The organism is Pseudomonas lalucatii, assembly GCF_018398425.1.
GTDB lineage: Bacteria > Pseudomonadota > Gammaproteobacteria > Pseudomonadales > Pseudomonadaceae > Aquipseudomonas > Aquipseudomonas lalucatii.
In genome coordinates this window covers 114,590-225,520 of record NZ_JADPMV010000002.1, presented here as the reverse complement: position 1 = coordinate 225,520, position 110,931 = coordinate 114,590, and the positions used below count along the sequence as shown (strand labels likewise).

The window sequence follows — 110,931 nt, the reverse complement described above, 5'->3', positions numbered from 1 at the left end:
CGGCGCGGCGCCCTGGCTGGGCGGCTACTACGACCCGGAAACCAACCTGCTGCTGTTCGGCACCGGCAACCCGGCGCCGTGGAACTCGCACCTGCGTCCCGGCGACAACCTCTACTCGTCCTCGCGCCTGGCGCTGAACCCGGACGACGGCAGCATCGAGTGGCACTTCCAGACCACCCCGCATGACGGCTGGGACTTCGACGGGGTCAACGAGCTGGTCTCGTTCAACTACCAGGAGGGCGGCAAGACCATCCAGGCCGCGGCCACCGCCGACCGCAACGGCTTCTTCTACGTGCTCGACCGCACCAACGGCAAGTTCATCCGCGGCTTCCCCTTCGTCGACACCATCACCTGGGCCAAGGGTCTGGACCAGAACGGCCGGCCGATCTACGTCGACGACAACCGCCCGGGTTCGCCGGCCGCGGCGGAGAAGGGCAAGAGCGTGTTCGCCGCGCCGGCCTTCCTCGGTGCGAAGAACTGGATGCCCATGGCCTACAGCCAGGACACCGGGCTGTTCTACGTGCCGAGCAACGAGTGGGGCATGGACATCTGGAACGAGGACATCGCCTACAAGAAGGGCGCGGCCTACCTCGGCGCCGGCTTCACCATCAAGCCGCTGAACGAGGACTACATCGGCGTGCTGCGCGCCATCGACCCGAAGACCGGCAAGGAAGTCTGGCGGCAGAAGAACTACGCGCCGCTGTGGGGCGGGGTGATGACCACCAGGGGCAACCTGGTGTTCACCGGCAACCCCGAGGGTTTCCTGCAGGCCTTCAACGCCAAGACCGGCGAGAAGGTCTGGGAATTCCAGACCGGCTCCGGCGTGCTCGGTTCGCCGGTGACCTGGGAGATGGACGGCGAGCAGTACGTCTCGGTGCTGTCCGGCTGGGGCGGCGCGGTGCCGCTGTGGGGCGGCGAGGTGGCCAAGCGGGTCAAGCACTTCAACCAGGGCGGCATGCTCTGGACCTTCAAGCTGCCCAAGGAACTGGTGGCGGGGCGCTGATCGGCAACCCTGCACCGCAAGCGAGGCACAAGGCCGGCTGTTTAGCCGGCCTTGTGCTTTCTGCCGTCCCGACGGGGGCAGCGTGTAGGGTTCGTCGAATTGCCGGCGGCGCACCGTCCAGCGACTACGCTGGATCGGGCTGGCGCTGCGCCGCGGCAGGGCCCCGGGCGGCGCCACTACTACCAAATGAGGAGGCGACCTGTGCCATGGATGCATACCGGCCGGCGCGGGGGCTTCCTAAGATCGAACCATGACCTGGCCCACGTCCACGGGCAGGCTCCGACAACAAGAGGACCGCATCATGATCTATGCCAAACCCGGTACCCCAGGCTCAGTCGTCTCCCTCAAGCCGCGCTACGGCAACTACATCGGCGGCGAGTTCGTCGCTCCGCTCAAGGGCCAGTACTTCACCAACACCAGCCCGGTCGACGCCTCGGTGATCGGCGAATTCCCACGCTCCGACGCCGCCGACATCGAGCTGGCCCTGGACGCCGCCCACGGCGCCGCCGAGGCCTGGGGCAAGACCTCGGTGGCCAACCGCGCACTGATCCTGCTGAAGATCGCCGACCGCATCGAGGCCAACCTCGAGCTGCTCGCCGTGGCCGAGACCTGGGACAACGGCAAGGCCGTGCGCGAGACGCTGAACGCCGACGTGCCGCTGGCCGCCGACCACTTCCGCTACTACGCCGGCTGCATCCGCGCCCAGGAAGGCAGTGCCGCCGAGATCGACGAGCACACCGCCGCCTACCACTTCCACGAGCCCCTGGGCGTGGTCGGCCAGGTCATCCCGTGGAACTTCCCGCTGCTGATGGCCGCCTGGAAGCTGGCCCCGGCCCTGGCCGCCGGCAACGCCATCGTGCTCAAGCCGGCCGAGCAGACGCCGCTGTCGATCAGCGTGCTGATGGAGCTGATCGGCGACCTGCTGCCGGCGGGCGTGCTCAACGTGGTGCAGGGTTTCGGCAAGGAGGCCGGCGAGGCCCTGGCCACCAGCAAGCGCATCGCCAAGATCGCCTTCACCGGTTCCACCCCGGTGGGCTCGCACATCCTCAAGTGCGCGGCGGAGAACATCATCCCGAGCACCGTGGAGCTGGGCGGCAAGAGCCCGAACATCTTCTTCGAGGACATCATGCAGGCCGAGCCGGCCTTCATCGAGAAGGCCGCCGAGGGCCTGGTGCTGGCCTTCTTCAACCAGGGCGAGGTGTGCACCTGCCCGTCCCGCGCCCTGGTGCAGGAGTCGATCTACCCGGCGTTCATGGCCGAGGTGATGAAGAAGATCAAGCAGATCAAGCGCGGCAACCCGCTGGACACCGAGACCATGGTCGGCGCCCAGGCCTCCGAGCAGCAGTACGACAAGATCCTCGGCTACCTGGAGATCGCCCAGCGCGAAGGCGCCGAGCTGCTCACCGGCGGCGCCGCCGAGGCGCTGGAGGGCGACCTGGCCGGCGGTTACTACATCCAGCCGACCCTGCTCAAGGGCAACAACCAGATGCGCGTGTTCCAGGAGGAGATCTTCGGCCCGGTGGTCGGGGTGACCACCTTCAAGGACGAGGCCGAGGCCCTGGCCATCGCCAACGACACCGAGTTCGGCCTCGGCGCCGGCCTGTGGACCCGCGACATCAACCGCGCCTACCGCATGGGCCGCGGCATCAAGGCCGGGCGGGTGTGGACCAACTGCTACCACCTGTACCCGGCGCACGCCGCCTTCGGCGGCTACAAGAAGTCCGGCGTCGGCCGCGAGACCCACAAGATGATGCTCGACCACTACCAGCAGACCAAGAACCTGTTGATCAGCTACGACATCAACCCGCTGGGCTTCTTCTGATACAGCCTGCAACCCGGCGCGTTCTCTCCGGCGTGCCGGCCTCCTTGTGCGACGGCCCCACGGGGCCGGGTGCGCCGCCGCCTGCGACAGCCTGGGATGTACGGTGGCAAACCCCTCTCGCAACGCGGCTTCGGCCGCGTTTTTTATTGCCGCGCCCGGATTCGCAGGATGCCCTCGAGCGCGGCGCGCCCCATCGACCGACCCATGCCGGTGCCCGCCGGGTGCGGCAGATAGCGCCGATGGCGCACGGCGCATTCGCTTGTGCGCAGGCCGATCCCTTGCTGCCCGCGCCTGAGCCAGCCGACGCACTGTGCTACCAAAGCCAGCCTGCTCTCCTCCCAAAGTACCATTCAGCCGGGGGCCGCTCCGGTGCATAACTAACAGGGCCGGAATGTCCCGGCTGGATAACAAGAGAGGACCGCGCCATGTGGACTAAGCCCGCCTTCACCGATCTGCGCATTGGCTTCGAAGTGACGATGTACTTCGCCAACCGTTGAGTCGCCCGGCCCCGGCGCTGTCGGGGCATCCCACCCGGAATTTCCCATGCATATCCAGATTCTCGGCTCCGCCGCCGGCGGCGGCTTCCCGCAGTGGAACTGCAACTGCCGCAACTGCCGCGGTGTGCGCGACGGCAGCCTGCGGGCGCAGCCACGCAGCCAGTCCTCGATCGCCCTGAGCGACAACGGCGTGGACTGGATACTGTGCAACGCCTCGCCGGATATCCGCGCCCAGCTCGAGTCCTTTCCGGCCCTGCAGCCGGCGCGCCGGCTGCGCGACACTGCGATCGGCGCGATCGTCCTGCTCGACAGCCAGATCGACCACTGCACCGGCCTGCTGACCCTGCGCGAGGGTTGCCCGCACCAGGTCTGGTGCACCGAGATGGTCCATCAGGACCTCAGCAGCGGCTTCCCGCTGTTCGGCATGCTCGCGCACTGGAACGGCGGCCTGCGGCACCACCTGATCGGGCTGGACGGCGCGCCGTTCGGCATCCCGGCCTGCCCGGACCTGGCCATCAGCGCCATTCCCCTGCGCAGCAGCGCGCCGCCCTACTCGCCGCACCGCGGCAACCCGCACCCGGGCGACAACATCGGCCTGTTCGTCGAGGACCGCCGCAGCGGCGGCACGCTGTTCTACGCACCGGGCCTCGGCCAGGTGGATGAAGCGCTGCTGGGCTGGATGCGCCGCGCCGACTGCCTGCTGGTCGACGGCACCCTGTGGCGCGACGACGAGATGCGCCAGTGCGAGGTCGGCGACAAGCTCGGCAGCGAGATGGGCCACCTGTGCCAGAGCGGCCCCGGCGGCATGATCGAGGTGCTCGACGGCCTGCCGGCCCGGCAGAAGATCCTCATTCACATCAACAACACCAATCCGATCCTCGACCCCGATTCGCCGGAGCGCGCCGAGCTGCGCGCCCATGGCATCGAGGTGGCGTGGGACGGCATGAGCATCCAGCTGTAAGGAGCCAGGCCGATGAGCCAGTCCGCCATGAGCCCTGCCGAATTCGAGCAGGCGCTGCGCGCCAAGGGCGCCTACTACCACATCCATCATCCGTTCCACCGGGCGATGTACGAGGGCCGCGCCAGCCGCGAACAGATCCAGGGCTGGGTGGCCAACCGCTTCTACTACCAGCTGTGCATCCCGCTCAAGGACGCGGCGATCCTCGCCAACTGCGCGGAACGCGACACCCGCCGCGAGTGGGTGCAGCGCATTGTCGACCACGACGGCGCGACCGGCGAGGAGGGCGGCATCGAGGCCTGGCTGCGCCTGGCCGAGGCGGTGGGCCTGGCGCGCGAGCAGGTGCTGTCCCAGGAGCTGGTGCTGCCCGGGGTGCGCTTCGCCGTCGACGCCTACCTCAACTTCGCCCGCAGGGCCTGCTGGCAGGAGGCGGCCAGCAGCTCGCTGACCGAGCTGTTCGCCCCGCAGATCCACCAGTCGCGCCTGGACGCCTGGCCGCAGCACTACCCCTGGATCGACGCCGGCGGCTACGCCTACTTCCGCACCCGCCTGGGCCAGGCGCGTCGCGACGTCGAGCACGGCCTGCGCATCACCCTGGCGCACTACCGCACGGCCGAGTCCCAGCAGCGCATGCTGGAGATCCTGCAGTTCAAGCTGGACGTGCTGTGGAGCATGCTCGATGCCATGAGCATGGCCTACGAGCTGCAGCGCCCGCCCTACCACACGGTGACCGCCGAACGGGTCTGGCACCGGGGAGTCGCCCCATGAATCCCTTGTCCATCGAGCAGGTGCCGCGCCTGCGCCGCGGCTTCCGCCTGCAGTTCGAACCCGCCCAGGGCTGCCACGTGCTGCTCTACCCGGAGGGCATGATCAAGCTCAACGACAGCGCCGGGGAGATCCTCCGGCAGGTCGATGGCAGCCACAGCGTGGCCGAGATCATCGCCGCCCTGGGCGAGCGTTTCCCCGACGTGCCGGGCATCGACGAAGACATCCTGGCCTTTATGGAGGTAGCCCATGCCCAGTTCTGGATCGAGTTGCACTGACCGCCAGCCGGGCCCGCCGCTGTGGCTGCTGGCGGAGCTGACCTACCGCTGCCCGCTGCAGTGCCCCTACTGCTCCAACCCCCTGGACTTCAGCCAGCAGGGCCAGGAGCTGTCCACCGCCGAGTGGATCGAGGTGTTCCGCCAGGCCCGCGCGCTGGGCGCCGCGCAGCTGGGCTTCTCCGGCGGCGAGCCGCTGGTGCGCCAGGACCTGGCCGAGCTGATCGCCGCGGCCCGCGACCTGGGCTACTACACCAACCTGATCACTTCCGGCATCGGCCTCACCGAGCAGCGCATCGCCAGTTTCAGCGAGGCCGGCCTGGACCATATCCAGATCAGCTTCCAGGCCGCCGACGAGGAGGTCAACAACCTGCTGGCCGGCTCCAGAAAGGCCTTCGCCCAGAAGCTGGCCATGGCCCGGGCGGTCAAGGCCGCCGGCTATCCGATGGTGCTGAACTTCGTCACCCATCGGCACAACATCGACAGCATCGAGCGGATCATCGAGCTGTGCCTGGAGCTGGAGGCGGACTTCGTCGAGCTGGCCACCTGCCAGTTCTACGGCTGGGCCGAGCTCAACCGTGCCGGCCTGCTGCCGACCCGCGCCCAGCTCGAGCGTGCCGAGCGCATCACCCATTCGTGGCGGGCCAAGCTGGCGGCCGAGAACCACCCGTGCAAGCTGATCTTCGTCACCCCGGACTACTACGAGGAGCGGCCCAAGGCCTGCATGAACGGCTGGGGCAACCTGTTTCTCGACATCACCCCGGACGGCACGGCGCTGCCGTGTCACAGCGCGCGGCAGTTGCCGGTGCAGTTCCCCAGCGTGCGCGAGCACAGCATCGAACACATCTGGCGCGACTCCTTCGGCTTCAACCGCTTTCGCGGCGACGCCTGGATGCCCGAGCCCTGCCGCAGCTGCGACGAGAAGGCCAAGGACTTCGGCGGCTGCCGCTGCCAGGCCTTCATGCTCACCGGCGATGCCAGCAACGCCGACCCGGTGTGCGGCAAGTCGGCGCATCACGGCCTCATCCTCGCCGCGCGGGAGGAGGCCGAGCAGGCGCCGGGGGCGCTGGCGGACCTGCAGTCGCGCAACGAGCAGGCGTCCCGGCTAATCTGCAAGGCATGAGCAGCACACGCGTCGCACCCTTCGGCTTCTGGGACAGCGCCTGGTCCAGCGCGCAGGCCGCGGCCGCCGGTCGCGACTTCGCCGAGCTGCGCGCCGGCCTGGGAGGCCTGGTGTGGCTGCAGTACGAACCCGCCGACGGCCGCTCGACCCTCTGGTACTGGACGCCGCAGCAGCTGCGCTGCCTGACCCCGGCCGAGTTGTCGGTGCGCAGCCGGGTCTACGAGTACGGCGGCGGCGCCTTCTGCCTCACCGACGGCGGCCTGGCCTTCGTCGGCGAGGCCGACCAGCAGCTCTATCACCAGCCCCTGGATGGCGCGCCCGAGCGCCTGACCGCGCGGCCCGACTGCCGCTACGGCGACCTGCGCTTCGATGCCCGGGCCGCCGCCCTGGTGGCGGTGGAGGAATCGCACGAAGCGGGGCGGGTGGTGCACCGGCTGGTCGCCCTCGCCCTGGCCGACGGGGCGCGCCGGGTGCTGGTCGAGGGCTGCGACTTCTATGCCGCGCCGATCCTCAGCGCCGATGGCCGGCGCCTGGCCTGGATCGAGTGGGACCGGCCCCGGCAGCCCTGGCTGGCGACCCGCCTGTGCGTGGCCGAGCGCGCTGCCGAGGGGCACTGGCTGGCGGCTCGGCTGGTGGCCGGGCAGGGCGACGACGAGTCCCTGCAGCAGCCGGCGTTCGACGACCGGGGCCGGTTGCTGGTGCTCGGCGACCGCCACGGCTTCTGGCAACCCTGGCGGGAAACGGCCGAGGGGCGGCTGGCGCCGCTGCCCTGCGCCGCCGCCGACCACGCCGCCGCGCCCTGGCAGCTGGGCAACTGCAACTACCTGGCGCTGGCCGGCGAGGGCCTGCTGTTGAGCTGGTTCGAGGGCGGCTGCGCCCGCCTGGCCGAGCGCGCCGCCGACGGCCTGGGCGAGCGCCGGCTGGCGCCGCATTACAGCCGCTTCCGCCAGCTGGCGGCCGACGCCGCGCACTTCTACCTGATCGCCGCCGCGCCGACGCGGGGCAGCGCGGTGCTGGCGATCGAGCGGGCCAGCGGCCGCTGCCGGGTGCTGGCCGGCGGCGCGGCGCCGCTGCCGGAGACCGAGGTCGCGCGGCCGCAGCCGCTGGCCTTCGCCAGTGGCGGCGAGGCCTGCCACGCCTTCTTCTACCCGCCGCACAACGGCGTCTGCCGCGGACCGGACGGGGAGAGGCCGCCGCTGCTGGTGTTCCTCCACGGCGGGCCGACCTCGGCCTGCTACCCGGTGTTCGACCCGCGCATCCAGTTCTGGACCCAGCGCGGCTTCGCCGTGGCCGATCTCAATTACCGGGGCAGCAGCGGCTATGGCCGCGCCTATCGCATGCGCCTGCAGGAGCAGTGGGGCGACCTCGAGGTGGCCGATGCCGGTGCGTTGGTCGAGCATCTGGCCGGCCGCGGGCTGATCGACCCGGGCCGCGCCTTTATCCGCGGCGCCAGCGCCGGCGGCTACACCGCGCTGTGCGCCCTGGCCTTCGGCCGGGCGTTCAGCGGCGGCGCCAGCCTCTACGGGGTCAGCGACCCCCTGGCCCTGCGCCGGGTGACGCACAAGTTCGAGGCCGACTACCTGGACTGGCTGATCGGCGATCCGACACGGGACGCCGCGCGCTATGCCGCGCGCACGCCCCTGCTACACGCGCAGCGCATCACGGCGCCGGTGATCTTCTTCCAGGGCGGCCGGGACGCGGTGGTGCTGCCGGCGCAGACCGAGGCCATGGTCCAGGCGTTGCGCGCCCGCGGTCTGGCGGTGGAGAGTCACCTGTATCCCGAGGAGGGCCACGGCTTTCGCCAGGCACGCAACCAGGCCCACGCCCTGGAGCAGGAGTGGCGCTTCTACCAGCGCCTGCTCGACCCGCGCCGCTGAGTCGCCCGCCCCCGCTCGACGCTGGTCGCATTGCATTGGCAGGCCAATCCAGTAGGCTGGGCGTTAGTCAAAACAACAACAAGCAGGCCGTAGTGTGAGCCCCGATATCAGTCTTCACCGCAAGTTCGTCTCGCCGGAAATCATCTTCGGCGCCGGTTGCCGCCATAGCGTGGGCAACTACGCCAGCAACTACGGCGCGCGCAAGGTGTTGCTGGTGTCGGACCCCGGGGTGCTGGCCGCCGGCTGGGTCGCCGACGTGCAGGCCAGCCTGCAGCGCCAGGGCATCGAGCATTGCCTCTACACCCAGGTGTCGCCCAACCCGCGCGCCGAGGAGGTGATGCTCGGCGCCGAGCTATACCGCAGCGAGTCCTGCAACGTGATAGTCGCGGTAGGCGGCGGCAGCCCGATGGACTGCGCCAAGGGCATCGGCATCGCCGTGGCCCATGGCCGCGATATCCTCGAGTTCGAGGGCGTGGACACCCTGCGCGTGCCCAGCCCACCGCTGATCCTGATCCCCACCACCGCCGGCACCTCGGCCGACGTGTCGCAGTTCGTGATCATCTCCAACCAGCAGGAACGGATGAAGTTTTCCATCGTCAGCAAGGGCGCGGTGCCCGACGTGTCGCTGATCGACCCGGAAACCACCCTGAGCATGGACCCCTTCCTCTCCGCCTGCACCGGCATCGACGCGCTGGTGCACGCCATCGAGGCCTTCGTCTCCACCGGCTCGGGGCCGCTGACCGACTCCCACGCCCTGGAGGCCATGCGGCTGATCAACGGCCATCTGGTGGCGATGATCGCCAACCCCGGCGACATCGCCCTGCGCGAGAAGATCATGCTCGGCAGCATGCAGGCCGGCCTGGCCTTTTCCAACGCCATCCTCGGCGCGGTGCATGCCATGAGCCACAGCCTCGGCGGCTTCCTCGACCTGCCCCACGGGTTGTGCAACGCGGTGCTGGTCGAGCACGTCGTGGCCTTCAACTACAACGCCGCGCCCGAGCGCTTCCGGATGGTCGCCGAGACCCTCGGCATCGACTGTCGCGGCCTGACCCACCCGCAGGTGCGCCAGCGCCTGATCGAGCACCTGATCCGCTTCAAGCGCGCGGTCGGCTTCCACGAGACCCTCGGCCTGCACGGCGTCAGCACGGCCGACATCCCCTTCCTGTCGCAGCATGCCATGGAAGATCCGTGCATCCTCACCAACCCGCGCGAGTCGAGCCAGCGGGATGTCGAGGTCGTCTATGCCGAGGCCCTCTGACCAGCAGCGCCAGGCGCTGACCGAGCTGCTCGGCCTGGGCAGCCACTCGGTGCGCAAGAGCCACTACCCGGAACTGCTGGCGCGCCTGGAAGAGCTGGAGACCGAGCGCAACCGCTACAAGTGGCTGTTCGAGCATGCGGTGCACGGCATCTTCCAGGCCAGCCTGCAGGAGGGCCTGCGCGCGGCCAACCCGGCCCTGGCGCGGATGCTCGGCTACGAGGACCCGCAGCAGGTGCTGTGGTCGCTGACCGACCTGGCCGAGTACCTGTTCGTCGGCGGCGCCGAGGAGCTGCAGCACATCCGCGACACGCTGCAGCGCCAGGGCGGCCTGTTCGGCTACGAGACCCAGCTGCGCCGGCGCGACGGCCGGGTCATCGACGTGCTGATGAACCTGCTGCTCAAGCCGGACGAGGAGGGGCTGTTCGAGGGTTTCGTCGCCGACATCAGCGAGCGCAAGCAGGCCCAGCAGCGCCTGCAGCAGCTCAACGACGAGCTGGAGCAGCGGGTCAGCGCGCGCACCGCCGAGCTGCAGGAGGCCAACCGCAACCTGCTGCAGCAGATCGTCGAGCGCAAGCGCATCGAGCAGGCCCTGCGCGAGGCGCGCGACGCCGCCGAGGCGGCCAACCAGAGCAAGGACAAGTACCTGGCGGCGGCCAGCCACGACCTGCTGCAACCCTTGAATGCGGCGCGCCTGCTGATCTCCACCCTGCGCGAGCGCAGCCTGCCGGCCGCCGAGCACAGCCTGGTCGAGCGCAGCCACCAGGCCCTGGAGGGCGCCGAGGACCTGCTCACCGACCTGCTGGAAATCTCCAAGCTGGACCAGGCGGCGATCAAGCCGGATATCGACGTCTACCGCCTCGAGGAGCTGCTGGCGCCGCTGGCCTCGGAGTTCCAGCCGGTGGCCGCGGAGGCGGGCCTGGCGCTCAGGGTGCGGATCCCCGAGTGTGCCATCAGCAGCGACTTCCGCCTGCTGACGCGCATCCTGCGCAACTTCCTCAGCAATGCCTGCCGCTACACCGAGCGCGGCGGCGTGCTCCTGGGGGCGCGCAAGCGCGGCGAGTGCCTCGAGCTGCAGGTGTGGGACAGCGGCCGCGGCATCGCCGAAGACCAGCTCGAGAGCATCTTCCTCGAGTTCAACCAGCTGCAGGTCGGCCGCGCCGCCGAGCGCAAGGGGGTCGGCCTGGGCCTGGCGATAGTCGACCGCATCGCCCATATGCTCGGCTATCGGGTGCGGGTGCGTTCGCAGTTGGGGCGCGGCTCGCTGTTCGCCATCCAGGTGCCGCGCGCCCGGCGCCCGGCCCCGCGCGTCCCGTCGCCGGCGGCGCCGCCCACGTCGGTCGGCGACCCGCTGCCGGGACGGCGCCTGCTGGTGCTGGACAACGAGCTGAGCATCCTCGACAGCATGTCGGCCCTGCTCCAGCAGTGGGGCTGCGAGGTGGTCACCGCGTTCGACCAGGAGGAGGCCCTGCGCGCGCTCGACGGCCGGGCCCCGGAGCTGATCCTGGCGGACTTCCACCTCGACCACGGGCTGACCGGCTGCCAGGTGGTGCGCCAGCTGCGCGAGCGTTTCGCCTCGCCGATTCCCGCGGTGATCATCACCGCCGATCGCAGCGACCAGTGTCGCCGTGACCTGCAGGGCCTGGGCATGCCGCTGCTGAACAAGCCGGTCAAGCCTGGCAAGCTGCGGGCGGTGCTCAGCCAGCTGCTGGGGGCGCCGGGCCCGAACCGCTGAGCCGTCCGGGCCTATGCCCCTGGAGTCAGGGCTGCGGCGCGGCGACCGCTACGGCCGCTTCGTCCCGGGCCAGGCAGGCCGCGGCGGTGAACAGCACGTCGGTGGAGGAGTTCAGCGCGGTTTCCGCCGAGTCCTGGATGATGCCGATGATGAAGCCCACCGCGACCACCTGCATGGCCACCTCGTTGGGGATGCCGAACAGGCTGCAGGCCAGCGGAATCAGCAGCAGCGAGCCGCCGGCCACGCCGGACGCGCCGCAGGCGCTGATCGCGGCCAGCAGGCTGAGCAGCAGGGCGCTGGGCAGGTCCACGGCGATGCCCAGGGTATGCACCGCGGCCAGGGTCAGCACGCTGATGGTGATCGCCGCGCCGGCCATGTTGATGGTGGCGCCCAGGGGGATGGACACCGAGTAGGTCTCCTGGTGCAGGCCCAGGCGCTGGCACAGCTGCAGGTTGACCGGGATGTTGGCCGCCGAGCTGCGGGTGAAGAAGGCGGTCAGGCCGCTCTCGCGCAGGCAGGTCAGCACCAGCGGGTAGGGATTGCGGCGGATCTTGCCGAAGACGATCAGCGGGTTGACCACCAGGGCGACGAACAGCATGCAGCCGACCAGCACCAGCAGCAGGTGCAGGTAGTCGAGCAGCGCGCCCATGCCCGACTCGGCCAGGGTCGCGGCGACCAGGCCGAAGATGCCCAGCGGCGCCAGGCGGATCACCAGCTTGACGATCGAAGTCACCCCGGCGGACAGGTCGGCGAGCAACTGCTTGCTGGCGGGGGCGGCGTGGCGCAGGGCCAGGCCCAGGCCGATGGCCCAGGCCAGGATGCCGATGAAGTTGCCCCGCAGCAGGGCGTTGATCGGGTTGTCGACCACGTTCAGCAGCAGGGTCCTGAGCACCTCGCCGATGCCGCCCGGGGGCGCCAGTTCGGCGCCGTTGCTGACCAGGGCCAGGCTCGAGGGGAAGGCGAAGCTGGCGAGCACCGCGATCAGCGCGGCGCTGAAGGTGCCCAGCAGGTAGAGCACGAGAATCGGGCGCATGTGGGTCTGCTGGTCGCGCTGGTGGTTGGCGATCGAGGCGGTCACCAGGACGAACACCAGTACCGGCGCCACGGCCTTCAAGGCCGAGACGAAGACGCCGCCGAGGAAGCCGACGGACAGCGCGGCCTGCGGCAGGAACTGGGCGAGCAGCACGCCGGCGATCAGGCCGATGAGGATCTGCACCACCAGGCTGGTGCGATCGAGCAGACGGATGAGCGGGTGTCGATATGCGGTCATGGGTACATCTCTGAGGGCTGCGGCTCGCCGGCCGCTCCGTGCAGCAATACAGCCGTCCCCGGAGGCTGGCTCCGGCGGGTGCGTCTTGCGGGGGGAAGGGGCGGCGGCGAGCGAATTGTCGGAGGTGCGGCGAGGCCTGGGCGCTCGGGCAGGAAAACCAGCGCGCGACTCTAGCACAGCCGGCCGGGGCAGGGGCGCCACCTATCGCGGCCCGGCCGCTGCCGGGCGTGTCAAGTTGCCGCCAGTCAGGCTAGGCTAGCGGTTGCTGCGAACCTGAGAGAACCGAGATGAATGACGAGCCCCTAACCGAGTCCGACGAGGCGCCGTTGAGCGCGGTCGAAGTGCGCATCCTCGGGTGCCTGATCGAGAAGCAGGCGACCACCCCCGAGGCCTATCCGCTGACCTTGAACGCCCTGGTGCTGGCCTGCAATCAGAAGACCAGCCGCGAGCCGCTGATGAACCTCAACCCCGGACAGGTCGGCCAGGGCCTGCGCAGCCTGGAGGGACGGGCGCTGGCGCGCCTGGTGATGGGCAGCCGTGCCGACCGCTGGGAACACCGTGTGGACAAGACGCTGGAACTGGTCGCCGCCCAGGTGGTGCTGATCGGCCTGCTGCTGCTGCGCGGGCCGCAGACCCTCAACGAACTGCTCACGCGCAGCAGTCGCATGCATGAGTTCGAGGATGGCGAGCAGTTGCGCCACCATCTGGACCGGCTGATCACCCGCGGCCTGGTCATCCAGCTGGCGCGTCAGGCCGGCCAGCGTGAAGACCGCTACATGCACCTGATGGGTGAGCCGGAGGATATGCAGGCATTGCTGGAGGCGCGCGCTGCCGAGGTCGAGCGCCCTGCGGCGGGATCGGCCTACGAGGCGCGGCTGGAGGCGCTGGAGGCGCGCCTCGCCGAACTGGAGGAGCGCCTGGCGCGCCTGGAGTAGGGGCTTCGGCACAATTGTCAGCGGGGTGAACACGACAGGCGCCGAGGTGGCGCCTTTCGCTCGTCGGCACGACCGAATCGTTAGCCGATGCGGCGGGCGGCACTGCGCGCGCTGCCAACGGCAGCCAGGGTGGCTCTGGCGGCTTCCTGGGGACGCTGCTCGGGGTGCTTGAAATGTCGAACGGCTGATGCGTATTTTGTACGAGCAGCGGTCCCGCTGCGGCTATCGCGCAAATTAAGGACGAACCCATGAGTACCCCTGATCGCAGTGCGCTGAGCGAGCTGCTTCGCGGCGTTGCCGAAGTCGAATGCGTGACCCCCGACCTGAATGGCGTGCCCCGGGGCAAGGTGATGACCGCCGCGGGCTTTCTCGAGGGTCGGCGCCTGCAGCTGGCGCGCGGCGTGCTGCTGCAGTGCATCATGGGCGGCTACCCGCCCGCGCGCTTCTACGGCGGCGACGACGGCGACCTGGTGTTGAATGCCGAGCCGACGCGGATTCACCTGCTGCCGTGGAGCGCCCGGCCGCGGGCCCTGGCGATCTGCGACGCGGATGAACTGGACGGCCGTGGTTCGGGCTTGTCCACGCGCACCTTGCTCAAGCGGGTACTGGCGCGTTACGCCGAGCAGGGCCTGCAGCCGGTGGTGGCGACCGAGCTGGAGTTCTTCGTCTTCGCCGCGAACCCGGACCCCCAGCAGCCGTTCCAGCCGCCGCTGGGGCTGGACGGCCGGCGCGAGAGCGGCGGCTCGGCATTCGGCGTGGGTTCCAACAATGGCCTGCGGGGGTTCTTCGACGAGGTCTACCAGTGCATGGCGGCATTGGGGCTGCCGCGCGACACCTTCATGCATGAGATGGGCCTGAGTCAGTTCGAGATCAACCTGCTGCATGGCGATCCCTTGCTGCTCGCCGACCAGACCTTCCTGTTCAAGCACCTGCTCAAGGAGGTGGCGCTCAAGCACGGGCTGATCGTGGTGTGCATGGCCAAACCCCTGGCGCATACGCCCGGCAGCTCCATGCACATCCACCAGAGCGTGGTGGAGCAGGGGAGCGGGCGCAATATCTTCAACGATGCGCAGGGGCGGGCGACCCCGGCCTTCTATCAGTTCATCGGCGGCCAGCAGGCGGCGCTGGCCGATTTCACCCTGCTGTTCGCCCCCCATGTGAACTCCTACCAGCGGCTCTGCCACCCCTTTGCCTCGCCGAACAACGCCTGTTGGTCGAGCGACAACCGTGCCGCCGGGCTGCGCATTCCGGCCAGTGCGCCGACGGCGCGGCGGGTGGAGAACCGGCTGCCGGGGGCCGACGCCAATCCCTACCTGGCCCTGGCGGCCAGCCTGGCGGCGGGGCTGTACGGTATCGAGCAGCAGCTGCAGGCGAGCGCGCCGCTGCAGGGCGAGTTCGAGGTGCCGGACGAGCTGGCCCTGCCCTGTACCCTCCATGCGGCGCTCGCGCGGCTCAAGCGCAGCCGGCTGGCGGTCGAACTGTTCGGCCAGGAGTTCATCGAAGGCTACATCGCCAGCAAGAGCATGGAGCTCGACAGCTTCCTCGACGAGATCACCCCCTGGGAGCGGCGGGTGCTCGCGGCCCCGGCGTGATGACCGGCGCCGCGCTGCTGCCCTGCGATGCCCGGGCGGCGGGAGCGGCGGAGGCCTGATTGGCGCCCTGCCGTGCGGCCAGATTGACTACGCTGTAAGGCAATTCGCTGTCGGTTGTAACTCCGCTGTGCTTTATTGCGTCTTGTACCGCCAGCACCAATTTGCAGCCCCACCACCCATCCCGTCGGATTGCTTGCGTCGAGCATTCTGACCCTCAGTCAAGGAAGTACTCAAAGCCCCATGCGCCTGATCTGGAAGTCGTTTCGTTCGCTGTATTTCGCCACCCTGTTGATGCTGCTGGGATCGGGTCTGCTCAGTACCTACCTGGGCCTGCGCCTGGCGGAGACCGCCGACGGGCTGTGGGTGGGTGCCCTGATGGCGGCCAACTACCTGGGGCTGGTGCTGGGCGGCAAGAAGGGCCACCGGCTGATCGCCCGGGTCGGCCACATACGTGCCTACGTGGCCTGCGCCGGGGTGATCACCGCGGCGGTACTGGGCCATGGCCTGACCGATTGGCTGCCGATCTGGCTGTTGCTGCGTTTCGTGGTGGGCCTGGGCATGATGTGCCAGTACATGGTGATCGAGAGCTGGCTCAACGAGCAGGCCGATACCAGCCAGCGTGGCCTGGTGTTTGCCGGCTATATGGCGGCGTCCTACTTCGGCCTGATCCTCGGCCAGCTGGTGCTGGTGGTGCATCCGACCCTGGGGCTCGAGCTGTTGATGCTGGTGGCGCTGTGCTTCGCCCTGTGCCTGGTGCCGGTGGCCCTGACCCGCAAGCTGCACCCCGCCCCGCTGCACCCGGCGCCGCTGGAAATGCGCTTCTTCATCAAGCGCGTGCCCCTGTCGCTGACCACCATCGCCGTGGCTGGCCTGGTGATCGGTGCGTTCTACGGCCTGGCGCCGCTCTATGCGACGCGCCTGGGCATGCCCACCGAGCAGGTGGGTCTGTTCATGGGCTTCTGCATTCTCGCCGGCCTGCTGGTGCAGTGGCCGCTCGGTTGGCTGTCGGATCGCCGCGACCGGGTCGTGCTGATTCGCGGCTGCGCAGTGCTGATGGCGCTGGCCGCGCTGCCCCTGGCGTTGATGGCCGAGGCGCCGCTGTTGCTGCTGTTCGGCGTCGGCTTCGTCGTCAGCCTGCTGCAGTTCAGCCTCTATCCGCTGGCGGTGGCGTTGGCCAACGACCATGTCGAGGGCGAGCGCCGGGTGTCGCTGACGGCGATGCTGCTGGTCACCTATGGCGTGGGCGCCAGCATCGGGCCGCTGCTGGCCGGGGTGCTGATGCGCTTCTGGGGCGCCAACATGCTCTACGCCTTCTTCTGCGCCTGTGCCCTGATCCTGGTGGTGCGGGTGAGCCCGAAGAAGGTCACCCACCTGCACCAGGTCGACGATGCACCGCTGCACCATATCCCGATGCCCGACAGTACGGCCAGCTCGCCTCTGGTGGCGGCCCTCGACCCGCGCGTCGACGAGCAGGTGGTGCATGAGCAGATGCACGATGCAGTGGTCGAGCCGCCAATGGAAGCGGGTGGCGATGCGGCCCCGGGGCAGGCACCGCGGCCGTGACGCCGCCGCTCAGCATCATAGTGCCGGTGCGCGACGAGGCGCAGGTGCTGCCGCAGCTGCTGGCGGACCTGGCGCCCCTGCGTGCCTCTGGGGCCGAGTTGATTCTGGTCGATGGCGGCAGCCGCGACGCAACCTGCGCGCTGGCGCAGGGGCATGTCGACCGGCTGATAAGGTCCGCCGCCGGACGGGCCCGGCAGATGAATGCCGGCGCCGCCGCGGCCCGCGGCGACTACCTGTGGTTCGTGCATGCCGATACCCGGATCGACGCCGCGGCCGTGCGGAGCCTGCTGGACGCGCTGGCCCGGCGCCCGGTGTGGGGACGCTTCGACGTGCGTCTGTCGGGGCGCGGCCTGGCGCTGCGCCTGATCGGTACGATGATCAGTCTGCGGTCGCGGCTCACCGGGGTGGCCAGCGGCGATCAGGCCATCTTCGTCGCGCGTGAGGTGTTCGAGCGGTTGGCGGGCTACGCCGATATCCCGTTGATGGAGGATATCGAACTCTGTCGTCGGCTGAAGCGCCTGGCCAGGCCGCGCTGCCTGCGCCCCGCGCTGTCGACCTCCAGCAGGCGCTGGGAGCGCCACGGCATTTGGCGTACTGTATTGCTCATGTGGCGTCTGCGACTGGCCTACTATTGTGGCGCCAGTCCAGACCAGTTGGCGCGTATGTACCATAGAGGGCCACGGCCATGAGTCTGTCGATTTCCTTGCACCTGCTGGCCCGCCTGCCGGTACCGGGGCGGGTGAAAACGCGATTGATCCCGGCGTTGGGCGAAGAGGGGGCCTGCGATCTGCAGCGCATCCTGCTGGCGCGGGCGCTGCAGTTGCCGTCCGATGGCTTCAGCGAACGCTTCCTCTGGCTGGACGACAGCCCCGACGCAGAGTTGCAGGCGCTGGCCGATCGGCTGGGCTGGACGCTGGTCGAGCAGCCGGCCGGGGATCTGGGCGAGCGCATGCGGCGCATCGCCGCGCTGGGCCTGGCCGAGAGCGATGCCGTGGTGTTGATCGGCAACGACTGTCCGGCGCTGGATGGCGAGTACCTGAGCGGAGCCTGTATCGCCCTGCATGCGCAGCCGGTGGTGCTGGGGCCGGCCGAGGATGGCGGCTATGTCCTGCTCGGTCTGCGCCGGATCGATCCGCTGCTCTTCGAGGCCATGCCCTGGGGGACCGACCGGGTGCTGAGCCTGACCCGCGAGCGCCTGCAGCGGCTGGAGTGGGACCACCAACTGCTGCCCGTGCTGTGGGACGTGGATCGCCCCGAGGATCTGCCGCGCCTGGCGGCGCTGGGCATCCAGGTCTAGGCGCCGCGGCCTAGAACAGGCCGTCGCCTTCGGTTCGCCGTGCTTCGCGCTGCAACTGGTAGACGAAGCGCTCGACCTGGCGTTGCTCCAGGCCGCTCAGGCGATGGAAGCGCAGGCCCACGAAGGTCGCGTCGAGTTTTTCCTCGTATTGCATATGGCGCAGTTCCACCGAGGTGGTCATGGCGCCGAAGGGCAGCTCGGCGGTGAAGCGCTCGTAGACCTGGCCGGTCTGCAGGCGCTGGGTGACGTCAACGGGGATGCGCAACTTGCAGCCGGTCGCGGAAATATCCAGCATCTGCCCGCTCAGGGGACTCTTCAGCCGGGTGCCGGCCAGCTCGACCTTGATCTGCTCCGTCAGCTTGAGCTGCGCCCTGAAGGCATTGCGCCGCTGATGGTAGTGCACCTGGTCCGGCATCGGGCTCAGGTAGCAGCGTGCGCCCTGGTGTTCGGTGATCTGAACCGCTTGCGGGCACTCCCAGGCCACCCGAACCCCCTCATGGAAGGCCTCGATGCGAAAGGTCTCGCCGTTGAGCAGGTAGCGCTCGCCGTCACTGGGGATCATTTCATCGAGGGTCAGTCTGGATCTGTCGCGATCCACTTCGATCAGGTAGCTCTGAAAGCGTTGGTTACGCTCGTGAAAGGTGATGATCAGGGGGTCGTGGGCCTGCTGCAGTTGGCGGAGGGTGGCAACGATCTCCATGGGCGCTTTGAGCACTTTGGGCGGTTGCGGGCCATCGTCCTCGGTAAAGGGATTGGACACGGTCCAGAACTCTCCTGGCAATTACTCGGGCACTCGCACACTGCCATCTGGGCAGTATGTCCTGGCGCCTTGTTATAGGGGGTCAGGCCTGGCTGAGCGGGCGCTGCTGGCCGATTCTAGCGGCACTGCCGCGGCTGTCATAGACGTTTGGCGTTTCGCCGCCGCGCAGGATGCCGAGCATGCTGCTGGTCGAGGCCTGGCTGGCACGGATCAGGCGGCCGTTGCGCAGATTGGCGGCCTGGCAGCGTTCGAGCAGGGCGCTCAGTGCGTCGCCGCGCGCCAGCAGTTCGCTGCCCTGGGGGGCGCGTTCGGCCAGCGCCTGCAGGCCGGCGCGATCGGCGCTCAGTTGCAGGTCGAGCAGCAGCTGGCTGCGGCTCTTGCCGTGCTGATCGAGGGACTCGAGCAGGGGCTGTTTGTCCGTGAGGATGCTCTGCAGGCGGGGCAGATCGCGTTCGCCAAGGGCTTGAAACTCGTCATCGAGCAATGCGAGCAGGCGCTCGGCCGTGGCGATGTCGTCGTTGAACAGTTTCAGCAGGGTTGTTTCGTGCATGGCGGGCTCTTGGGGAGGGAGGCGTCCAATATCCCCAGCGCAGCCCTGGGACTAGCGCTGGGATTCGAAGTTGAGCAGTTTGCCGGCGACGCGCTGGCTGTCGACCTGGTAGCTGCCGTCGGCAATCGCCTGCTTGATCTTGGCGACACGCTCCTGGTCGACGCTCGGCAGGTCGCGCAGCTTGTCGCCGATTTTCTGCAACTGCTGCGCTTCGTGGCTGAGTTGCACGGATTCGCCGCTCTGGCTGGTGTCGGCTGCTGCCGCTGCATCGCTCGGCGGTTTGCTGCCGATGGCGTCGTTGCGGCCAGCAGACTGGGCATTGCCTGTACGCCCTGCATTGGCGGGGGTGCTGGCATTATTCGGCCGGTTGAAATCGATGACCATGGTGCGAAACCTCGAGCAGTGTTTGGACGCTTGCCTAGCTTGTCGGCCAACAGTCGGAAAGCTTTAGGGCTGCAGAGCAATTAAATGTGCGTCAGGCACCAGTCTAAAACACGGTGCGCCAGTCGTCAGCTAAACCTCAAACAAGAATCATGCCTACATGGCCACTTCCACCTGGCCGGGGCCCACTACCCGGGCTCTGATCACGCGTTGCGAACGCTGGTTGCGCACGCGGATCTGCCTGCCGACAGCTCCGTCGGAGAGGGCTTCTCCGGGCATGCGCACGTTCACCGTGCCGCTGCGGGCGACGATGACAACCTGGTCGCCGCGATGAATGACCTCGGCCGCTTCGACATGTATCGGCATCACCACCTGGTCCGGTAGCAGGGGGCGCGTCAATTTCTTGCCGACCGCCTGCCCGGCGGCCGTCAGGTAACCCTGGCTGAGCGAGCCGAGGTCGCGTTCGGCCAGGGTCACGTCCCTTTCCGTTAGCACGCTGTTGCGCTTGAGGGGGCGGTTGGCGATCACCACGTCGCGGAAGAGGCGTACCTGGCCGGGAACGAATACCGTCCATGGCGCGCTGCCCGGGCAGCGCACGCGCACGGTCACCCGGCCGATGGGATCGGCCGGGTTCTCCAGGGAGGCCGTCAGGTCCTGGTCGCAGGCGGGAAGGCGCAGGCGCGGGTCCAGCCGGTTGATCTGGATCTCATGGCGGCCGCGGATGTCGCTGCGCTGCAGGTACTCGGCAACCCTGTGCTCAAGAAAGCGCTGGGTGGTGCCGATAAGTTGCTCAGGCAGGGTCGCCGCGGCAGCCTGGGGGCTATAGCCGAGTACGAGCATTGCAGGTAAAACTGCCAGCAACTGGCAGCCTTTTATCAGCGCGTGCCGAAAAATCGTCGTTTCTGCGTTCATGCTGAGTCAAAAGCAAGGCCCGTGCCGCCTGCTACGCTGAGCACAATGTGCGCTACGCAAACTGAAGGGGTTGGGGCATGGCCGGAGTATTGGATTCGGTAAATCAGCGAACTCAGCTGGTGGGACAGAATCGTTTGGAGCTGCTGTTGTTTCGTCTCAACGGCAGCCAGCTGTATGGGATCAACGTGTTCAAGGTGAAGGAGGTGCTGCAGTGCCCCAAGCTCACCATCATGCCGAAGTCCAGTCCGGTGGTCCGGGGGGTCGCCAGCATTCGTGGCGGCACCATCCCCATTCTCGACCTGTCCATGGCGACCGGTAAGGCGCCATTGAGGAGCCTGGAGAACAGCTTCGTCATCATCACCGAATACAACACCAAGGTTCAGGGCTTCCTGGTGCACTCGGTGGAGCGCATCGTCAACATGAACTGGGAGGGAATCCATCCGCCACCCAAGGGGGCGGGCCGCGATCATTACCTTACCGCGGTGACTCACCTGGATCAGCAGCTGGTGGAAATCATCGATGTGGAGAAGATCCTCGCCGAGGTGGCGCCGACCTCCGAGGTCATTTCCGAGGGCATCCTGAATCATCAGGTCCAGGCCAAGGCGATGAGCAAGCGGGTGCTGACCTGCGACGATTCCTCGGTGGCGCGCAAGCAGGTGACCCGCTGCCTGCAGACCGTCGGTGTCGAGGTGGTCGCCCTGAACGATGGCCGCCAGGCCCTGGAATATCTCAAGGCGATGGTGGAGGAGGGCAAGAACCCGGCTGAAGAGTTTCTGATGCTGATCTCCGACATCGAGATGCCGGAGATGGACGGCTATACCCTGACGGCGGAGATTCGTGCGGATCCGCGCATGCAGAAGCTGCATATCATCCTGCATACTTCGCTTTCTGGTGTGTTCAACCAGGCCATGGTGCGCAAGGTGGGGGCCGATGATTTTCTGGCCAAGTTCCGTCCGGACGATCTGGCGTCGCGGGTGGCTGAACGCATCAATTCGATAGATCAGGGCTGAGGGTGCGTCTTTCGGCACAACACTATGATTGGCGAGGCCTCGCGAGTGTCTTCAGGTAATTTGGATTTCGAGCAGTTCCGGGTATTCCTGGAAAAAGCCTGCGGCATCCTGCTGGGCAGCAACAAGCAGTATCTGGTTTCCAGTCGGCTGAACAAACTGATGGAGCAGCATGCCATCAAGAGCCTGGGGGAGTTGGTGCAGCGCATGCAAAGCCAGCCGCGCAGCGGTTTGCGCGAGCAGGTGGTGGATGCCATGACCACCAATGAAACCCTGTGGTTTCGCGACACCTATCCGTTCGAAGTGTTGAAGAACCGGGTGCTGCCGGAAATGCTCAAGGCCAGCCCCGGGCAGCGTCTGCGGATCTGGTCGGCGGCCTGTTCCTCCGGCCAGGAGCCCTATTCCCTGTCGATGAGCATCGATGAGTTCGAGAGGACCAACATAGGTCAGCTCAAGGCCGGGGTGCAGATCGTCGCAACCGACCTGTCGCCCTCGATGCTGGCCAACTGCAAGTCCGGTGAGTACGACAGCCTGGCGATGGGGCGGGGCCTGTCCCAGGAGCGTCTGCAGCGCTACTTCGACCCGAAAGGGCCGGGGCGTTGGGTGATCAAGCCGGCCGTCAGGAGCCGCGTCGAGTTTCGCCCGCTGAACCTGCTGGACAGCTACGCCAGTCTCGGCAAGTTCGACATCGTGTTCTGCCGCAACGTGCTGATCTACTTCTCCGCCGAGGTGAAGAAGGACATCCTCACGCGTATCCACGCCATGCTGAAGCCTGGCGGCTACCTGTTTCTCGGTGCCTCGGAGGCGCTCAACGGCCTGCCGGAGCGTTACCAGATGGTGCAGTGCAGCCCGGGAATCATCTACAAGGCGAAGTGAACGCGCCGTTGCGCGCGACTCGAGCGAGAACGGGAGGCCAGCGGCCTCCCGTTTTTCGTTGCGGCGGCGGCAAGCGCCGGGGCGAATTGCCGCCTTGCTTGCCAGGAGGCGGAAAGGCTTTGCCGCTCAGGCCTTAGGTGAAGCCGGACAACTTAATAAGTCATTGAAATAAAACGAATTTATTTGTTGGCACGCACCTTGCTGTATGTCTTGCACGGACAACAGGTAAGCCATACGGCAAGGGTTCCTGACCATGAGCATCAGCTTCGACAGCGCACTCGGCATCCATGAAAAAACCCTCGGCTTTCGCGCCCAGCGTGCCGAGGTGTTGGCCAACAACATGGCCAACGCCGATACGCCCAACTACAAGGCTCGCGACCTGGATTTCGCCGCGGTACTGGCCGAGCAGAGCGCCAAGACTCAGCGTGGCGCTGTGGGGCTGAGCCGTACCGACAGCCGGCATATCGCCGCCGAGGGCCTGAGCATGGGCGATGCCAGCCTGGTCTACCGTACCCCGTTGCATGCCTCCATCGACCAGAACACCGTCGATCCTCAGATCGAGCAGTCCAACTACGCGGAAAACGCGGTGAACTTCCAGGCCAGCTTCACCTTCCTCAACAGCAAGTTCAAAGGGCTGGTCAGCGCCCTGCGCGGCGATTAAAGGAGTCCGAGCCATGTCACTCGCCAGTGTCTTCAATATCGCCGGAACCGGCATGAGCGCCCAGAGCACTCGGTTGAACACCATCTCCAGCAACATCGCCAACGCCGAGACGGTGTCGTCGAGCATCGAGCAGACCTACCGTGCGCGCCATCCGGTGTTCGCCACCATGTTCCAGCAGTCGCTGGATGGCGACCGCGGCTCGCTGTTCGCCGAGCAGGAGCAGGCCGGTGCCGGTGTGCAGGTGCTGGGCATAGTCGAGGATCAGAGCAGCCTGGTGCCGCGCTACGAGCCGACCCATCCGGCCGCCGATGAGAACGGCTATGTCTACTACCCCAACGTCAACGTGGTCGAGGAAATGGCCGACATGATCTCGGCCAGTCGGGCCTTCCAGACCAACGTGGAAATGATGAACACCGCCAAGCAGATGATGCAGCGTGTACTGACCCTGGGTCAGTGAGCCGCCAGCGAGGAGTGAAGCATGAGCAGCGTCAGTGGTGTCAGTTCCGCACTGGATCAGTACCAGATCCAGAACAACAGCTCGACCAACAAGGAGCTGGGCAAGAATGAGTTCCTCAACCTGCTGGTTGCCCAGCTGAACAACCAGAACCCGCTGGAGCCCCAGGGCAACGGCGAGTTCATCGCCCAGTTGGCCCAGTTCAGTACGGTGGAAGGGGTGGAGAAGCTCAATACCAGCATGAGTTCGCTGTTGTCCGGCTACCAGTCGTCCCAGGCCTTGCAGGCTTCCTCTCTGGTCGGGCGCAAGGTGATAGTGCCGACCGACAAGGCGGTGGTCGACACCAGCGAGAGCTTCAAGGCCAGCCTGGTGCTGCCGACCACTAGCAGCAACGTCTACGTCAACGTGTACGACAGTGCGGGCACCGCGGTGAACCGGATCAACCTGGGGCCGCAATCTGCCGGCAATGTCAGCTTCATCTGGGACGGCAAGGACGCCGGCGGCAATCTGTTGCCGCCCGGTGCCTACAAGTTCGAGGCGCAGGCCACTTACGAGGGTGAAACCAAGGGGCTCCACACCCTGCTGCCGGCCAACGTCGACAGCGTCACCCTGGGTGGCAGCGAGTTGACGTTGAACCTGGCGGGGCTCGGTAGTGTGCCGCTCTCCCAGGTGCAGGTCATCGGTCAGTAATCAGCGAATCTAGTCGCCGGTACGACCGGCAAAGGAGACTTCCATGTCGTTCAATATCGGTCTGAGTGGCCTGCGCGCTGCGACCAGTGACCTCAATATCACCGGCAACAACATCGCCAACGCCGGTACCATTGGCTTCAAGCAGTCGCGGGCCGAGTTCGCCGACCTCTATGCCGCTTCCGTGCAAGGCACCGGGAGCAACCAGCAGGGGGCGGGTGTGCAGCTGAGCAACGTGGCCCAGTTGTTCAACCAGGGCAATATCAACTACACGCAGAACGCCCTGGACCTGGCCATCAACGGCAATGGCTTCTTCCAGACCAGCAACAACGGCGAGATCAGCTACACCAGGGCCGGCTATTTCGGTACCGATCGCGAAGGCTTCATGGTGAACAACTTCGGCCACCGCCTGCAGGGCTATGCAACCGATGCCAACGGCAATCTGCAGAACGGCGTGATCACCGATCTGCGCATCGAGTCGGCCAGCCAGTCCCCGCAGGCGACGACGGCGCTGGTCCAGGGGTTCAACCTGAACTCGACCAACACTGTGCCCGTCACTACGCCATTCAACCCGGCCGATCCGACCACCTACAACTCGGCCACCTCCACCAACATCTATGACACCCAGGGCAACGCCCATGTCATGACGCAGTACTTCGTCAAGAGCGGGCCCAATGCCTGGCAGATGAACGTGCTGATCGATGGTCGCAACCCGGCCGACCCGACTTCCACGGTGCCCTATTCGATGGGCATGGGTTTCACCGCCAGCGGGCAACTGGATGTCGCCAGTCTGACATCGGGGAACTATGACGGCGCCGGCGGCCCAGACTTCACCGTCGATCCGGCGACCGGGCGCTTCACCCTGGATGGCTGGACGCCGGCGATAGCGGACAGTTCGGTGCCGCCGGTCTGGTCGGCCAATGGCGCCACCGCCAACGCGGCGGGCATCCAGGTGGACATCCGCAACGCCACCCAGTTCGCCAGCGCCTTCGCGGTCAACAGCGTCAGCCAGGACGGCTACACCACCGGGCAGTTGGCGGGGCTGGAAATCGATGACACCGGGGTGATCTTCGCCCGCTACACCAACGGTCAATCCAGGGTTCAGGGGCAGGTCATTCTAGCCAGCTTCGCGAATACTCAGGGCCTGACCCCGGTCGGCAAGACGGGCTGGGCGCAGTCCTTCCAGTCCGGCGAGCCGGTGATCGGCACGCCGCGCAGCGGCACCCTGGGCGCCTTGCAGGCCGGCGCGCTGGAAGACTCCAACGTCGATGTATCCGAGCAACTGGTCAACATGATCGTCGCCCAGCGTAACTATCAGGCCAACGCCAAGACCATCGAAACCGAGAGCACCATCACCCAGACCATCATCAACCTGCGTTGATCGCGCTGCGCTCGGTCACGGCCGGGCGCTTGCCGCAGGCGGCAAGTTCCCGCCGAACGCCGTCTCAAAGGCTCCCGCTGGGAGCCTTTTTCTTTTTTGAAATTGCTTATATTTCATTGGCTTATCGGGTTTTGTCGTTGGCTGGCACGGTGCTTGCTGGGTTACTCGCAAAGAGCAGCGGGCGCTAGCCCATCTCGGAGACTAACCATGGACAAGATGCTGTACGTCGCCATGACCGGCGCCCACAACAACAGCCTGGCCCAGCGTGCCCACGCCAACAATCTGGCGAACATCTCCACCAGCGGCTTTCGCCGCGATTTCGAGCAGGCGCGCGCGATGCCGGTGTTCGGCGACGGCTATCCGGCACGGGTCTATGCCATGAGCGAGCGCCCCGGTACCGATTTCACCCCCGGCTCCTTGCAGGAAACCGGCCGCGACCTGGATGTGGCGATCGGCGGCGAGGGCTGGCTGGCCGTGCAGGCGGCGGACGGCAGCGAGGCCTACGTGCGCACCGCCAGCCTGAACATCGATGCCCTGGGCATGCTGCGCACCGGCAACGGCTTGCCGGTGCTGGGCAATGCCGGGCCGATCGCCGTGCCGCCGGAGCAGAAGGTCGAGATCGGCCAGGACGGCACCATCAGCATCCGTGCCCTCGGCGAGGCGCCCAACGTGCTGGCCGAAGTCGACCGCCTGAAGCTGGTCAACCCCGACCTCAAGCAGATGGAGAAGGGCAGCGACGGCCTGATGCGCCTCAATGGGCCGCAGCCCCTGGCCGATGCCACGGTGCGGGTGACCTCCGGCTTCCTCGAGTCGAGCAACGTCAATGCCGTGGAGGAGATGACCGCGATCCTCTCCCTGTCCCGTCAATTCGAACTGCAGGTGAAGATGATGCGCACCGCCGAGGACAACGCCTCGGCCATGGCGCGGGTCTTGCAGATCAGCTAATTACCAGCACGCGGCGCCGTGAAAACGACGCCCGAGGAGAATAGATATGCTTCCGGCTCTGTGGGTCAGCAAAACCGGTCTGTCCGCCCAGGACATGAACCTGACCACCATTTCCAACAACCTGGCCAACGTCTCGACCACCGGCTTCAAGCGCGACCGTGCCGAGTTCGAGGACCTGCTGTACCAGGTGCGGCGGCAGCCCGGTGGCCAGTCCAGCCAGGACAGCCAGCTGCCGTCTGGCCTGCAGCTGGGTACCGGGGTGCGCGTGGTGGGCACGCAGAAGATCTTCACCACCGGCAGCCTGCAGACCACCGAGCAGCCGCTGGACATGGCGGTCAACGGTCGCGGCTTCTTCCAGGTGCTGATGCCCGACGGCACCGTGTCCTATACCCGCGATGGCAGCTTTCACCTGAACGCCGACGGCCAGCTGGTCACCTCCAGCGGCTTCGCCCTGGAGCCGGCCATCGTCCTGCCGGGCGAGGTGCGTACCTTCACCGTGGGCGAGGACGGCACCGTGTCGGTGACCACTGCCGGCAACCCGCAGCCGCAGATCGTCGGCAACCTGCAGCTTGCCGACTTCATCAATCCCGCGGGCCTGGAAGCGATCGGCAACAACCAGTTCCTCGAGACCGCCTCCAGTGGCGCGCCACAGGTCGGCACGCCGGGCCTCAACGGCCTGGGCACGACCCTGCAGAACACCCTGGAGAACTCCAACGTCAGCGTGGTCGAGGAGTTGGTGAATATGATCACCACCCAGCGCGCCTACGAGATGAACTCCAAGGTCATCTCCACCGCCGACCAGATGCTGTCCTTCGTTACTCAGAATCTCTAAGGCCCGGGCGGGCTGCGGCTCGCTCCAGGTCGTGTTTGCAACGCCGTGAGGTAGTGGTTATGAACCGGCTGATGATAGTGCTTTCCCTGCTCGTGACGGTGGCCCTGAGCGGCTGCGTGTCGCCGCCGCCGAAGCCGGACGATCCCTATTACGCGCCGGTGCTGCCGCGCACCCCGTTGCCGGCGGCGCAGAACAACGGCTCGATCTACCAGGCCGGCTTCGAGAACAACCTGTATGGCGATCGCAAGGCCTTCCGCGTCGGCGACATCATCACCATCACCCTCAACGAGCGCACCCAGGCCAGCAAGAACGCCGGCTCGCAGATATCCAAGGACAGCAGCGCCAATATCGGCCTGACGTCGTTGTTCGGCGGCGGTGTGTCGCTGCGCAACCCAGGCTCGGGCAATGTCCTCAACCCGCTGACCGGCGACAACCTGAGCCTGGGCGCCGAGTACAACGCCAACCGCGACACCAAGGGCGACAGCAAGGCGGCCCAGGGCAACAGCCTGTCCGGCTCCATCACCGTGACCGTGGCCGAGGTGCTGCCCAACGGCATCCTGGCGGTGCGCGGGGAGAAGTGGATGACCCTCAACACCGGCAACGAGCTGGTGCGCATCGCCGGCCTGGTGCGCGCCGACGACATCAGTACGGACAACACCGTGGCCTCCACGCGCATCGCCGACGCGCGCATCACCTACTCGGGCACCGGCGCCTTCGCCGATGCCAGTCAGCCGGGCTGGCTGGACCGCTTCTTCCTCAGCCCGCTGTTCCCGTTCTAAGCAGGTAGCCGATCATGACGCGACTGATATCCGCCCTCTGCCTGCTGCTGCTCGCCGCCGGCGCCCAGGCCGAACGGCTCAAGGACCTGGCCAGCATCCAGGGCGTGCGCAGCAACCAGCTGATCGGCTACGGCCTGGTGGTCGGCCTCAACGGCAGCGGCGACCAGACCACCCAGACGCCCTTCACCGTGCAGACCTTCAACAACATGCTGGCGCAGTTCGGCATCAAGGTGCCGGCCGGTGGCAACGTGCAGCTGAAGAACGTCGCCGCGGTGTCGGTGCACGCCGACCTGCCGGCCTTCGCCAAGCCGGGCCAGACCATCGACATCACCATCTCCTCGATCGGCAACGCCAAGAGCCTGCGCGGCGGCAGCCTGTTGATGACGCCGCTCAAGGGCATCGACGGCAACGTCTACGCCATCGCCCAGGGCAATCTGGTGGTCGGCGGCTTCGATGCCGGCGGTGCCGACGGCTCGCGGATTACCGTCAACGTGCCGTCGGCCGGGCGCATCCCCGGCGGCGCCACGGTCGAGCGGCCGGTGCCCAGCGGTTTCGACCAGGGCAACAGCCTGACCCTGAACCTCAATCGCCCGGACTTCACCACGGCGAAGAACATCGTCGACCAGATCAACGACCTGCTCGGCCCGGGTGTGGCCCAGGCCATCGACGGCGGCTCGGTGCGGGTCAGCGCGCCGCTGGACCCCGGCCAGCGGGTCGACTACCTGTCGATCCTCGAGAACCTCGAGGTCAACCCCGGCCAGGCGGTGGCCAAGGTCATCATCAACTCGCGCACCGGCACCATCGTCATCGGCCAGAACGTGCGCGTGCAGCCGGCGGCGGTGACCCACGGCAGCCTCACCGTGACCATCACCGAAGACCCGATCGTCAGCCAGCCCGAGGCCCTGTCCGGCGGCCAGACCGCGGTGGTGCCGCGCTCGCGGGTCAATGCCGACCAGGAGGCCAAGCCGATGTTCAAGTTCGGCCCCGGCACCACCCTGGACGAGATCGTCCGCGCGGTGAACCAGGTCGGCGCCGCCCCGTCCGACCTCATGGCCATCCTCGAGGCGCTCAAGCAAGCCGGCGCCCTGCAGGCCGACCTGATCGTGATCTAAGGAGGCGAGCATGGATTCCCGAATCTCAGCCGGCCTGCTCGGCAACGGCAAGAGCCCGCTGGACAGCGGCGCCTTCACCGACCTGAACCGTCTCAACCAGTTCAAGCTCGGCGGCGACAGCGAGCAGAACATCCGCAAGGTCGCCCAGGAGTTCGAATCGCTGTTTCTCAACGAGATGCTCAAGGCCATGCGCTCGGCCAACGAGGTGTTCGGCGAGGGCAATTTCCTCAACAGCAACGAGGGCAAGACCTACCAGGACATGCACGACCAGCAGCTGTCGGTGACCCTGTCGAAGAACCAGAACGGCATCGGTCTGGCCGACGTGCTGGTGCGGCAGATGTCGAAGCTGAAGGGGCCCAGCGAGCGCCCCAACCCCTTCGCCCAGGTCGACGCGCCGGTGCCGAGCGCGCCGAGCAAGCCGCTGGCCAAGGTCGACAGCTCCCGCGATGACGCCGCCCTGATCAATCAGCGGCGCCTGGCGCTGCCGGGCAGGCTGAGCGACCGCCTGCTGGCCGGCATAGCGCCTGCGACCGGCGCCGCAGATGGCCAACCGCTGGCCGGAGGCGACTGGATCCCCGCCCAGGCCTTCGCCGCCCCCAAGGACAAGGCCCTGAGCCTGGGCGACAGCGATGCCATCAGTGGCCGACAGTTGGCGCGGGGCAAATCGGTGTTCAGCTCGCCCCAGGAGTTCGTCGCGGCCATGCTGCCGATGGCCGAGAAGGCGGCCGAGCAGATCGGCGTCGAGGCCCGTTACCTGGTGGCCCAGGCGGCCCTGGAGACCGGCTGGGGCAAGTCGATCATCCGCCAGCAGGACGGCAGCAGCAGTCACAACCTGTTCGGCATCAAGAGCCACAACAGCTGGGACGGCGCCTCGGCACGGGTGCTGACCACCGAGTTCAAGGGCGGCAAGGCGGTCAAGGAGGCGGCCTCGTTCCGCGCCTATGACTCCTTCGCGCAGAGCTTCGAGGACTACGTGAGCTTCCTGCAGAACAACGGTCGCTACGAGAAGGCCCTGAATGCCACCGACAATCCCGAGCGCTTCGTCCGCGAGCTGCAGCAGGCCGGCTACGCCACCGACCCGCACTACGCCCGCAAGGTGGCACAGATCGCACGCAAGATGCAGACCTACCAGGCCGTGGCGGCGGCCGACAGCGGCATCACCAGGACCTGAGGCTGAAGCATGGCGGACCTACTGAATATCGGCCTGTCGGGCCTGTCGGCGAACAAGACGGCGCTGTCGGTCACCGGCCACAACATCACCAACGTCAACACCCCGGGCTTCTCCCGTCAGGACACGGTGCAGGCGACGCGCAGCCCGCAGTTCAGCGGTGCCGGCTATATCGGCTCGGGCACCAGCCTGGTCGATATCCGCCGCAGCTACAGCGAGTTCCTCAGCACCCAGCTGCGCAGCAGCACCGCCCTCAGCAGCGACGTGCAGGCCTACAAGAGCCAGATCGAGCAGCTCGATTCGCTGCTGGCCGGCTCCACCACCGGCATCACCCCCTCGTTGCAGAAGTTCTTCTCGTCCCTGCAGACCGCCGCCGAGGATCCGGCGAACATTCCCGCGCGGCAGCTGGTGCTGTCCGAGGCGGAAGGCCTGGCGCGGCGGTTCAATACGGTGTCCGAGCGGATCAGCGAGCAGAACAGCTTCATCAACAAGCAGATGACCGCGGTGACCGACCAGATCAACCGGCTGAGCACCTCCATCGCCAGTCTCAACAATGCCATCGCCGTCGCCGCCTCCAACGGCCAGCAGCCCAACGACCTGCTCGATGCCCGTGAAGAGGCCATCCGCCAGCTGTCCACCTATGTCGGCGTGACGGTGGTGCCCCAGGACGACAGCTCGCTGAACCTGTTCGTCGGCTCCGGTCAGCCGCTGGTGGTGGGTGCCACCGCCAGTCGCATGGAGGCAGTGCCGGGGCAGGGCGACCCGACCCGTTTCGAGGTGGACTTCGTCAGCGGAGGCTCGCGCCAGGGGATCACTTCGCTGATTACCGGTGGCGAGTTGGGCGGGCTGATCCGCTACCGCGCCGAGGCCCTGGATAGCACGCTCAATGCCCTGGGGCGCCTGGCCCTGGCGGTGAGCGACCAGGTCAACACCCAGCTCGGCCAGGGGCTGGACCTGAAGGGGCAGGTGGGCACTGCGCTGTTCGGCGACTTCAACGACCCTGCGGAGGCGGCGCTGCGGGTGCGCGCCTTTTCGACCAACACCAGCAACGTCCAGCCGGCGCTGAACATCACCAACAGCAGCGTGCTGACCACCAGTGATTACCGCCTCGAATTTGACGGTGCCAACTACAGCGCCCGTCGTTTGAGCGATGGCGCGGCGCTGACCCTGGCGCCCAATCCGCCCGGCGCCTATCCGGCGACCCTGAGCTTCACCGATGCCAGCGGTCGGAGCCAGGGCTTCGAGGTGACGCTCGGGTCGGCGCCTGCGGCCGGCGACCGCTTCCTCCTGCAGCCGACCCGACGTGGCGCCGGCAGCATCGGCGCGACGCTGGATCAGCCTGACCAGCTGGCCTTCGCCGCACCGGTGCGGGCCGAGGCGGCGCTGCAGAACCGCGGCAACGGCGTGATCGCTCAACCCGACCTGATTGCCGCTGGCGTCAGCCCGATCAACGCGGCGGCCATCGCCGCCGCCCTGCCGCAGGGCTTGACCTACAACGGCGCCGGCGCCTTCGAGAGCCCGCCGGGTACGCCGGTCGCGGGCCTGACCCGGGTGCCGGCCGGGGCCTTCGTGCCGGGACAGACCAATACCTACGAGTTGGACCTGGGCGGCGGCAACCGGGTCAGTTTCACCCTCAGCGGCCGTCCCGAAAATGGCGACACCTTTACCCTGGCCTTCAACAGCAATGGCGTTTCGGACAACCGCAACGGCCTGAAGCTGGTCGACCTGCAGGGCAAGGCGACCGTGGGCGTCGACCCGAGCTTTCCCGCCAGCAGCGGGGTGAACTTCTCCGATGGCTATGGCGATCTGGTCGAGCGGGTCGGCACCCTGACCGCCCAGGCCCGTCAGGACGGCGATGCCACGGGGGCGATACTCAAGCAGGCCACGGACAACCGCGATGCGCTGTCCGGGGTCAACCTCGACGAAGAAGCGGCCAACCTGATCAAGTTCGAGCAGTACTACAATGCCTCGGCGCAGATCATTCAAGTTGCCCGTTCCTTGTTCGATACCCTGATCAGTTCGTTTAGATAAGTAGGCGGCACAGTCGGACATCTAGGCGGTAATCGCCGATGTCCAGCGGGGCGGCCGGCAGCAATGGCTGCTGTCCCCCGACTGCCACATGAGGCCCGAGCCATGCGTATTTCCACCATTCAGGCGTTCAACAACGGCGTGCAGGGGCTGCAGCGTAACTACGCCAATGTCACCCGCACCCAGGAGCAGATCAGCACCGGCAACCGCATCCTCACTCCGGCGGACGACCCGGTAGCCTCGGTGCGCCTGCTGCAACTGGAACAGCAGCAGAACGTGCTGAACCAGTACAAGGACAACCTCACCGCGGCGAAGAACAGCCTGACCCAGGAGGAAGTGACCCTCAACTCGGTCAATACCGTGCTCCAGCGGGTGCGCGAACTGGCGGTGCAGGCCGGCAACGGCGCGCTCAGCCAGGCCGACCGCCAGTCCATTGCCGCGGAACTGGGCGAGCGCGAGGATGAGCTGCTCAGCCTGATGAACACCCGCAACGCCCGCGGCGAGTATCTGTTCGCCGGCTTCCAGGGCAAGACCCAGCCCTTCGTGCGCCAGGCCGACGGCAGCTACAGCTACGCTGGCGACGAGGGCCAGCGCAAGCTGCAGGTGGCCAGCTCGCTGGATCTGGCGATCAGCGACAGCGGCAAGAAGATCTTCGAGAACGTGGTCAATGCCGGGCGCCTGGATGCAGCCTTCACCGCCACGCCGCCGGGCTCCGGCCTCGCAGTCTCCGCGCCTTTGGTGCAGGACGAGGTGGCCTTCTCCGGCACCCCGCCATTCCCGGCGGCCGGCGTGGAAATCGTCTTCGGCAATCCCGATGCCGGCAGTTACCAGGTGTTCGAGATCGGCGCGGCGGCACCTGCGCCGGTGCTCGGCAGCGGCAAGCTGGATAGCGATCCGAGCAAGAGTGACAAGCTGGTGTTTCGCGGGGTCGCCATACAGTTCGATGGTGTGGCGGTGGGCGGCGAGACCATCCAGGTGACGGCCGATCCGACCCGGCAGAAGCAGGGCATCCTGAGCACCATCGCCACTCTGCGTACGGCCCTGGAAAGCAGCACCGACACCCCGGCAGGCAACCTGCAGCTGCGCGATGCCGTGGCGCTGTCGCTGACCAACCTGGACCACGGCATGACCACCGTCGATGGTGTGCGCGGCGAGATCGGTGCGCGCCTCAATATCGTCGAGTCGACCCAGACCGACAACGAAGGCGTCAGCCTGGTCAACCAGGGCGTGCAGGCCGACCTGCGCGAGCTGGACTACGCCGAAGCCCTGTCGCGCCTGTCCTTCCAGTCGATCATCCTCGAGGCCGCGCAGCAGAGCTACGTCAAGATCAGCAGCCTCAACCTGTTCAATCAGCTGCGCTAGGCCCGCGTCCGTCTCTAGGGTGGGCCCCGTAGCGGCCAAATCCACTCTGCAGGCGGGGCGAATAAGCCGCCGATATCCTGCCATCGTCGCGACAAAAGGCGGCTTATTCGGCTAAGTCCTTGTCAAGACTGTAGAAAAAATACTCTGCGAAATCCTCGCAAAAAAGCCTAAAGCTCCCGGCACTAGCGCCGATACAAATTACGAATGCGAACTTTAAGGGTGCCTGGGCACTGCCCACCCAAGGTCGCACGCTCAGGCAAACACGCTAGTCCTCGGAGGACACCACCATGGCTCTTACCGTCAATACCAACGTCGCGTCGCTCAACACCCAGCGCAATCTGAATGCCTCTTCCAACGCGCTGAGCACCTCGCTGCAGCGTCTGTCCACCGGCAGCCGCATCAACAGCGCCAAGGACGATGCCGCCGGCCTGCAGATCTCCAACCGTCTGACCAGCCAGGTCAACGGCCTGGGCGTGGCAGTGCGTAACGCCAACGACGGTATCTCCCTGGCGCAGACGGCCGAAGGTGCCCTGCAGCAGTCCACCAACATCCTGCAGCGTATGCGCGACCTGTCCCTGCAGTCGGCCAACGGCAGCAACTCGACCACTGAGCGTCAGGCTCTGAACCAGGAAGTGGGTCAGCTCAAAGAAGAACTGAACCGTATTGCCGAAACCACCACCTTCGGTGGCCAGAAGCTGCTGAGCGGCGAGTTCGGCACCAAGCAGTTCCAGGTCGGCGCCAACGCCAACGAAACCATCGCCGTGCAGATCAACTCGTCCAGCGCCCGCGACATCGGTGCCAACCGGGTGAACCTGGGCGGTACCGGTGTTGGTGTGGTGGCTCCTTCGGCTGCTGCGGGAACTCCGCCTGCCGCTGGCATCGGTGGCGCGGCTGCCACGCTGACCATCACCGGCCCATCCGGTACTGCGACTACCGCTAACATCGGCGCCGGCTCTGCCGCTGCGGCAGCCTCTGCCATTAACCTGACATCGGGTACCACGGGCGTCAGTGCCGATGCCCGTACCGGTGTGGAACTGTCCAACCTGGGTTCGGCCGGTAACGTGTCCTTTACCCTGACCGGGGACACTACGGGCGGTGCGGTTGCGATCAACGCCGTAGTCGCAGATCCGACCAACCTGAGCGACCTCGCTGCCGCAGTCAACGCCCAGAGCTCCAAGACGGGTGTTACCGCGACACTGACCGCCAATAACTCCAAGATCGAGTTCATCAGCGAAAACGGCGATGACATCGTCTTCACCAGCTTCGACAACTCTGGTGCTACGAAGACTGCCACGCTGACGGCCCTGACGTACGATGGCACTGCCTCGGCCTCGACTCAAACCATCACGGGCGGCGCTGCGGCAACCGACAGTGCCCGGGTTTCCGGTAATATCCGTCTGGATAGCAGCGGGGCCTTCCAGGTGACCAGTGCAGGCGCTAACGCCGCCACTGTTGCCGCTGCCGGCACCAATATCTCTACCCTGGCCAAGGTGGCCGATGTGGATATCAGTACTGCATCCGGTGCGCAGAACGCCATCTCGGTGATCGACGCCGCCATCGCCGGTATCGACAAGAACCGTGCCGCTCTCGGTGCCACGCAGAACCGCTTCGAGAACACCATCGCCAACCTGCAGAACATCTCGGAGAACGTCTCGGCTGCCCGCGGTCGGATTCAGGACACCGACTTCGCCGTGGAAACCGCTAACCTGAGCAAGAACCAGATCCTGCAGCAGGCCGGCACGGCGATCCTGGCCCAGGCCAACCAGTTGCCGCAGGCGGTACTGAGTCTGCTCCGTTAATCCGGCGTAGCGTTTAGGCTAGAACCACGGGGGGTAGTGCCAGGCGCTACTCCCCGTCTTGCCATGTGAGGTGAGGTCATGGATATCAATGGACTAAAGGGTATTGCCCCGGTATTTGCCGCCGAGCGCGCCGTGCGTGCGGAGCCGTCGACGGCGGCGGGCGACGGCGCAGCCGATCTACAGCCGGCGCCTTCGTCGCTCGGGCAAGGCGGGACCACTGTGCAGCCGACTGCCGAGGCGCAGCGCCGGCCGATGGAGGAGGCGGTGTCCAGTATCAAGCAGTTCGCCCAGAGCATTCAGCGCAACCTGGACTTCGATCTGGATGACTCGACGGGGCGCGTGGTGGTCAAGGTCACCGACGGTGTGTCCGGCGAGGTGATCCGGCAGATTCCTTCCGAGGAGGCCCTGCGTCTGGCGGAGAGTCTGGACGAGGTACGCAGCCTGCTGTTCAAGGCCGAGGCTTGAGCGGCACGTTTCTTGATTGAGTCAGCAGCAGAAGGCGAAAGCGTCAACCCCATGACGAGGTGGAGCAGATGGTAGGCATAACGGGTATCGGATCGGGCATCGACATCAACAGCATCGTCAGTGCCATGGTCAGTGCGGAAAAAGCCCCCAAGGAGGCGCAGCTGGCGCGTCTGGAAAAAGCCTCCACCACCAAGTTCTCCGCCTTGGGCCAGCTCAAGGGCGCGCTGAGCGAGTTCCAGACGGCGATGAAGGACCTCAACAGCCTGACGCTGTTCGAGAAACGCAGCGCCACCTCGTCCAATACCGGTGCGCTGACCGCATCGGCGAGCAAGACGGCGTTGGCGGGCAGCTACCAGATGACCGTCGAGCGGCTGGCCAGCAGCAGCAAGGTCGCCACGGCGGCACTGGCCAGCGACTTCGCCGCATCCGCCGACGGCAAACTGACGGTCAAGCTGGGCGCGGCCGATGCCGGGGTCGAGGTCGATATCGCCGCCGGCGATACCCTGGTGCAGATCCGCGACAAGCTCAATACCGCGCTCAAGGACAAAGGCATCACCGCCAACGTCATCAACAACCCGGCCGACGGCAAGTCGCGCCTGGTGCTCAATGCCAAGGAAACCGGCACCGGCAAGGATATCTCCATCGAGACCGCCGATGCCGGCCTGACCAGCCTGGCACTCGACGGCAGCATTCAGTCGGCCGGCGATGGTGCGGGCTACCTGCAGCAGGCCGCCGATGCCGAGTTCACCATCGATGGCCTGGCACTCAAGAGCCCGAGCAACACAGTTAGCGGCGCCATTCCCGAGGTGACGCTCACCCTGGCCGGCAAGACCGAGGCGGACAAGCCGCTGACGCTGACCGTCGACCAGGACAAAACAGGCGTCACCGCCAACATCAAGAAGTTCGTCGAGGCGTACAACAAGCTCATCAGTACCGCCAACCAGCTGACCAGCGTCACCCCGGTGGGCGAGGGTAAGGCGCCGGTGACTGGAGGTCTGGTCGGCGATGCGACCGTGCGTACCTTGCTGGGCGCCGTGCGCAACGAGCTGGTCAACCCGGCCGAGCAGGAGGGTGTCAGGGTGCTGGCCGACCTGGGCATCACCACCCAGAAAGACGGCACCCTGAAGATCGACGACACCAAGTTGGGCAAGGCCCTGAGCGACAACTTCGATGCGGTCGGCACTTTCTTCACCGGCGACACCGGCTTGATGAGCAGGGTGGACAAGCGCATCGACGGCTATATCCAGACCGGTGGTGTGCTGGAGCAGCGCATGAAGGGCCTGCAAACGACCATCACGGGCATCGACAAGCAGAAAGAGGACCTGACGCGGCGCGTGGCCCAGATGCAGGCCCGCCTGTTCGCTCAGTTCAATGCAATGGATGCGCTGGTGGGGCGTTTGAACGACACCAGTGCCCGATTGACCCAAGCGCTTGGCAGCCTGCCGGGCGTGGTTAAACAGGACGGCTAATTCGTGAGCGACCCGATCAACACCTACAAGCAGGTCAAGACCAGCCAGGCGATCACGCCTTATCAGACCGTGCGCCTGTTGCTGGAGGGCGCCCTGGAGCGCGTATCGCTGGCTTTGCATGCCCAGCAGCAAGGTGCTCCGGGTGTGCGCGGAGAAGCCGTTGGCAGTACCCTGTCGATCATCGGTGTGCTCCAGGCCAGCCTGGATAAAGAGCTGGGCGGCGAACTGGCGGAAAATCTCGATGCGCTCTATGACTACATGACCCGCCGTCTCGCCGGCGTGGCGCTGGATCAGACGCCGCGCAGCCTTCTCGAGGTCGAGCAGCTGATCGTGCAGATTCGCGACGCCTGGGTGGCGATAGGTCCGGAAGTGGAGCCGGAGCCGGCCTGAGGGCGGACTCCAGTCGGGCTGAGAGAGACCTGCACGGGTGCCGGAGTCGGTGCGTGCAGGTCTTTCTTGTTATGGGCGGCTGTTTGCTCCATTCGTGTGGATAGTTGTGTTCCAGGCCTCAAGCTCGAGGCGGCGTTGCCGATAACCGGGGTAATGCGAGAGAACACCGGGAGCACAACGGCATGAACGCTATGGTTGCGATGCGGCAGTATCAGAACGTCAACACTCAGGCCCAGGCTGTGGATGCCAGCCCCCATCGCTTGATCCAGATGCTGATGGAGGGTGGCCTGACGCGCATCGCCCAGGCGCGTGGTGCCATGGAGCGCGAGCAGACGGCGCTGAAGGGGGAGCTGATCGGCAAGGCGATCGGTATCATCGGCGGCCTGCGCGAGGGCCTGGATCTGCAGCAGGGGGGTGAGCTGGCCGCCAATCTGGATAACCTGTACCAATACATGGTTAGCCGTCTGCTGCAGGCCAATGCGAAGAACGATCCCGCGCCTCTCGAGGAGGTTGCCGGGCTGTTGCGTGAGGTGAAGACCGCTTGGGATGCCATCGGTCTGTGATGCAGTTTGACGTTTCGAGGAGCGCGATCATGAGTTCAACTGTCCAGCGCCTGGAAGACACCGGTTGCGCCCTGCGTACGGCCCTGGCTACTCGCGACTGGGCGGCGATTGGCGAGCTGGACCTGCAGTGCCGCCAAGCCGTGGACGAGGCGATGGTCGAGGCCGAGCAAGATGAAGGCGCGCTGCGCGCGCGCATGCAGGAGTTGCTCGAGCTCTATCGCGAGCTGGTCGGCGTCTGCCAGGCCGAGCAACAGCGCTTGGCCGGCGAGCTGATCCAGCTGAACCAGTCCCAGCAGGGGGCGAAGGTCTACCAGCTGTTCGGCTGAGCAGGGTTTGCTACAGGTCGTCTTTCGCCTGTCCCTGGCCTCCCGGACAGGCCGTTTTGCCTGAGCTGGGCCGGGCAGACGCCGTTCTGTTTTAACAGTCGCTTAGACCCTGAGTCCGGCAAAGCAAAAAAATCACGCCATAAAATTGACTGTGTCGGTGAAATTGACTTTACTAGCGGCCAATTGCCGGCGCCTCTTCTGTGTGGCGGTCCGCGCCTCGTTCACTCCCCGGAAAAGACCTAAAAAGCATGTGGCGTGAAACCAAGATTCTGTTGATCGACGATAACTCCGAGCGGCGTCGCGACCTGACGGTCATCCTGAGCTTTCTGGGGGAGGAGCACATCGCCTGCGGCAGTGCGGGCTGGCGCGATGCGGTGGCGCATCTCGAGTCCAGTCGCGGCGTGCTCAGCGTGCTGGTCGGCGGTGTGCAGGGCAAAGGCGGGATGCTGGAGCTGCTCAAGGAGCTGGCGGCCTGGGACGAGTTCCTGCCCGTGCTGCTGATCGATGAGCAGGTCGGTGCGGAGTGGCCGGAGGCCTTGCGCCGCCGCGTCCTGGCGACCCTGGAGATGCCGCCGAGCTACAACAAGCTGCTCGACTCCCTGCATCGCGCCCAGGTCTACCGCGAGATGTACGACCAGGCCCGCGAGCGCGGCCGCCAGCGCGAGACCAACCTGTTCCGCAGCCTGGTCGGCACCAGTCGCACCATCCAGCATGTGCGGCAGATGATGCAGCAGGTGGCCGACACCGAGGCCAGCGTATTGATCCTCGGCGAGTCCGGCACGGGCAAGGAGGTGGTGGCGCGCAACCTGCACTACCACTCCAAGCGGCGGGAGGCACCCTTCGTGCCGGTCAACTGCGGGGCGATCCCGGCCGAGCTGCTGGAAAGCGAGCTGTTCGGCCACGAGAAGGGGGCTTTCACCGGTGCCATCACCAGCCGCGCCGGGCGCTTCGAGCTGGCCAATGGCGGCACGCTGTTCCTCGACGAGATCGGCGACATGCCGCTGCCGATGCAGGTCAAGCTGCTGCGCGTGCTGCAGGAGCGCACCTTCGAGCGCGTCGGCAGCAACAAGACCCAGAGCGCCGACGTGCGCATCATCGCCGCGACCCACAAGAACCTGGAAACCATGATCGAGGCGGGCAGCTTCCGCGAGGACCTGTACTACCGCTTGAACGTGTTCCCCATCGAGATGCCGCCGCTGCGCGAGCGCATCGAGGACATCCCGCTGCTGTTGAACGAGCTGATCTCGCGCATGGAGCACGAGAAGCGCGGCTCCATTCGCTTCAACTCGGCGGCGATCATGTCGTTGTGTCGGCATGACTGGGCGGGCAATGTGCGCGAGCTGGCGAACCTGGTCGAGCGCATGGCGATCATGCACCCCTACGGAGTGATCGGCGTGGGCGAGCTGCCGAAGAAGTTCCGCCACGTCGACGACGAGGACGAGCAGCTGGCCGTCAGCCTGCGCGACGAGTTGGAGGAGCGCGCGGCCATAGTCGCGGGCCTGCCGGGCGTCGACAAGCCGGCGATGTTGCCGCCCGAGGGGCTGGACCTCAAGGACTACCTGGGCAGCCTCGAGCAGGGCCTGATCCAGCAGGCGCTGGACGATGCCGGTGGGGTGGTGGCCCGCGCCGCCGAACGACTGCGCATTCGTCGCACCACCCTGGTGGAGAAGATGCGCAAGTACGGCATGGGCCGCCGCGAAGAAGAGGGGCAGCTCGAGGACTGAGGCCCTGCGCCACTCGCCAGCCGCCCGGCGGCGCCGGGCCAGATGGAGCCGAAGGATTGACGCAGCCTTCGGCTCTATTTTTTAAGATGCTGAAAATAAAAGGAAATTTTTTAGGCACGGGTATTGCTATCTCTTCTGTCACTGACTGTCTTATGACGGCGCGTGGCACGAGAGAGAACGATGAATCCCAATGCCCAGCTTTCCCCTGATGCCGAATCGGCCCCGGTTGCGCCCGTAGAGCAAGCCGGTCGCGCCAGCCTGGAACAGGCCTTCGCCCTGTTCAACCAGATGTCTAACCAGCTCAGCGAGTCCTACAGCATGCTGGAGGCCCGGGTGACCGAGCTCAAGGGGCAGCTGGCGCTGGTCAGCGCCCAGCGCATGCAGGAACTGGCGGAAAAGGAGCGGCTCGCCCACCGCCTGCAGAGCCTGCTGGACCTGTTGCCCGGCGGGGTGATCGTCATCGATGGCCAGGGCGTGGTGCGCGAAGCCAATCCGGTGGCGCGCAGCCTGCTTGGCCAGCCCCTGGTCGGCATGCTCTGGCGCCAGGTGATCGCCCGCAACTTCGCCCCGCGGGAGGACGATGGCCATGAAATCTCGTTGAAGGATGGTCGGCGCCTGTCGATCGCCACCCGCTCGCTGCACGCCGAGCCCGGGCAGTTGGTGCTGCTCACCGACCTGACGGAAACCCGTCGCCTGCAGGATCAGCTGTCGCGCCACGAACGCCTGTCGGCGCTGGGGCGGATGGTGGCGTCCCTGGCCCACCAGATTCGCACGCCGTTGTCCGCCGCCTTGCTCTACGCCAGTCACCTGGCCGAGCAGGAGTTGCCGGCCGAGCAGCAGCAGCGCTTCGCCGGTCGCCTCAAGGAGCGTCTGCACGAACTCGAGCACCAGGTGCGCGACATGCTGATCTTCGCCCGTGGCGAGTTGCCGCTGCCGGATCGTCTCGCGCCCGGGGCGCTGTTCGATGCCCTGCGCGCGGCAGGCGAGCCCCATGTGCCGGGCATGCGCGTGCGCTGGCAGTGCGATGCTCGCGCCGGCGAGCTGCTGTGCAATCGCGATACCCTGGTCGGCACCGTCCTCAATCTGCTGCAGAACGCTATCCAGGCGGCCGGCCGCGAGGCGCGGCTGAAGGTCCATCTGTACCGCCGCGGCGACACGCTGCGCCTGTGCGTCAGCGACGACGGGCCGGGGATAGAGCCGGCCACCCTGGCGCGCCTGGGCGAGCCCTTCTTCACCACCAAGACCACCGGCACCGGGCTGGGCCTGGCGGTGGTCAAGGCGGTGGCGCGCGCCCATCAGGGCGAGCTGCGCCTGCAGTCGCGCCCCGGTCGGGGCACCTGCGCGCTATTGATTCTGCCGCTGCTCAGCGCGGCGCAACCCTTGATTCAGGAGTGATTACCATGGCTGCCAAAGTTCTGCTGGTCGAAGACGACCGTGCCCTGCGCGAAGCCCTGGCCGACACCCTGGCGCTGGCCGGTCACGACTATTGCGCGGTGGACTGTGCGGAGGCGGCGTTGCTGGCCCTGGAGCAGGAGGCCTTCGGCCTGGTGATCAGCGACGTGAACATGCCGGGCATGGATGGCCACCAGCTGCTCGCCCTGATTCGCCAGCGCCAGCCGCAGCTGCCGGTGCTGTTGATGACCGCCTATGGCGCGGTCGAGCGTGCCGTGGCGGCGATGCGCCAGGGCGCGGCGGATTACCTGGTCAAGCCCTTCGAGCCCAAGGCCCTGCTGGCGCTGGTCGAACGGCATGCCCTCGGTCGCCTCGGTGCGAGCGAGCAGGATGGCCCGGTGGCCCTGGAGCCTGCCAGCCTGCAGTTGCTGGAGCTGGCTGCGCGGGTGGCGCAGAGCGATTCCACGGTGCTGATCAGCGGCGAGTCCGGCACCGGCAAGGAGGTGCTGGCGCGCTATATCCACCAGCAGTCGCCGCGCTCGGCGCAGCCCTTCATCGCCATCAACTGCGCGGCGATTCCCGACAACATGCTCGAGGCCACCCTGTTCGGCCATGAGAGGGGCGCCTTCACCGGCGCCGTCGCCAGTGCACCGGGCAAGTTCGAGCTGGCCGACAAGGGCACCATTCTCCTCGACGAGATCTCCGAGATGCCGCTGGCGCTGCAGGCCAAGCTGCTGCGGGTGCTGCAGGAGCGCGAGGTGGAGCGGGTCGGGGCGCGCAAGCCGATCAGCCTGGACATTCGCGTGCTGGCCACCAGCAACCGCGATCTGGCCGGCGAGGTGGCGGCGGGGCGCTTCCGCGAGGACCTCTACTATCGGCTGTCGGTCTTCCCCCTGGCCTGGCGGCCGCTGCGCGAGCGCCCGGCTGACATCGTGCCGCTGGCCGAGCGGCTGCTGGCCAAGCACGTCAAGAAAATGAATCACTCGCCGATTCGCCTGTCGCCCCAGGCCCAGGCCTGCCTGATGAAGCATGCCTGGCCGGGCAACGTGCGCGAGCTGGACAATGCCATCCAGCGTGCGCTGATCCTCCAGCAGGGCGGCCTGATTCAGCCGCAGGATCTCTGCCTGACCGCGCCGATCGGCTTCGCCCCAGCGGCCCAGCCGCAGTTGGCGGCGGTGCCGGCGGCTGCTCCGAGCGGTGCGGCGCCGGTGGCCGAGGTGCCGGCAGTGGAGGCCGGAGACCTGGGCGAGGACCTGCGTCGCCGCGAGTTCCAGGTGATCATCGACACCCTGCGCTCCGAGCGCGGGCGGCGCAAGGAAGCCGCCGAGCGTCTGGGCATCAGCCCGCGCACCCTGCGCTACAAGCTGGCGCAGATGCGCGATGCCGGGCTGGATGTGGAGGCCTACCTCTACGCCAGCTAGCTAGCCTCGTACTGTGGGTTGGCGGCGCGGTACGCGGGGCGATGAGTTGCTGGCGGTGGTGGCGCGGCGCGCAGCCGGCCAGGCGCGACTGTGTTGCCCCGATGCCGGGTGATGCCGCGGCCCTTGCGGCGCGATCCCGGCCGATTGCCGCGTGGGACTGCCGCCCTGGCCTCTGCCCTCCCGCACCTTCGTTGTGAGTCGCTCGGACGCAGGCCCCGCAGCATTGGCACCCTTGTTGCACATACCTCCGCATAGCGCCGCGCAGCGTCAAAATTCCGCGGCCAGTGGAGGAAGGTTATGAGCCAGGGTGTCGAATTCAATCGCCTGATGTTGGAAATGCGTTCCATGCAAGCCGAGGCCATGGCGCGGCAGAAGCCGGTTGCCAGCGCCCCCGAGCCGGGCGCACCGAGTTTCTCGGAGATGCTCGGCCAGGCGGTGAACAAGGTCAACGAAACCCAGCAGGCCTCCAACCAGCTGGCCACCGCCTTCGAGATGGGCCAGAGCGGTGTCGACCTGACCGATGTGATGATCGCCTCGCAGAAGGCCAGCGTGTCCTTCCAGGCCATGACCCAGGTGCGCAACAAACTGGTCCAGGCGTACCAAGACATCATGCAGATGCCGGTTTAAGGATAGGTTGCGATCATGGCCGATGCCCTTGCCCCAAGCGTACCCGCTACCACCGCTGGCGATGACCCGAAGAAGCCGCTGTTCGGCCTGACCTTCCTGGAGAATCTGTCGGACATGAGCATGCTGCGGCAGATCGGCCTGTTGGTCGGCCTGGCGGCCAGCGTGGCGATCGGCTTCGCCGTGGTGCTCTGGTCGCAGCAACCCGACTACCGTCCGCTGTACGGCAGCCTCAACGGCATGGACGCTTCCCAGGTGGTGGACACCCTGGCCGCCGCCGACATCGCCTATACCGTCGAGCCCAACTCCGGCGCCTTGCTGGTCAAGGCCGAGGACCTGGCGCGGGCACGCATGCGCCTGGCCGCGGCCGGCGTGGCACCCAGCGACAAGAGCGTCGGCTTCGAGATTCTCGACCAGGAGCAGGGCCTGGGCACCAGCCAGTTCATGGAGGCCACCCGCTACCGCCGCGGCCTGGAGGGCGAGCTGGCGCGCACCGTATCCAGTCTCAACAACGTCAAGGGCGCCCGCGTGCACCTGGCGATCCCGAAAAGCTCGGTGTTCGTGCGCGACGAACGCAAACCCAGCGCCTCGGTGTTGGTCGAGCTGTATCCGGGCCGTGCCCTGGAGCCGAGCCAGGTGATGGCCATCGTCAATCTGGTGGCCACCAGCGTGCCGGAACTGGACAAGGGCCAGGTCACCGTGGTCGACCAGAAGGGCAACCTGCTCTCCGACCAGCGCGAGCTGTCCGAGCTGACCATGGCCGGCAAGCAGTTCGACTACAGCCGGCGCCTGGAGAGCCTGTTCACCCAGCGCGTGCACAACATCCTGCAGCCGGTGCTGGGCAGCGGCCGCTACAAGGCCGAGGTCTCGGCGGACGTCGACTTCAGTGCGGTGGAGTCCACCTCGGAGATGTTCAACCCGGATCAGCCGGCCCTGCGCAGCGAGCAGCAGGTCAACGAGCAGCGCAGCAGCGCCCTGGGCCCGCAAGGGGTGCCCGGCGCCCTGAGCAATCAGCCCCCCGGGGCCGCCAATGCCCCGGAAAAGGCCACCGCAGCCGCCGCGCCGGGGGCGATCGCCCCCGGTCAACCGCTGCTGGACGCCAATGGCCAGCAGGTCATGGACCCGGTGACCGGCCAGCCGATGCTGGCACCATTTCCGGCGGACAAGCGTGAGCAGGCCACGCGCAACTTCGAGCTGGACCGCTCGATCAGCTATACCAAGCAGCAGCAGGGCCGCCTGCGGCGCCTGTCGGTGGCGGTGGTGGTGGACGACCAGCTCAAGCTCGACCCGGCCACCGGCGAGGCCAGCCGGGTGCCCTGGAGCAGCGAGGACCTGGCGCGCTTCACCCGCCTGGTGCAGGACTCGGTCGGCTTCGACGCCAGCCGCGGCGACAGCGTCAGCGTGATCAACACGCCGTTCACCGCCGAGCAGGGCGAGGAGATCGTCGAGGCGGCCTTCTACACCCAGCCGTGGTTCTGGGACATCGTCAAGCAGGTGCTCGGCGTGCTGTTCATCCTGGTCCTGGTGTTCGGCGTGCTGCGCCCCGTGCTCAACAACATCACCAGTGCCGGCAAGTCCGGCGCTGGGAGCGGCTCGGGGCGCAACGGCAACGGCGATGTGGAGCTCGGCGAGATGGGCGGCCTGGATGGCGAGCTGTCCGCCGATCGGGTCAGTCTCGGCGGCCCGCAAAGCATCCTCCTGCCCAGCCCGACCGAGGGGTATGATGCGCAGCTGAACGCGATCAAGAGCCTGGTTGCCGAAGACCCCGGCCGTGTCGCCCAGGTCGTGAAGGAATGGATCAACGCCGATGAGTGAAAATCGTACCGCCGCCAAGCTGAACAAGGTCGACAAGGCCGCGATCCTCCTGCTCTCGCTGGGCGAGACCGACGCCGCCCAGGTGCTGCGGCACCTCGGGCCCAAGGAAGTGCAGAAGGTCGGCGTGGCCATGGCCGGCATGCGCAATGTGCACCGCGACCAGGTCGAGCAGGTGATGGGCGAGTTCGTCGACATAGTCGGCGACCAGACCAGCCTGGGCGTGGGCGCCGACGGCTATATCCGCAAGATGCTGACCCAGGCCCTCGGCGAGGACAAGGCCGGCAACCTGATCGACCGCATCCTCCTGGGCGGCAGCACCAGCGGCCTGGACAGCCTGAAGTGGATGGAGCCGCGGGCGGTGGCCGACGTGATCCGCTACGAGCACCCGCAGATCCAGGCCATCGTGGTGGCCTACCTCGACCCGGACCAGGCCGGCGAGGTGCTCAGCCACTTCGATCACAAGGTGCGCCTGGACATCGTCCTGCGCGTGTCCTCGCTCAATACCGTGCAGCCGGCGGCGCTCAAGGAACTCAACCTGATCCTCGAGAAGCAGTTCTCCGGCAGCGCCAATACCACCCGCGCCAGCCTGGGCGGGATCAAGCGCGCGGCCGACATCATGAACTTCCTCGACAGCTCGGTCGAAGGTCAGCTGATGGACTCGATCCGCGAGGTCGACGAAGACCTGTCGTCGCAGATCGAGGACCTGATGTTCGTCTTCGACAACCTCGCCGACGTCGACGACCGCGGCATCCAGGCGCTGCTGCGGGAGGTGTCCTCCGACGTGCTGGTGCTGGCGCTCAAGGGCGCCGACGAGGCGATCAAGGAAAAGGTCTTCAAGAACATGTCCAAGCGCGCCGCGGAACTGTTGCGCGACGACCTGGAGGCCAAGGGGCCGGTGCGGGTCAGCGACGTCGAGGCGGCGCAGAAGGAGATCCTCACCATCGCCCGGCGCATGGCCGAGGCCGGCGAGATAGTGCTGGGCGGCAAGGGCGGCGAGGAGATGGTCTAAACCATGGCGTCCAAGGAAGCGGCCAGCGAGCTGATTCGCGCCAAGGACCTCGGCGTCTTCGACCGCTGGGCGTTGCCCAGCTTCGATGGCGGCGAGGAGGCGAGCGCGCAGCTCGTCGAGGAGCAGGCCGACGCCGATGAGGCGGCCGCGGCCAGCCAGGGCGAGGTCGAGGACGTCGCCCTGGAAGACGTCAAGCCCTTGACGCTCGATGAGCTGGAGGCGATCCGCCAGGAAGCCTACAACGAGGGTTTCGCCACCGGGGAGAAGGACGGTTTCCATGCCGGCCAGCTGAAGGCCAAGCAGGAGGCCGATGCCGCCCTGGCCGCCCGCCTGGCCAGCCTCGAACAGTTGATGCAGCAGTTGTTCGAGCCGATCGCCGAACAGGACCAGCAACTGGAAGTGGCGCTGGTCAATCTGCTCAGCCACATGGCCCGCCAGGTGATCCAGCGCGAGCTGACCTGCGACTCCAGCCAGATTCGCCAGGTCCTGCGCGAGGCCTTGAAGCTGTTGCCGATGGGCGCGGGCAATGTGCGCATCCACCTCAATCCGCAGGATTTCGAGGCGATCAAGGCCCTGCGCGAGCGTCACGAGGAGGACTGGCGGATCCTCGAGGACGACGCCATGCTGCCCGGCGGCTGCCGGGTCGAGTGCGAGCACAGCCGCATCGATGCGAGCATCGAGACGCGTCTGGAACAGGCGCTCAAGCAGCTGTTCGAGCAGCAGCGCGAGCAGGTCACCAACCCGCTGGCGGCCGACCTGCAGATCGACCTGGACGCCGTGCCGGAGCCGACCGATGCGCCTTGAGCGCACCAGCTTCGCCAAGCGCCTGGCCGGCTACCGCGAGGCGGTGCAGCTGCCGGTCCAGCCGGTCGTCGAAGGACGCCTGCTGCGCATGGTCGGCCTGACCCTGGAGGCCGAGGGCCTGCGGGCGGCGCTGGGCAGCCGTTGCCTGGTGATCAACGATGACAGCTACCACCCGGTGCAGGTCGAGGCCGAGGTGATGGGCTTTTCCAACGGCAAGATCTACCTGATGCCGGTCGGTGGCCTGGCCGGCATCGCGCCGGGCGCCCGGGTGGTGCCGCTGCCGGACACCGGACGCCTGCCGATGGGCCGCTCGATGCTCGGGCGGGTGCTCGACGGCACCGGTCGTGCCCTGGACGGCAAGGGCGGAATGAAGGCCGAGGACTGGGTGCCCATGGACGGGCCGACCATCAACCCGCTCAAGCGCCATCCCATCGGCCAGCCGCTGGATGTCGGTATCCGCAGCATCAATGGCCTGCTCACCGTCGGCCGCGGCCAGCGCCTGGGCCTGTTCGCCGGCACCGGCGTGGGCAAGAGCGTGCTGCTCGGCATGATGACGCGCTTCACCGAGGCCGAGATCATAGTGGTCGGGCTGATCGGCGAGCGTGGCCGCGAGGTCAAGGAATTCATCGACGAGATCCTCGGCGAAGAGGGGATCAAGCGTTCGGTGGTGGTCGCCTCGCCGGCCGACGATGCCCCCCTGATGCGCCTGCGGGCGGCGCAGTACTGCACGCGCATCGCCGAGTACTTTCGCGACAAGGGCAAGAACGTCCTGTTGCTGATGGACTCGCTGACCCGCTACGCCCAGGCTCAGCGCGAGATCGCCCTGGCCATCGGCGAGCCCCCGGCGACCAAGGGCTATCCGCCGTCGGTGTTCGCCAAGCTGCCCAAGCTGGTCGAGCGCGCCGGCAATGCCGAGGCCGGCGGCGGTTCGATCACCGCCTTCTACACGGTGCTGTCCGAGGGTGACGACCAGCAGGACCCGATCGCCGACGCCGCGCGCGGCGTGCTCGACGGCCATATCGTGCTGTCGCGCCGTCTGGCCGAGGAGGGGCATTACCCGGCCATCGACATCGAGGCCTCGATCAGCCGGGTGATGCCCCAGGTGGTGGCACCCGAGCACCTGCGCCAGGCGCAGCGTTTCAAGCAGCTGTGGTCGCGCTACCAGCAGAGCCGCGACCTGATCAGCGTCGGCGCCTATGTGCCGGGGGGCGACGCCGACACCGACCTGGCCATCGCCCGTCAGCCGGCGATGGTCGGCTACCTGCGCCAGAGCCTGGGTGAGAGCGAGAATCTCGAGCGCAGCAGCGCCCAGCTGGCGGCGACCTTCAACCCCGCCGCGCCCGGAGGCTAAGTGGCGAACGGTCGTGCCGCGCGCCTGGCGCCGGTGATCGCCATGGCCGAACGCGCCGAGCGCGAGGCGGCCGTGCTGCTGGGGCGCGCCCAGGGCCAGCTGCGTCAGGCGGAGGTCAAGCTGGGCGAACTGGAGCGCTACCGGGGCGACTACCAGCAGCAATGGATCAGTGAAGGTCAGCGAGGGGTTTCCGGGCAGTGGCTGATGAACTATCAGCGCTTTCTGGCGCAACTGGAGAGCGCCATCGGCCAGCAGAGCCAGAGTGTGGCCTGGCACCGCGCCAATCTGGACAAGCTGCGCGATACCTGGCAGCAGCGCTACGCCCGCCTCGAAGGCCTGCGTAAACTGGTGCAGCGCTACCGCGAGGAGGCCCGCCAGATCGAAGACAGGCGCGAGCAGAAGCTGCTCGATGAGCTGGCGCAGCGCCTGTCCGGACGCCCGTCGGGCTGATTGGCAGTTGCCGCTGGCGGTTCTGGGTGCTACATCTTGATCATGCGGAGTGTGTGGAGAGGTTGGCGCTACGCGGATATTCGACGGGACGCGTTATCGACTGTATCGCTGGATAAAGGAGTATTTCATGGCTATCACCTCGCTGCCCTCGCCTGATGGGCAAGAGTTGACCATTGTGATTCAAGGACGTTTCGATTTCGGTGCGCACCAAGAGTTTCGGGATGCCTACGAGCGCACCAACCTCAATCCGGAGCGCTACGTCATCGACCTCAAGGGCACGACCTACCTCGACAGCTCGGCGCTGGGCATGCTGCTGTTGCTGCGCGACCATGCCGGCGGCGAGCATGCCAAGATCCGCTTGCTCAACTGCAATCCGGATGTGCGCAAGATCCTCGCCATTTCCAACTTCGGCCAGCTGTTCCAGATCGCCTGACGCGCGAATCAGTGGCCATGGCTGAATATCTGACCATCCTGATCGCCGAGGACAGCGCGGCCGATCGCCTGTTGCTGTCGGCCATCGTCAGCCGCCAGGGCCACCGTGCCTTGACCGCGAGCAACGGCCTGGAGGCGGTCGAGTTGTTCCAGCGCGAGCATCCGCAGCTGGTGTTGATGGATGCGCTGATGCCGGTGATGGACGGCTTCGAGGCGGCGCGGCGGATCAAGCAGCTGGCCGGCGAGGCGCTGGTGCCGATCATCTTCCTGACGTCCCTGACCGAGGGCGAAGCCCTGGTGCGCTGCCTGGACGCCGGCGGCGACGACTTCCTCGCCAAGCCCTACAACCGGGTGATCCTCGAAGCCAAGATCAAGGCGATGGATCGCCTGCGCCGCCTGCAGGATACGGTGTTACAGCAGCGCGACCTGATCGCCAAGCACAACGACTACCTGCTCAACGAGCAGCGCGTGGCCAAGGCGGTGTTCGACAAGGTGGCCCATTCCGGCTGCCTCGATGCACCGAATATCCGCTATCTGCAGTCGCCCTTCGCACTGTTCAACGGCGACCTGCTGCTGGCGGCCTACAAGCCCTCCGGTGGCATGCATGTGTTGCTCGGCGACTTCACCGGCCACGGCCTGCCGGCGGCGATCGGCGCCATGCCGGTGGCCGAGGTGTTCTATGGCATGACCGCCAAGGGCTACTCCCTGGCCGAAATCCTGCGAGAGATGAACGCCAAGCTCAAACGCATCCTGCCGGTGGGCATGTTCTGCTGCGCCACCATGCTCAGCCTGAGCGCGCAGCGCCGCGAGGTCGAGGTGTGGAGTGGCGGCTTGCCGGACGGCTATCTGCAGCGTGGCGTCGGTGGCGAGCGCATTCCGCTGATGTCCCGGCACTTGCCGCTGGGGATACTCGACACGCCAGCGTTCGACGATGCCTTCGAGGTCTATCCCCTGGAGCTGGGCGACCGGATCTTCCTGCTCTCCGATGGCGTGCTGGAGGCGCGCGGCGCCGATGGCCAGCTGTTCGGCGAGGAGCGCCTGCGCGGCGTGTTCGAAGAGAGCCCTGAGCCGCAGCATATCTTCGCGAATATTCAGCAGGCGCTGGCGCGCTTTCGCGGTGAGCAGGAGGACGACGTCAGTCTGGTCGAGGTCAGCCTGGTCGAGGCCAGCGCCCAGAGCCGTCCGCCCCTGGCGTTCTCCGGCAGCGGGCAGAACAACCCGCTGGACTGGTCGGCGAGCTTCGAGTTCCGCGGCGAAACCCTGCGGCGCTTCAATCCGTTGCCCTTCCTCCTGCAGTTGCTGCTGGAGGTCCAGGGCCTGCGTCCCCAGGGCGGGGCGCTCTACAGCGTGCTCGCCGAGCTCTACTCGAACGCCCTGGAGCATGGCGTGCTGGGCTTGGACTCGGCCTTGAAGCGCGATGCCGAGGGCTTCGCCGAATATTATCGGCAGCGCAGCGCGCGCCTGGCCGATCTCGCCGGCGGTTACGTGCGCTTTCACCTGAACCTGTTTCCCGAGGCGGCCGGCGGGCGGCTGGTCGTGAGGGTCGAGGACAGCGGTCCCGGCTTCGACGGGCAGGCCGTCCTGGACCGGCAGATGGCCCTGGACAGCCTCTGCGGGCGCGGCCTGGCCCTGGTCCGCCAGTTGAGCGAGCGCTGCACCTGGCCGGACGACGGCCGCGGCGTGTGCGTGGAGTTCGCCTGGCGGCTTGAGGCATAATCGCGTTCGTTTTGTTCAGGGAGTGACCGGGATGTCCGATACCCATCTCGACAGCGCGGTACAGGGGGTGCTGCAGGATGTCATGGCGGCGGAGTATCCGGTGCTGCTGGATACGTTCCTGACCGATTCCGAAGAACGCCTGCGCCTGCTGCACGCGGCCGAGCGGGCGGCCGATGCGCAAGCCCTGCGTTTGGCTGCGCACAGTTTCAAGGGCAGTTGCAGCAACATGGGCGCGCCGCTGCTCGCCGAGCTGTGCTGGCGGCTGGAGGAGGCGGCACGGCGCGAGCAGTTGCAGGATGCGGCCGAGCTGATCGAACAGATCGAGCGTGAGTTCGCCATCGTTCGCATCCTGTTCCGGGCCGAGCGCCAGCGTTTCCGCTTCTAGCGTCACCGGGCGACGTGGCGAGCCCGGCCCATAGAGTTGGCCCAGCCTTTGCAGTTACCCCGTCACGACCCATCCAGACGGAGAGTGCCCGTGTCCGTTGCCTCCGATGTACTTCTCAAGCCGGCCGCCGAAGCGAGACCGAAAGCCTCCGCGGCGAAAGCCCCGGTGAAGCCGGCCGAATCCAGCAAGAATGAGCCCTCCAGCTTCTCCCAGGTATATGCCAAGGAGCGCCAGGCCAATGCCCCCGGGCGCAGCGATGCCACCGGTAAGCCCGCTCGCGCGAGCGAGTCCGAAGCGGGTGAGACGCAGGATGCGCAAGCCGCCGGCAACGCCGAACAGCCGCCACTTGCCGAAAGCGGCAAACCTTTGCCGAGCGATCCAGCGCCGCAGGATGCCGCCCTCGATCCGTTGCTGCTGATGGGCCTGAGCGGGCCACAGTCGACGTCGGTGGAAACTGCCGCTCCGGACCTGGAGGGCGGCGAGTCGATTGCGCTACCCACCGCCGTTCTGCGTGGCTCGGGACCGGCGAGCCTGACCGAGGCGAGTCTCGACCCCGAGCTGGAGGCGTTGAACCAGGTGCCGGCGGTGCAGATGGCCCTGGACCTGGGTGCCAAAGCCCAGGCTGCAGCGGCTGGGCAGGGTGTTGCGGGCGCCACCGCACTGACGTCGCTTAACAGCGGGCAGGGCTTCGCCAGTGCGATGGCCGCCATGGGCGCCCAGCGCTCGCTGGAGGAGGGCACGACGCTGGCCGAGACGCCCCTGCTCGAATTGAGCGCCGAGGCCCTGGAAAGCCTCAAGGAAGGCTCCGCCGACAACCGTCCGGAAAACTTCGTCGGCAAGCTCAGCGCGCTGAGCCAGGCCATCGGCCAGCAGGCCGCGCAGGCGCCGCGGGCCGCCCTGGTGCCGGGCCAGCCGGTGGCGCTGCAGCAGGGGGGGTGGAGCGAGGCGGTGGTCGATCGGGTCATGTGGTTGTCCAGCCAGAACCTCAAGTCCGCCGAGATTCAGCTCGATCCCGCCGAACTGGGCCGCCTGGAGGTGCGCATCAACATGAGTCAGGAGCAGACCCAGGTCACCTTCGCCAGCCCCAATGCCGGCGTGCGCGAGGCCCTGGAAGGGCAGATGCACCGCCTGCGTGAATTGTTCTCCCAGCAGGGCATGAACCTGCTCGACGTCAATGTCTCCGATCAGTCGTTGAGCCGCGGCTGGCAGGGGCAGGAGGGCGACGGCAGGGGCGCTGGCGGCGGTCGTGAGGCGGCCCCCGGCGGTGCCGACGAGGAGTTCGCCGCCAGCGTGGTCGAGCAGCCTGTCAGGGCTTCGGACGGCGTTCGTGGCCTGGTCGACTATTACGCTTAATCGATGGCGTCCTGCATGGCGCTGGTGTCCTGACGGCTCGATAAGGGCCGGCTCGGCCCTGTAGTCTGTCGCCGCGCTGATCTACACTGCCCCCCGCCCGACGCCCGCAAGGGGGCCGGGCGATAGTGTTTGGACGTGACAACGCCGCAGGGGGCTGATATATCCGCTGCCCGGCTTCACTCCGCGAGTGGCCTGCCGGGCTGCGGTCGTCTGCGCCAGCCGCGGCCGACGCGACAGGACGGCCTGTCGACGAGCTGGCATAACACTTGCTCCCAACCTCTCAACAGCGGCTAGAACACCGCTCAGTGACGGATTATTGGCATGGCTAAGAAAGACGCGCCGCAAGACTCGGCCGGGGCCGAGGCGAAGCCGGCGGGCAAGCTGAAACTCATCATCCTGATCGCCGTGGCGCTGCTGCTGGCGGTGGGCCTGTCGGTGGGCGGGACCTGGTTCCTGCTCAGCAAGGATGCCGCCGGCACCGAGGTCGACGCGCAGGCGCCGGCCGAGGCCGGCGTGCCGGACAAACTGCCGGCGATCTATGAAGAGCTGGCGCCGGCTTTCGTGGTCAATTTCGACTACAAGGGGCGGCCACGCTACATGCAGGTCAGCGTCGCCCTGATGGCGCGCGACAGCGCGGCGCTGGAGGCGCTCAAGGTGCACATGCCGGTGTTGCGCAACCGTCTGGTGATGCTGTTCTCCAGTCAGGATTTCGAAGCCCTGACCACCCCGGTGGGCATGGAGATGCTGCGTCAGCAGGCTACCAGCAGCGTGCAGGAGCTGGCGCAGAAGGAGACGGGCAAGCTGGCCGTCGAGCAAGTGTTGTTCACCAACCTCGTGTTGCAGTAGCCGGGAGTCGGACATGGCCGTGCAAGACCTGCTCTCCCAGGACGAGATCGATGCGCTGCTGCATGGCGTCGACGACGGCCTGGTCGAGACCGAGGACGCCGCCGAGCCGGGCAGCGTCAAGCAGTATGACCTGACCAGCCAGGACCGCATCGTCCGCGGGCGCATGCCGACCCTGGAGATGATCAACGAGCGTTTCGCCCGCTACACCCGCATCAGCATGTTCAACCTGCTGCGCCGTTCGGCGGACGTGGCGGTCGGCGGCGTACAGGTGATGAAGTTCGGCGAGTACGTGCATTCGCTGTACGTGCCGACCAGTCTCAACCTGGTGAAGATGAAGCCGCTGCGCGGCACCGGGCTGTTCATCCTCGACGCCAAGCTGGTGTTCAAGCTGGTGGACAACTTCTTCGGCGGCGACGGCCGTCACGCCAAGATCGAGGGCCGCGAGTTCACCCCCACCGAATTGCGGGTGGTGCGCATGGTGCTGGATCAGGCCTTCGTCGACCTGAAGGAGGCCTGGCACGCGGTGATGGACATCAACTTCGAGTACGTCAACTCGGAGGTGAACCCGGCGCTGGCCAATATCGTCAGCCCCAGCGAAGTCATAGTGGTGTCGACCTTCCATATCGAGCTGGATGGCGGCGGCGGCGACCTGCACGTGACCATGCCCTATTCGATGATCGAGCCGATCCGCGAGATGCTCGACGCCGGCTTCCAGTCCGATGTCGACGACCAGGACGAGCGCTGGATCAAGTCCCTGCGCGAGGACATCCTCGACGTCAGCGTGCCCCTGGGCGCCACCGTGGCGCGGCGCCAGTTGAAGCTGCGCGACATCCTGCACATGCAGCCGGGCGACGTGATTCCGGTGGACATTCCCGACAACGTGATCATGCGTGCCAATGGGGTGCCGGCCTTCAAGGTCAAGCTCGGCGCGCACAAGGGCAACCTGGCCTTGCAGGTGCTGGAGCCGATCGAACGGCAGCGCTAGACCCCGTCAAACCTGTTACATGCCAGCCGAGGACAGACTATGGCAGACGAAAACGAAACGACCTCCCCGGAGGAGCAGGCGCTGGCCGATGAGTGGGCGGCCGCGCTGTCCGAGTCCGGCGACGCCGCCGGCCAGGACGATATCGATGCGATGCTCGCCGCCGGCGGCGCCAGCAGCGCGCCGGCGGCGCCGCGCGCGCCCATGGAGGAATTCGGCAGCGGCCCCAAGGGTAATCAGCCGGTCAATCTGGATGGGCCGAACCTGGATGTGATCCTGGACATTCCGGTGTCGATCTCCATGGAGGTCGGCAACACCGACATCACCATTCGCAACCTGCTGCAGCTCAACCAGGGCTCGGTGATCGAGCTGGACCGCCTGGCCGGCGAACCGCTGGACGTGCTGGTCAACGGCACCCTGATCGCCCATGGCGAAGTGGTGGTGGTCAACGAGAAGTTCGGCATCCGCCTGACGGACGTGATCAGCCCGAGCGAACGCATCAAGAAGCTGCGCTAGGCATGTGCAGGGTTATTGGCGTTTTTGGCGCACTGCCGCTGACGGCCCTGGCCGCCGAGCCGGCGGCGCAGGCCGCGAGCCCCTTGGCCGACGGCGGCATGGCCGGGCAACTGGTGCAGCTGCTGCTCGGCCTGTTGCTGGTGATCGGCCTGATCTTCCTGCTCGCCTGGCTGATGCGCCGGCTCCAGCAGGTCGGCCCGCGCGGCGGCCAGGTGATCAGGGTCCTCGCCAGCCAGGCCCTCGGCCCGCGCGATCGCCTGGTGCTGGTGCAGGTCGGCCAGGAGCAGATCCTCCTCGGCCTGACCCCCGGGCGCATCACCCCGCTGCATGTCATGGCCGAGCCGGTGCATCTGCCGGACGGCCAGCCGGCCTCGACGGAGTTCGCCCAGCGCCTGATGGAGCTGCTGGGCAAGGACCAGAAGGACAAGTCTCGATGAGCGCCATGCGCCCGCTCCTGGCCCTGCTGCTGGCGCTGGCCGCGCCCCTGGCCCTGGGCGCCGAGAATCCGCTGTCGATCCCGGCGATCACCCTGAGCACCGACCCCCAGGGCCAGCAGGAGTACTCGGTCAGCCTGCAGATCCTGCTGATCATGACGGCGCTGAGCTTCATCCCGGCCTTCGTCATGCTGATGACCAGCTTCACCCGCATCATCATCGTGTTCTCCATCCTGCGCCAGGCCCTGGGCCTGCAGCAGACCCCGTCGAACCAGATCCTGGTCGGCCTGGCGCTGTTCCTCACGCTGTTCATCATGGCCCCGGTGTTCGAGCGGATTAACCAGGACGCCCTGCAGCCCTACCTCAACGAGCAGCTGCCGGCGCAGGAGGCGCTGGCCAAGGCCGAAGTGCCGATCAGGGACTTCATGCTGGCGCAGACCCGCGAGAGCGATCTGGAGCTGTTCATCCGCCTGTCCAAGCGCACCGACATCGCCAGTGCGGAGCAGACGCCGCTGACCATCCTGATCCCGGCGTTCGTCACCTCGGAGCTGAAGACCGCGTTCCAGATCGGCTTCATGATCTTCATCCCTTTCCTGGTGATCGACCTGGTGGTGTCCAGCATCCTCATGGCCATGGGCATGATGATGCTCTCGCCGCTGATCATCTCGCTGCCGTTCAAGATCATGCTGTTCGTCCTGATCGATGGCTGGGCGCTGATCATGGGCACCCTCGCGGCCAGCTTCGGAGCGACCTGAGCATGACCCCCGAGATCGCCGTCGACCTGTTTCGTGAGGCGCTGTGGCTGACCGCCATGATAGTGGCGGTCATCGTCGTGCCCAGCCTGCTGGTGGGCCTGATGGTGGCGATGTTCCAGGCCGCCACGCAGATCAACGAACAGACCCTGAGCTTCCTGCCGCGCCTGCTGGTGATCCTGCTCACCCTGATCTTCGCCGGGCCCTGGCTGGCCCGCGAGCTGATGGAGTACACGCAGATGCTGATCATGAACATTCCCATGCTGATCGGCTGAGATGGTCGAGCTGAGCGCCGCACAGATCGGCGGCTGGGTCAGTACCTTCCTGCTGCCGCTGTTCCGCATCGCCGCGCTGCTGATGAGCATGCCGATCATCGGCACCCAGCTGGTGCCGATGCGGGTGCGCCTGTACCTGGCCCTGGCCATCTGCCTGCTGCTGGCGCCGACCCTGCCGGCCATGCCGGCGGTCGATGCGCTGAGCCTGCGCAGCCTGCTGTTGATCGCCCAGGAGGTGCTGATCGGGGTGATGCTCGGCTTCAGCCTGCAGCTGTTCTTCCACGCCTTCCTGGTCGCCGGGCAGATCGTCTCGATGCAGATGGGCCTGGGCTTCGCCTCCATGGTCGACCCGACCAACGGGGTGTCGGTGCCGGTGGTCGGCCAGTTCTTCCTGATGCTGGTGACCCTGCTGTTCCTCGCCATGAACGGCCATCTGGTGGTGTTCGAGGTGCTGGCCGAGAGCTTCGTCACCCTGCCGGTGGGCGAGGGGCTGTTGACCGACCATTACTGGAGCCTGGCGACCAAGCTCGGCTGGGTGCTCGGCGCGGCGCTGATGCTGGTGTTGCCGGCGATCACCGCGCTGCTGGTGGTCAACCTGGCGTTCGGCGTGATGACCCGTGCGGCGCCGCAGCTGAACATCTTCTCCATCGGTTTTCCGTTGACCCTGGTGCTCGGCCTGGCGATCGTCTGGATCGGCATGGCCGACATCCTCGCCCAGTACCAGGTGTTCGTCGGCGAGGCCCTGCAGTTGCTGCGCGAACTGGCGCGGGCGAGGTAGACCATGGCCGAGTCCGAGAGCGGCGCCGAAAAAAGCGAGGAACCCACGGAGAAACGCCTGCGCGAGTCCCGTGAGAAAGGCCAGATCGCCCGTTCCCGCGAGCTCAACACCCTGGCGGTGATGCTGGCCGGGGCGGGTGGCCTGCTGGCCAGCGGCGGCGGCCTGGCGAACGCCCTGCTGGAGGTGATGCGCGGTAACTTCTCGCTGCCGCGCGAGGTGCTGTTCGACGAGCGCAACATGGTCATCTGGCTGCTGGCCTCCGCCGAACTGGCCATGGAGGCGCTGCTGCCGCTGTTCCTGGCCCTGCTGATCGCCTCGATCGTCGGTCCCATCGCCCTCGGCGGCTGGCTGTTCTCGGCCAAGGCGATGGCGCCCAAGCTGAGCCGGATGAACCCCCTGGCCGGGCTCAAGCGCATGTTTTCGGCCAAGGCGCTGGTCGAACTGCTCAAGGCCCTGGCGAAATTCATGGTGATCCTGCTGGTGGCCCTGGCGGTGCTCTCCGCCGATCGCGACGACCTGCTGGCGATGGCCCACGAGCCGCTGGAGACGGCGATCCTGCATGCGGCCCAGGTGGTGGGCTGGAGCGCCTTGTGGATGGCCTGCGGGATCATCCTGATCGCCGCGGTGGATGTGCCCTTCCAGCTCTGGGACAACAAGCAGAAGCTGATGATGACCAAGCAGGAGGTGCGCGACGAGTACAAGGACAGCGAGGGCAAGCCCGAGGTCAAGTCGCGCATCCGCCAGCTGCAGCGCGAGATGGCCGAGCGGCGCATGATGCAGGCGGTGCCCCAGGCCGACGTGGTGATCACCAACCCGACCCACTTCGCCGTGGCCCTGAAGTACGACCCGGCCAAGGGCAGCGCCCCGGTGCTGCTGGCCAAGGGCGGCGACTTCACCGCCCTGAAGATCCGCGAGATCGCCCAGGAGCATCGGGTCATGCTGCTGGAGTCGCCGGCGCTGGCGCGGGCGGTGTTCTATTCCACCGAGCTGGACCAGGAAATACCCGCGGGGCTGTACCTGGCGGTGGCCCAGGTGCTGGCCTACGTCTACCAGCTGCGTCAGTACCAGGCCGGCAAGGGCAAGCGCCCGGGACCGCTGCCGGACCTGCCGATCCCGCCGGACCTGCGCCGCGACGAGTAGCCGCCTGCCGTGGCGCCGCCGCGGCGCGCGAGGTGACCCTTCTGCAAAGTTGGACGGCTTCTTGCAAACCCCCTGTCCAGAGGCGCGCTCGGCGTCAAAAGATTGAATCGGCTGGGGTAGGGAAGTGGCTGTGGATCGCTCGCAAATGATCGGCAATGTGCGGAGCAACCTGTCGGGATTGCGCCAGGGCAACCTGGGCATCCCGCTGTTGCTGCTGGTCATGCTCGGCATGGTCATGCTGCCGATTCCGGCGTTTCTCCTGGATGTGCTGTTCACCTTCAGCATCGCCCTGTCGATCGTGGTGCTGCTGGTCGGCATCTACGCCCTGCGACCCCTGGACTTCGCGGTATTCCCGACCATCCTGCTGGCGGCGACCCTGCTGCGCCTGGGGCTCAACGTCGCCTCCACCCGGGTGGTGCTGCTCCACGGCCACGAGGGCCATGCCGCCGCCGGCCAGGTGATCCAGGCCTTCGGCGAGGTGGTGATCGGCGGCAACTACGTGGTCGGTATCGTGGTGTTCGCCATCCTCATGATCATCAACTTCGTGGTGGTCACCAAGGGCGCCGGGCGCATCTCCGAGGTCAGCGCGCGCTTCACCCTGGACGCCATGCCGGGCAAGCAGATGGCCATCGACGCCGACCTCAACGCCGGCCTGATCGACCAGACGGACGCCAAGAAGCGTCGCGCCGAGGTGTCCCAGGAGGCGGACTTCTACGGCTCGATGGACGGTGCCAGCAAGTTCGTCCGTGGCGATGCCATCGCCGGCCTGCTGATTCTGTTCATCAACCTGATCGGCGGCATCGCCATCGGCATGTTCCAGCATGGCCTGAGTTTCTCCGATGCCGGCAAGGTCTACACCCTGCTGACCATCGGCGACGGCCTGGTGGCGCAGATTCCCTCGCTGCTGCTGTCCACCGCCGCGGCGGTGATGGTGACCCGGGTCTCCAGTTCCGAGGACATGGGCGCCCAGGTCAACCGGCAGATGTTCGCCTCGCCGCGGGCCCTGGCGGTGGCGGCGGCGATCATGATCGCCATGGGCCTGGTGCCCGGCATGCCGCACTTCTCCTTCATCAGCCTCGGCCTGGTGGCCGCCGGCGCCGCCTACTGGATCGCCAACAAGCAGCGCCAGGGCAAGGAGGCGGAAATCAAGGAGGTGCAGCGCCAGCAGGAGCTGCTGCCGGCGCAGAAGGCCCAGGAGGTCAAGGAGCTGGGCTGGGACGATGTCACCCCGGTGGACATGGTCGGCCTGGAGGTCGGCTACCGGCTGATCCCGCTGGTCGACCGCAACCAGGGCGGGCAGCTGCTCGCGCGGATCAAGGGGGTGCGCAAGAAGCTGTCCCAGGAGATGGGCTTCCTGATGCCCTCGGTGCATATCCGCGACAACCTCGACCTGCTGCCCAACGCCTACCGCCTGACGCTCATGGGGGTCAGCGTGGCCGAGGCCGAGGTCTACCCCGATCGCGAACTGGCGATCAACCCGGGCCAGGTGTTCGGCACCCTCAACGGGATGGCCGCCAAGGATCCGGCGTTCGGCCTGGAGGCGGTGTGGATCGACGCCAGCCAGCGTGACCAGGCGCAGTCCCTCGGCTACACGGTGGTGGATGCCAGCACCGTGGTCGCCACCCATCTCAACCAGGTGCTGCACAAGCACGCCCACGAGCTGCTCGGTCACGAGGAGGTCCAGCAGCTGCTGCAGCTGCTGGCCAAGAGCTCGCCGAAGCTGGCCGAGGAGCTGGTGCCGGGGCTGGTGTCGCTGTCGACCCTGCTCAAGGTGCTGCAGGCGCTGCTGCAGGAGCAGGTGCCGGTGCGCGACATCCGCACCATCGCCGAGGCCCTCGCCAACGTCGCGGGCAAGAGTCAAGATCCCGCCGCCATGCTGGCGGCGGTGCGCGTGGCGCTGGCCCGCGCCATCGTGCAAAGCATCGTGGGACTAGAGCCGGAGCTGCCTGTGATCACCCTCGAACCAAGGTTGGAACAGATATTGCTCAGTAGTCTGCAGAAGGCCGGGCAGGGCTCCGAGGATGGCATCCTCCTGGAGCCGGGCATGGCCGAGAAGCTGCAGCGCTCCCTGGTGGAGGCGGCGCAGCGCCAGGAAATGCTCGGCAAGCCGGTGATTCTGCTGGTGGCCGGGCCGATCCGGGCGATGCTCGCGCGGTTTGCGCGGCTGGCGGTGGCGAGCATGCATGTGCTGGCCTACCAGGAAATTCCGGACAACAAGCAGGTCACCATCGTCGCGACGGTGGGGCAGAACTAACCGAGGTTACAGGCCATGCAGGTCAAACGCTTTTTCGCCGCCGATATGCGTCAAGCCATGAAGCTGGTCCGCGATGAGCTGGGCGCGGATGCCTCGATCATCGGCAATCGCCGGGTGGCGGGCGGGGTCGAGCTGACCGCCGCGCTGGACTACCAGGTGCCTGCCGCGCCGGCCCGTCAGCCGAATCCGGCACTGGAAGCCGAACTGCGCAAGACCCAGTCGCGCATCGCCTCGGCTCAGGCCGAACTGACCACCCGGGCGCAAGCCGACGAGGGCAAGGATCGCCAACTGTTTGGCGCGCAGCCGAACATGCCCGCCGACAGCCTGGCCGCGGTCCTGGCCAAGCCCCAGGCGCCGCGCCAGGCGAGCAGCGATAACCAGGCCCTCGATGCCATGCGCTCCGAGTTGCACGGCCTGCGCGAACTGATCGAGGTCCAGCTCGGCTCTATCGCCTGGGGCCAGATGCAGAGCCGCCGGCCGCAGCAGGCCAACCTCTGGCGTCGCCTGCAGCGCATGGGCCTGCCTGCCGAGCTGGCGCGGGTGCTGCTCGAGCGCGTGGCCAATGTCGCCGAGCCGCGCCAGGCCTGGCGCATGCTGCTGGCGCACCTGGCCCATGCGATCCAGACGCCGAAGCAGGAGCCGCTGGAGGAGGGTGGGGTGATCGCCCTGGTCGGCCCCGCCGGCATGGGCAAGACCACCACCCTGGCCAAGCTGGCGGCGCGCTACGTGCTCAAGTACGGCGCCCAGGGCATCGCCCTGGTCAGCCTGGACAGCTATCGCATCGGCGCCCAGGAGCAGGTCAAGACCCTCGGCCGTATCCTCGGCGTGCCGGTGACCCTGGTCGATCCCGGGCAGTCCTTGACCCAGGCCCTGGCGCCCCTGGCGAAGAAACGCGTGGTGCTGATCGACACGGCCGGCCTGCCGGCCAACGACCCGGCCCTGCGCATGCAACTGGAAGCCCTGGCCAGCCGCGGCATCAAGTCCAGAAACTACCTGGTCATGGCCGCTACCAGCCAGAGCCAGGTGCTCAAGGCCGCCTACCATAGCTACAGGCGTTGCGGCCTGAGCGGCTGCATTCTGACCAAGCTGGACGAGGCCGCCAGCCTGGGCGAGGTCATGGGGCTGGCTATCGGCCAGCGCCTGCCGGTAGCCTATGTGGCCGATGGCCCGCGCATTCCGGATGACCTGCAGGTGCCGCGCAGCCATCAGCTGGTGAGCCGGGCCGTGGGCCTGCAGGCCGCGGAAGACCCCAGCGAGGAAACGATGGCCGAGCTGTTCGCCGGCCTCTATCAGCAGCCGGCGCGTCGCGCCGGTTGATGAGGCGGCGGTGATGACTCAGTGGCATGGGGTGCCGGTTGGCCTCGTGTCGGACAGGCGGGGTACGCTTAGCCAAGTGGCTCCAGTCGACGTTAGACAAGGTGTGTAGATAACATGGGTATGCATCCCGTACAGGTGATCGCGGTGACCGGCGGCAAGGGTGGCGTCGGCAAGACCAATGTGTCGGTGAATCTGGCCCTGGCCCTGGCCGATGTCGGCCGGCGGGTCATGTTGATGGACGCCGACCTGGGGCTGGCCAACATCGACGTCCTGCTCGGCCTGACCGCCAAGCGCACCCTGGCCGATGTGGTCAGCGGCGAGTGCGACCTGCGCGATGTGATCCTGCAGGGGCCCGGCGGCATCCGCATCGTCCCGGCCGCCTCGGGCACGCAGAGCATGGTGCAGCTCTCGCCCATGCAGCATGCCGGCCTGATCCAGGCCTTCAGCGACATCAGCGAGAACCTCGACGTGCTGATCATTGACACGGCCGCCGGCATCGGCGACTCGGTGGTCAGTTTCGTGCGCGCCGCCCAGGAGGTGCTGGTGGTGGTCTGCGACGAGCCGACCTCGATCACCGATGCCTATGCGCTGATCAAGCTGCTCAACCGCGACTACGGCATGAGCCGTTTCCGCGTGCTGGCCAATATGGCCCACAGTCCGCAGGAAGGACGCAATCTCTTTGCCAAACTGACCAAGGTCACCGATCGCTTCCTCGACGTCGCGCTGCAGTATGTCGGCGCGGTGCCCTACGACGAGTCGGTGCGCAAGGCCGTGCAGAAGCAGCGTGCGGTCTATGAAGCATTTCCGCGCTCCAAGTGCGCGCTGGCGTTCAAGGCGATCGCGCAGAAGGTCGATGCCTGGCCGTTGCCGGCCAACCCGCGCGGTCACCTGGAGTTCTTCGTCGAGCGCCTGGTGCAGCAACCGACCGCGGACTCGGCGGTATGACAGCAGCCTCTGGACTTCGTATGTATAGCAAGGCGCAAGGGCAGGATTCCCAGTATCAGCTGATCGAGCGCTATGCCCCCCTGGTCAAGCGCATCGCCTACCACCTGCTGGCGCGCCTGCCGGCCAGCGTGCAGGTGGACGACCTGATCCAGGCCGGCATGATCGGCTTGCTCGAAGCCTCGAAGAAATACGACTCCAGCAAGGGTGCCAGCTTCGAGACCTTTGCCGGCATCCGCATTCGCGGCGCCATGCTCGACGAGGTGCGCAAGGGCGACTGGGCGCCGCGCTCGGTACACCGCAACAGCCGCATGGTCAGCGATGCGATCCGGGCAATTGAGGCCAGAACCGGTCGTGACGCTAAAGATCACGAGGTCGCGGCCGAACTCCAATTGAGTCTCGAAGATTACTACGGCATTCTTGGCGACACTTTGGGCAGCCGCCTGTTCAGCTTCGACGACCTGCTGCAGGACGGCGAGCACGGCGGGCTGAGCGAAGACGCCAATGCCACTCAGCAGGAACCTTCTCGTGATCTTGAGGATGAGCGCTTCCAGGCGGCGCTGGCCGATGCCATCGCCAACCTGCCGGAGCGTGAGCGGCTGGTGTTGGCGCTGTATTACGACGAAGAGCTGAATCTCAAGGAGATCGGCGAGGTGCTGGGGGTCAGCGAGTCGCGGGTCAGCCAGATTCACAGCCAGTGCGCCGCCCGACTGCGTGCGCGCCTGAGCGAGTGGCGTGCGCGCTGACGCGCTGGGTAGTTGAGAGGCGGGTTGCTGGGAAGCGCGGCGCAATGCAGTGGTTTTACGGCGGCCAGTCAGGCCGGTTTCACGATTAAGGGCGTAGCCAGGGGCTGGCTGCGTTTGGGACTGTACGGAGGTCGACTTGGACAAGAACATGAAAATCCTCATCGTTGATGACTTTTCAACGATGCGACGGATCATCAAGAACCTCCTGCGTGATCTGGGGTTCACCAATACCGCGGAGGCGGACGACGGCACCACCGCGCTGCCGATGCTGCACAGCGGCAGCTTCGACTTTCTGGTGACCGACTGGAACATGCCGGGCATGACCGGCATCGACCTGCTGCGCGCGGTGCGTGCGGACGAGCGCCTCAAGCACCTGCCGGTGCTGATGGTGACCGCCGAGGCCAAGCGTGACCAGATCATCGAGGCCGCCCAGGCCGGGGTGAACGGTTACGTGGTCAAGCCGTTCACGGCCCAGGTGCTGAAAGAAAAGATCGAGAAGATTTTCGAGCGGGTCAACGGCTGATGTCTGCCGCGAGGGTGCTATGGAACACGAAGATTCCCCGCAGGACGACCTCGAGTCGACCCTGAAGTTAAACGCGCGCCAGTTGGTCGACAGCCTGGATCAGGGCAACTTTGGCGAAGCGGTGCAGCTGATCAACGAACTCAACAAGACCCGCGACCGTGGCCTGTACCACGAAGTCGGCAAGCTGACGCGCGAGTTGCACAACGCCATCGTCAACTTCCAGCTCGACCCGCGGGTGCCGCATGCCCAGGAAGTCTCGCAGATCACCGATGCCACCGAACGCCTGAACTATGTGGTGACGATGACCGAGAAGGCGGCAAACCGGACCATGGACCTGGTCGAGCAGAGCGCGCCGCTGGTCAACGACCTGGGTAGCGAGGCGCAGAGCCTGAGTGCCGACTGGGGACGCTTCATGCGCCGGGAGATGGGCGCCGACGGCTTCCGCGAGCTGGCCAAGCGCATCGAGCTGTTCCTCGCCCGCAGCGAGCGCGATGGCGCCAAGCTGTCCGCGAACCTCAACGACATCCTGCTCGCCCAGGACTATCAGGACCTGACCGGCCAGGTGATCAAGCGTGTCACCCAGCTGGTCACCGAGGTGGAGAACAACCTGCTCAAGCTGGTGCTGATGGCCAGTCAGGTCGACCAGTTCGCCGGTATCCAGCACGACCACCAGGCGCTACGTGCCGAGCAGGTCAAACAAAAAGAGCCTTCCCATGGTGAAGGTCCGCAGATTAATGCCGATAAGCGTGAAGACGTCGCCTCCAGCCAGGATGATGTCGACGATCTGCTATCCAGCCTAGGTTTTTAGGAGCACGTTTATGAGCTTCGGCGCCGATGAAGAGATTCTCCAGGACTTCCTGGTAGAGGCCGGCGAGATTCTCGAGCAACTGTCCGAGCAGTTGGTCGAGCTAGAGAGCCGCCCGGACGATATGAGCCTGCTCAACGCGATTTTCCGTGGTTTTCACACGGTCAAGGGCGGAGCGGGCTTCCTCCAGCTGAACGAACTGGTGGAGTGCTGCCATATCGCGGAGAACGTCTTCGATATCCTGCGCAAGGGCGAGCGCCGGGTCGACGCCGAGTTGATGGATGTGGTGCTGGAAGCGCTGGATGCGGTCAATGGCATGTTCAGCCAGGTGCGCGAACGGGTCGAGCTGACCCCCGCCAGCCAGGAACTGCTGGCGGCCCTGTCGCGGCTGGCCGAACCGGCCGGCGCCGAGGCGCCGCCAACGCCGGACGCCGCCGCGCAGGCACCGCTCGAGAAGGCGGCGCAGGCCGCGGCAGGGCCTGGCGACATCACCGACAGCGAGTTCGAGCAGCTGCTCGACGCCCTGCACGAGGCGCCGGCCGACGCCCAGGCCGGAGCCGCCGAGGCGGCTGCCGGCGCGGACGAGATCACCGACGACGAGTTCGAGGCGCTGCTCGACCAGCTGCATGGCAAGGGCCAGTTCGTGGCCGCCAGCGCCAGCGAGCCGGTGCCGCTGGCTGCGGCGGTAGGTGCCGCCGCCGTCGCATCTGCCGCAACGCCCGACGAGATCAGCGACGACGAGTTCGAGGCGCTGCTCGACCAGTTGCATGGCAAGGGCCAGTTCGTGCCGCCCGCCCCCCCTGCGGCGCTGGCCGGTTCTGCTCCGGCCGTGGACGAGGCGAAACCCGGTGGCGCAGGCGCGGACGAGATCAGCGACGACGAGTTCGAGGCCCTGCTCGATCAGCTGCACGGCAAGGGCAAGTTCTCCGAGCCGAGCGCGCCGGCCAAGGCCCCCGTCCCGGCGGCCGTGCCGGCCAAGTCCGTGGAACCGGCCAAGCCTGTCGCCCAGCCGGCGGCCAAAGCCGAGCCGGCGAAGGCGCCAACACCCGCTCCGGTCGCGCCGGCACAGGCCGACAAGGCCGCACCGGCCAGCGAGGCGGAGACCACGGTGCGGGTCGACACCGCGCGCTTGGACGAGATCATGAACATGGTCGGCGAGCTGGTGCTGGTGCGTAACCGCCTGGTACGCCTGGGTTCCAACAGCGGCGACGAGGCGATGGCCAAGGCGGTGTCGAATCTCGACGTGGTCACCGCCGACCTGCAGACGGCGGTGATGAAGACCCGCATGCAGCCGATCAAGAAGGTCTTCGGGCGCTTCCCGCGGCTGGTCCGCGACCTGGCGCGCAGCCTGAAGAAGGAGATCAACCTGGAGTTGGTCGGCGAAGAGACCGACCTGGACAAGAACCTGGTCGAGGCCCTGGCCGACCCGCTGGTGCACCTGGTGCGCAACGCCGTCGACCACGGCATCGAGACGCCAGAGGAGCGCGAGGCCGCGGGCAAGGCCCGGGGCGGCAAGGTGGTGCTGTCGGCCGAGCAGGAGGGCGACCACATCCTGCTGTCGATCTCCGACGACGGCAAGGGCATGGACGCCGATGTGCTGCGCGCCAAGGCCGTGGAGAAGGGCCTGCTGGACAAGGACGCGGCCGAGCGGCTGAACGAGTTCGAGTGCTACAACCTGATCTTCGCCCCGGGGTTCTCGACCAAGACCGAGATCTCCGATGTGTCCGGCCGCGGCGTCGGCATGGATGTGGTGAAGACCAAGATTTCCCAGCTCAACGGCACGGTCAATGTGTTCTCGGTGAAGGGCCAGGGCTCGAAGATCGTCATCAAGGTGCCGCTGACCCTGGCGATCATGCCGACCCTGATGGTGATGCTGGGCAAGCAGGCGTTCGCCTTCCCGCTGGTCAACGTCAACGAGATCTTCCACCTCGACCTGTCGCGCACCAACGTGGTCGACGGCCAGGAGGTGGTGGTGGTGCGCGACAAGGCGCTGCCGCTGTTCTACCTCAAGCGCTGGCTGGTGCGTGACGCCGCCCACGAGGAACAGGGCGAGGGACACGTGGTGATTCTCACGGTGGGCAGCCAGCGCATCGGCTTCGTCGTCGATCAGCTGGTCGGCCAGGAAGAGGTGGTGATCAAGCCCCTGGGCAAGATGCTCCAGGGCACGCCGGGCATGTCCGGCGCGACCATCACCGGCGATGGTCGCATCGCCCTGATTCTCGACGTGCCGAGCATGCTCAAGCGCTACGCGCGGCGCATCTGATCGAATGGCGGCGCGGCCTGCGCGTACGCCGCTTAGGAGTCTGTATGGTTGTCAAGGTACTGGTGGTGGACGATTCCGGCTTTTTCCGCCGGCGCGTCTCGGAAATTCTCTCCACCGATCCGAATATCAAGGTGATCGGCACCGCCACTAATGGCCGTGAAGCCATCGAGCAGGCCCTGGCCCTGAGGCCGGACGTGATCACCATGGATTACGAGATGCCGATGATGGATGGCATCACCGCGGTGCGCACCATCATGCAGCGCTGTCCGACCCCGGTGCTGATGTTCTCCTCGCTGACCCACGAAGGCGCCCGCGTCACCCTCGATGCCCTGGATGCCGGGGCGGTGGATTTCCTGCCGAAGAACTTCGAGGACATCTCGCGCAACCCGGAGAAGGTCAAGCAGCTGCTGTGCGAGAAGGTGCACAGCATCGCCCGCAGCAACAGGCGCAGCGTCGGCGTGCGCCCCCCTGCGCCGGCCGCGCCCGCCGCGCCAAGCCGTTCGGCCGCGCTCAGCAGTTTGGCGCGCCCCGGGCCTGCGCCGGCGGCGGCACCGGTGGCCAGCCCCGGCCACGTGTCGACCGGCAGCGCCGCGCCCAAGCGCAAGGCCTACAAGCTGGTGGCCATCGGCACCTCGACCGGCGGCCCGGTGGCCCTGCAGCGTGTGCTGACCCAGCTGCCGGCCAACTTTCCCGCGCCACTTGTACTGATCCAGCACATGCCCGCGGCCTTCACCAAGGCCTTTGCCGAGCGCCTGGACAAGCTCTGCCGGATTCGCGTCAAGGAGGCCGAGGACGGCGACCTGCTGCGCCCCGGGGTGGCGCTGCTGGCGCCCGGCGGCAAGCAGATGATGATCGATGGGCGCGGCGCCATCCGCATCCTGCCCGGCGATGATCGGCTCAATTACAAGCCCAGCGTCGACATCACCTTCGGTTCGGCGGCCAAGTCCTATCACGACAAGGTGCTGGCGGTGGTGCTGACCGGCATGGGGGCCGACGGGCGCGAGGGCGCACGCCTGCTCAGGCAGGGCGGCAGCCAGGTCTGGGCGCAGGACGAGGCGAGCTGCGTGATCTACGGCATGCCGATGGCCGTGGTCAAGGCCAACCTGGCCGATGCCGTGTACGGTCTGGACGATATCGCCCGGCACCTGAGCGAGGCCTGCCTGTAGATGGCCATTTCAGGGAATCCGTTCGCATGGACGTACTGAGCCTTATCGGGGTCATCCTGGCGTTCGTCGCCATCCTGGGTGGCAACTACCTCGAGGGCGGTCACGCGGCGGCACTGCTCAATGGCCCGGCGGCGCTGATCGTGATCGGCGGCACCCTGGGCGCGGCCTTCCTGCAGGCGCCGGTCAGCGTGTTCAAGCGCGCGCTGGCGATACTGCGCTGGATCTTCTTCCCGCCACGAGTGGACCTGGCCGGCGGCATCAACCACGTGGTCGGCTGGAGCATGACCGCGCGCAAGGAAGGCCTGCTGGGGCTGGAGGCGGTGGCCGATGCGGAGTCCGACCCCTATGCGCGCAAGGGCCTGCAGTTGCTGGTCGACGGCGCCGAGCCGGAGGCGATCCGCAGCATCCTCGAAGTCGATCTGTACACCCAGGAGGGGCGCGACATGCAGGCCGCCAAGGTGTACGAGAGCATGGGCGGCTACGCCCCGACCATCGGCATCATCGGCGCGGTGATGGGGCTGATCCACGTGATGGGCAATCTGGCCGACCCGAGCATGCTCGGCAGTGGTATCGCCGTGGCGTTTGTAGCTACCATCTATGGTGTGGGTTTCGCCAACCTGCTGCTGCTGCCGATCGGCAACAAGCTCAAGGCCGTCGCCCTGCGCCAGTCGCGCTACCGCGAGATGCTGCTCGAAGGCATCCTTTCCATCGCCGAAGGCGAGAACCCGCGCTCCATCGAGCTGAAGCTGCAAGGCTTCATGGATTGACAGGGACGCGCCATGGGCCGCAGACGCCACCACGAAGAACATGAGAATCACGAGCGCTGGCTGGTCTCCTATGCAGACTTCATCACCCTGCTGTTCGCCTTCTTCGTGGTGATGTACTCGATCTCCTCGATCAACGAGGGCAAGTACAAGGTGCTCTCCGACACCCTGGTCGGGGTGTTCAACCAGCCCGAGCGCTCGATCAAGCCGATTCCGCTGGGCGAGGAGCGGCCGCGCACCAGCCTGCCGGATCGCTCGCTTTCCGCCGATGAGGGCGAGCAGACGCCCGTCGACGCCCTGCAGGAGATAGCCGACAGCGTACGCGAGGAGTTCGGCGAGCTGATCGACGCGGAGCAGCTGAAGGTACGCGGCAACGAGCTGTGGATCGAGATCGAGCTCAGCTCCAGCCTGCTGTTTCCCAGCGGCGACGCGCTGCCGAACGACCGCGCGTTCGCCATCATCGAGAAGGTCGCCAAAATCCTGGCGCCTTACGAGAATCCGGTGCATGTCGAGGGCTTCACCGACAACCTGCCGATCAACACCGCGCAGTTCCCGACCAACTGGGAGCTGTCGGCGGCGCGGGCCGCGAGCATCGTGCGCATGCTCGCCATGGACGGGGTCAAGCCCCAGCGCCTGGCCTCGGTGGGCTATGGCGAGTTCCAGCCGGTGGCCGACAATGCCACGGCGCAAGGGCGGGCGCGCAATCGCCGGGTGGTGCTGGTGATCTCGCGCAACCTCGATGTGCGCCGCAGCGTGGCCGGTGTCGGCAGCGCCAACGCCAAGCCGGACGGCGCATTGCTGCGCGCTGGCATGCAACCTGCAGCGACGCCTGCAGCGCAGGTGCCGCCTGGCGGCGCCGTCAATCCCCCGTCGCCAGCCCCATGAGGGCGGCGCCCGTTCTCGGCCAGGCCCTGGCAGTGTCGAGAGGATGAAGAAGATGAGAGTCTGGGCAGTAGCCAATCAAAAAGGTGGCGTAGGCAAGACCACCACGTCCATCGCCCTGGCCGGCCTGCTGGCCGATGCCGGCAAGCGGGTGGTGGTGGTCGATCTCGATCCCCACGGGTCGATGACCAGCTATTTCGGCCACGACCCGGACGGTCTGGAGCACAGCACCTTCGACCTGTTCCAGCACCAGGGCGGCGTGCCCCAGGGGTTGCCGCGCCAGTTGCTGCTGCCGACCAGCCACGAGCGCATGGCGCTGCTGCCGTCCAGCACCGCCCTGGCCACTCTCGAGCGACAATCTCCGGGGCAGAGCGGTCTGGGCCTGGTGATCGCCAAGAGCCTGGCGCAGCTGTGGCAGGATTTCGACCATGCGGTGATCGACAGCCCGCCACTGCTCGGCGTGCTGATGGTCAACGCGCTGGCGGCCAGCCAGCAGCTGGCGATCCCGGTGCAGACCGAGTTCCTCGCCGTGAAGGGCCTGGAACGCATGGTCAGCACCCTGGCGATGATCAACCGTTCGCGCAAGCAGGCGCTGCCCTACACCATAGTGCCGACTCTGTTCGACCGCCGTACCCAGGCATCCCTGAGTACCCTGCGGGTACTGCGCAACAGTTACCCTGAGCACCTGTGGCCGGCCTATATCCCGGTCGATACCCGGTTGCGCGACGCCAGCCGCGCCGGACTGACGCCGTCCCAGTTCGACTCGAACAGCCGCGGTACCATCGCCTATCGCGCGCTGCTCAAACACCTGCTGGCGCAACAGCCGGCCGCCCAGGTAGCCTGAAATGAAGGGCGCTGCTGAGCAGAATCGCTCAAGTCTGCCGCGGCTGCGGCCGATAGCTTGTCCAGGTCATTGCTGCGGGTCCCCTCTATGAATCGTCCCCTTGCCACCGCTACGCGCCCCCAGTTGGCCCTGCAGTCCTACCTGGATGGCCTGCTGCAGGAGGCCGCGGTCGAGCTCGCCGAGAGCAGCGGCCTCGACGAGTTCCAGGCCGCGGTGCTGGAGGAGCAGGTGCGCGATGCGCGGCTGCCATCGCCCCCGCCGCTGAGCCTGGTCGAGACGCCGCCCAGTGCGCCGGTCGGCGAAGCGCCGCTGCCCGAGGTGCCGGTCGCGGCCGAGCCCGCCGTGGCCTTGGTGCAGCCGCTGGCCGAGCTGAACCGGCCTGCGGCCCAGGTGCCGCAGCCCCCCCGGTTGCAGCTCGAGGGCCGGCCGGACTGGGCTCAGGAACCCTTCGAGTGCCTGCTGTTCGATGTCGCCGGCCTGACCCTGGCCGTGCCGTTGGTCTGCCTGGGCTCGATCTATCCCTTGGCGGGGAGCGAGTTGACCCCGTTGTTTGGCCAGCCTGACTGGTTTCTCGGCATACTGCCGTGCCAGGCCGGCAACCTGAAGGTGCTGGATACCGCGCGCTGGGTCATGCCGGACCGCTACCGCGACGACTTCCGCGAGGGCCTGCAGTACGTGATTTCCGTGGAGGGCTACGAGTGGGGCCTGGCGGTGCATCAGGTCAGCCGCTCGATTCGCCTGGATCCCGACGAGATCAAGTGGCGCAGCCAGCGCAGCCAGCGGCCCTGGTTGGCCGGTACGGTGATCGAACACATGTGCGCCTTGCTGGATGTGGCGGCCCTGGCGGAGCTGATCGCCAGCGGCGCGGCCAAGCGCATGGTCAACGGCCAGCTGCAGTGATTGAATAGCGCCGGGGACGCGTTCGCTGCGCACCGGGCAGATGATAACCAGCGGGTTGCACCGCACACGCCGCAAAGCGCGGCTCATGACGAGGCTAGGGACATGAAGAAGAATTCCGCTCAGGGTGCCGAAGACCCGATTCTGCAGTGGGTGACTTTCCGCCTGGACAACGAGACCTATGGCATCAACGTGATGCAGGTCCAGGAGGTATTGCGCTACACCGAGATCGCTCCGGTGCCGGGGGCTCCGAGTTACGTGCTGGGCATCATCAACCTGCGCGGCAACGTGGTCACGGTCATCGACACCCGTCAGCGCTTTGGCCTGGACTCGGCGCCGGTGACCGACAACACCCGCATCGTGATCATCGAGGCGGACAAGCAGGTGGTCGGCATCCTGGTCGACAGCGTGGCCGAGGTGGTCTACCTGCGCCAGTCCGAGGTGGAGACCGCGCCGAATGTCGGCAACGACGAGTCGGCCAAGTTCATCCAGGGCGTGTGCAACAAGAATGGCGAGCTGCTGATTCTGGTCGAGCTGGACAAGATGATGAGCGAGGAAGAGTGGTCCGAGTTGGAGAGCATCTGAGTCATGCTCGGGATCGCCCTGCTGGTGCTCGCGCTGATCTGCCTGGGGCTGGTCGGCGCCTGCGTCTGGCTGGCCGCCCAGCTGCGGCATGCGGCGCAGCTGCAGGGCGAGCGCGATGCCGTGCGCGATCAGCGGCTCAAGGAGCTGGGCAAGCGCCTGGACGCCTACCTGGCCGGCAGCGTGCGCATGGGCGAGGAGCTGCATGAGCTGCGGCGCATCGTCGCGCCCCTGCCGGACAAGCTCAACCAGATCGAGCAGCGCGACCCCAGCAGCCTGTCCTTCACCCAGGCGGCGCGCCTGGTGGGCCTGGGCGCCAGCGTCGACGACCTGACCCAGTCCTGCGGCCTGACCAAGGCCGAGGCGGAGCTGGTCAGCAAACTGCATGGCGCCAAGCCGCAGAAGTCCTGAGCGCCGTCCTCGGCGCGGATCGAGCCGCAGCGGTTAGCGCTGGCGGTTCTTAGCTGCCCCCCCTGTCCGGTTATTCGTTCCTAGCCTTCGATCGCCAGCCCCTAAGCTAAAGCCTAGGCATGTTCGGCGGAGGTCTTAGGTGATGCGCGGCTTGCTGGTTGTCTTGCTGGGCGCGCTGCTCTGGCTGCCGGTTCAGGCGCGAGAGGCGCCGTTGCTGGTGGACGGGGCGGTGACCATCAATGTGTTGCAGGCCAAGTACCTGTATGACCGGGGCGCGCTGTTCGTCGATGTGCGGCCGTCGCGGGAATGGGGCTGGGGGCATGTGCGCGGCGCCGTGCACCTCGATCTGGCCGACCGCTTCGCCGCCCTGGCGATGTCCCACTGGCCCCGGCACATGCCGCTGGTGATCTATTGCGACAGCGACGTCTGTCTGCGCAGCGCCCTGGCCTCGCACCTGGCGGTGAGCTGGGGCTACGAGCGGGTGTTCTATTTCCGCGGCGGCTACTTCGCCTGGCAGCTGTTCGACTTCCCCCTGGGCAAGGGCGTGGAAGGGGAGGCGATGGCGATCAGCGAGTAGGGCCGTCGAGCAGGGGCGGGGCTGGCGTGGCGTCGCGCTCCGCGGTGAAGCCGGGCGGGCACTTGCCTTTCAGATACCAGGCGAAGGCGATGATCTCGGCGATGCAGCGATAGAGCTGCTCGGGAATCGCCTCGCCCAACTCCAGGCGCGCCAGCAGGCGCACCAGGTCGGCGTTTTCGTAGATCGGCACTTCGTATTCGCGGGCGATCGCCAGGATGGCCTCGGCCAGTTCGTCATCGCCCTTGGCGCTCAGGGTGGGGGCGTTCTGCCCGTCGTAGTTGAGGGCGATGGCCTGGCGGGGGGCGTGGCGCTTCATGCGGTTTCGTCCACCCAGCGCTGTTCCAGGGCGGTTCGCGTTCCCTGGGGCGGCGTGCCCTGCCGGCAGCTGAGCTCGCCGACCGTCAGGCCGGCGGCGGTCAGGCGCTCGCGCAGGGTCTGCAGTTCGCCGTCGATCAGCTCGGCGGTGACGCCGCGCTCGGCCCATAGTCGGCTGGACAGGCTGCCGTGGGCCAGTTGCGCCTGCACCTGCAGTGGCCCCAGCGGGTCGAGGTCGAAGGCCAGATCGACCCGCCAGAGGGTTTCCTTGGCTTCCCCGGCCGATTTCTGCTGCGGGTCTTCGCGCTGGACCTTCACCTGCAGTGGTACCAGGTCCTGCTGGTTGCGCATCGGCAACTCCAGTTGCCAGGTGGTCAGCAGCGCGCCGTCGGGGCCGACCTGGCTCTGCGCCAGGCTCGACAGCTGGTGGGTCTGCAGGCGCGACACCGCCGCCGCGGCGAGTTTCAGCAGCGCCTCGAGGTCGGCTTCGCCGTCCAGCGACTGCAGCAGCCGCGAGGGCAGGGGGAAGCGCAGGGCCTGTTGGCGGGCGCCGGCCTGGCCGAGGGTGCCGAGGATGTCGCGGGCGAAGGCCGGCAGCGCCTGGGCCAGGTTGGCGCCGGCATTGGCGGCGGAGAAGGGAGCGCCGCCCGGGAGCGTCGGCAGCAGCTGGCTGACCAGGCGCAGCAGGTTGGCTTTCAGGTCGGTGGGCAGGGCGCCTTGCTGGCCGCCGAGCAGCTTGCTCTCGAGGAACAGGCCGCTGTTCTCCAGGGCCTGGCCGAGGCCCTTGGCCGTACTCAGCTGGCTGGCGTCGGGCAGGCTGCCGAGCAGCTTGTCGATGCTGCCACGCAGGCCGTCGGGTAGGTTCGTCTGGTTGCCCATGCCCCGCAGGGCCTTGAACAGCCCCTCGAGCGAGCCCTGGCGATTGTGCTGGCTGGCCAGCTGCTGGCCGAGCTCCAGCTGGTCCAGGCGGCTGCTCAGAGGCAGGAAGTTCAGGGCCTGGCTGCCCTGCACCTGGGCGCTGAGCAGGCTGCCCAGGGGCAGCGGCAGCGCCGTTTCCAGGGCCAATTTGCTGCCGGCCAGCGGGGTGTTCAGCAGCTTGACCAGTACCTTGTAGACCGCCTGTTGCGACTGCGCCTGGGCCAGTTGCTCGCGGGCCACCACCTTGCCCTGCAGCAGTGTGCCGAGCGGCAGTTGCTCGAGGTCCAGGCTGGTCAGGGCCGCATCGCCGCCGGCCTGCAGGACGACCGCCAGGCGCGTCTCCGACAGGGCGGTGACCGCCAGCGCGGTGCCCTGGGCCAGGGGCCGCGCGCTGCTGGCCTGCAGGGTGGCCTGGCGGCCGTTCTCCAAGGTCAGCTTGAGCAGCAGCTGGAAGCTGTGCGCCGCTTCCTTGAGTGCGAGCACCTCGGCCTGCGCCGTTTCGCCGCTGGCCAGCAGGCCCTGCAGCGGCTGCAGCAGCTTGAGCGCCAGGTCGTTGGCGACGGCGCTGGGCCTGCCGCTGGGCGGCGTGGCGGGAATGGGGCGGGCGCTGCCGATTTCGCTCATGGGCGGGTTACAACCTGTCAAATATGCCGACTGCGGGTGGTGGAGCAGGGCATGTATAATGCCGCCCCGTCCGGGCCGGCCGTGCCTCAGTATAACGGCCGGCGCGGCGTCGACTTGAACCGCTTTGGGTATCCATGCCTTGACCAGCCCCCTTCTCGAAGCCGTGGCGCTCGCCTGTGAGCGGGACTGGCGCATGTTGTTCGATCGCCTGGAACTGCGCCTGCAGGCCGGCGAGATGCTGCAGGTCGCCGGCCCCAATGGCAGTGGCAAGACCAGTCTTTTACGCCTGCTCGCCGGTTTGATGCAACCGACGGCCGGAGAGGTGCGCCTGAATGGTCGGCCGCTGTCCCGGCAACGCACGGAGCTGGAGCGCAATCTGTTGTGGATCGGCCATGCCGCCGGCATCAAGGGCCTGCTCAGCGCCGAGGAGAACCTCGCCTGGCTGTGCGCCCTGCATCGCCCGGCCAGCCGCGGGGCGATCTGGCAGGCCCTGGAGGCGGTCGGCCTGCGTGGCTTCGAGGATGTGCCCTGCCATACCCTGTCGGCCGGCCAGCAGCGCCGCGTCGCCTTGGCCCGCTTGTATCTCGACGGGCCGTCGCTGTGGATTCTCGACGAGCCCTTCACCGCCCTGGACAAGGCCGCGGTGGCCCAGCTGGAGGCGCACCTGGCCGAGCATTGCCGCCGCGGCGGGCTGGTGGTGCTGACCACCCACCACACATTGAGCGTCAAGCCCGAGGGCTACCGCGAACTCGACCTGGGGCGCCGCGCCGCATGAGCAACGTCTTCACCCTGCTGCTGGCCCGCGAGGCGCGCTTGCTGTTCCGCCGTCCGGCCGAACTGGCCAATCCGCTGGTGTTCTTCGCCATCGTCATCGCCCTGTTCCCATTGGCCGTGGGCCCCGAAACCCAGTTGTTACAAACCCTTTCCCCCGGCCTGGTGTGGGTGGCGGCGCTGCTGGCCGTGCTGCTGTCGCTGGACGGGCTGTTTCGCAGCGATTTCGAGGACGGCTCCCTGGAGCAGTGGGTCCTTTCGCCGCACCCGTTGCCCCTTCTGGTGCTGGCCAAGGTGCTGGCACACTGGCTGTTTTCCGGCCTGGCCCTGGTGCTGCTGGCGCCGCTGCTGGCCCTGATGCTCGGCCTGCCCGGACGTTGCCTGCCGGTGCTGCTGCTGTCGCTGCTGCTCGGCACCCCGGTGCTGAGCCTGCTCGGCGCGGTGGGGGCGGCGCTGACGGTGGGGCTCAAACGCGGCGGCCTGTTGCTGGCGCTGTTGATCCTGCCGCTGTACATCCCGGTGCTGATCCTCGGCAGCGGCGCGCTGCAGGCGAGCCTGCAGGGTCTGCCCGCGACCGGTCATCTGTTATGGCTGGCCAGCCTCGCCGCCTTGGCGGTGACCCTGACACCTTTTGCCATCGCCGCGGGTCTGACAATAAGCGTGGCCGAGTAGAGAATAGGCCCCAGGGGCCGAGGACTGCCGCGAGCCGGGAAGGCGGCGCAGTCGGCCGAACCAACTGATGAGTGACTCGATGAACTGGACGTGGTTTCACAAGCTGGGCTCGCCCAAGTGGTTTTACCAGATCAGCGGGCGCTGGCTGCCCTGGCTGGCGCTGGCGGCGGCGCTGCTGATGACCCTCGGCCTGGTCTGGGGCCTGGCCTTCGCGCCGCCGGACTACCAGCAGGGCAACAGCTTCCGCATCATCTATATCCACGTGCCGGCGGCGTTCCTCGCCCAGTCGGTCTACGTCATGCTGGCCATGGCCGGGGTGGTGGGCCTGGTGTGGAAGATGAAGCTGGCCGATATCGCCCTGCAGCAGGCCGCGCCCATCGGCGCCTGGATGACCGCGGTGGCCCTGATCACCGGCGCCATCTGGGGCAAGCCGACCTGGGGCACCTACTGGGTCTGGGATGCGCGCCTGACCTCGATGCTGATCCTGCTGTTCCTGTATTTCGGTGTGATCGCCCTGGCCCAGGCCATCAGCAACCGCGACAGCGCGGCCAAGGCCTGCGCGGTGCTGGCCATAGTCGGGGTCATCAACATCCCGATCATCAAGTACTCGGTGGAGTGGTGGAACACCCTGCACCAGCCGGCCAGCTTCAGTGTGGTGGACAAGCCGGCCATGCCGCTGTCGATGTGGCTGCCGCTGCTGATCATGGTGCTCGGCTTCTATTGCTTCTTCGGCGCCGTGCTGCTGCTGCGCATGCGCCTGGAGGTGCTCAAGCGCGAGGCCCGCAGCAGCTGGGCCCAGGCCGAGATCAAGACCCAGGTGGAGAAGGCCCGATGAGTTTTGCATCGCTTAGCGAGTTTATCGCCATGGGCAACCACGGCACCTATGTCTGGTCGTCCTATGCCATCAGCCTGGCCGTGCTGGCGCTGAACGTGGCGCTGCCGATCCTGGCGCGGCGCCGTTACCTGCAAGACGAGGCGCGTCGTTTGCGCCGGGAGGAGTCGAAGTGAACCCCGTGCGCAAGAAGCGTCTGTTTATCATCCTGGCCATCCTCGCCGGCTGCGGCATCGCCGTGGCCCTGGCCCTGAGCGCGCTGCAGCAGAACATCAACCTGTTCTACTCGCCGACCCAGATCGCCAACGGCGAGGCGCCCGAGGGCACCCGCATCCGCGCCGGCGGCCTGGTGGAGGATGGCTCGGTGGCGCGCTCCGCCGACTCGCTGGACACCTCCTTCGTGGTCACCGACGGTGCCGCGCGGGTGACCATCCGCTACAGCGGCATCCTCCCGGATCTGTTCCGCGAGGGCCAGGGCATAGTCGCCATGGGCAGGCTGAATGCCGACGGCGTGCTGGTGGCCGACGAGGTGCTGGCCAAGCACGACGAGAACTACATGCCGCCGGAGGTCATGCAGGCCCTGGAGCAGAGCGGCATGAAGCAGCAACACGACGCGGCCACGCAGGGGGGCGCACAATGATTCCCGAACTCGGCCATCTGGCGATGATCCTGGCCCTGTGCCTGAGCCTGGTGCAGGCCAGCCTGCCGCTGATCGGCGCCTGGCGCGGCGATCACCAGTGGATGAGCCTGGCCCAGCCGGCCGCCTGGGGGCAGTTTTCCTTCGTCGCCTTCGCCTTCCTGTGCCTGACCTACGCCTTCATGGTCGACGACTTCTCCGTCGCCTACGTGGCCAGCAACTCCAACAGCGCCTTGCCCTGGTACTTCAAGTTCAGCGCGGTGTGGGGCGCCCACGAGGGCTCGCTGCTGCTCTGGGCGCTGATCCTGGCCGGCTGGACCTTCGCCGTGTCGATCTTCTCGCGCCAGCTGCCGGAGGAGATGCTGGCCCGGGTGCTGGGGATCATGGGCCTGATCAGCGTCGGTTTCCTGCTGTTTCTGATCGTCACCTCCAACCCCTTCGTCCGCCTGCTGCCCAACAGTCCGGTGGACGGCCGCGACCTCAACCCGCTGCTGCAGGACTTCGGCCTGATCATCCACCCGCCGATGCTCTACATGGGCTACGTCGGCTTCTCGGTGGCCTTCGCCTTCGCCATCGCCGCGCTGCTCGGCGGCAAGCTGGACGCCGCCTGGGCACGCTGGTCGCGGCCCTGGACCCTGGTCGCCTGGGCTTTCCTCGGCATCGGCATCGCCCTGGGTTCCTGGTGGGCCTACTACGAGCTGGGTTGGGGCGGCTGGTGGTTCTGGGACCCGGTGGAGAATGCCTCCTTCATGCCCTGGCTGGTGGGTACCGCGCTGATCCATTCGCTGGCGGTGACCGAGAAGCGCGGGGTGTTCAAGAGCTGGACCGTGCTGCTGGCCATCGCCGCCTTTTCCCTCAGCCTGCTGGGTACCTTCCTGGTGCGCTCCGGGGTGTTGACCTCGGTGCACGCCTTCGCCAGCGATCCCGAGCGCGGGGTGTTCATCCTCGCCTTCCTGCTGCTGGTGGTCGGCGGTTCGCTGACGCTGTTCGCCATCCGCGCCCCGGTGGTCAAGAGCCAGGTCGGCTTCGCCCTGTGGTCGCGGGAAACCCTGCTGCTGGTGAACAACCTGATCCTGGTGGTCGCCGCGGCGATGATTTTGCTCGGCACCCTCTATCCCCTGGTGCTCGATGCCATGACCGGCGCCAAGCTGTCGGTCGGCCCGCCGTACTTCAACGCCCTGTTCGTGCCGCTGATGGGCCTGCTGATGAGCATGATCGCCCTCGGCGTCATCGTGCGCTGGAAGGACACGCCGCTGCAGTGGCTGCTGGGCATGCTGACCCCGGTGCTGCTCGGCAGCGTGGCCCTGGCCGTGCTGGCGACCCTGCTGGTCGGCGACTTCAACTGGGCGGTGCTGGGCGTCTGCCTGCTGGCCGCCTGGGTGGTGCTGGCCGGCCTGCGCGACATCCATGACAAGACCCGCCACAAGGGTTTTTTCCGCGGCCTGCCGAGCCTCACCCGCAGCTACTGGGGCATGCAGCTGGCGCACCTGGGCCTGGCGGTCTGCGCCCTGGGGGTGATCCTCACCAGCCTGGGCAGCTACGAGCGCGACCTGCGCATGGCGCCCGGCGACGTGGTGGCCATCGGTGGCTATGAGTTCGTCTTCGAGGGCGCGGCGCACCGCGAGGGGCCGAACTTCAGCGCGGACCGCGGCACGGTGCGGGTGCTGCAGGGCAGCGAGCAGATCGCCGTGCTGCACCCGGAGAAGCGCCTGTATACGGTGCAGCAGTCGGTGATGACCGAGGCCGGCATCGACGCCGGCTTCACCCGCGACCTGTTCGTCGCCCTCGGCGAGCCGCTGGAGAATGGCGCCTGGGCGGTGCGCGTGCATATCAAGCCGTTCGTCCGCTGGATCTGGCTGGGCGCGCTGCTGATGGGCCTGGGCGGCCTGCTCGCCGCCTGCGACAAGCGTTATCGGATGAAGGTCAGAACCCGGGTGCGCGAAGCCTTGGGCACGGCGGGAGCACAAGCATGAAACGAGTGATCCTGTTGCTGCCGCTGGCGATCTTCCTCGGGGTCGCGCTGTTTCTCTACCGGGGCCTGTTCCTCGACCCGTCCGAGCTGCCCTCGGCGCTGATCGGCAAGCCGTTCCCGGCCTTCTCCCTGCCGGCGGTGCAGGGCGGCGCGACCCTGACCGAGGACGATCTCAAGGGCAAGCCGGCGCTGGTCAATGTCTGGGCCACCTGGTGCGTGGCCTGTCGCGTCGAACACCCGGTGCTGAACAAGCTGGCGCAGATGGGGGTGAACATCCACGGGGTCAACTACAAGGACGACAACGCCGATGCGCGCAAATGGCTCGAGGAGTTCCACGACCCCTACCAGCTCAATATCGACGACGCCCGTGGCGCCCTGGGCCTGGACCTGGGCGTGTATGGCGCGCCCGAGACCTTCCTGATCGACGCCCAGGGCATCATCCGCCACAAGTTCGTCGGGGTGATCGACGAGCGGGTCTGGCGCGAACAGCTGGCGCCGCTGTACCAGCAGCTGGTCGACGAGGTCTCGCCATGAAGCGCCTGCTCAACGCCGCGGTGCTGAGCCTGGCGCTGCTCGGCACGGCCCAGGCGGCGATCGACACCTACGAGTTCGCCAGCGAGGCGGAGCGTCAGCGCTACCGCAGCCTGGTCGAGGAACTGCGCTGCCCGAAGTGCCAGAACCAGAACATCGCCGACTCCGACGCGCCCATCGCCATGGACCTGCGCGCGGAGATCTACCGCATGCTCGAGGAAGGCCAGAGCGACGAGCAGATCATCGACTTCCTGGTCGCCCGTTACGGCGACTTCGTGCTGTACAAACCGCCGCTCACGGCGCGCACCCTGCTGCTCTGGTATGGCCCGGCGGCCCTGTTGCTCGGTGGCTTCGTGCTGCTCGGGGTGATAGTGCTGCGCCGTCGCGGCAAACGCTCCGTCCAAGGGGCGGGTCTCACCGACGCCGAGCGCCAGCGCCTGGCCGCCCTGTTGAATCAAGCCTCCTCGGATAACAAAGACCCATGATCGAATTCTGGCTGTCCGCCGGTCTGCTGCTGCTGGCGGCCCTGGCTTTTCTGCTGATACCGGTGCTGCGCGGGCGCAAGGCCCAGGCCGAGGAAGACCGCACCGCCCTCAACGTCACCCTCTACCAGGAACGCCTGGAGGAGCTGGAGGGCGAGCACCGCGCCGGCATTCTCACCGACGCCCAGCTGCAGGCCGGCCGGGACGAGGCGGCGCGCGAACTGCTGGCCGACACCGAGGGCGTGGGCGGCAAGGCCAGGAGCGGCGTACTGGGCGGCAAGGTGCCGCTGACCGCGGCGCTGCTGATGCCACTGCTGGGCTATGGCCTGTACCTGCACTGGGGTGCCATCGACCAGGTCGAACGGGCGCGGACCTTCGCCGAGCAGCCGCAGAGCATCGAGGAGATGACCGCGCGCCTGGAGACGACGGTCAAGGACAACCCCGAGTCGGCCGAGGGCTGGTATTTCCTCGGTCGCACCTACATGGCTCAGGAGCGGGCCGGCGACGCGGCCAAGGCCTTCGAGCGGGCGGTGAGCATCGCCGGGCGCCAGCCTGAGCTGCTCGGCCAGTGGGCCCAGGCCCTGTATTTCGCCGGCAACAAGCAGTGGAGCGAGCAGATCCAGGCGCTAACCGACGAGGCCCTGCAGGCCGATCCGGCGGAGGTCACCAGCCTCGGCCTGCTGGGCATCGCCGCCTTCGAGGCCGGGCGCTACGCCGAGGCCATCGAGCACTGGCAGCGCCTGGTGGCGGCCTTGCCGGAGCAGGACCCGTCGCGCCAGGCGATCGAGGGCGGCATCGCCCGGGCCCGCGAGCGACTCGTCGCCCAAAGTGCCATGGAACCCGCGGAGCCGGCGGCGGAGCAGGGCCGGCAACTGCTGGTCAGGGTCGAGCTGGCCGCCGCCTTGCGCGACGCGGTGCAGCCCGGCGACAGCGTGTTCGTGTTCGCCCGCGCCGTCTCCGGTCCGCCCATGCCCCTGGCGGTCAAGCGCCTGACCGTGGCCGATCTGCCGGCCGAGGTCAGTCTGTCGGACAGCGATGCGATGATGCCGCAGCTCAAGCTCTCCGGCTTCGAGCGGGTGCAGCTGGTGGCGCGGGTTTCGCGCAAAGGCGACGCCACCGCCGGCGAGTGGATCGGTCGCAGTCAGCCGCTGGCCAGCAGCAGCGCCGAGCCGCAGCGGCTGACCATCGACAGTGCGGACGGCCAGGCACAATGAGTCGCCTGCTCGGGCTGGTGCTGGTCGTGGGCCTGGCGAGCCTGGCCGGTTGCAGCGTGCATGCGCCGGCGCCGGTCGGCCAGGCGCCGATGGCCAAGGCCCATCCGCGCTATGCACCGCCGCCCGGTGCGCAGAGCCATTGGGATGCCAGTCTCGGCGTCTATGTGGTGGCGGGCGCGCGTCACCTCTACTACCGCGAGCGCACCTATTACCGCTGGAGCAATGGCTGGAGCTGGGCCACCAGCCCTCAGGGGCCCTGGCAGCCGACTGACAGCGGCGGCGTGCCGCCGGGCCTGTACCGGCGCTACGCGCAGTAGCGCCGCCGTCCTTCCAACGGTCTCAGGCCAGCACGCCGTCGCGGTAGTCGCGCAGCGCCTGCTCGATCTCCTCCCGGCTGTTCATCACGAAGGGGCCGTACTGCACGATCGGCTCGTTCAGCGGCTTGCCGGCGATCAGCAGCAGGCGGGCACCCTGGCTGCTCGCCAGCTGCAGTTCACCCTCATCGGACAGGCGCACCAGGCGCCCGGCGGCCACGGTCTTGGGGGTTGCGCTCGGCAGTTGCAGCTCGCCTTCGTAGACATAGAGCAGCGCGCGGTGGCCGTCGACCAGGCGGGGCGCGATCCGGCCGCCGGCCGGCAGGTGCAGGTCGAACAGCTGCGGCTCGGTATGCGGGCGCTGCACCGCGCCGCTCTGCTGCACCTGGCCGTCGTCGAACTGGCCGGCGATCACCACCACCTCGACGCCGCCGGCGGTGGTCAGGCGCGGGATCTCGGCGGCCGGGATGTCGCGGTAGCCGGGTGCGCCGAGCTTCTCCTGACTCGGCAGGTTCAGCCACAGCTGGAAGCCGCGCATCACCCCCTGTTCCTGCTCGGGCATCTCGCTGTGGATGATGCCGCGGGCGGCGGTCATCCACTGCACGCCGCCGCTCTGCAGCAGGCCGACGTTGCCCAGGTGGTCCTCGTGGCGCATGCTTCCGGCGAGCATGTAGGTGATGGTCTCGAAGCCGCGGTGCGGGTGCGACGGAAAACCGGCGATATAGTCGTCCGGGTTGTCGGAGCCGAACTCGTCGAGCATCAGAAAGGGATCGAAGCGCTCGATCCCAGCACCGCCTATCACCCGGGTCAGGCGCACCCCGGCGCCGTCGGAGGCCGCCTGGCCGGGATGGATGGACAGCACGCTGCGCAGAGCATTCATGGAGCACCTCCTCGAAGTGGAATGTGCCCATCCTATGCCTGAAAATCGAATGGATGGTCGCGAAATTCGCGGGATAAGCATCGATTAACTAGATGCTTTAGTGGGCCGGGCAGGGCGTCGCCGGGCGCTGTTCCTCGGGTGCCTCGAAGTCTTCGATCAAGCGGCAGATGGCCCGGCCATCCGGCGCGCAGTGCGGCTTGTCGGCCCAGTCGTCGAGGGCGTCGCGCATCACCCGGGCCAGGCGCTGGCACTCGTCGATGTGCGCCTGCAGGGCCTGCAGGCGCTCGCCGAGCAGGTCGCGTACCTCGCCGCAGTGTTCGGCCCCGTGCTCGGCGCGGGCGAGGATCAGCTGCACGTCCTTGAGGCTGAAGCCCAGGCGTCGAGCGCGGGCGATGAAGCGCAGGCGCTGCAGGTCGCCTGCGTCGTAGCGCTGGTAGCCGTTGTGCGGTTCGCGGCCGGGGCGCAGCAGGCCCAGGTCGGTGTAGTGGCGCACGGTCTCGGCGCTGACGGCGGCCGCTTTGGCCAGTTGGGCGACGCGCATGGCATGGGCTCCTGAAAGGTCGAGGCGGTGCCAGGCTACAACCCCGGGGCGGCCCCGGGGTCAAGGCCGGGGCTATTCGGCGATCTGCAGCGCGCGCGCCTCGGTGTAGAAGTAGCGCAGCTTCTCGTACTCGAAAGGGCTGTTGAGCTGGCCGTAGCGGAAGTTGACGGTCGAGCGCTCGTCGACCACCTTCAGCAGGGTGACCTCTGGGTGAGCGCTACTGACGGCGGCGACGTTGAGCAGGTTGATGCTGCTGTCGAGGTTGAAGTCCACCACCAGGCCGCCGCTGTCGCGCAGGTTGGAGGGACCGAGCAGCGGCAGCATCAGGTAGGGGCCGGCGGGCAGGCCGTAGAAGCCCAGGGTCTGGCCGAAGTCTTCTGCCTGCCGGGGCAGGCCCATGCGACTGGCCGGGTCCCACAGGCCGCCGACGCCGATGAGGGTGTTGAACAGCAGCCGTGCGGTGGTGCGCATGGCGCGCTGGCCCTTGAGTTGCAGCAGGCTGTTGAACAGCGTGGGCACCTCGCCGAGGTTGCCGAAGAAGTTGCTGACGCCGGTCTCCACCAGGTCCGGAGTGACGTAGCGGTAGCCGTCCACCAGTGGCAGGAAGAGCCATTCGTCGAAACGGTAGTTGAAGTGGTAGACCCGCCGATTCCACGATTCCAGCGGATCGTAGACATTCAGCGCGCCGAGGGTCGAGCGCTCGAACTCGCGCTGGTCCAGCCGCGGGTTGAACTGCAGGTGCTGCAGGGGTTGGGTGAAGCCGTCGTCGTCCAGTTCGTGCTGGGCCTGGGCCGCGCCACCGGCGGCCAGCATCAGCAGGGTGGACAGCAGCAGGGCGCTAGAAGGCTTGGCCACGGAAGAACTCCAGCATGGCGTCGCTGTTGACGCGGTAGTTGAGGTTGCCGCAGTGCCCACCCAGGGGGTAGACGGTCAGGCGGTCGCCCAGGGTGCGGCGCAGGAAGCCCAGGTCGCCGCGACCGAGGATCGGGTCATCGGCGTTGTGCATCACGGCGATCTTGTCGCTGCTCTTCAGGTAGTCCTCCAGGGCGTAGAGGCTGACCTGGTCGATCAGCTGGCTGAGGCTGCCGCCGTTGTGCCGCGCCCGCCACATGGGGATCAGCTGTTCGCCGATATAGCAGTCGAAGTCGCACTGCAGGGCGCGCTTGAAGAAGGGCGTGAGGCTGGTGCCTTCGCCGATCGGCTGGCCGACCGGGGTGATCAGGCCGCGACGGTTGATCAGGTCCGAGGTGAAGGCGATGTCGGCGGCGGCGAAGCGGAACACCGCGCCGATCAGCATGGCCATCTGCTCGTCGGAGAGCTGTTCTGCCGATTGCTGGAAGTCGTAGAGCAGCGCCTCGTTGAGGTCGATATAACCCTGGGTCTGGAAGTAGCGGGTCAGCTTGCCCAGCACCAGCTCGTAGAAGGTGGTGGTGCTGTCGATGCCTTCGACCCGGGTCTGCACCAGGCGGTCGAGGTTGCTGATCGAGGTGTAGAGGTTGACCGGCGGGTTGAGCAGCAGCACGCGCTTGAAGTTGAAGCTGCGCCGGGTTTCGTCCAGTTGGCTGACGAAGGCGGCCTGCAGGCCGCCCAGGCTGTAGCCGGTCAGGAGGTATTCGCTGACCGCCAGCCGGGGATGCTGGGCGCGTACCGCCTGCATCACCCGGTACAGGTCGTCGGCATCGTCGCTGGAGAAGCCCGGCGTGGCGTAGCGCGAGGCGGCGGTCATGAAGTCGTAGCTGGTCGGCGACGACAGTTGCACCACATGGTAGCCGGCGCCGTAGAACAGCTTCTTCAGGTACTCCATGGTGGCGTTGCTGTAATGCGCGCCGGTGCCGGCGATGATGAAGATCAGTGGCGCCTCGCCGTCCTGCTGGGCCAGGCGATAGCCCAGCTTGGTCACCGACCAGAAGTTCTCCGGCACCTCGAACTGCCGTTCCGGGCGCAGCCTAACCTTGTAGTCGCCCTGTTCGATGTCGCCATCGGCCGGCAGCGCCGGGCGCAGCGCCGGCGGCGTGGTGGCGATGGTGGCCTCGAACGGGTTGCTCAGCGGGTAGCCGTAGTCGAGGGCGTCGATGTCGGCGGCCCAGAGGGGCGCGGCGATGAGCAGGCCGCCGAGCAGGGCGGCGAGGCGAGGGAGGAACGGCATGCTGGAGTCCCTGGGTGAAGGATGGGCCGAGTGAATACGCGCCTTATGACAGCGCCTAGCCGAGCGAGTGCCGTTCAGGCCGGTTTTTCCGCCAATGCCCGCAGCGCCGCGCCGCTCAGGCGATAGTTCGTCCAGCCATCCTGTGGCCGGGCGCCGAGGCTGCGGTAGAAGCCGAGGGCCGGCTCGTTCCAGTTCAGTACCCCCCAGTCCAGGCGGCCGCAGCCGCGCTCGACCGCCAGGCTCGCCAGCCGCGTGAGCAGTGCCTTGCCGAGGCCAGCGCCGCGTGCGGCGGGACGCACGTAGAGGTCCTCGAGGTAGATGCCGGGTTGGCCGAGGAAGGTCGAAAAGTTGTGGAAGAACAGGGCAAAACCGGCGGCCTGGCCGTCCACCTCGCCGATCAGTACTTCGGCATGGGGGCGCGGACCGAACAGGTGTTCGAGCAACTGTGCCGGCTGGGCGACCACCTGATCGCCAAGCTTCTCGTAGGCGGCCAGCTCGCGGATCAGCGCGAGAATCAGGTCGGTGTCTGCGGGTTGGGCGGGGCGGATCTGCAGCTGGCTCATGGTCGCTCCTTGTGACCGGTAAAGAGGTCGAGCATGCCGCTTCGCGGGGCCCCAAGGCAACCATTGCGACGCTGCGCGCCGGCGGGCTGCGGTGTCGCTGCCTCTGGCGCCGGTTTGCCCGGTGCCGGCAGCGCGGCGGGGGGTCAGGTCTGGTGATGCAGTCAGGCGTGAGCCGGCCGTTCGATCCTGTGACCCTGGCCGCGTTCGAAGCGTTGCCAGATCCTTTCATGACAGTAGAAACCGACCGAGTTGCACAGGGGTTCGATGGCTGCGATCAGGCCGCTGGCTGCCACGCTGCCGGTCAGGGCATAGGTCACCCCGAAGGCGATGCAGAAGTGCATCAGGGTAAAGGTCAGGGTCTTGAGCATGTCGGCCTCGGATGCGCGCTGCGTTGTCGAGGCTCAGATTAGTGGTGCCGCGTTGATTGATAAAATCAAATTCTGGAATTGATTCGATAGTCAGGGTGCATCATTGGCCGTACGCCAGCAGGCGGGGGAATGTGGCCAGGGGTGCTGCCACAGGGCGTTTGTACGGTGATTTGACAGTGCCGGCGCGGCGGCTAACGTGAAATGCGCGGCGCTTGGAAGTCCGCGCCGGACAGTGACGGTTCGACTATTACCTAAAAGGAATTTCATCATGCACAAAGGCTATATCGCTTCCCTGCTGGCTGCCTTCCTGACCCTTTCCTCCTTCGCCGCCCAGGCCGCCGAACCGGCCAAGAGCGCCCCGGACAAGCCGGTTGCGGTCCAGGCGGCCGAGGTCGGCAGGATCAACCTCAATACCGCCGACGCCACGACGCTGCAACGCGAGCTGAGCGGCATCGGTGAGGTGAAGGCCAGGGCTATCGTCGAGTACCGCGAGGCCAACGGCCCGTTCGCCTCGGTCGACGAGCTGCTGGAGGTCAAGGGGATAGGCGAGGCCACTCTGGCGAAGAACCGCGACAAGCTGAGCGTCAACTAGCCGAGCGCAGTGGCGAAGAAGGCCGGTCGATGACCGGCCTTCTTGTGTCCGGGACAGGCTCGGACACGGCCTGCGCGAGCCGAGTAACCGTGGACACAGTCCCTGGCGAGCGTCCGGCGGAGACAAAAAAGCCCCGGTATTAAGCGAGGCTTTCGAATTCGGCTCCGCGGCCTGGACTCGACGGCGCAAGCCGAACGCGCTTCAGCGCGGCCCCGCAGGGGTGAGCGTAGCGAATAACCTGGGACATGGTCCCTGGTGAGCGTCCATCAGACAATAAAAAAACCCGGCCTATTGACCGGGTTTCTTGAATTTGGCTCCGCGACCTGGACTCGAACCAGGGACCCAATGATTAACAGTCATTTGCTCTACCGACTGAGCTATCGCGGAACAACGGGGCGTATCCTACTGATTAAAAAGGGGAAGTCAAGCCTCTGCCGACTTCCCGTCTCGACTCAGAGGACCTGGGCGATGGCCTGGGTGACGAACGGCAGGTTGCGCTGGTTCAGGGCCGCCACGCAGATGCGTCCGGTGCCGACCGCGTAGATGGCGAATTCGCTCTTCAGGCGCTCCACCTGCTCGGTGGTCAGGCCGGAGTAGGAGAACATGCCGCGCTGCTGGGCGACGAAGCCGAAGTCGCGCTTGGCATCCAGGGCCGCCAGCTGTTCGACCATGGCCAGGCGCATGCCGCGGATGCGCTCGCGCATCTCGCCCAGCTCGGCCTCCCACATGGCACGCAGCTCGGGGCTGCCCAGCACCGCGGCGACCACGCTGGCGCCGTGGGTCGGCGGGTTGGAGTAGTTGGTGCGGATCACCCGCTTGAGCTGCGACAGCACGCGGCCGGTCTCGTCCTGCGAGCCGGTGACTATGCTCAGCGCGCCGACCCGCTCGCCGTACAGCGAGAAGGACTTGGAGAAGGAGCTGGAGACGAAGAAGGTCAGCCCCGACTGGGCGAACAGGCGCACGGCGGCGGCGTCTTCCTCGATGCCGTCGCCGAAACCCTGGTAGGCGATGTCGAGGAAGGGCACGTGCTCGCGCTCGCGGACGATCTCCAGCACGGCCTGCCAGTCGTCCATGCCCAGGTCGACCCCGGTCGGGTTGTGGCAGCAGGCGTGCAGCACCACGATGGAGCGTGCCGGCAGGTTCTTCAGGTCTTCCAGCAGGCCGCCGCGGTTGACGCCGTTGCTGAAGGCGTCGTAGTAGCGGTAGTTGCGCACCGGGAAGCCGGCGGCTTCGAACAGTGCGCGGTGGTTCTCCCAGCTCGGGTCGCTGATGGCCACGGTGGCGTCCGGCAGCAGGCGCTTGAGGAAGTCGGCGCCGATCTTCAGCGCGCCGGTGCCGCCCAGGGCCTGGGCGGTGATGACCCGGCCGTCCTTGATCAAGGCCGAACCGGCGCCGAACAGCAGGGTCTGCACGGCCTGGTCGTAGGCGGCGATGCCCTCGATCGGCAGGTAGCCGCGCGGCGCGTGCTTGGCGGTCAGTGCGTTCTCGGCTTCGGCGACCGCGCGCAGCAGCGGAATGCGCCCCTCTTCGTTGGTGTACACGCCCACGCCGAGGTTGACCTTGGTGGTGCGGGTGTCGGCGTTGAAGGCTTCGTTGAGGCCCAGGATCGGGTCGCGCGGCGCCATTTCGACGGCAGAGAACAGACTCATGGATGCGGCAGCTCGGAGGAAGAGGGGTGGGTGTCTGCAACACCCGGCTACGACTGCAGCTAGGGGTTGCGCAAATGGGCCGTTAGTATAACGACCCAGGTCATGTGCCGCGACAGCAGGCACACGCTTTTCACCGGGTTTGACGTACGCTTTGCGTCTGCGTCACAACCGCTTGTCGAGGTCCGCTATGTCCGAGTTCCAACTGGTCACCCGATTCCAGCCGGCCGGCGATCAGCCGGAGGCGATTCGGCAGATGGTCGAGGGCCTGGAGGCGGGGTTGTCGCACCAGACCCTGCTCGGCGTGACCGGCTCGGGCAAGACCTTCAGCATCGCCAACGTGATCGCCCAGGTGCAGCGCCCGACCCTGGTGCTGGCGCCGAACAAGACCCTGGCGGCGCAACTCTACGGCGAGTTCAAGGCGTTCTTCCCGCACAACGCGGTGGAGTATTTCGTCTCCTACTACGACTACTACCAGCCCGAGGCCTATGTGCCCTCGTCCGACACCTTCATCGAGAAGGACGCCTCGATCAACGACCATATCGAGCAGATGCGCCTGTCGGCGACCAAGGCGCTACTGGAGCGCCCGGATGCGATCATCGTTACCACGGTGTCGTGCATCTACGGCCTGGGCAGTCCCGAGTCCTACCTGAAGATGGTGCTGCACGTCGATCGCGGCGACAAACTGGACCAGCGCGCCCTGCTGCGCCGCCTGGCCGACCTGCAGTACACGCGCAACGACATGGACTTCGCCCGCGCCAGCTTCCGCGTGCGCGGCGACGTGATCGACATCTTCCCGGCCGAATCGGACCTGGAAGCCATCCGCATCGAGCTGTTCGACGACGAGGTGGAGAGCATCGCCGCCTTCGACCCGCTGACCGGCGAGGTGATACGCCGGCTGCCGCGCTTCACCTTCTACCCCAAGAGCCACTACGTCACCCCGCGCGAGACCCTGCTGGAGGCGGTCGATGCGATCAAGGTCGAACTGGCCGAGCGCCTGGACTACCTGCGCAGTACGAACAAGCTGGTCGAGGCCCAGCGCCTGGAGCAGCGCACCCGCTTCGACCTGGAGATGATCCTCGAGCTGGGCTACTGCAACGGCATCGAGAACTACTCGCGCTACCTCTCCGGGCGTGGTCCCGGCGAGCCGCCGCCGACCCTCTACGACTACCTGCCGGACCAGGCCCTGCTGGTGATCGACGAGTCCCATGTGTCGGTGCCCCAGGTCGGGGCCATGTACAAGGGCGACCGCTCGCGCAAGGAAACCCTGGTCGAATACGGCTTCCGCCTGCCCTCGGCCTTGGACAACCGGCCCATGCGTTTCGAGGAGTGGGAGGCGGCCAGCCCGCAGACCATCTTCGTCTCGGCCACCCCCGGGCCCTACGAGGCCGATCACGCCGGGCGGGTGATCGAGCAGGTGGTGCGCCCCACCGGGCTGGTCGACCCGCAAGTCGAGGTGCGCCCGGCCCTGACCCAGGTCGACGACCTGCTCTCGGAGATCCACAAGCGCGTGGCCGTCGAGGAGCGGGTGTTGGTCACCACATTGACCAAGCGCATGGCCGAGGACCTCACAGACTACCTGGCCGACCACGGCGTCAAGGTGCGCTACCTGCACTCGGACATCGACACCGTGGAGCGGGTCGAGATCATCCGCGACCTGCGCATCGGCGCCTTCGACGTGCTGGTTGGCATCAACCTGCTGCGCGAGGGCCTGGACATGCCGGAGGTGTCCCTGGTGGCCATCCTCGACGCCGACAAGGAGGGTTTCCTGCGCAGCGAGCGTTCGCTGATCCAGACCATCGGCCGCGCGGCGCGCAACCTCAACGGCAAGGCGATCCTCTACGCCGACCGCATGACCGGCTCCATGGAACGCGCCATCGGCGAGACCGAGCGCCGGCGCGACAAGCAGATCGCCTTCAACCAGGCCCATGGCATCGTGCCCAAGGGGGTCAAGAAGGACGTCCAGGACATCCTCGAGGGCGCCACGGTGCCCGGTTCGCGCAGCAAGAAGCGCAAGGGCATGGCCCAGGCTGCCGAGGAAAGCGCGCGTTACGAGGCCGAGCTGCGCTCGCCCAGCGAGATCACCAAGCGCATCCGCCAGCTGGAGGAGAAGATGTACGCGCTGGCTCGCGACCTGGAGTTCGAGGCGGCGGCGCAGTTGCGCGACGAGATCCAGAAGCTGCGCGAGCGCCTGCTGCAGGTGTGAGTCAGCGCTGCCGCCGCGGCTCTGGGCAGGGCATGAACTGTTCCATTCTCGCCCGTGGCCGTTAGACTTCCTGCGCTCTGTTGCCTGTGAGAAACAATGATGGGACTGGATGACGCGCTGATCTTCACCCGGGTGGTCGAGTGCCACAGCTTCACCCTGGCGGCCCAGGGGTTGGGCATGCAGAAGTCCACCGTCAGTCGGCGCATCGCCCTGCTCGAGGAGCGCCTCGGCGTGCGCCTGCTCAACCGCACCACGCGCAAGCTGCGCCTGACCGAGGTGGGCCAGGCCTACTACGAGCGCTGCCGGCAGATCATGCTGGACTTCGCCGAGGCCGAGCAGGCGGTGATGCAGCTGCAGCAGGCACCGTCCGGCCAGCTGCGCATCACCGCGCCCATCGAGTTCGGCCAGTTGCTGCTCGGCCGGGTGCTCGGCGAGTTCATGCGCGAGTACCCGCAGATCACCGCGGAGGTGGAGCTGACCTCGCGCCATGTCGATCCGGTGGAGGAGGGCGTGGACATCGCCATCCTGGTCGGTCAGCCGCAAGACTCCACTCTGATCGCGCGCAAGCTGTTCGAGGCCGAGCGGCTCCTGTGCGCCAGCCCGGCCTACCTGAAGGCCCATGGCGCGCCGCAGGCGGTGGCCGAACTCGAGGGGCACCGGGCCATCCTGCTGCCCCATGACTCGCCGCGCCACTGGCCGTTGCTCGGGGAGAACCTACCCTGTCAGCGGGTGCTGGCCTGCAACAACATCACCTTCGCCCGCGAGGCGGCCCTGGCCGGTGCGGGTATCGCCGGCCTGCCGCGGATGATCTGCGCGGAGGCGCTGCACAGCGGGCGCCTGGTGCACCTGCTGCCCGGCGCGCGGCTGCCGACGGGCGAGCTCTACGCGGTCTATCCTTCCCGACGCTTCCAGGCGATGAAGGTCAAGACCTTTCTCGATTTCCTCATGGGCAGGCTGCCCGTCGAAGGGGGGCGGCTGCTGGAGCCGGCGACCGCGGGGCTGGTAACATCGCCGCCTTAAATCGGCTATCGCTTCCTTTCCTCGAGAATCGCCATGACCACCGTTCGTACCCGTATCGCGCCTTCGCCCACCGGCGATCCGCACGTAGGCACCGCCTATATCGCCCTGTTCAACCTGTGCTTCGCCCGCCAGCACGGTGGCGAGTTTATCCTGCGCATCGAAGACACCGACCAGCTGCGCTCGACCCGCGAGTCCGAGCAGCAGATCTTCGACGCCCTGCGCTGGCTGGGCATCGAGTGGAGCGAGGGCCCGGATGTCGGCGGCCCCCATGGCCCCTATCGGCAGAGCGAACGTGGCCACATCTACAAGCAGTACACCGCCGAGCTGGTGGACAAGGGCCATGCCTTCCATTGCTTCTGCAGTGCCGAGCGCCTGGACAAGCTGCGTGCCGAACAGACCGAGGCCAAGCAGACCCCGCGCTACGACGGCCACTGCATGCACCTGGCGCAGGACGAGGTGCAGCGCCGCCTGGCCGCCGGCGAGCCCAACGTGGTGCGCATGAAGGTGCCGAGCGAGGGCGTGTGCGTGGTGCCGGACATGCTCCGTGGCGAGGTGGAGATCCCCTGGGATCGCATGGACATGCAGGTGCTGATGAAGACCGATGGCCTGCCGACCTATTTCCTGGCCAACGTGGTCGACGACCACCTGATGGGCATCACCCATGTGTTGCGGGGCGAGGAGTGGCTGCCGTCGGCGCCCAAGCTGATCCTGCTGTACGAGTACTTCGGCTGGGACAAGCCGCAGCTGTGCTACATGCCGCTGCTGCGCAACCCGGACAAGAGCAAGCTGTCCAAGCGCAAGAACCCGACCTCCATCACCTTCTACGAGCGCATGGGCTTCCTGCCCCAGGCCATGCTCAACTACCTCGGCCGCATGGGCTGGTCGATGCCGGACGAGCGCGAGAAGTTCAGCCTCGACGAGATGGTCGAGCACTTCGACATCCAGCGCGTGTCCCTAGGCGGGCCGATCTTCGACCTGGAGAAGCTGTCCTGGCTCAACGGCCAATGGCTGCGCGAACTGAGCGTCGAGGAATTCGCCGCCGGCGCGCGGAAGTGGGCGTTCAACTCCGACTACCTGATGAAGATCGCCCCCCACGTGCAGGGGCGGGTGGAGACCTTCAGCCAGATCGCGCCCCTGGCCAGTTTCTTCTTCGCCGGTGGCCTGAGCCTGGACGCCAAGCTGTTCGAGCACAAGAAGCTGTCGCCCGACCAGGTGCGCCAGGTCATGCAGCTGATCCTGTGGAAACTGGAGGCCCTGCGCCAGTGGCAGAAGGACAACATAACCGGCTGCATCCAGGCGGTGGTCGAACACCTGGAGCTGAAGTTGCGCGACGCCATGCCGCTGATGTTCGCCGCGATCACCGGCCAGGCCAGCTCGGTGTCGGTGCTCGACGCCATGGAAATCCTCGGCCCGGACCTCACCCGTTTCCGCCTGCGCCAGGCCATCGAGCTGCTCGGTGGTGTGTCGAAGAAGGAAAACAAGGAGTGGGAAAAGCTGCTGGCGGCCATCGGCTGATCGGCTCGCCGTCGAGGGGTTAGGGTAAGTGATTGTTATGTCAGCAGAAAAAAACAGGGAAGGAATAAAAATCTTGTTGACAGTACCCGGGGGCGCCCTTAACATGCGCCCCGTCCTCGAGATGGGGCTATAGCTCAGCTGGGAGAGCGCTTGCATGGCATGCAAGAGGTCGACGGTTCGATCCCGTCTAGCTCCACCAATCTCGAAGCCGAAAGGCTTGCCACAGTCGGTCGAGTGACTGACTGAGTTTTAGGGGTTTGCGTCCCCTTCGTCTAGTGGCCTAGGACACCGCCCTTTCACGGCGGTAACAGGGGTTCGAGTCCCCTAGGGGACGCCATTATTTCCAGCCGCAGTGCTTCGGCACTGCAGCCAGACCGCAAGGTTTCGGGGCTATAGCTCAGCTGGGAGAGCGCTTGCATGGCATGCAAGAGGTCGACGGTTCGATCCCGTCTAGCTCCACCAATACCACGACAAGGCCAGCCGCTGAGCTGGCCTTGTTCTTCGAAGGATTCGTCCCCTTCGTCTAGTGGCCTAGGACACCGCCCTTTCACGGCGGTAACAGGGGTTCGAGTCCCCTAGGGGACGCCATTTTTCCCGCTCTGCGGGGTTTTTAAGGGTCACTCCTTCGGAGTGGCCCTTTTGTTTTTCCGTCCCGAAACTTTCCTTCCTTCCCTGTGCTGCTGCCGACCGACGGTAATGACGACTGCTTGCGTAAAAATATTATGAGCATAATATTGTGCTCGTAATATTTAAGGAGCCCGCCATGCACGACAAGAAAGCTCAGACCCGCGAACGCATCCTCTCGGCGGCAGGCGCCGCCCTGCTGCAGCGGGGTCCAGCTGAGCCCAGCGTCGGCGAGGTGATGGGGGCGGCGGGGCTGACGGTGGGCGGTTTCTATGCCCACTTCGAGAGCAAGGATGCGCTGATGCTCGAGGCGTTCCGGCAGATGCTCTGCCAGCGCCAGGCGCTGATCGGCCAGTTGGACGAGCAGTTGCCCGCGGCCGAACGGCGGGCGCTGGTGGCGGCCTTCTACCTGTCGCGCAAGCATCGCGACGGCGGCGAGCAGGGTTGCCCGCTACCGAGTTCGCTGAGTGAGCTGGCGCGCCTGCCGGACGCCTTTCGCGAGGCGCTGGCCGAGCACTTGGAACTGATGGTGGCGAAGCTGGCGGGCAGCCCGGAGGAGGCCACCAGCGTGCTTGCCGACATGGCCCTGATGGTCGGAGGTCTGGCGCTGGCGCGGGCGCTGGGCCCCGGTGAGATGTCCGACCGCGTCTTGCGTGCCGCCAAGTCGGCGATCGTTTGAGGAGACAGGCAATGAACAGCATGAGTTGGGTACGTGGATTCAATGCGACAGTCGGTCGGCTGGCGCCGCGCGCGACGGCGAGCCGGATGCGCCGGGCCTTCATGACGCCGCGCGAGCTGCCGCCGCGGGACTGGGAGTTGCCGCTGCTGGCCGAGGCCGAGCGGGTGACCTTGCGTTTCGGGCTGTCGGCGTTGCGCTGGGGCAGTGGTCCGGTGGTGTTGCTGATGCATGGCTGGGAAGGGCGACCGACGCAGTTCGCCGAGCTGATCAAGGCGCTGGTCGGTGCCGGTTATGCGGTGGTCGCGCTGGACGCGCCGGGTCATGGGCGCTCGCCGGGGCGTGAGGCGAACGTGGTGCTGTTCGCCCGCGCCATGCTCGAGGCCGCCAGTGAGCTGCCGCCGCTCAAGGCGGTGATCGGCCATTCCATGGGCGGTGCCAGTGCGCTGCTGGCGACCCAGCTGGGACTGCGCACCGAGGCGCTGGTGACCATCTCCGCTCCGGGGCGAATCCTCACCATGTTGCGCGGTTTCGCCCGCTACATGGGATTGCCGGCCAAGGCGCGGGCGCACTTCGTGCGCCTGGTCGAGGAAAAGGCCGGCATGCCCGCCAGGCAGATCGACGTGGCGCAGTATCGCCTGGAGGTGCCCGGCCTGGTGGTGCATGCGGTCGACGATCCTCTGGTGCCGTTCACCGAGGCCGAGGCGATCCACCAGGCCTGGTTCGACAGTCACCTGCTGCGCCTGGAGCGGGGCGGACATCAGCGGGTGCTGGGCGACCCGCAGCTGATCGAGGCGACCCTGCGATTGCTGGAGCGGGCCGCCCGGCCGGTCGTAGCGGCCCCGCTGACGGCTTGAGGTGCTAGGGTGGTCGGCGCGCCGGTCTGTGGTCTGTGGTTGAGGGGCAGCGGGGGTTCTGCTGTCACGCGCCGCCACCCGCGAAACTTCAGGTCTGCGCACTTCATGATGCGAGCACCAGTGGTGCGGACGGGCAGGGCGGGCCGCTGGCTTCCGGACGCACTAGGCCGCATGATGTCGGGCCGGCCCCGCCGCGGAGAAGGCGGGGCATGACCTTAGGAGGCAAGCATGAAACGGATCGAGCAGGCGCGGCGGCAGCCGCGTGCCATGGCAGCGGAGCAGCGGAGATGAACTGGGATTTCGCCGACCCCTTCGTCATCGACCTGTGCGTCGGCGCCGAGGACATCGACGGTCTCGGTCATGCCAACAACGCCGTTTATGTCAGCTGGCTGGAGCGCTGCGCCTGGCGCCACTCGCAGTACCTGGGCCTGGATCTGGCCGAGTACCGCCGCCTGGATCGAGCCATGGCGGTGGTGCGCCACGAGGTCGACTACCTGGCCAGCGCCTACGAGGAGCAGCAGCTGCAGATGGCCACCTGGATAGTCGAGTCGGACCAGCGGCTGAAGATGGATCGGCGCTTCCAGCTGATCCGTCCCGCCGACGGTGTCACCCTGCTGCGGGCCAAGACCACCTTCGTCTGCATCGAGCTGTCCAGCGGCAAGCCCAAGCGCATGCCCGCCGAATTCGTCGAGGGCTACGGCCGCGCCCTGCGGCAGCCCTTTCCCCTGGAACTGTAGCACCCGTCACCGCTTGGCGCCGGCCGGTTCATCCGAGGCGCCATGCCGCGTACACTACGCGGCGTTTTTTCGAGAGTTTCCCTATGCAGATTGCCCTGGCGCCCATGGAAGGGCTGGTCGACGACATCCTTCGCGACGTGCTGACCCGGGTCGGCGTCGTCGACTGGTGCGTGACCGAGTTCATCCGCGTCAGCGATCGGGTGCTGCCGGCCTCGACCTACCGCAAGCTCGCCCCCGAGCTGTTCCGCGGCGCCAGGACTCGCGCCGGCACGCCGCTGCGCGTGCAGCTGCTCGGCTCCGATCCCGCCTGCCTGGCCGACAATGCCGCCTTCGCCTGCGCCCTGGGTGCGCCGGTGATCGACCTGAATTTCGGCTGCCCGGCCAAGACGGTGAACAAGTCCCGCGGTGGCGCGGTGCTGCTCAAGGAGCCGGAGCTGCTGCATGCCATCGTCCGTGAGGTGCGCCGCAGCGTGCCGGCGGACATTCCGGTGACGGCGAAGATGCGCCTGGGCTTCGAGCATAAGGACGGCGCCCTCGACTGCGCCCGCGCCCTGGCCGAGGGCGGCGCGGCGCAGATCGTGGTGCACGCGCGGACCAAGGTCGAGGGCTACAAGCCGCCGGCCCACTGGGAATGGGTGGCGCGGGTCCAGGAGGCGGTGGCCGTGCCGGTGTTCGCCAACGGCGAGGTGTGGACCCTGGACGACTGGCGCCGTTGCCGCGAGGTCAGCGGGGTCGAGGACATCATGCTCGGCCGCGGCCTGGTGGCGCGGCCCGACCTGGCCCGGCAGATCGGCGCGGCGCGGGCCGGCCAGCCAGTGCTCGAGATGGACTGGCTCGAGCTGCAGCCGCTGCTCGCCGACTTCTGGCGGCAGGCCCGGCGCAAGCTGTCCCCGCGTTACGCACCGGGGCGCCTCAAGCAGTGGCTGGCCATGCTGACCCGCAGCTATCCGCAGGCCGTGGAGCTGTTCGCCCTGCTGCGCCGGGAAAACGACTGCGCGCGGATCGACGCCCTGCTCGGCGTCGAGGTCCCGGCGCGGCCGCCCCAGGAGCAGCTGGCCATTGCCTGAGCCTCAGCGTCCGCCGCCGACGTCCAGCAGCGCACCGCTGGTGTAGGAGGCCTGCTCGCTGGCCAGCCAGAGGATCGCCTCGGCCACTTCCTCGGCCTGGCCGCCACGGCCCATGGGCACGCTCTGGCTGACCCGCGCGACCCGCGCCGGCTCGCCGCCGCTGGCGTGGATCTCGGTATCGATCACCCCGGGGCGCACGGCGTTGACGCGGATGCCTTCGCCGGCCACTTCCTTGGCCAGGCCCAGGGTCATGCTGTCGATCGCGCCCTTGGCCGCGGCGTAGTCGATGTACTCGTCGGGCGCACCGAGGCGGGCGGCGATCGACGACAGGTTGACGATGGCGCCGCCCTGGCCGCCGTGGCGCGTGGACATGCGTTTGACCGCCTCGCGGGCGCAGTAGAAGCTGCCGAACACGTTGGCGGCGAACACCCGCTGCAGGCGTGGGCCATCCATCTGGTCCAGGCGCATCTGCGTCTCCAGCATGCCGGCGTTGTTGACCAGTACGTCGAGGCGGCCGAACTGGCGGTCGATCTCGGCGAACAGCTGCACGACCTGCTGTTCCTCGGCCACGTCGGCCTGCACGGCAATGGCCCGGCCGCCGGCCGCGACCAGCTCGGCTGCCAGGGCCTCGGCGGTCTCGCGTTGGCGGCGGTAGTTCAGGCACAGGGTATAGCCGCGGGCGGCTGCCAGGCGGGCGGTGGCGGCGCCGATGCCGCGGCTGGCGCCGGTGATCAACATGACTCTGTCCATGGGGTCTCCTTATCGGGTTGTACTGGGCGGGCTTGAAATTTTCGTCGCTGTCCACATTTTTGCTCTTGCGGGGCGCCGAAGTCGGGCCCCGTGTCGAATCACTCGCTGTCCATCAGGAGACTATCCATGAGCACTGCATTTTCCATGACCCCGCTGTTCCGTCACTCCATCGGCTTCGATCGCTTCAACGACCTGTTCGAGTCGGCCATGCGCAATGAGTCGGCCAGCAGCTACCCGCCCTACAACGTCGAGAAGCACGCCGAGGACCAGTATCGCATCGTCATCGCCGCCGCCGGCTTCCACGAGGAGGACCTCGACCTGCAGGTCGAGCGTGGCGTGTTGACGGTCACCGGCGGTCGGCGCGAGCAGGACGCCGCCGACGTCACCTACCTCTATCAGGGCATCGCCCGGCGGGCCTTCAAGCTGTCGTTCCGTCTGGCCGATCATATCGAGGTCAGGGCCGCCAACCTGGTCAACGGCCTGCTGAACATCGACCTGGTGCGCATCGTCCCGGAAGAGGCCAAGGCCAAGCGTATCCCCATCAATGGCGCGCGTCCGGCCCTGGACAGCTGATCGTCGGGGCCTCGTCCGACTGTCGTGCAGGCGCCCTCGCCAGCGGTGGGGGCGCCTTCGGCGTTTTTCAGGAGTGCTGCCGGCGTTGCGCGGTGTGCGCCAGCAGGGCGCGGAACTCGGCCAGCGGCAGCGGCTTGCTGAACAGGTAGCCCTGGTAGAGGGAGCAGCCCTGCCGCTCGAGGAAGTCCAGTTGCGCCTGCTGCTCGACGCCCTCGGCGATCATCGTCAGGCCCAGGCTCTGCCCCATGGCGACTATGGCGCGGATGATGCCCGCGTCGTTGGCATCCTGGGTGGCATCGCGGACGAAGGACTGGTCGATCTTCAGCAGGTCCACCGGCAGGCGCTTGAGGTAGGTCAGCGAGCTGTAGCCGGTACCGAAATCATCCATGGCGAAGCTGACCCCGAGCCTTTTCAGCCGGTTCATCTTGGCGATGGTGTCGTCGATGTTCTGGATGACGATGCCTTCGGTGATCTCCAGCTTGAGCATGGTGCGCGGCAGGCTGCTGCAGAGGAGGCTGCTCTCCACCTGCTCGACGAAATCGTTCTGGCGGAACTGCCGCGGGCTGATGTTCACGCACAGGCTGAAATCCCCGGCGTCGATCAGCTTCTCCTCGAGCATCTGCGCGCAGGCGTGACAGGCCTCGGCGATGACCCAGCTGCCGACCTCGAGAATCAGGCCGCTGTCCTCCAGCACCCGGATGAACTGCGCCGGCGACTGCGCCCCGAGGGTCGGGTGCAGCCAGCGCAGCAGCGCCTCGGCGCCGACCACCCGGCCGTCGCGGGCGTCCACCTGGGGCTGGAAGTACAGCTCGAACTCGCCGCGGGCCAGGGCCAGGCGCAGGTCGTTTTCCAGGCGCAGGCGCTCGCTGGCGGCCTGCTGCATGGCGCTGCGGAACAGCTGGATGGCGTTGCGCCCGGCGTCCTTGGCCCGGTACAGGGCGATGTCCGCGCGCTTGAGCAGGTCGGCGGGGGTGTCGCCGTGATCGGGGATCAGGGCGATGCCGATGCTCGGCGTGACCTGCAGGCGATGGCCGTCCAGGCGCATCGGCTCGGCCAGCAGACGCCGCAGTTTTTCCGCCACCGTGCGTGCCTGGCGGGTGACCTCCGAGCGCTTGCCTTCCAGGCCGCTGAGCAGCACGACGAACTCGTCGCCGCCCAGGCGGGCGACGGTGTCCTCCTGGCGCACGCTGGCCTCCAGGCGCGCGGTGACCAGCTTGAGCACGGCGTCGCCGACCGGATGGCCGAGGGAATCGTTGATGTGCTTGAAGTGGTCGAGGTCGAGAAACAGCAGGGCACCACGCAAGTTGTGACGCTTGAGCAGGGCGATCTGCTGGGTCAGGCGGTCCATCAGCAGGGCGCGGTTGGGCAGGTTGGTCAGCGAGTCGTGATAGGCCAGGTGCTGGATCTGCGCCTGGGCTTCCTTCAGTTGGCTGACATCGCGAGCGGTCAGCAGCAGGCAGGCGGTGCCGTCGAGTTCGATCGGCTCCACCGAAACCTCCACCGTCCTGATCTGCCCGCTGCGGTGCCGGCCGAGCATCTCCCGGTGCAGCACGCGCCCCTCGCGCTGGAGCGTCTCGAGCAGTTCCTGGCGTTGCCGGGGGTCGGCCCAGATATTCATCTCGAGCGCGCTGCGCCCTATCACCTCCTCCTGGCTGAAGCCGGTGAGGCGGGTGAAGCCCTCGTTGACCTCGACATAGCGGGCGCTGTCGCGTTCGGTGATGGTGATGGCGTCGGGGCTGGAGTGGAAGGCCTTGACGAATTTCTCCTGGCTGGCCTTGAGCGCCGCCTCGGCCTGCTGGCGCGCGGTGATGTCGCGGAAGGTGCTGGCGATGCACAGCTGGCGTTCGACGCGGATGAAGCGGCTGGAGACCACGCAGCTGAGGACTGCCCCGGCGCGGGTGTGAAAGTGCGCGATTTCGTTGTTCAGGCCTTCCTCGCGGGTCATCTTGGCGTATAGCTGGCGGCGCTGTTCGAGGTCATGCCAGAAGCCGACGTCCGGGCCGCTGCGGCCGACTATCTGCTCGGCCGGCCAGCCGAAGGTTGCGCTGAAACTGGGGTTGACCTCGATGAACACGCCGTCGCGGATGCGCGAGACGCAGATCGGGTCCGGGCTGGCCTGGAACAGGGAGGCGAATTTCTCCTCCGAGGCGGTCAGGCGTTGTTCGCGCTGGACCCGCTCGCTGATGTCCATCAGCACGCCGGCCATGCGCACCGGGTTGCCCGTGTCGTCGCGGTAGAGCCTGGCGGTGCTCTCCAGGTAATGCAGCGTGCCGCCGGGATGGCGTACCCGGTAGGTCACCTGGTATTCGCCGCGGGCGCCGTCGAGCAGCGTGCGGTAGGCCTGCTGCATGGCGCGCCGGTCGTCTTCCGGCACGCTGGCGAAGAAGGGCTGGAACGGGCCTTCGTAGGGGGCGCCTGGCAGACCGTGGAGGGCGGCGGCGCGCGCCGAGCCGTAGAGGGTGCCGCTGGCAATGTGCCAGTCCCAGGTGCCGAGGGCCGCCGACTCGAGGGCCAGGGTCAGGCGTTCGCGGCTGTCCCGCAGCGCCTGTTCCTGTGCCTTCTGCCGACTGATGTCGCGGACCGTCAGGGCCAGGCAGGCGACGCCGTCCAGTTCGATCTCGCCGCCATGGATCAGGTAGTCGCTGACCTGTCCGTCGCGGCTGACCAGGCGGGTCTCCAAGGGGCGCAGGCTGCCGTCCTCCCGCAGGGCGTGCAGGAGTTGCTGGCGGTCCGCCGGGTGCAGCCAGAGGCCCAGGGCCAGGGAGCTGCGGCCCACGGCCTCGGCCCGGCGCCAGCCGAACTGGCGTTCGAAGCTGGCATTGACCTCGATGAAGCGCCCGCAGGCCTTCTCGGTGATCACCACGCTGTCCGGGGTGTTGTGGAGGGCCCTGGCGAACTGCTCCTCGCTGGCGCTGCGGGCCGCGCTCGGGCCGTCCTGCCGCTGGGCGCCGATCACGCGAACGACGCCCGCCGCATATCTGGCGCCGTCATCGTCCCGGTGCGTGCCGCCGCTGATCTCCAGCCAGTGCAGGCTGCCGTCCGGCCAGCGAGCACGATGGCGCACGGGCTCCGGCTGAGCGGTGTCGTCTTGCAGCTGCTGGAATAGGTGCAGCACCGCGTCCAGGTCTTCTGCCTGAATTCGCGCGAAATAGTCGAACGCTTCCTGCTCAGGTTCGGCGGCGGGCAGGCCGAACAGTGCCGCGACGCCAGGGGACCAAGCGAGTCGGCCCTGCTCAATGTCCCAGTGCCAGGCCGCGAGGCGAGCGCCGTTCAGTGCGGCGAGCAGACGCGGCGCGGCATCCCAGGCCGATTCCCGCGCCGGGGTCGCGGAGAGCGGCAAGTCCTGCGGGGCCGGGCGGTCACTGCTGTCGGCCATGGGCGTCCCCTTTATCGATGAACTGGAGCGGCGCGGCGCTGGTGCATGGGCTGGTTGGAACACTCCCGGGTGCCGGCGAGGCGAGATGCGCCTCACGTTAGCCGTTGCGTGGAGGTCGGTGCAAGATCGCCGCGCTGGGCGTCGAGCAGTCCCATGAAGGCCCGCGCGGCGTTCGACAGGGTGCGCTCGGTGTGCAGGATATAGCCCAGCTGTCGTGACAGTTGAATGCCCGGCAGGGGCAGGCGGGCCACCTGGTCGTCGAGCATGGTGCGCGGCAGCACGCTCCAGGCCAGGCCGATGGCCACCATCATCTTGATGGTCTCCAGGTAGTTGGTGCTCATGGCGATGTTCGGCGTCAGGCCCTGGGCCTCGAACAGGCGTTGGACGATGTGGTGGGTGAAGGTGTTGCCGCCGGGAAACACCGCCGGGTGGCGTGCCACGTCGGCCAGTTCGACGCCGCCGCTGCGGGCCAGGGGATGCTCGGGGGCGGCGACGAAGTCCAGTGGGTCGTCCCAGACCGGCACGGCGCGTACCGGCTCGCGGGTCTCGGGCGCCAGGGTGATCACCGCCAGTTCGGCGCGGCCGTGCAGGACCTCCTCGTAGGCCACCTCCGAGTCGAGGAACTGGATGTCCAGCGCCACCTGCGGGTGCGCCCGGGTGAAGGCGCGCAGCAAGGGCGGCAGGCGGTGCAGGCCGATATGGTGGCTGGTGGCCAGGGTCAGGCGGCCGGCGATCTCGCCGTTGAGGTTGGTCAGGGCGCGGCGGGTGTCGTCCAGCACATTGAGGATTTGGTAGGCCCGCGGCAGTAGGGCGCGGCCGGCCTCGGTCAGGCTCACCTCGCGGCCGAGGCGGTCGAACAGGCGCACGTTCAACTGCTGTTCCAGGCTGGCGATGCGCTTGCTGACCGCCGGCTGGGTCAGGTGCAGGCGCTCGGCGGCTTCCGAGAAGCTGCCGGTCTCGGCGATGGCGATAAAGGCGTTGAGGGTGGCCAGGTCCATGAAGGATTCCAATTGGTTATCCAATGGATGAAAAATATGAATTTGAGTAATTTTAAGCAAGCCCCTAGGATCGTCCCCATAAGCCGCAGGGCTATTCGCCCGGGCATAGAAGCACGCTGATGAGGGATTCGCTGATGGCCGGCAAAACGCTCTACGACAAGCTCTGGGACATGCACGAGGTGAAGCGTCGCGACGATGGCTCGTCGCTGATCTATATCGATCGCCATATCCTCCACGAGGTGACCTCGCCGCAGGCCTTCGAGGGCCTGCGCCTGGCCGGCCGCAAGCCGTGGCGCATCGACGCCAACATCGCCACCCCGGACCACAACGTGCCGACCACCAAGGCCGAGCGCCAGGGCGGCCTGGAGGCGATCGTCGACGAGGTGTCGCGTATCCAGGTGCAGACCCTGGACGAGAACTGCGACGACTTCGGCATCCTCGAATTCAAGATGAACGACAGCCGCCAGGGCATCGTCCACGTGGTCGGCCCGGAGCAGGGCGCCACGCTGCCGGGCATGACCGTGGTCTGCGGCGATTCGCACACCTCCACCCACGGCGCCTTCGGTGCCCTGGCCCACGGCATCGGCACCTCCGAGGTCGAGCATGTGCTGGCGACCCAGTGCCTGGTGGCCAAGAAGATGAAGAACATGCAGGTGCGGGTAGAGGGCCGGCTGCCCTTCGGCGTCACCGCCAAGGACATAGTCCTCGCGGTGATCGGCAAGATCGGCACCGCCGGCGGCAATGGCCACGCCCTGGAGTTCGCCGGCAGCGCGATCCGCGATCTGTCCCTGGAAGGGCGCATGACCATCTGCAACATGGCGATCGAGGCAGGTGCGCGGGTCGGCCTGGTGGCGGTGGACGAGAAGACCATCGCCTATGTCGAGGGTCGCCCCTTCGCACCCAAGGGCGCGGACTGGGACAAGGCCGTCGCCCAGTGGCGCGAGCTGGTGTCGGATGCCGACGCCCGCTTCGACACCGAGGTCGAGTTGCGTGCCGAAGACATCAAGCCGCAGGTCAGCTGGGGCACCTCGCCCGAAATGGTCCTGGCGGTCGATCAGAAGGTGCCGGACCCGGCGGCCGAGGCCGACCCGGTCAAGCGCGACTCCATCGTCCGTGCCCTCAAGTATATGGGGCTGTCGGCGAATCAGCCGATTACCGACATCATGCTGGATCGGGTATTCATCGGTTCCTGCACCAACTCGCGGATCGAGGACCTGCGTGCCGCGGCCGAGGTGGCCAAGGGACGCAAGGTGGCGGCGACGGTCAAGCAGGCGCTGGTGGTGCCGGGTTCCGGCCTGGTCAAGGCGCAGGCCGAGGCGGAAGGCCTGGACAAGGTCTTCATCGAGGCCGGCTTCGAGTGGCGCGAGCCGGGCTGCTCCATGTGCCTGGCGATGAACCCGGACAAGCTGGGCAGCGGCGAGCATTGCGCCTCCACCTCCAATCGCAACTTCGAGGGGCGCCAGGGCGCCGGTGGGCGTACCCACCTGGTCAGCCCGGCCATGGCCGCCGCCGCGGCGGTGACCGGCCGCTTCATCGACGTACGCGAACTGATCCAGGCCTGAGGAGCTAGATGATGAAAGCCTTTACCCAGCATGCCGGCCTCGTCGCGCCGCTCGACCGCGCCAATGTCGACACCGATCAGATCATTCCCAAGCAGTTCCTCAAGTCGATCAAGCGTAGCGGCTTCGGGCCCAACCTGTTCGACGAGTGGCGCTACCTGGATGTCGGTCAGCCGAACCAGGACTGCTCCCAGCGCCCGGTCAACCCGCAGTTCGTGCTCAACTTCCCCCGTTACCAGGGCGCCAGCGTGTTGCTGGCACGGGAGAACTTCGGCTGTGGCTCGTCCCGCGAGCATGCACCCTGGGCGCTGGAGGAGTACGGTTTCCGCGCCATCATCGCGCCGAGTTTCGCCGATATCTTCTACAACAACAGCTTCAAGAACGGCCTGCTGCCGATCATTCTCGCCGAGCGCGACGTCGATGAACTGTTCCAGCAGTGCGAGGCGGAAGAGGGCTACCAACTGACCGTCGACCTGGCGGCGCAGACCGTGACCCGTCCGGACGGCAAGCAGTACGGCTTCGAGGTCGATGCCTTCCGCAAGCACTGCCTGCTCAACGGCCTGGACGACATCGGCCTGACCCTGCAGGATGCCGAGGCGATCGAGGCCTTCGAGGCTGGCTACCGGCAGCGCAGCCCCTGGCTGTTCGGCGCGATCAAATAATTTGAAGGGTGGGTTAGGCCGTAGGCCGTAACCCACCGAATGGAGGCCCGGTGCAGAACGGCCGGGCCTTGCACCATGATTGAGGAATGCAATGAGCAAGCAGATTCTGGTTCTTCCCGGCGATGGCATCGGCCCGGAGATCATGGCCGAGGCGGTCAAGGTGCTGCAGCTGGCCAACGACAAGTACGCCCTGGACTTCGAGCTGAGCTTCGACGAGCTGGGTGGCGCCGCCTATGACAAGTACGGCGTGCCGCTGGCCGACGAGACCCTGGCCCGTGCCCGTGCCGCCGATGCCATCCTGCTCGGCGCCGTCGGCGGACCCAAGTGGGATGCCATCGACCCGGCCCTGCGCCCGGAGCGTGGCCTGCTGAAGATCCGCTCGCAGCTGGGGCTGTTCGCCAACCTGCGCCCGGCCATCCTCTATCCGCAACTGGCCGATGCCTCCTCGCTGAAGCCGGAGGTGGTGGCGGGCCTGGATATCCTCATCGTCCGCGAGCTGACCGGCGGCATCTACTTCGGTCAGCCGCGCGAGAGCAAGGTGTTGGAGAACGGCGAGCGCATGGCCTACGACACCCTGCCGTACAGCGAGAGCGAGATCCGCCGTATCGCCCGTGTCGGCTTCGACATGGCTCGGGTGCGCAACAAGAAGCTGTGCTCGGTGGACAAGGCCAACGTGCTGGCCTCCAGCCAGTTGTGGCGCACCGTGGTGGAGGAAGTGGCCAGGGACTATCCCGACGTCGAGCTGAGCCACATGTACGTGGACAACGCGGCGATGCAGCTGGTGCGCGGACCCAAGCAGTTCGACGTGATGGTCACCGACAACATGTTCGGCGACATCCTCTCGGATGAGGCTTCCATGCTCACCGGCTCCATCGGCATGCTGCCCTCGGCCTCGCTGGATGCCGACAACAAGGGCATGTACGAGCCGTGCCATGGCAGCGCGCCGGACATCGCGGGGCAGGGTATCGCCAACCCGCTGGCGACCATCCTGTCGGTGTCGATGATGCTGCGCTACAGCTTCAACCAGGGCGCCGCGGCCGACGCCATCGAACTCGCGGTGAGCAAGGTGCTCGACCAGGGGCTGCGCACCGGCGACATCCATTCCGCGGGCATGACCAGGGTCGGTACCGCGACCATGGGCGATGCGGTAGTCGAAGCGCTGCGCAGTCTGTAATCTTCCAGCTTCGCCGGGGTGGTTCCGGCGGTCTGTTCACATAGGTGTAGTCGTTATGAAACGTGTAGGTCTGATCGGTTGGCGTGGCATGGTCGGTTCCGTACTCATGCAGCGCATGCTGGAAGAGCGGGATTTCGACTTGATCGAGCCGGTGTTCTTCACCACCTCCAATGTCGGCGGCCAGGGGCCGGCCATCGGCAAGGACATCGCCCCGCTGAAGGACGCCTACAGCATCGACGAGCTGAAGGGTCTGGACGTGATCCTCACCTGCCAGGGCGGCGACTACACCAGCGAGGTCTTCCCCAAGCTGCGCGAGGCCGGCTGGCAGGGCTACTGGATCGACGCGGCGTCCTCGCTGCGCATGGCCGATGACTCGGTCATCGTGCTGGACCCGGTCAACCGCAAGGTGATCGACCAGTCCCTCGATGCCGGCACGAAGAACTACATCGGCGGCAACTGTACCGTCAGCCTGATGCTGATGGCCCTGGGTGGCCTGTACGAGGCCGGCGTGGTCGAGTGGATGAGCGCCATGACCTACCAGGCCGCCAGTGGCGCCGGCGCGCAGAACATGCGCGAGCTGATCAGGCAGATGGGCGCGATCAACGGCGCGGTAGCCGACGATCTGGCCGACCCGGCCAGCGCCATCCTCGACATCGACCGCAAGGTAGCCGAGGCCATGCGTGGCGAGGCCTTCCCGGTGGACAACTTCGGCGTGCCGCTGGCCGGCAGCCTGATCCCCTACATCGACAAGGAGCTGCCGAACGGGCAGAGCCGCGAGGAGTGGAAGGCCCAGGCCGAGACCAACAAGATCCTCGGTCGCTTCAAGAGCCCGATTCCGGTGGACGGCATCTGTGTGCGCATCGGCGCCATGCGTTGCCACAGCCAGGCGCTGACCATCAAGCTGAACAAGGATGTGCCGCTGTCCGATATCGAGGGCCTGATCAGCCAGCACAATCCCTGGGTCAAGCTGGTGCCGAACCAGCGCGAGGCGAGCATCCGCGAACTGGGCCCGACGGCTGTCACCGGTACCCTCAGCGTACCGGTCGGTCGCCTGCGCAAGCTGAACATGGGCTCGCACTACCTGGGCGCTTTCACCGTGGGCGACCAGCTGCTGTGGGGCGCGGCCGAGCCGCTGCGGCGCATGCTGCGGATCCTGCTGGAGCGCTGAGTCGCTGGGCCTGGCCGATTCGGTCGGGCCTCGCCGGTGCTGTGAAAAGGGGCGGGTGCTGCCTGTGATCGAACTGGGTCTCGATCGACAGGCGGCCCCGCTCCTTTGCTTTGGCGGCGCTCGGCGATCGAGTGCCGGGCGGGGCCTGCGACTGCGTTGGCGGGGGAGGCGTGGTCGATGGAGTGGCCAAGCGGCCGCCGTGGTGGCAGGGCTCCGCATCTGGAAGGGACATCTATTTCACCCGTCTTGCGAGGCGGATCAAGCCTCGGGCCTGCCGGGGCGGCGATTATCCGGCTATGGCGGGCTCGCGCCTGATTGGCGGGCCGTCGCCATGGAGTGACTCCGCTGGGCTCAATTTGTGGATTGCGTCTGATAATGTAAGAAAAGGCGCGGCCTCGAACGCCGTGCAACTGGGCGAGTGATTGATAAAACACTATCTGTCAAAGATACTTACCCTGAAATTTGAAGAATCTTTCGAGCTTGGCAATACTGGCTGAGTTGATTGCTGCATGGGGAGTCGCCTCCGGGCGGATGCAGGCAGCGATTTACAAGACCCTCTCGGTTACCGAGAAAAAGATAAAACAAGGGATATCGCTATGGTTCGGGTTCGCAAACTGGTGCTGGCAATCGCAGCTGCTTCGGCACTGTCCTCCGGTATGGCGCACGCGCTAGGGCTGGGGGAAGTAACCCTGCAATCGGCGCTGAATCAGCCATTGGTGGCTGAGATCGAATTGTTGGAAGTGCGCGATCTCGCCTCCAATGAGGTCCTGCCGAGCCTGGCGGCTCCTGAAGAGTTCACCAGGGCTGGCGTCGACCGCCAGTACTTCCTGACCGACCTGAAGTTCACCCCGGTCCTCAAGCCCAATGGCAAGAGTGTGATCCGGGTGACGTCGAGCAAACCGGTGCGCGAGCCGTATCTGAATTTCCTGGTGGAAGTGCTGTGGCCCAATGGTCGCCTGCTGCGCGAATACACCCTGCTGCTCGATCCGCCCCTCTACTCCCCGCAAACCGCGGTAGCGGCCGCTCCGCAGCTGCCGGTTGCGGCTCCGGCTCCGCGTCCACAGGCGCCGGCGGCGCCTCGCCCGGCGGCACAAGCCGCGCCGTCGACGACGCCTGCGACGTCCGGTACGAGGGTGGGTAACGAATACAAGACCACGGCCAACGACACCCTGTGGGAAATCGCTCGACGCGTGCCAGGCGGCACCGTGCATCAGGCCATGCTGGCGATTCAGGATCTGAATCCGGACGCCTTTATCGGCGGCAATATCAATCGCATGAAAAGCGGCCAGGTGCTTCGTCTGCCGGATGAGCAGCAGCTCCAGCGCCGCTCCCAGGCCGAGGCCATTGCCCAGGTTGCCAGTCAGAATGCCGCCTGGCGCGAAGGCCGTGGCGTTGCGGCTCGGCAGCTGGACGCGACCAAGCGCAGCACCGCCGGCGCCGCTCCGGCCCAGGTCAAGGTCCAGGACAGCCTCAAGCTGGTATCCGCCGAAGGTGGCCAGGCCAGCAGTGGCGGCGACCGGGGGGCGGCCGATAGCAAGGTGCTGGCCGACAAGCTGGCGGTCACCCAGGAGAGCCTCGATTCGACCCGCCGCGAAAACGAAGAGTTGAAAGGGCGCATGGGCGATCTGCAGGGACAGCTGGACAAGCTGCAGCGCCTGATCCAGCTGAAGGACGATCAACTGGCCAAGCTGCAGGCGGATCTCGCCGCGCAAGGCCAGTCCCAGGCCGCCGAGGCGGCACCGGCTGCCCCTGCCGCGGCAGTCGAAGAGCCGGTCAGCGCCGAGCCGGTAGAGGCTGGCGCCGCTCAGCCGGAGGCGCTGGTCGCGCCGTCGGAGCCGGCCGCCGATTACAACTACGACGACGAGCCGGCCGCTGAACCTGCTCCGGCTGCGCAAACCAGTATCC

Annotated in this window: 111 protein-coding genes, 5 tRNA genes and 1 pseudogene (2 of these 117 only partly in view); 99 read left to right on the top strand and 18 right to left on the bottom strand. The window is 67.0% G+C overall.

Features of this window, described 5'->3' with window-relative positions; genetic code table 11:
- The 10 genes from I0D00_RS14335 to I0D00_RS14290 form a co-directional block, all read left to right on the top strand.
- Positions 1-1,003, top strand: the 3' portion of a protein-coding gene (locus tag I0D00_RS14335) for a PQQ-dependent methanol/ethanol family dehydrogenase (protein ID WP_213640521.1). 773 nt of this gene lie to the left of the window's left edge; 1,003 of the gene's 1,776 nt are visible here — the last part of the coding sequence; its start codon lies beyond the left edge, outside the window; its stop codon occupies positions 1,001-1,003.
- A gap of 301 nt (positions 1,004-1,304) precedes the next feature.
- Complete coding sequence (gene exaC / locus I0D00_RS14330; protein WP_213640520.1) at positions 1,305-2,825, top strand: acetaldehyde dehydrogenase ExaC; 1,521 nt, start codon at positions 1,305-1,307, stop codon at positions 2,823-2,825.
- A 425-nt stretch (positions 2,826-3,250) separates the two neighbouring features.
- A complete protein-coding gene (gene pqqA, locus I0D00_RS14325; RefSeq protein WP_003253598.1) occupies positions 3,251-3,322 on the top strand; it encodes a pyrroloquinoline quinone precursor peptide PqqA in 72 nt (23 codons plus the stop codon).
- Between the two features lie 46 nt (positions 3,323-3,368).
- On the top strand, positions 3,369-4,283 hold the full coding sequence (pqqB, locus tag I0D00_RS14320; RefSeq protein WP_213640519.1) for a pyrroloquinoline quinone biosynthesis protein PqqB: 915 nt from the start codon (positions 3,369-3,371) through the stop codon (positions 4,281-4,283).
- Between the two features lie 12 nt (positions 4,284-4,295).
- Positions 4,296-5,048 (top strand): pyrroloquinoline-quinone synthase PqqC, encoded by a 753-nt coding sequence (pqqC, locus tag I0D00_RS14315; RefSeq protein ID WP_213640518.1) that lies wholly within the window; start codon positions 4,296-4,298, stop codon positions 5,046-5,048.
- On the top strand, positions 5,045-5,323 hold the full coding sequence (gene pqqD, locus I0D00_RS14310) for a pyrroloquinoline quinone biosynthesis peptide chaperone PqqD (protein ID WP_213640517.1): 279 nt from the start codon (positions 5,045-5,047) through the stop codon (positions 5,321-5,323). Before pqqC ends, pqqD begins: the two co-directional genes overlap by 4 nt.
- Positions 5,295-6,443, top strand: a complete 1,149-nt coding sequence (pqqE, locus tag I0D00_RS14305) for a pyrroloquinoline quinone biosynthesis protein PqqE (protein WP_213640516.1) — start codon at positions 5,295-5,297, stop codon at positions 6,441-6,443. Before pqqD ends, pqqE begins: the two co-directional genes overlap by 29 nt.
- Positions 6,440-8,320, top strand: coding sequence for a S9 family peptidase (locus tag I0D00_RS14300; protein ID WP_213640515.1), 1,881 nt, complete (start codon positions 6,440-6,442; stop codon positions 8,318-8,320). The genes pqqE and I0D00_RS14300 overlap by 4 nt, the downstream gene beginning before the upstream one ends.
- A gap of 94 nt (positions 8,321-8,414) precedes the next feature.
- Positions 8,415-9,578, top strand: coding sequence for an alcohol dehydrogenase-like regulatory protein ErcA (gene ercA, locus I0D00_RS14295; RefSeq protein ID WP_213640514.1), 1,164 nt, complete (start codon positions 8,415-8,417; stop codon positions 9,576-9,578).
- The gene (locus tag I0D00_RS14290; protein ID WP_213640513.1) at positions 9,562-11,310 is read left to right on the top strand and encodes a PAS domain-containing hybrid sensor histidine kinase/response regulator; all 1,749 of its coding nucleotides are present in this window, start codon (positions 9,562-9,564) and stop codon (positions 11,308-11,310) included. Before ercA ends, I0D00_RS14290 begins: the two co-directional genes overlap by 17 nt.
- 25 nt (positions 11,311-11,335) lie before the next feature.
- Here the strand turns inward: I0D00_RS14290 and sstT are convergent, their stop codons facing one another.
- Positions 11,336-12,580: a serine/threonine transporter SstT gene (gene sstT / locus I0D00_RS14285; RefSeq protein WP_213640512.1), complete on the bottom strand. Its 1,245-nt coding sequence runs from the start codon at positions 12,578-12,580 to the stop codon at positions 11,336-11,338.
- A 287-nt stretch (positions 12,581-12,867) separates the two neighbouring features.
- On the opposite strand from sstT, the gene I0D00_RS14280 reads away from it, so the two are divergent.
- The 5 genes from I0D00_RS14280 to I0D00_RS14260 all read left to right on the top strand — a co-directional run bounded on the left by I0D00_RS14280 (position 12,868) and on the right by I0D00_RS14260 (position 17,967).
- On the top strand, positions 12,868-13,515 hold the full coding sequence (locus tag I0D00_RS14280; RefSeq protein ID WP_213640511.1) for a YceH family protein: 648 nt from the start codon (positions 12,868-12,870) through the stop codon (positions 13,513-13,515).
- 350 nt (positions 13,516-13,865) lie between these two features.
- The gene (locus I0D00_RS14275) at positions 13,866-15,107 is read left to right on the top strand and encodes a glutamine synthetase family protein (RefSeq protein ID WP_213641786.1); all 1,242 of its coding nucleotides are present in this window, start codon (positions 13,866-13,868) and stop codon (positions 15,105-15,107) included.
- Between the two features lie 240 nt (positions 15,108-15,347).
- The gene (locus tag I0D00_RS14270; protein ID WP_213640510.1) at positions 15,348-16,670 is read left to right on the top strand and encodes an MFS transporter; all 1,323 of its coding nucleotides are present in this window, start codon (positions 15,348-15,350) and stop codon (positions 16,668-16,670) included.
- Positions 16,667-17,359 carry a TIGR04283 family arsenosugar biosynthesis glycosyltransferase gene (locus tag I0D00_RS14265; RefSeq protein ID WP_213640509.1) on the top strand — a complete coding sequence of 231 codons (693 nt, stop codon included), beginning with the start codon at positions 16,667-16,669 and terminating at the stop codon, positions 17,357-17,359. Before I0D00_RS14270 ends, I0D00_RS14265 begins: the two co-directional genes overlap by 4 nt.
- Positions 17,356-17,967, top strand: a complete 612-nt coding sequence (locus I0D00_RS14260) for a TIGR04282 family arsenosugar biosynthesis glycosyltransferase (protein WP_213640508.1) — start codon at positions 17,356-17,358, stop codon at positions 17,965-17,967. The genes I0D00_RS14265 and I0D00_RS14260 overlap by 4 nt, the downstream gene beginning before the upstream one ends.
- A 10-nt stretch (positions 17,968-17,977) precedes the next feature.
- On the opposite strand, the gene I0D00_RS14255 is transcribed toward I0D00_RS14260, so the two are convergent.
- From I0D00_RS14255 to flgA, 4 genes are all read right to left on the bottom strand, one after another.
- The gene (locus I0D00_RS14255) at positions 17,978-18,667 is read right to left on the bottom strand and encodes a flagellar brake protein (RefSeq protein ID WP_213641785.1); all 690 of its coding nucleotides are present in this window, start codon (positions 18,665-18,667) and stop codon (positions 17,978-17,980) included.
- Between the two features lie 142 nt (positions 18,668-18,809).
- Positions 18,810-19,277: a flagella synthesis protein FlgN gene (locus I0D00_RS14250; RefSeq protein ID WP_213640507.1), complete on the bottom strand. Its 468-nt coding sequence runs from the start codon at positions 19,275-19,277 to the stop codon at positions 18,810-18,812.
- Between the two features lie 51 nt (positions 19,278-19,328).
- On the bottom strand, positions 19,329-19,661 hold the full coding sequence (flgM, locus tag I0D00_RS14245) for a flagellar biosynthesis anti-sigma factor FlgM (protein WP_213640506.1): 333 nt from the start codon (positions 19,659-19,661) through the stop codon (positions 19,329-19,331).
- 153 nt (positions 19,662-19,814) lie between these two features.
- Positions 19,815-20,570: a flagellar basal body P-ring formation chaperone FlgA gene (flgA, locus tag I0D00_RS14240; protein ID WP_213640505.1), complete on the bottom strand. Its 756-nt coding sequence runs from the start codon at positions 20,568-20,570 to the stop codon at positions 19,815-19,817.
- Between the two features lie 77 nt (positions 20,571-20,647).
- On the opposite strand from flgA, the gene I0D00_RS14235 reads away from it, so the two are divergent.
- The 55 genes from I0D00_RS14235 to I0D00_RS13965 all read left to right on the top strand — a co-directional run bounded on the left by I0D00_RS14235 (position 20,648) and on the right by I0D00_RS13965 (position 74,046).
- Positions 20,648-21,580 (top strand): chemotaxis protein CheV, encoded by a 933-nt coding sequence (locus I0D00_RS14235; RefSeq protein WP_213640504.1) that lies wholly within the window; start codon positions 20,648-20,650, stop codon positions 21,578-21,580.
- Positions 21,581-21,625: 45 nt separating this feature from the next.
- Complete coding sequence (cheR, locus tag I0D00_RS14230) at positions 21,626-22,453, top strand: protein-glutamate O-methyltransferase CheR (protein WP_213640503.1); 828 nt, start codon at positions 21,626-21,628, stop codon at positions 22,451-22,453.
- A gap of 253 nt (positions 22,454-22,706) precedes the next feature.
- Positions 22,707-23,114: a flagellar basal body rod protein FlgB gene (flgB, locus tag I0D00_RS14225; RefSeq protein WP_213640502.1), complete on the top strand. Its 408-nt coding sequence runs from the start codon at positions 22,707-22,709 to the stop codon at positions 23,112-23,114.
- A 13-nt stretch (positions 23,115-23,127) separates the two neighbouring features.
- Positions 23,128-23,571 (top strand): flagellar basal body rod protein FlgC, encoded by a 444-nt coding sequence (flgC, locus tag I0D00_RS14220; RefSeq protein ID WP_213640501.1) that lies wholly within the window; start codon positions 23,128-23,130, stop codon positions 23,569-23,571.
- Positions 23,572-23,592: 21 nt separating this feature from the next.
- On the top strand, positions 23,593-24,258 hold the full coding sequence (gene flgD, locus I0D00_RS14215; protein WP_213640500.1) for a flagellar hook assembly protein FlgD: 666 nt from the start codon (positions 23,593-23,595) through the stop codon (positions 24,256-24,258).
- A gap of 43 nt (positions 24,259-24,301) precedes the next feature.
- Positions 24,302-25,636: a flagellar hook protein FlgE gene (flgE, locus tag I0D00_RS14210; RefSeq protein WP_213640499.1), complete on the top strand. Its 1,335-nt coding sequence runs from the start codon at positions 24,302-24,304 to the stop codon at positions 25,634-25,636.
- A 207-nt stretch (positions 25,637-25,843) separates the two neighbouring features.
- Positions 25,844-26,581: a flagellar basal body rod protein FlgF gene (locus tag I0D00_RS14205; RefSeq protein WP_213640498.1), complete on the top strand. Its 738-nt coding sequence runs from the start codon at positions 25,844-25,846 to the stop codon at positions 26,579-26,581.
- 46 nt (positions 26,582-26,627) lie between these two features.
- On the top strand, positions 26,628-27,413 hold the full coding sequence (gene flgG, locus I0D00_RS14200) for a flagellar basal-body rod protein FlgG (protein WP_213640497.1): 786 nt from the start codon (positions 26,628-26,630) through the stop codon (positions 27,411-27,413).
- A 59-nt stretch (positions 27,414-27,472) separates the two neighbouring features.
- Positions 27,473-28,192: a flagellar basal body L-ring protein FlgH gene (gene flgH / locus I0D00_RS14195; RefSeq protein WP_213640496.1), complete on the top strand. Its 720-nt coding sequence runs from the start codon at positions 27,473-27,475 to the stop codon at positions 28,190-28,192.
- A 14-nt stretch (positions 28,193-28,206) separates the two neighbouring features.
- On the top strand, positions 28,207-29,304 hold the full coding sequence (locus tag I0D00_RS14190; protein WP_213640495.1) for a flagellar basal body P-ring protein FlgI: 1,098 nt from the start codon (positions 28,207-28,209) through the stop codon (positions 29,302-29,304).
- Positions 29,305-29,314: 10 nt separating this feature from the next.
- Entirely contained in the window at positions 29,315-30,475 is a 1,161-nt protein-coding gene (gene flgJ, locus I0D00_RS14185; RefSeq protein ID WP_213640494.1) for a flagellar assembly peptidoglycan hydrolase FlgJ, read from the top strand.
- Between the two features lie 9 nt (positions 30,476-30,484).
- Positions 30,485-32,503, top strand: a complete 2,019-nt coding sequence (gene flgK, locus I0D00_RS14180) for a flagellar hook-associated protein FlgK (RefSeq protein ID WP_213640493.1) — start codon at positions 30,485-30,487, stop codon at positions 32,501-32,503.
- A gap of 102 nt (positions 32,504-32,605) precedes the next feature.
- Complete coding sequence (gene flgL / locus I0D00_RS14175; RefSeq protein WP_213640492.1) at positions 32,606-33,862, top strand: flagellar hook-associated protein FlgL; 1,257 nt, start codon at positions 32,606-32,608, stop codon at positions 33,860-33,862.
- A 287-nt stretch (positions 33,863-34,149) separates the two neighbouring features.
- Complete coding sequence (locus I0D00_RS14170) at positions 34,150-35,661, top strand: flagellin (protein WP_213640491.1); 1,512 nt, start codon at positions 34,150-34,152, stop codon at positions 35,659-35,661.
- A 78-nt stretch (positions 35,662-35,739) separates the two neighbouring features.
- A complete protein-coding gene (locus I0D00_RS14165) occupies positions 35,740-36,126 on the top strand; it encodes a flagellar protein FlaG (RefSeq protein WP_213640490.1) in 387 nt (128 codons plus the stop codon).
- Between the two features lie 68 nt (positions 36,127-36,194).
- Positions 36,195-37,595 carry a flagellar filament capping protein FliD gene (gene fliD, locus I0D00_RS14160; RefSeq protein ID WP_213640489.1) on the top strand — a complete coding sequence of 467 codons (1,401 nt, stop codon included), beginning with the start codon at positions 36,195-36,197 and terminating at the stop codon, positions 37,593-37,595.
- Positions 37,596-37,598: 3 nt separating this feature from the next.
- Positions 37,599-37,985 carry a flagellar export chaperone FliS gene (fliS, locus tag I0D00_RS14155; protein ID WP_213640488.1) on the top strand — a complete coding sequence of 129 codons (387 nt, stop codon included), beginning with the start codon at positions 37,599-37,601 and terminating at the stop codon, positions 37,983-37,985.
- 182 nt (positions 37,986-38,167) lie between these two features.
- The gene (gene fliS, locus I0D00_RS14150) at positions 38,168-38,548 is read left to right on the top strand and encodes a flagellar export chaperone FliS (protein ID WP_213640487.1); all 381 of its coding nucleotides are present in this window, start codon (positions 38,168-38,170) and stop codon (positions 38,546-38,548) included.
- A gap of 29 nt (positions 38,549-38,577) precedes the next feature.
- Complete coding sequence (gene fliT / locus I0D00_RS14145) at positions 38,578-38,874, top strand: flagellar protein FliT (RefSeq protein ID WP_213640486.1); 297 nt, start codon at positions 38,578-38,580, stop codon at positions 38,872-38,874.
- A 248-nt stretch (positions 38,875-39,122) separates the two neighbouring features.
- Positions 39,123-40,598, top strand: a complete 1,476-nt coding sequence (locus I0D00_RS14140) for a sigma-54-dependent transcriptional regulator (protein ID WP_213640485.1) — start codon at positions 39,123-39,125, stop codon at positions 40,596-40,598.
- A gap of 180 nt (positions 40,599-40,778) precedes the next feature.
- Complete coding sequence (locus tag I0D00_RS14135) at positions 40,779-41,993, top strand: sensor histidine kinase (RefSeq protein ID WP_213640484.1); 1,215 nt, start codon at positions 40,779-40,781, stop codon at positions 41,991-41,993.
- Positions 41,994-41,998: 5 nt separating this feature from the next.
- Positions 41,999-43,411, top strand: a complete 1,413-nt coding sequence (gene fleR / locus I0D00_RS14130) for a sigma-54-dependent transcriptional regulator (RefSeq protein ID WP_213640483.1) — start codon at positions 41,999-42,001, stop codon at positions 43,409-43,411.
- A 297-nt stretch (positions 43,412-43,708) separates the two neighbouring features.
- Entirely contained in the window at positions 43,709-44,038 is a 330-nt protein-coding gene (gene fliE / locus I0D00_RS14125) for a flagellar hook-basal body complex protein FliE (RefSeq protein ID WP_213640482.1), read from the top strand.
- A 15-nt stretch (positions 44,039-44,053) separates the two neighbouring features.
- Positions 44,054-45,850 (top strand): flagellar basal-body MS-ring/collar protein FliF, encoded by a 1,797-nt coding sequence (gene fliF / locus I0D00_RS14120; RefSeq protein ID WP_213640481.1) that lies wholly within the window; start codon positions 44,054-44,056, stop codon positions 45,848-45,850.
- Positions 45,843-46,859, top strand: coding sequence for a flagellar motor switch protein FliG (gene fliG, locus I0D00_RS14115; protein ID WP_213640480.1), 1,017 nt, complete (start codon positions 45,843-45,845; stop codon positions 46,857-46,859). The genes fliF and fliG overlap by 8 nt, the downstream gene beginning before the upstream one ends.
- 3 nt (positions 46,860-46,862) lie before the next feature.
- Positions 46,863-47,663 carry a flagellar assembly protein FliH gene (gene fliH / locus I0D00_RS14110; protein ID WP_213640479.1) on the top strand — a complete coding sequence of 267 codons (801 nt, stop codon included), beginning with the start codon at positions 46,863-46,865 and terminating at the stop codon, positions 47,661-47,663.
- Positions 47,653-49,014: a flagellar protein export ATPase FliI gene (gene fliI / locus I0D00_RS14105; RefSeq protein WP_213640478.1), complete on the top strand. Its 1,362-nt coding sequence runs from the start codon at positions 47,653-47,655 to the stop codon at positions 49,012-49,014. Before fliH ends, fliI begins: the two co-directional genes overlap by 11 nt.
- Positions 49,015-49,464 (top strand): flagellar export protein FliJ, encoded by a 450-nt coding sequence (fliJ, locus tag I0D00_RS14100; RefSeq protein WP_213640477.1) that lies wholly within the window; start codon positions 49,015-49,017, stop codon positions 49,462-49,464.
- Positions 49,465-49,591: 127 nt separating this feature from the next.
- A complete protein-coding gene (locus tag I0D00_RS14095) occupies positions 49,592-49,897 on the top strand; it encodes an STAS domain-containing protein (protein WP_213640476.1) in 306 nt (101 codons plus the stop codon).
- Positions 49,898-49,914: 17 nt separating this feature from the next.
- The gene (locus I0D00_RS14090; RefSeq protein ID WP_213640475.1) at positions 49,915-51,612 is read left to right on the top strand and encodes an ATP-binding SpoIIE family protein phosphatase; all 1,698 of its coding nucleotides are present in this window, start codon (positions 49,915-49,917) and stop codon (positions 51,610-51,612) included.
- Between the two features lie 31 nt (positions 51,613-51,643).
- Positions 51,644-51,997 carry an Hpt domain-containing protein gene (locus I0D00_RS14085; protein ID WP_213640474.1) on the top strand — a complete coding sequence of 118 codons (354 nt, stop codon included), beginning with the start codon at positions 51,644-51,646 and terminating at the stop codon, positions 51,995-51,997.
- Positions 51,998-52,087: 90 nt separating this feature from the next.
- Positions 52,088-53,350, top strand: coding sequence for a flagellar hook-length control protein FliK (locus I0D00_RS21710; protein ID WP_213640473.1), 1,263 nt, complete (start codon positions 52,088-52,090; stop codon positions 53,348-53,350).
- 321 nt (positions 53,351-53,671) lie between these two features.
- Positions 53,672-54,196 carry a flagellar basal body-associated protein FliL gene (fliL, locus tag I0D00_RS14075; protein WP_213640472.1) on the top strand — a complete coding sequence of 175 codons (525 nt, stop codon included), beginning with the start codon at positions 53,672-53,674 and terminating at the stop codon, positions 54,194-54,196.
- Between the two features lie 13 nt (positions 54,197-54,209).
- Entirely contained in the window at positions 54,210-55,181 is a 972-nt protein-coding gene (fliM, locus tag I0D00_RS14070) for a flagellar motor switch protein FliM (protein WP_213640471.1), read from the top strand.
- A 39-nt stretch (positions 55,182-55,220) separates the two neighbouring features.
- Positions 55,221-55,694 (top strand): flagellar motor switch protein FliN, encoded by a 474-nt coding sequence (gene fliN, locus I0D00_RS14065; protein WP_213640470.1) that lies wholly within the window; start codon positions 55,221-55,223, stop codon positions 55,692-55,694.
- 2 nt (positions 55,695-55,696) lie between these two features.
- Positions 55,697-56,131 (top strand): flagellar biosynthetic protein FliO, encoded by a 435-nt coding sequence (fliO, locus tag I0D00_RS14060; RefSeq protein WP_213640469.1) that lies wholly within the window; start codon positions 55,697-55,699, stop codon positions 56,129-56,131.
- On the top strand, positions 56,128-56,883 hold the full coding sequence (fliP, locus tag I0D00_RS14055; RefSeq protein ID WP_213640468.1) for a flagellar type III secretion system pore protein FliP: 756 nt from the start codon (positions 56,128-56,130) through the stop codon (positions 56,881-56,883). Before fliO ends, fliP begins: the two co-directional genes overlap by 4 nt.
- A gap of 2 nt (positions 56,884-56,885) precedes the next feature.
- Entirely contained in the window at positions 56,886-57,155 is a 270-nt protein-coding gene (gene fliQ / locus I0D00_RS14050; protein ID WP_213640467.1) for a flagellar biosynthesis protein FliQ, read from the top strand.
- 1 nt (position 57,156) lies between these two features.
- The gene (fliR, locus tag I0D00_RS14045; RefSeq protein WP_213640466.1) at positions 57,157-57,933 is read left to right on the top strand and encodes a flagellar biosynthetic protein FliR; all 777 of its coding nucleotides are present in this window, start codon (positions 57,157-57,159) and stop codon (positions 57,931-57,933) included.
- Positions 57,934-57,936: 3 nt separating this feature from the next.
- Positions 57,937-59,073 (top strand): flagellar biosynthesis protein FlhB, encoded by a 1,137-nt coding sequence (gene flhB / locus I0D00_RS14040; protein WP_213640465.1) that lies wholly within the window; start codon positions 57,937-57,939, stop codon positions 59,071-59,073.
- A 130-nt stretch (positions 59,074-59,203) separates the two neighbouring features.
- Positions 59,204-61,327: a flagellar biosynthesis protein FlhA gene (gene flhA / locus I0D00_RS14035; RefSeq protein ID WP_213640464.1), complete on the top strand. Its 2,124-nt coding sequence runs from the start codon at positions 59,204-59,206 to the stop codon at positions 61,325-61,327.
- A gap of 15 nt (positions 61,328-61,342) precedes the next feature.
- Positions 61,343-62,644: a flagellar biosynthesis GTPase FlhF gene (gene flhF / locus I0D00_RS14030; protein ID WP_213640463.1), complete on the top strand. Its 1,302-nt coding sequence runs from the start codon at positions 61,343-61,345 to the stop codon at positions 62,642-62,644.
- A 114-nt stretch (positions 62,645-62,758) separates the two neighbouring features.
- Positions 62,759-63,589 (top strand): MinD/ParA family protein, encoded by an 831-nt coding sequence (fleN, locus tag I0D00_RS14025; protein ID WP_213640462.1) that lies wholly within the window; start codon positions 62,759-62,761, stop codon positions 63,587-63,589.
- The gene (fliA, locus tag I0D00_RS14020; RefSeq protein ID WP_213640461.1) at positions 63,586-64,332 is read left to right on the top strand and encodes an RNA polymerase sigma factor FliA; all 747 of its coding nucleotides are present in this window, start codon (positions 63,586-63,588) and stop codon (positions 64,330-64,332) included. The genes fleN and fliA overlap by 4 nt, the downstream gene beginning before the upstream one ends.
- Positions 64,333-64,480: 148 nt before the next feature.
- Positions 64,481-64,855 carry a chemotaxis response regulator CheY gene (locus I0D00_RS14015; protein ID WP_170862135.1) on the top strand — a complete coding sequence of 125 codons (375 nt, stop codon included), beginning with the start codon at positions 64,481-64,483 and terminating at the stop codon, positions 64,853-64,855.
- Positions 64,856-64,874: 19 nt separating this feature from the next.
- The gene (locus I0D00_RS14010) at positions 64,875-65,663 is read left to right on the top strand and encodes a protein phosphatase CheZ (RefSeq protein ID WP_213640460.1); all 789 of its coding nucleotides are present in this window, start codon (positions 64,875-64,877) and stop codon (positions 65,661-65,663) included.
- 10 nt (positions 65,664-65,673) lie between these two features.
- Complete coding sequence (locus I0D00_RS14005) at positions 65,674-67,923, top strand: chemotaxis protein CheA (RefSeq protein WP_213640459.1); 2,250 nt, start codon at positions 65,674-65,676, stop codon at positions 67,921-67,923.
- Between the two features lie 44 nt (positions 67,924-67,967).
- Complete coding sequence (locus I0D00_RS14000; RefSeq protein ID WP_213640458.1) at positions 67,968-69,089, top strand: protein-glutamate methylesterase/protein-glutamine glutaminase; 1,122 nt, start codon at positions 67,968-67,970, stop codon at positions 69,087-69,089.
- 26 nt (positions 69,090-69,115) lie between these two features.
- Entirely contained in the window at positions 69,116-69,856 is a 741-nt protein-coding gene (locus tag I0D00_RS13995) for a flagellar motor protein (RefSeq protein ID WP_213640457.1), read from the top strand.
- 12 nt (positions 69,857-69,868) lie between these two features.
- On the top strand, positions 69,869-70,738 hold the full coding sequence (gene motD / locus I0D00_RS13990) for a flagellar motor protein MotD (RefSeq protein ID WP_213640456.1): 870 nt from the start codon (positions 69,869-69,871) through the stop codon (positions 70,736-70,738).
- Between the two features lie 52 nt (positions 70,739-70,790).
- Positions 70,791-71,579 (top strand): ParA family protein, encoded by a 789-nt coding sequence (locus I0D00_RS13985; protein WP_213640455.1) that lies wholly within the window; start codon positions 70,791-70,793, stop codon positions 71,577-71,579.
- Between the two features lie 87 nt (positions 71,580-71,666).
- Complete coding sequence (locus I0D00_RS13980) at positions 71,667-72,479, top strand: CheW domain-containing protein (RefSeq protein WP_213640454.1); 813 nt, start codon at positions 71,667-71,669, stop codon at positions 72,477-72,479.
- Between the two features lie 102 nt (positions 72,480-72,581).
- Positions 72,582-73,061 carry a chemotaxis protein CheW gene (locus I0D00_RS13975; RefSeq protein WP_213640453.1) on the top strand — a complete coding sequence of 160 codons (480 nt, stop codon included), beginning with the start codon at positions 72,582-72,584 and terminating at the stop codon, positions 73,059-73,061.
- 3 nt (positions 73,062-73,064) lie between these two features.
- Entirely contained in the window at positions 73,065-73,469 is a 405-nt protein-coding gene (locus tag I0D00_RS13970) for a DUF2802 domain-containing protein (protein WP_213640452.1), read from the top strand.
- Between the two features lie 142 nt (positions 73,470-73,611).
- The gene (locus I0D00_RS13965; protein ID WP_213640451.1) at positions 73,612-74,046 is read left to right on the top strand and encodes a rhodanese-like domain-containing protein; all 435 of its coding nucleotides are present in this window, start codon (positions 73,612-73,614) and stop codon (positions 74,044-74,046) included.
- Here the strand turns inward: I0D00_RS13965 and I0D00_RS13960 are convergent.
- On the bottom strand, positions 74,036-74,362 hold the full coding sequence (locus tag I0D00_RS13960; protein WP_213640450.1) for an EscU/YscU/HrcU family type III secretion system export apparatus switch protein: 327 nt from the start codon (positions 74,360-74,362) through the stop codon (positions 74,036-74,038). The genes I0D00_RS13965 and I0D00_RS13960 overlap by 11 nt on opposite strands.
- Positions 74,359-75,903, bottom strand: coding sequence for a flagellar hook-length control protein FliK (gene fliK / locus I0D00_RS13955; RefSeq protein ID WP_213640449.1), 1,545 nt, complete (start codon positions 75,901-75,903; stop codon positions 74,359-74,361). The genes I0D00_RS13960 and fliK overlap by 4 nt, the downstream gene beginning before the upstream one ends.
- A gap of 139 nt (positions 75,904-76,042) precedes the next feature.
- Here fliK and ccmA point away from each other — a divergent pair, with 139 nt between their 5' ends.
- From ccmA to I0D00_RS13905, 10 genes are all read left to right on the top strand, one after another.
- Entirely contained in the window at positions 76,043-76,678 is a 636-nt protein-coding gene (ccmA, locus tag I0D00_RS13950; protein ID WP_213640448.1) for a cytochrome c biogenesis heme-transporting ATPase CcmA, read from the top strand.
- The gene (ccmB, locus tag I0D00_RS13945; RefSeq protein WP_213640447.1) at positions 76,675-77,346 is read left to right on the top strand and encodes a heme exporter protein CcmB; all 672 of its coding nucleotides are present in this window, start codon (positions 76,675-76,677) and stop codon (positions 77,344-77,346) included. Before ccmA ends, ccmB begins: the two co-directional genes overlap by 4 nt.
- A 79-nt stretch (positions 77,347-77,425) precedes the next feature.
- Positions 77,426-78,181 carry a heme ABC transporter permease gene (locus I0D00_RS13940; protein ID WP_213640446.1) on the top strand — a complete coding sequence of 252 codons (756 nt, stop codon included), beginning with the start codon at positions 77,426-77,428 and terminating at the stop codon, positions 78,179-78,181.
- Positions 78,178-78,354 (top strand): heme exporter protein CcmD, encoded by a 177-nt coding sequence (gene ccmD, locus I0D00_RS13935; RefSeq protein WP_213640445.1) that lies wholly within the window; start codon positions 78,178-78,180, stop codon positions 78,352-78,354. The genes I0D00_RS13940 and ccmD overlap by 4 nt, the downstream gene beginning before the upstream one ends.
- Positions 78,351-78,818: a cytochrome c maturation protein CcmE gene (gene ccmE / locus I0D00_RS13930; RefSeq protein WP_213640444.1), complete on the top strand. Its 468-nt coding sequence runs from the start codon at positions 78,351-78,353 to the stop codon at positions 78,816-78,818. The genes ccmD and ccmE overlap by 4 nt, the downstream gene beginning before the upstream one ends.
- Positions 78,815-80,788: a heme lyase CcmF/NrfE family subunit gene (locus tag I0D00_RS13925; protein WP_213640443.1), complete on the top strand. Its 1,974-nt coding sequence runs from the start codon at positions 78,815-78,817 to the stop codon at positions 80,786-80,788. Before ccmE ends, I0D00_RS13925 begins: the two co-directional genes overlap by 4 nt.
- Complete coding sequence (locus tag I0D00_RS13920) at positions 80,785-81,321, top strand: DsbE family thiol:disulfide interchange protein (RefSeq protein WP_213640442.1); 537 nt, start codon at positions 80,785-80,787, stop codon at positions 81,319-81,321. Before I0D00_RS13925 ends, I0D00_RS13920 begins: the two co-directional genes overlap by 4 nt.
- Positions 81,318-81,803, top strand: coding sequence for a cytochrome c-type biogenesis protein (locus tag I0D00_RS13915; RefSeq protein WP_213640441.1), 486 nt, complete (start codon positions 81,318-81,320; stop codon positions 81,801-81,803). The genes I0D00_RS13920 and I0D00_RS13915 overlap by 4 nt, the downstream gene beginning before the upstream one ends.
- Positions 81,800-83,014, top strand: coding sequence for a c-type cytochrome biogenesis protein CcmI (gene ccmI, locus I0D00_RS13910; protein WP_213640440.1), 1,215 nt, complete (start codon positions 81,800-81,802; stop codon positions 83,012-83,014). Before I0D00_RS13915 ends, ccmI begins: the two co-directional genes overlap by 4 nt.
- On the top strand, positions 83,011-83,331 hold the full coding sequence (locus I0D00_RS13905; protein ID WP_213640439.1) for a hypothetical protein: 321 nt from the start codon (positions 83,011-83,013) through the stop codon (positions 83,329-83,331). Before ccmI ends, I0D00_RS13905 begins: the two co-directional genes overlap by 4 nt.
- A gap of 22 nt (positions 83,332-83,353) precedes the next feature.
- On the opposite strand, the gene I0D00_RS13900 is transcribed toward I0D00_RS13905, so the two are convergent.
- From I0D00_RS13900 to I0D00_RS13875, 6 genes are all read right to left on the bottom strand, one after another.
- A complete protein-coding gene (locus tag I0D00_RS13900; protein ID WP_213640438.1) occupies positions 83,354-84,208 on the bottom strand; it encodes a pirin family protein in 855 nt (284 codons plus the stop codon).
- A gap of 97 nt (positions 84,209-84,305) precedes the next feature.
- The gene (locus I0D00_RS13895; protein WP_213640437.1) at positions 84,306-84,749 is read right to left on the bottom strand and encodes a MerR family transcriptional regulator; all 444 of its coding nucleotides are present in this window, start codon (positions 84,747-84,749) and stop codon (positions 84,306-84,308) included.
- Positions 84,750-84,821: 72 nt separating this feature from the next.
- A complete protein-coding gene (locus I0D00_RS13890; protein ID WP_213641784.1) occupies positions 84,822-85,562 on the bottom strand; it encodes an MlaA family lipoprotein in 741 nt (246 codons plus the stop codon).
- A gap of 25 nt (positions 85,563-85,587) precedes the next feature.
- Positions 85,588-86,895 (bottom strand): alpha/beta fold hydrolase family protein, encoded by a 1,308-nt coding sequence (locus I0D00_RS13885; RefSeq protein WP_213640436.1) that lies wholly within the window; start codon positions 86,893-86,895, stop codon positions 85,588-85,590.
- Between the two features lie 74 nt (positions 86,896-86,969).
- The gene (locus tag I0D00_RS13880; RefSeq protein WP_213640435.1) at positions 86,970-87,458 is read right to left on the bottom strand and encodes a GNAT family N-acetyltransferase; all 489 of its coding nucleotides are present in this window, start codon (positions 87,456-87,458) and stop codon (positions 86,970-86,972) included.
- A gap of 161 nt (positions 87,459-87,619) precedes the next feature.
- Positions 87,620-87,826, bottom strand: coding sequence for a DUF2061 domain-containing protein (locus I0D00_RS13875; RefSeq protein WP_213640434.1), 207 nt, complete (start codon positions 87,824-87,826; stop codon positions 87,620-87,622).
- Between the two features lie 268 nt (positions 87,827-88,094).
- Between I0D00_RS13875 and I0D00_RS13870 the strand changes: the two genes are divergently transcribed.
- Positions 88,095-88,418 (top strand): ComEA family DNA-binding protein, encoded by a 324-nt coding sequence (locus I0D00_RS13870; protein ID WP_213640433.1) that lies wholly within the window; start codon positions 88,095-88,097, stop codon positions 88,416-88,418.
- A 311-nt stretch (positions 88,419-88,729) separates the two neighbouring features.
- Here I0D00_RS13870 and I0D00_RS13865 read toward each other — a convergent pair.
- A tRNA-Asn gene (locus I0D00_RS13865) sits at positions 88,730-88,805 on the bottom strand.
- A gap of 65 nt (positions 88,806-88,870) precedes the next feature.
- Positions 88,871-90,067, bottom strand: coding sequence for an amino acid aminotransferase (locus I0D00_RS13860; RefSeq protein ID WP_213640432.1), 1,197 nt, complete (start codon positions 90,065-90,067; stop codon positions 88,871-88,873).
- 187 nt (positions 90,068-90,254) lie between these two features.
- Here I0D00_RS13860 and uvrB point away from each other — a divergent pair, with 187 nt between their 5' ends.
- The 11 genes from uvrB (at position 90,255) to I0D00_RS13805 (ending at position 98,766) form a co-directional block, all read left to right on the top strand.
- Complete coding sequence (gene uvrB / locus I0D00_RS13855) at positions 90,255-92,270, top strand: excinuclease ABC subunit UvrB (protein WP_213640431.1); 2,016 nt, start codon at positions 90,255-90,257, stop codon at positions 92,268-92,270.
- Between the two features lie 99 nt (positions 92,271-92,369).
- Complete coding sequence (locus I0D00_RS13850) at positions 92,370-93,290, top strand: LysR family transcriptional regulator (protein ID WP_213640430.1); 921 nt, start codon at positions 92,370-92,372, stop codon at positions 93,288-93,290.
- A 33-nt stretch (positions 93,291-93,323) separates the two neighbouring features.
- Entirely contained in the window at positions 93,324-94,805 is a 1,482-nt protein-coding gene (gene gltX, locus I0D00_RS13845; RefSeq protein ID WP_213640429.1) for a glutamate--tRNA ligase, read from the top strand.
- Between the two features lie 123 nt (positions 94,806-94,928).
- Positions 94,929-95,004: transfer RNA gene (locus tag I0D00_RS13840), tRNA-Ala, on the top strand.
- A gap of 62 nt (positions 95,005-95,066) precedes the next feature.
- A tRNA-Glu gene (locus tag I0D00_RS13835) sits at positions 95,067-95,142 on the top strand.
- A 49-nt stretch (positions 95,143-95,191) separates the two neighbouring features.
- A tRNA-Ala gene (locus I0D00_RS13830) sits at positions 95,192-95,267 on the top strand.
- A 50-nt stretch (positions 95,268-95,317) separates the two neighbouring features.
- Positions 95,318-95,393, top strand: a tRNA-Glu gene (locus I0D00_RS13825).
- Positions 95,394-95,568: 175 nt separating this feature from the next.
- The gene (locus I0D00_RS13820) at positions 95,569-96,108 is read left to right on the top strand and encodes a TetR/AcrR family transcriptional regulator (protein WP_213640428.1); all 540 of its coding nucleotides are present in this window, start codon (positions 95,569-95,571) and stop codon (positions 96,106-96,108) included.
- Between the two features lie 11 nt (positions 96,109-96,119).
- A complete protein-coding gene (locus tag I0D00_RS13815; protein ID WP_213640427.1) occupies positions 96,120-96,962 on the top strand; it encodes an alpha/beta fold hydrolase in 843 nt (280 codons plus the stop codon).
- A gap of 287 nt (positions 96,963-97,249) precedes the next feature.
- Positions 97,250-97,699 carry an acyl-CoA thioesterase gene (locus I0D00_RS13810; RefSeq protein ID WP_213640426.1) on the top strand — a complete coding sequence of 150 codons (450 nt, stop codon included), beginning with the start codon at positions 97,250-97,252 and terminating at the stop codon, positions 97,697-97,699.
- 83 nt (positions 97,700-97,782) lie between these two features.
- Positions 97,783-98,766, top strand: coding sequence for a tRNA dihydrouridine synthase (locus tag I0D00_RS13805; RefSeq protein ID WP_213640425.1), 984 nt, complete (start codon positions 97,783-97,785; stop codon positions 98,764-98,766).
- 3 nt (positions 98,767-98,769) lie between these two features.
- Here I0D00_RS13805 and I0D00_RS13800 read toward each other — a convergent pair whose 3' ends face one another.
- On the bottom strand, positions 98,770-99,516 hold the full coding sequence (locus I0D00_RS13800) for an SDR family oxidoreductase (RefSeq protein WP_213640424.1): 747 nt from the start codon (positions 99,514-99,516) through the stop codon (positions 98,770-98,772).
- Between the two features lie 126 nt (positions 99,517-99,642).
- Here I0D00_RS13800 and I0D00_RS13795 point away from each other — a divergent pair, with 126 nt between their 5' ends.
- Positions 99,643-100,089: an Hsp20 family protein gene (locus I0D00_RS13795; protein WP_213640423.1), complete on the top strand. Its 447-nt coding sequence runs from the start codon at positions 99,643-99,645 to the stop codon at positions 100,087-100,089.
- A gap of 67 nt (positions 100,090-100,156) precedes the next feature.
- On the opposite strand, the gene I0D00_RS13790 is transcribed toward I0D00_RS13795, so the two are convergent.
- Together I0D00_RS13790 and I0D00_RS13785 are read right to left on the bottom strand one after the other, a co-directional pair.
- Complete coding sequence (locus tag I0D00_RS13790; protein ID WP_213640422.1) at positions 100,157-103,465, bottom strand: bifunctional diguanylate cyclase/phosphodiesterase; 3,309 nt, start codon at positions 103,463-103,465, stop codon at positions 100,157-100,159.
- Between the two features lie 92 nt (positions 103,466-103,557).
- Positions 103,558-104,463, bottom strand: coding sequence for a LysR family transcriptional regulator (locus I0D00_RS13785; protein WP_213640421.1), 906 nt, complete (start codon positions 104,461-104,463; stop codon positions 103,558-103,560).
- 134 nt (positions 104,464-104,597) lie between these two features.
- On the opposite strand from I0D00_RS13785, the gene leuC reads away from it, so the two are divergent.
- The 6 genes and pseudogenes from leuC to I0D00_RS13760 all read left to right on the top strand — a co-directional run.
- On the top strand, positions 104,598-106,025 hold the full coding sequence (gene leuC / locus I0D00_RS13780; protein WP_213640420.1) for a 3-isopropylmalate dehydratase large subunit: 1,428 nt from the start codon (positions 104,598-104,600) through the stop codon (positions 106,023-106,025).
- An 11-nt stretch (positions 106,026-106,036) separates the two neighbouring features.
- Positions 106,037-106,684 (top strand): 3-isopropylmalate dehydratase small subunit, encoded by a 648-nt coding sequence (gene leuD / locus I0D00_RS13775; RefSeq protein WP_213640419.1) that lies wholly within the window; start codon positions 106,037-106,039, stop codon positions 106,682-106,684.
- 91 nt (positions 106,685-106,775) lie between these two features.
- Complete coding sequence (gene leuB / locus I0D00_RS13770; protein ID WP_213640418.1) at positions 106,776-107,858, top strand: 3-isopropylmalate dehydrogenase; 1,083 nt, start codon at positions 106,776-106,778, stop codon at positions 107,856-107,858.
- 55 nt (positions 107,859-107,913) lie between these two features.
- Complete coding sequence (asd, locus tag I0D00_RS13765) at positions 107,914-109,026, top strand: aspartate-semialdehyde dehydrogenase (RefSeq protein ID WP_213640417.1); 1,113 nt, start codon at positions 107,914-107,916, stop codon at positions 109,024-109,026.
- 281 nt (positions 109,027-109,307) lie between these two features.
- Positions 109,308-109,448, top strand: a pseudogene (locus tag I0D00_RS21885) (aspartate-semialdehyde dehydrogenase); the annotation flags it as partial.
- A 174-nt stretch (positions 109,449-109,622) separates the two neighbouring features.
- Positions 109,623-110,931 carry the start of a motility hub landmark protein FimV gene (locus I0D00_RS13760; protein ID WP_213640416.1) on the top strand. The gene runs 1,520 nt beyond the window's last position, so the window shows 1,309 of its 2,829 coding nt (coding positions 1-1,309); the start codon lies at positions 109,623-109,625; its stop codon lies beyond the right edge, outside the window.

What these genes read in the sequence shown, in the direction of transcription:
- exaC (WP_213640520.1), top strand. Translation starts at nt 1,305, where the DNA reads ATGATCTATGCCAAACCCGGTACCCCAGGCTCAGTCGTCTCCCTCAAG.
- pqqB (WP_213640519.1), top strand. Translation starts at nt 3,369, where the DNA reads ATGCATATCCAGATTCTCGGCTCCGCCGCCGGCGGCGGCTTCCCGCAG.
- pqqC (WP_213640518.1), top strand. Translation starts at nt 4,296, where the DNA reads ATGAGCCAGTCCGCCATGAGCCCTGCCGAATTCGAGCAGGCGCTGCGC.
- pqqD (WP_213640517.1), top strand. Translation starts at nt 5,045, where the DNA reads ATGAATCCCTTGTCCATCGAGCAGGTGCCGCGCCTGCGCCGCGGCTTC.
- pqqE (WP_213640516.1), top strand. Translation starts at nt 5,295, where the DNA reads ATGCCCAGTTCTGGATCGAGTTGCACTGACCGCCAGCCGGGCCCGCCG.
- I0D00_RS14300 (WP_213640515.1), top strand. Translation starts at nt 6,440, where the DNA reads ATGAGCAGCACACGCGTCGCACCCTTCGGCTTCTGGGACAGCGCCTGG.
- I0D00_RS14290 (WP_213640513.1), top strand. Translation starts at nt 9,562, where the DNA reads ATGCCGAGGCCCTCTGACCAGCAGCGCCAGGCGCTGACCGAGCTGCTC.
- sstT (WP_213640512.1), bottom strand. Translation starts at nt 12,580, where the DNA reads ATGACCGCATATCGACACCCGCTCATCCGTCTGCTCGATCGCACCAGC.
- I0D00_RS14280 (WP_213640511.1), top strand. Translation starts at nt 12,868, where the DNA reads ATGAATGACGAGCCCCTAACCGAGTCCGACGAGGCGCCGTTGAGCGCG.
- I0D00_RS14275 (WP_213641786.1), top strand. Translation starts at nt 13,866, where the DNA reads ATGACCGCCGCGGGCTTTCTCGAGGGTCGGCGCCTGCAGCTGGCGCGC.
- I0D00_RS14270 (WP_213640510.1), top strand. Translation starts at nt 15,348, where the DNA reads ATGCGCCTGATCTGGAAGTCGTTTCGTTCGCTGTATTTCGCCACCCTG.
- I0D00_RS14260 (WP_213640508.1), top strand. Translation starts at nt 17,356, where the DNA reads ATGAGTCTGTCGATTTCCTTGCACCTGCTGGCCCGCCTGCCGGTACCG.
- I0D00_RS14255 (WP_213641785.1), bottom strand. Translation starts at nt 18,667, where the DNA reads ATGGAGATCGTTGCCACCCTCCGCCAACTGCAGCAGGCCCACGACCCC.
- I0D00_RS14250 (WP_213640507.1), bottom strand. Translation starts at nt 19,277, where the DNA reads ATGCACGAAACAACCCTGCTGAAACTGTTCAACGACGACATCGCCACG.
- flgM (WP_213640506.1), bottom strand. Translation starts at nt 19,661, where the DNA reads ATGGTCATCGATTTCAACCGGCCGAATAATGCCAGCACCCCCGCCAAT.
- flgA (WP_213640505.1), bottom strand. Translation starts at nt 20,570, where the DNA reads ATGAACGCAGAAACGACGATTTTTCGGCACGCGCTGATAAAAGGCTGC.
- I0D00_RS14235 (WP_213640504.1), top strand. Translation starts at nt 20,648, where the DNA reads ATGGCCGGAGTATTGGATTCGGTAAATCAGCGAACTCAGCTGGTGGGA.
- flgB (WP_213640502.1), top strand. Translation starts at nt 22,707, where the DNA reads ATGAGCATCAGCTTCGACAGCGCACTCGGCATCCATGAAAAAACCCTC.
- flgC (WP_213640501.1), top strand. Translation starts at nt 23,128, where the DNA reads ATGTCACTCGCCAGTGTCTTCAATATCGCCGGAACCGGCATGAGCGCC.
- flgD (WP_213640500.1), top strand. Translation starts at nt 23,593, where the DNA reads ATGAGCAGCGTCAGTGGTGTCAGTTCCGCACTGGATCAGTACCAGATC.
- flgE (WP_213640499.1), top strand. Translation starts at nt 24,302, where the DNA reads ATGTCGTTCAATATCGGTCTGAGTGGCCTGCGCGCTGCGACCAGTGAC.
- I0D00_RS14205 (WP_213640498.1), top strand. Translation starts at nt 25,844, where the DNA reads ATGGACAAGATGCTGTACGTCGCCATGACCGGCGCCCACAACAACAGC.
- flgG (WP_213640497.1), top strand. Translation starts at nt 26,628, where the DNA reads ATGCTTCCGGCTCTGTGGGTCAGCAAAACCGGTCTGTCCGCCCAGGAC.
- flgH (WP_213640496.1), top strand. Translation starts at nt 27,473, where the DNA reads ATGAACCGGCTGATGATAGTGCTTTCCCTGCTCGTGACGGTGGCCCTG.
- I0D00_RS14190 (WP_213640495.1), top strand. Translation starts at nt 28,207, where the DNA reads ATGACGCGACTGATATCCGCCCTCTGCCTGCTGCTGCTCGCCGCCGGC.
- flgJ (WP_213640494.1), top strand. Translation starts at nt 29,315, where the DNA reads ATGGATTCCCGAATCTCAGCCGGCCTGCTCGGCAACGGCAAGAGCCCG.
- flgK (WP_213640493.1), top strand. Translation starts at nt 30,485, where the DNA reads ATGGCGGACCTACTGAATATCGGCCTGTCGGGCCTGTCGGCGAACAAG.
- flgL (WP_213640492.1), top strand. Translation starts at nt 32,606, where the DNA reads ATGCGTATTTCCACCATTCAGGCGTTCAACAACGGCGTGCAGGGGCTG.
- I0D00_RS14170 (WP_213640491.1), top strand. Translation starts at nt 34,150, where the DNA reads ATGGCTCTTACCGTCAATACCAACGTCGCGTCGCTCAACACCCAGCGC.
- I0D00_RS14165 (WP_213640490.1), top strand. Translation starts at nt 35,740, where the DNA reads ATGGATATCAATGGACTAAAGGGTATTGCCCCGGTATTTGCCGCCGAG.
- fliD (WP_213640489.1), top strand. Translation starts at nt 36,195, where the DNA reads ATGGTAGGCATAACGGGTATCGGATCGGGCATCGACATCAACAGCATC.
- fliS (WP_213640487.1), top strand. Translation starts at nt 38,168, where the DNA reads ATGAACGCTATGGTTGCGATGCGGCAGTATCAGAACGTCAACACTCAG.
- fliT (WP_213640486.1), top strand. Translation starts at nt 38,578, where the DNA reads ATGAGTTCAACTGTCCAGCGCCTGGAAGACACCGGTTGCGCCCTGCGT.
- I0D00_RS14140 (WP_213640485.1), top strand. Translation starts at nt 39,123, where the DNA reads ATGTGGCGTGAAACCAAGATTCTGTTGATCGACGATAACTCCGAGCGG.
- I0D00_RS14135 (WP_213640484.1), top strand. Translation starts at nt 40,779, where the DNA reads ATGAATCCCAATGCCCAGCTTTCCCCTGATGCCGAATCGGCCCCGGTT.
- fleR (WP_213640483.1), top strand. Translation starts at nt 41,999, where the DNA reads ATGGCTGCCAAAGTTCTGCTGGTCGAAGACGACCGTGCCCTGCGCGAA.
- fliE (WP_213640482.1), top strand. Translation starts at nt 43,709, where the DNA reads ATGAGCCAGGGTGTCGAATTCAATCGCCTGATGTTGGAAATGCGTTCC.
- fliF (WP_213640481.1), top strand. Translation starts at nt 44,054, where the DNA reads ATGGCCGATGCCCTTGCCCCAAGCGTACCCGCTACCACCGCTGGCGAT.
- fliG (WP_213640480.1), top strand. Translation starts at nt 45,843, where the DNA reads ATGAGTGAAAATCGTACCGCCGCCAAGCTGAACAAGGTCGACAAGGCC.
- fliH (WP_213640479.1), top strand. Translation starts at nt 46,863, where the DNA reads ATGGCGTCCAAGGAAGCGGCCAGCGAGCTGATTCGCGCCAAGGACCTC.
- fliI (WP_213640478.1), top strand. Translation starts at nt 47,653, where the DNA reads ATGCGCCTTGAGCGCACCAGCTTCGCCAAGCGCCTGGCCGGCTACCGC.
- I0D00_RS14095 (WP_213640476.1), top strand. Translation starts at nt 49,592, where the DNA reads ATGGCTATCACCTCGCTGCCCTCGCCTGATGGGCAAGAGTTGACCATT.
- I0D00_RS14090 (WP_213640475.1), top strand. Translation starts at nt 49,915, where the DNA reads ATGGCTGAATATCTGACCATCCTGATCGCCGAGGACAGCGCGGCCGAT.
- I0D00_RS14085 (WP_213640474.1), top strand. Translation starts at nt 51,644, where the DNA reads ATGTCCGATACCCATCTCGACAGCGCGGTACAGGGGGTGCTGCAGGAT.
- fliL (WP_213640472.1), top strand. Translation starts at nt 53,672, where the DNA reads ATGGCTAAGAAAGACGCGCCGCAAGACTCGGCCGGGGCCGAGGCGAAG.
- fliM (WP_213640471.1), top strand. Translation starts at nt 54,210, where the DNA reads ATGGCCGTGCAAGACCTGCTCTCCCAGGACGAGATCGATGCGCTGCTG.
- fliN (WP_213640470.1), top strand. Translation starts at nt 55,221, where the DNA reads ATGGCAGACGAAAACGAAACGACCTCCCCGGAGGAGCAGGCGCTGGCC.
- fliO (WP_213640469.1), top strand. Translation starts at nt 55,697, where the DNA reads ATGTGCAGGGTTATTGGCGTTTTTGGCGCACTGCCGCTGACGGCCCTG.
- fliP (WP_213640468.1), top strand. Translation starts at nt 56,128, where the DNA reads ATGAGCGCCATGCGCCCGCTCCTGGCCCTGCTGCTGGCGCTGGCCGCG.
- fliQ (WP_213640467.1), top strand. Translation starts at nt 56,886, where the DNA reads ATGACCCCCGAGATCGCCGTCGACCTGTTTCGTGAGGCGCTGTGGCTG.
- fliR (WP_213640466.1), top strand. Translation starts at nt 57,157, where the DNA reads ATGGTCGAGCTGAGCGCCGCACAGATCGGCGGCTGGGTCAGTACCTTC.
- flhB (WP_213640465.1), top strand. Translation starts at nt 57,937, where the DNA reads ATGGCCGAGTCCGAGAGCGGCGCCGAAAAAAGCGAGGAACCCACGGAG.
- flhF (WP_213640463.1), top strand. Translation starts at nt 61,343, where the DNA reads ATGCAGGTCAAACGCTTTTTCGCCGCCGATATGCGTCAAGCCATGAAG.
- fleN (WP_213640462.1), top strand. Translation starts at nt 62,759, where the DNA reads ATGGGTATGCATCCCGTACAGGTGATCGCGGTGACCGGCGGCAAGGGT.
- fliA (WP_213640461.1), top strand. Translation starts at nt 63,586, where the DNA reads ATGACAGCAGCCTCTGGACTTCGTATGTATAGCAAGGCGCAAGGGCAG.
- I0D00_RS14015 (WP_170862135.1), top strand. Translation starts at nt 64,481, where the DNA reads ATGAAAATCCTCATCGTTGATGACTTTTCAACGATGCGACGGATCATC.
- I0D00_RS14010 (WP_213640460.1), top strand. Translation starts at nt 64,875, where the DNA reads ATGGAACACGAAGATTCCCCGCAGGACGACCTCGAGTCGACCCTGAAG.
- I0D00_RS14005 (WP_213640459.1), top strand. Translation starts at nt 65,674, where the DNA reads ATGAGCTTCGGCGCCGATGAAGAGATTCTCCAGGACTTCCTGGTAGAG.
- I0D00_RS14000 (WP_213640458.1), top strand. Translation starts at nt 67,968, where the DNA reads ATGGTTGTCAAGGTACTGGTGGTGGACGATTCCGGCTTTTTCCGCCGG.
- I0D00_RS13995 (WP_213640457.1), top strand. Translation starts at nt 69,116, where the DNA reads ATGGACGTACTGAGCCTTATCGGGGTCATCCTGGCGTTCGTCGCCATC.
- motD (WP_213640456.1), top strand. Translation starts at nt 69,869, where the DNA reads ATGGGCCGCAGACGCCACCACGAAGAACATGAGAATCACGAGCGCTGG.
- I0D00_RS13985 (WP_213640455.1), top strand. Translation starts at nt 70,791, where the DNA reads ATGAGAGTCTGGGCAGTAGCCAATCAAAAAGGTGGCGTAGGCAAGACC.
- I0D00_RS13980 (WP_213640454.1), top strand. Translation starts at nt 71,667, where the DNA reads ATGAATCGTCCCCTTGCCACCGCTACGCGCCCCCAGTTGGCCCTGCAG.
- I0D00_RS13975 (WP_213640453.1), top strand. Translation starts at nt 72,582, where the DNA reads ATGAAGAAGAATTCCGCTCAGGGTGCCGAAGACCCGATTCTGCAGTGG.
- I0D00_RS13970 (WP_213640452.1), top strand. Translation starts at nt 73,065, where the DNA reads ATGCTCGGGATCGCCCTGCTGGTGCTCGCGCTGATCTGCCTGGGGCTG.
- I0D00_RS13965 (WP_213640451.1), top strand. Translation starts at nt 73,612, where the DNA reads ATGCGCGGCTTGCTGGTTGTCTTGCTGGGCGCGCTGCTCTGGCTGCCG.
- I0D00_RS13960 (WP_213640450.1), bottom strand. Translation starts at nt 74,362, where the DNA reads ATGAAGCGCCACGCCCCCCGCCAGGCCATCGCCCTCAACTACGACGGG.
- fliK (WP_213640449.1), bottom strand. Translation starts at nt 75,903, where the DNA reads ATGAGCGAAATCGGCAGCGCCCGCCCCATTCCCGCCACGCCGCCCAGC.
- ccmB (WP_213640447.1), top strand. Translation starts at nt 76,675, where the DNA reads ATGAGCAACGTCTTCACCCTGCTGCTGGCCCGCGAGGCGCGCTTGCTG.
- I0D00_RS13940 (WP_213640446.1), top strand. Translation starts at nt 77,426, where the DNA reads ATGAACTGGACGTGGTTTCACAAGCTGGGCTCGCCCAAGTGGTTTTAC.
- ccmD (WP_213640445.1), top strand. Translation starts at nt 78,178, where the DNA reads ATGAGTTTTGCATCGCTTAGCGAGTTTATCGCCATGGGCAACCACGGC.
- I0D00_RS13925 (WP_213640443.1), top strand. Translation starts at nt 78,815, where the DNA reads ATGATTCCCGAACTCGGCCATCTGGCGATGATCCTGGCCCTGTGCCTG.
- I0D00_RS13920 (WP_213640442.1), top strand. Translation starts at nt 80,785, where the DNA reads ATGAAACGAGTGATCCTGTTGCTGCCGCTGGCGATCTTCCTCGGGGTC.
- I0D00_RS13915 (WP_213640441.1), top strand. Translation starts at nt 81,318, where the DNA reads ATGAAGCGCCTGCTCAACGCCGCGGTGCTGAGCCTGGCGCTGCTCGGC.
- ccmI (WP_213640440.1), top strand. Translation starts at nt 81,800, where the DNA reads ATGATCGAATTCTGGCTGTCCGCCGGTCTGCTGCTGCTGGCGGCCCTG.
- I0D00_RS13905 (WP_213640439.1), top strand. Translation starts at nt 83,011, where the DNA reads ATGAGTCGCCTGCTCGGGCTGGTGCTGGTCGTGGGCCTGGCGAGCCTG.
- I0D00_RS13900 (WP_213640438.1), bottom strand. Translation starts at nt 84,208, where the DNA reads ATGAATGCTCTGCGCAGCGTGCTGTCCATCCATCCCGGCCAGGCGGCC.
- I0D00_RS13895 (WP_213640437.1), bottom strand. Translation starts at nt 84,749, where the DNA reads ATGCGCGTCGCCCAACTGGCCAAAGCGGCCGCCGTCAGCGCCGAGACC.
- I0D00_RS13890 (WP_213641784.1), bottom strand. Translation starts at nt 85,562, where the DNA reads ATGCTGGCCGCCGGTGGCGCGGCCCAGGCCCAGCACGAACTGGACGAC.
- I0D00_RS13885 (WP_213640436.1), bottom strand. Translation starts at nt 86,895, where the DNA reads ATGCCGTTCCTCCCTCGCCTCGCCGCCCTGCTCGGCGGCCTGCTCATC.
- I0D00_RS13880 (WP_213640435.1), bottom strand. Translation starts at nt 87,458, where the DNA reads ATGAGCCAGCTGCAGATCCGCCCCGCCCAACCCGCAGACACCGACCTG.
- I0D00_RS13875 (WP_213640434.1), bottom strand. Translation starts at nt 87,826, where the DNA reads ATGCTCAAGACCCTGACCTTTACCCTGATGCACTTCTGCATCGCCTTC.
- I0D00_RS13870 (WP_213640433.1), top strand. Translation starts at nt 88,095, where the DNA reads ATGCACAAAGGCTATATCGCTTCCCTGCTGGCTGCCTTCCTGACCCTT.
- I0D00_RS13860 (WP_213640432.1), bottom strand. Translation starts at nt 90,067, where the DNA reads ATGAGTCTGTTCTCTGCCGTCGAAATGGCGCCGCGCGACCCGATCCTG.
- uvrB (WP_213640431.1), top strand. Translation starts at nt 90,255, where the DNA reads ATGTCCGAGTTCCAACTGGTCACCCGATTCCAGCCGGCCGGCGATCAG.
- I0D00_RS13850 (WP_213640430.1), top strand. Translation starts at nt 92,370, where the DNA reads ATGGGACTGGATGACGCGCTGATCTTCACCCGGGTGGTCGAGTGCCAC.
- gltX (WP_213640429.1), top strand. Translation starts at nt 93,324, where the DNA reads ATGACCACCGTTCGTACCCGTATCGCGCCTTCGCCCACCGGCGATCCG.
- I0D00_RS13820 (WP_213640428.1), top strand. Translation starts at nt 95,569, where the DNA reads ATGCACGACAAGAAAGCTCAGACCCGCGAACGCATCCTCTCGGCGGCA.
- I0D00_RS13815 (WP_213640427.1), top strand. Translation starts at nt 96,120, where the DNA reads ATGAACAGCATGAGTTGGGTACGTGGATTCAATGCGACAGTCGGTCGG.
- I0D00_RS13810 (WP_213640426.1), top strand. Translation starts at nt 97,250, where the DNA reads ATGAACTGGGATTTCGCCGACCCCTTCGTCATCGACCTGTGCGTCGGC.
- I0D00_RS13805 (WP_213640425.1), top strand. Translation starts at nt 97,783, where the DNA reads ATGCAGATTGCCCTGGCGCCCATGGAAGGGCTGGTCGACGACATCCTT.
- I0D00_RS13800 (WP_213640424.1), bottom strand. Translation starts at nt 99,516, where the DNA reads ATGGACAGAGTCATGTTGATCACCGGCGCCAGCCGCGGCATCGGCGCC.
- I0D00_RS13795 (WP_213640423.1), top strand. Translation starts at nt 99,643, where the DNA reads ATGAGCACTGCATTTTCCATGACCCCGCTGTTCCGTCACTCCATCGGC.
- I0D00_RS13790 (WP_213640422.1), bottom strand. Translation starts at nt 103,465, where the DNA reads ATGGCCGACAGCAGTGACCGCCCGGCCCCGCAGGACTTGCCGCTCTCC.
- I0D00_RS13785 (WP_213640421.1), bottom strand. Translation starts at nt 104,463, where the DNA reads ATGGACCTGGCCACCCTCAACGCCTTTATCGCCATCGCCGAGACCGGC.
- leuC (WP_213640420.1), top strand. Translation starts at nt 104,598, where the DNA reads ATGGCCGGCAAAACGCTCTACGACAAGCTCTGGGACATGCACGAGGTG.
- leuD (WP_213640419.1), top strand. Translation starts at nt 106,037, where the DNA reads ATGAAAGCCTTTACCCAGCATGCCGGCCTCGTCGCGCCGCTCGACCGC.
- leuB (WP_213640418.1), top strand. Translation starts at nt 106,776, where the DNA reads ATGAGCAAGCAGATTCTGGTTCTTCCCGGCGATGGCATCGGCCCGGAG.
- asd (WP_213640417.1), top strand. Translation starts at nt 107,914, where the DNA reads ATGAAACGTGTAGGTCTGATCGGTTGGCGTGGCATGGTCGGTTCCGTA.